This is a genomic window from Blautia sp. OF03-15BH (genome assembly GCF_003463065.1).
Lineage (GTDB): Bacteria > Bacillota > Clostridia > Lachnospirales > Lachnospiraceae > Limivivens.
In genome coordinates this window covers 115,344-229,769 of the sequence record NZ_QSCM01000004.1, presented here as the reverse complement: position 1 = coordinate 229,769, position 114,426 = coordinate 115,344, and the positions used below count along the sequence as shown (strand labels likewise).

The window sequence follows — 114,426 nt, the reverse complement described above, 5'->3', positions numbered from 1 at the left end:
GATAAGGCTTTTGAACTTGGGACCCGCCAAACATGAGAAAGCAGCGATTTACGCAGTAAATCAGCGGATTTCGAATGTTTATAGAATTGCGGGAGCTGCTTTGCAGCGGAGCAATTCGTAGGCATCAGTTGGGGGCAAAAGGTCTTTTATCCTCAACTGATGCCTACGAATTGATTCAGAATGCAGGAAAGGGGAGGTGAGCTCTATGCCAATGACAGGAAAGAGAAGAAAGATCACGGCTGCAGTGGTCGTCTTTTTTGTGTTGTTTTCCGCTCTTTTTCTCAGTGTGAGACCGGAAAACAGCGGATACGCGGCCGAGAGTCCTGCCGCTTCCTGTACCTGGCAGAGTGAGCACTTTTCCGTGACGGAGCATGTGAATGTGGAAGAACTCTCCGGAGTCCGGACACTGATGCTCCGACTGTTTCCCGGAATGAGACGCCATGCGGAGGAGCGGGAATCAGGCGCGGTGACAGTTACGCTGGAACTTTTGTGCGTGCTTTATTTTCTCCTGAGGCTTCGTTTTGTCTGTATGACAGGAGAACAGGCAGAAGCCTGCATTTCCCTGAAGGAGGCGGTGATCCGCTATATACACAGGCAGGACGGACAGAAGGATAAAACCGGTCATAAAACAGAAAAAAGCGATTGTTTTATAAAAAAGACCGGAGGTTATCTATATGGGATCAAATATTTTTGCGGTAGTTCTGATCGTGATCGTTGCTGCGGCAACCGCATATGCGGTCTGGCATGAACTTCACTGACAAAAGAAAAAGAGTGGAAAGATGAGGAAAAAGTGACATGAGTACATTTCAGGAACTGCTGGAAAAACTGGGGCTGAAGGGACATAAGGAAACAACGGAAAATCTTGGTTTTTCTGAACGGATGAAAAAGATGTTCCATATGAAAGAGAAATTTGCGGAGGTACCGGAAAAAGAGGTGCTGACGGAGATCCTTCAGTCCGATATGGAAAACATCAGAGGAACGATGGAAAGCCTGGACAAAGAGGCTTTTTCCATGGCAGCCGAACTGATCCAGAATGCGAAAAAAATCTACATCGTAGGGATCCGGAGCTGCGAACCCCTGGCAGATTTCCTGGGCTTTTACCTCAATATGTTATTTGATGAGGTCCATGTGGTACGGACGAACAGTGCCAGTGAGATCTTTGAACAGCTGATGCGGATCGGGGCAGGTGATGTTCTCATCGGCATCAGCTTTCCGAAATATTCCATGCGGACTGTGAAGGCCATGGAACTGGCTAACAGCCGGAGCGCTGGGGTGATCTCCATCACAGACAGCATTCATTCGCCGCTGAATCTCTATTCTTCCTGCAATCTCATTGCAAGAAGTGAGATGGCGTCTGTGGTGGATTCCCTGACGGCTCCGTTAAGCGTGATCAATGCGCTGATCGTGGCTCTCTGTCTCAGAAATCAGGATTCCCTGAAGCAGTCCATTGATACACTGGATCAGCTCTATGATGATTATCAGGTGTACGGAAGGGATGAGATGGATCCTTTTGATGGTGAAATAGAGATCTTTCATCAGGGAAGCAAGGTATGAGAAGGAGAAAAAAATGAAAAAAGTTCTGGTTATCGGCGGCGGAGCTGCCGGAATGTTTGCAGCGATCTCGGCGGCGGAGGAAGGCCACGAGGTCCATCTGTTTGAAAAAAATGAAAAATGTGGAAAAAAACTGTACATTACAGGAAAAGGCCGCTGTAATCTCACCAATGCCTGTGAGATGGAAGCCCTTTTCAACAACGTCTGCAGCAACAGCAAGTTTCTCTACAGTTCCTTCTATGGCTTCACCAATCAGGATGCCATTGCTTTTTTTGAAGAGAACGGTACGAAAACAAAAGTGGAACGGGGAGAAAGAGTGTTTCCCCTATCTGATCATTCTTCCGATGTGATCGGAGCCCTTACAAGAAGGATGCGTGCTCTTGGCGTTCAGGTACATTTAAATATAGAAGCAAAAGAAATCCTTACGGAAGAAGGACGGGTGACAGGTCTCCTTTTTTCGGATGGAACCAAGGAAACGGGAGATGCAGTGATCCTTGCCACCGGCGGTCTTTCCTACCCGAGTACGGGATCGACCGGTGACGGCTATCGCTTTGCAGAGAAGCTGGGGCATAAGATCACAGAGCTTTCTCCGGCACTGGTTCCTATGAATGTAAAAGAAGAGGACTGCCGGCGCCTTCAGGGACTGTCTCTTAAGAATGTCCGTGTCTCCCTTTCTGCCGGGAAGAAATGCTTTTATGAAGATTTCGGCGAGATGATGTTTACTCATTTTGGCGTGACGGGACCTCTGATCTTAAGTGCCAGCAGCCAGGTGCCGAAGAAATTCCGCGGACAGGAACTGACACTATCCATCGATCTGAAACCGGCTCTGAGCCCGGAACAGTTGGATGACCGTCTCCTGAGAGATTTTTCCAAAGAGAAAAACAAACAGTTCAAAAATGTTCTGGGCGGTCTCTTTCCATCAAAACTCATTCCTGTCATGGTAGAAAGATCAGGAATTGAGCCTGAAAAGCAGGTAAATGCGATAGAAAAGACAGAAAGATTGCAATTTGTAGAAAAAATTAAAAATTTCAGGTTGACCGTAACCGGATTCAGAGATTATAATGAAGCTATTATTACCAGAGGTGGAGTCTGTGTAAAGGAGGTCAATCCTTCCACGATGGAGTCCAAGCTGGTATCCGGACTGTTTTTTGCAGGCGAGATCCTGGATCTGGATGCTCTTACGGGAGGTTTTAATCTTCAGATCGCCTGGTCCACCGCCTATGCAGCCGGAAAAGGAATTTAGGAGGTTATCAATGGGATTCAACATTGCGATTGACGGACCGGCCGGTGCAGGCAAAAGTACCATCGCACGCCGGACGGCCCAGGAGCTCTCCTTTATCTATGTAGATACAGGAGCTCTTTATCGTGCCCTGGCTGTTTTCCTTGTAGACGAAGGAGTATCTCCGGAGGATACAGAAAAGGTCAAAGAGGCGGTAAAGAGTGTAAAGGTATCGATTGCTTACGAAAATGGAGAGCAGCAGGTACTGGTAAACGGTAAAAATGTGACAGACCGTCTCCGTGCAGAGAGTGTCGGCAATATGGCATCGACAATTTCAGCCATTCCGGCAGTGCGGGCGGCTCTTCTGGATCTTCAGAGAGATCTGGCAAAGGCTCATGACGTTCTGATGGACGGCAGAGATATCGGTACGAATGTACTGCCGGATGCAGAACTGAAGATCTATCTGACAGCCAGCGTGGAGACCAGGACAGAGCGCCGTTACAGGGATTTACAGGAGAAAGGCGTGGAAAAGCCCCTTTCTGAGATCAAAAAAGAGATCGAAGAGAGAGATCACCGCGATATGACCCGGGCCATCGCTCCACTGAAGCAGGCCGAAGATGCCGTTTATCTGGATACATCCCATATGAATATTGATGAGGTGGTCGAGGCCATCAGAAAATTATACCGGGAGCGTAAGAAAGCATGAAAGTGATCCGTGCAAAAACAGCTGGCTTTTGCTTCGGCGTCAAGCGTGCCGTAAATACGGTTTACGAAGAGGTGGAAAAGGGGAATGGCCCTATTTTCACCTACGGACCGATCATTCATAACGAAGAAGTGGTCCGTGATCTGGAGAAAAAAGGAGTTGCAGTTCTGGATTCTCCGGAAGAACTTGAGACAGTCACAGAAGGAACCGTGATCATCCGGTCTCATGGAGTAGCAAAGGACATTTATGATATCATCGAAAAAAACGGGCTTCATCTGGTGGATGCCACCTGCCCCTTTGTCCTGAAGATCCATAAGATCGTCCGGAAAGAGAGCGAAGCCGGAAACAATATCATTATCATCGGGAATGGCAGTCACCCGGAAGTAGAAGGGATCAAGGGCTGGTGTTCTACGGAAGCTTTCGTGCTGGAATCTGAAAAAGAAGCGGAAAATTTCTTCTATAAAGGAGAAAAAAAGCTCTGCGTCGTGTCTCAGACGACATTTAATTACAAGAAATTTAATAATTTAGTTGAAATTCTTGAAAAAAAGGGTTATGATATACATGTTTTAAATACGATCTGCAATGCGACCGAGGAGCGCCAGACAGAAGCCCGTCGGATTGCAAAAGAGGTGGATGCGATGGTTGTCATTGGCGGCAGGCAGAGTAGCAACACCCAGAAGTTATTTGAAATATGTAAACAGGAATGTGAAAATACTTACTATATACAGACACTAGATGATTTGGATGTGCATTCACTACAATCCGTTAGTTGCGTAGGTATTACCGCAGGGGCATCAACCCCAAATAATATTATTGAGGAGGTTCAAAACAATGTCAGAAATGAGCTTTGAACAAATGCTGGATGAGTCTTTCAAAACAATTCATAATGGAGAGGTAGTCGAAGGTACCGTAATCGATGTCAAAGATGATGAGATTATTCTGAATATTGGTTATAAAGCTGATGGTATCATCACAAAGAGTGAGTATACCAACGATAACAGCCTCGACTTAAAAGAGACAATCCATGTTGGCGATACAATGGAAGCCAAAGTCCTGAAGGTAAACGACGGTGAGGGTCAGGTCCTTCTCACCTACAAACGTCTGGCAGCTGAGAAAGGCAACAAACGCCTGGAAGAAGCTTTTGAGAATCATGAAGTTCTTACCGCTCCGGTAGCACAGGTTCTCGATGGCGGATTAAGCGTAGTCGTAGATGAAGCAAGAGTATTCATCCCGGCAAGCCTGGTATCTGATACTTATGAGAAAAACCTTCAGAAATATGCCGGTCAGGAGATCGAGTTCGTTATCAGCGAGTTCAATCCGAGAAGAAGAAGAATCATCGGTGACCGCAAGCAGCTTCTGGTTGCTAAAAAGGCTGAGTTGCAGAAAGCTCTCTTTGAGAGAATCCATGTTGGCGATGTTGTTGAGGGAACGATCAAAAATGTTACCGATTTCGGTGCATTTATCGATCTTGGCGGAGCTGACGGACTGCTTCACATCTCTGAGATGTCCTGGGGCCGCGTAGAGAATCCGAAGAAGACCTTCAAAGTTGGTGAGAAACTGACTGTTCTGATCAAAGACATCAGCGGCGACAAGATCGCACTGAGCCTGAAATTTGCAGATCAGAATCCGTGGCTGACCGCTGCTGAGAAATATGCAGCTGGTAATGTCGTAACCGGTCGTGTTGCAAGAATGACCGATTTCGGCGCATTCGTTGAGCTGGAGCCGGGCGTAGACGCTCTGCTTCATGTATCTCAGATCTCTCAGGAGCACGTAGAGAAACCCTCTGATGTTCTGAGTGTAGGTCAGGAGATTACTGCTAAAGTGGTCGATTTCAATGGCGAAGACAAAAAAATCAGCCTGAGCATGAAAGCCCTTCAGTCAAAAGCAGCTGCTGAGGAAGCAGAAGAAGAGTAAAAATCGAGAGGACATTTTCCCGTGTCCGCCAGGCAGACTAAAGACAAAGAAAGAGGATGCGATAAAGCATCCTCTTTTTGCAATTTTGAGGCATTATAACTGTTCCAGCGTATGAAAGATACAGTCATGGAGTGTTTGCAGCTGACCGGTCAGTTTTTCATCCATGAGAAGATAGCAAGTTTTATCCTTCCGGTCCCGATAAAAGACCGGATGAAACCAGGGGGAAGACTGTGGAAGGAAAATGCCGGTTTTCTTTATATAGCAGGTATTTCTGGTAGCCTTTTTCCGATAAGCAGGATCTACGCAGTCGGCTACACTTTTGTGAATGGCCTGATCTTCTTCCGGCAGATAATAGTAATTCTGATAATCCGGATAATAGTATTTCAGTGTATCGCGGATCCCGTATAAAAGGAAGCCGAATCCGGTTTCCTGACAGGAAAGATACCCCTGTGGAAGATGCAGGGAGAATGGCTTCGGAACCGGGTGCAGAAGCTCTGCCTGTGCGGAAAGAACCGGCTGACCGGCAGTTTCTCCTTTAAAGACTGCCTGCGTAACGGTAAAGCCTCCGTCGAGAAGGGAAAGGTATGGAAAAAAGGCCAGAAGGCCGGGAAGCAGGAGCAGATCATTGTTCCATGCTCCGCTTCGTTCCAGTCCGAGAAATCCTTCCAGAGAGCGTTGATCCAGATGCGGAAAGCCCAAAAGTTTTTTTAAAGGTGCAAAGCAGCGGTAGAGGTCGATGCTTTCCGACGAAGAAAGATCCAGGGGAAGCGCAAGGGCAGTGCATCGCCTGGTGAGGACGGGAAGGTCAAAGCTGTTTCCGTTATAATGGATGATACAGGAAAAACGGGGGAGAAGAGTCAGGACTTCCTGAAGCATTTCTTTTTCTTCTTCTGTCTGTTCCGGCAGCCACTGACGGACCTGCCAGGTGCCGTTTTCCTGAAAAATCAGGCCGAGGTAGAGGATTCGGCTGTTTTTGCGGCCAAAAGCTTTTGTTTCCAGATCCAGAAAAGCGGTTTTTTCGGGTGGAAACGGGATTTTATCAGGGAGTGTGATGACTCCCGGGAAAGTGAAATTCTGAAGGATCATAGAGAACTCCTTTATGTATCAAGATACCAGTGTCAAAAGGTCAAAAAGCTGTTCGTGCTTGCACGATAAGGCTTTTGAACTTGGGACACGCCAAATATGAGAAAGTAGCGATTTACGCAGTAAATCAGCGGATTTCGAATATTTGGAGGATTGCGGGAGCAGCATAGCTGCGTAGCAATCCGGGTATCAAATGAGTGTCAAAAGACCTTTTGACACTCATATCAATGATTAAGTTCGGAGCCAGGCTGGTTTCCAGTCAAACGTGTAAACGGTATCTGGATGAATGAACAGGTCTGGCTGGAATCAGTATACCATAAATTTTGTCAGTTGTGTGAACGCAGATCGCGAAGCGACTGCGTTCATGAGCAAGTAGCGAAGCGGATTGCGAATGTCCGCTTTACAGATTCTTCCGAAAACTCCGGGTGTGCGGGAGATCAGAGCAAAAAAAGGAGGAAAGAAAAGAATGTTAGGACACACCTTCAAAGGGGGAATCCACCCCTATGATGGAAAAGAACTGTCAAAAGACAAAGCCATCAGCAGCGTCCTTCCAAAAGGAGAGCTGGTGTATCCGTTGTCTCAGCATATCGGCGCACCGGCAGTCCCCGTGGTAGAAAAGGGAGAACATGTGCTGGTCGGACAGAAGATCGCAGAAGCCGGTGGCTTTGTGTCTGCACCGATCCATGCATCGGTATCCGGAACGGTAAAAGGGATTGAAAAACGTCTGACGGTTACCGGAAATATAGCAGACTGTATTGTGATTGAAAATGATGGAAAATACGAAGAGGTAGTCTGGCCGGAACGAAAGCCTCTGGATCAGATGACTCCGAAAGAAATCCTGGAGATCGTAAAGGAAGCTGGTGTTGTGGGAATGGGAGGTGCCGGTTTTCCTACTCATGTGAAGCTTTCTCCGAAGGAACCGGAGAAGATCGACTACGTCATTGCCAACTGTGCGGAATGTGAGCCCTATCTGACTTCTGACTACCGGAGGATGATTGAAAATCCGGAGCTCCTGGTAGGAGGAATGAAAGTACTGCTCCGTATTTTTCCCCATGCAAAGGGCGTGATCGCGGTAGAGGATAACAAAAAAGATGCCATTGAGTATCTGGAAGAGGCGGCAAAGGATGAGCCGAACATCCAGGTGGTCGCACTGAAGACCAAATATCCGCAGGGAGCAGAGCGTATGTTGATCTATGCGGTGACGGGAAGAAAACTGAATTCTTCCATGCTTCCGGCCGATGTCGGCTGCGTGGTCGATAACTGTGATACGGTGGTTTCTCTTTACCGGGCGGCTGTTCAGGGAAGACCGCTGATGCATCGGATCGTTACGGTGACAGGAGATGCGGTACAGGATCCCAGAAACTTTTCTGTCTGTACGGGAACCAGTTACCGGGAACTTCTGGAGGCAGCAGGCGGACTGAAAACAGAGCCGGAGAAGATCATTTCCGGTGGTCCCATGATGGGATTCGGGCTTTACAGCCTGGACGTGCCGGTGACAAAGACTTCTTCCGCCCTTCTCTGTATGACGAAGGATGAAGTGTCTCGTTATGAGGAGACGGCCTGCATCAACTGCGGACGCTGTGTGGAAGCCTGTCCGGAGCAGCTGCTCCCGTCGAGACTTGCAGATGCTTCCGTTCATCACCGGGAAGCGTGGTTTGAGCAGCATAACGGCCTGGAATGCTGTGAGTGCGGCTGCTGCAGTTATGTCTGTCCGGCCAGAAGACCACTGACCCAGTACATCAAATCCATGAGAAAAATCATTCTTGGAAAGAAGAAAAAGAAATAGGAGGAAGAAAAATGAGTGGGTTATTAAAAGTATCCTCCAATCCCCATGTGCGTGCGAGGATGAAAACGGACAATATCATGCTCCTTGTCCTGATTGCTTTGCTGCCGGCCTCTTTTTTCGGCGTCTGGAATTTCGGACTTCGTTCTCTGGCTGTGCTTGCAGTTTCTGTGGCATCCGCAGTGCTGACAGAATATATTTATGAAAAACTGATGCATAAAAAGATCACCATCGGCGATTTCAGTGCAGCGGTGACCGGTCTTCTTCTTGGACTGAACCTGCCTTCCACGGTGCCTCTCTGGCTTCCGGTCATTGGAACGGTATTTGCAATTTTGTTTGTCAAACAGCTTTTTGGAGGTCTTGGCCAGAACTTCATGAACCCGGCACTGGCAGGAAGATGCTTCCTTTTGCTTTCTTTTGCCGGCAGAATGACAGATTTCACCTGGGACGGAATTTCAGGTGCCACTCCGCTGGCTGCTCTGAAGGCCGGCAATCCGGTGCGTGTACTGGATCTGTTTCTCGGAAAAACAGCAGGAACCATCGGAGAGACCTCCGTTGTTGCCATTCTCATCGGAGCAGTTGTGCTTTTGTGGTTTGAAGTCATCGATCTTCGGATCCCCGGTTCTTATCTGTTATCCTTTGCTGTCTGTACGCTGCTGTTCGGCGGGCATGGCCTGGACTTTGGCTTCCTTCTGGCAGAACTCTGCGGTGGAGGACTGATGCTGGGGGCATTCTTTATGGCAACGGATTATGTGACCTCGCCCATTACCAAAAACGGGCAGATCGTTTATGGCATCGCTCTTGGTATCCTGACGGCAGTTTTCCGTTTTCTCGGAAGTGCGGCAGAAGGCGTTTCCTATGCTATCATCATCGGAAACCTTCTGGTACCTGTCATTGAAAAAGTAACAGAACCTACGGCTTTCGGAAGAGAACCGTTCTGGAAAAGGGGGAAAAAGGCATGAAGTCAATTATAAAAAATGCATTGATCCTCATGACGATCACACTGACAGCCGGCATTTCTCTCGGAGCTGTCCATGCAATCACAGAAGAACCCATTGCGGCACAGGAGAAAAAGAAAAAAGAGGATGCCTGCAAGGCGGTTTTTCCGGAAGCGGAAACCTTTGAGGCCTGGGAAGAATTTGATGAGGAAAAAGCAGAGGAGCTTCTGACCCTGGCAGGCTTTACTGCAGATAAAGTGGAAGATGTGACACTGGCGGAGGATGAAAAAGGAGAACTGCTGGGAGCTGTCCTGAACGTTACCAGTACGGAAGGCTATGGCGGTGACATTTCCTTCTCTCTGGGAATCTTAAAGGATGGTACGGTGAGCGGAATCCAGATCCTTTCCATCAGCGAAACGGCAGGACTTGGCATGCGCGCCAAGGAAGAGAGCTTTTACGGTCAGTTTGCAGGAAAAAATGCAGAAAAATTTTCTTATACAAAGACAGGGGCTTCGGCTGAGGATGAGATCGATGCCATCAGCGGAGCCACCATTACCACCCGTGCGATGACCAATGGTGTCAATGCAGGGCTTTCCTACTTCCGTGACAGTCTTGTGAAAGGAGGCGTGATCCATGAATAAAGCGGCAGAACGGCTGTATAACGGCCTGATAAAAGAAAATCCGACGTTTGTTCTGATGCTGGGTATGTGTCCGACTCTGGCGGTAACGACCCTGGCCATGAACGGTATTGGTATGGGACTTACCACAACTGTGATCCTGGCACTCTCCAATGTGATGATCTCAGCTCTCAGAAAAGTGATCCCTGACGGTGTCCGGATGCCGGCCTATATTGTGATCGTGGCTTCGTTCGTGACGATCGTACAGTTTCTTCTTCAGGCATATGTACCGGGACTTTATGAGTCTCTGGGAATTTATATTCCACTGATCGTGGTAAACTGTATCATTCTGGGAAGAGCAGAGGCATACGCATCCAAAAATCCGGTGATTCCTTCCTTCTTTGACGGACTGGGTATGGGACTTGGTTTTACGGTAGGGCTGACTGCCATCGGTATCGTCCGGGAACTGATCGGTTCCGGAAAAATCTTCGGTTTTCAGGTAATGCCTTCCGCATATGAACCGGTGACCATCTTTATTCTGGCTCCCGGTGCTTTTCTGGTGCTGACGCTTCTGGTTGCTCTTCAGAACCGGGTGAAACGCTCCCTGGAGAAAAAAGGAATTGAGACAAAGATCGGAAGCGGCTGCAGCGGTGAATGTGCTTCCTGTCAGGAAAGCTGTAAAGGAGGGAAGACAGAATGAAAGAACTGTTTATGATCGGCGTGGGAGCCGCTCTTATCAACAATGTGGTATTAAGCCAGTTTCTGGGTATCTGTGCCTTTCTTGGTGTATCCAGGAAGACAGGAACGGCAGCAGGAATGGGCGCGGCAGTCATTTTTGTCATCACCCTGTCATCTCTGATCACGGGGATCCTTTATCGCTGTGTTCTGGTACCTCTTCATGTGGAATATCTCCAGACGATCGTGTTTATCCTGATCATTGCCGCCCTGGTCCAGTTTGTGGAGATGGCGCTGAAAAAATACAGTCATGCTCTTTATGAGGCACTGGGCGTCTATCTGCCATTGATCACGACCAACTGTGCAGTGTTGGGTGTGGCTCTGATCAATGTACAGAAAAATTATAACATTCTGGAGGGCGTCGTATACGGACTGGCGACAGCCATCGGATTTTTCATTGCTATTGTGCTCATGGCCGGGATCCGGGAAAAGATCGAAGATAACGATATTCCCGAATCCTTTAAGGGAACGCCCATCGTGCTTCTGACGGCCTGCCTGATGGCCATTGCATTTTTCGGCTTTTCTGGGCTGAAATAGGAAGGAGGAGAGGAAATGTCTGGAATCATTGTTGCAACCTGCCTCGTAGGAGGAACAGGACTTCTTCTCGGTCTGTTTCTCGGGATCTCCAACCGGTTTTTCCATGTGGAAGAGGATGAGAGAAAAACGGCGGTGCGGGAAGCACTGCCGGGAAATAACTGCGGCGGCTGTGGTTTTGCAGGCTGCGATGCCTGTGCCGGAGCGATCGTTGCAGAAGAAGCTCCTGTCAATGCCTGTCCGGTGGGCGGAGATGAGGCGGCTGCCAAAATTGCGGGAATTCTTGGAAAGGAAGCGAAAAAGACCAAACGGATGACCGCTTTTGTACACTGTGCCGGTACTTGTGAAAAAACAAAACAAAATTACGATTACTGCGGAGCAGGTGACTGTGAAATGCTCGCCTTTGTTCCTTCCGGCGGTCCAAAGGTCTGCCACGGCGGCTGCCTTGGCTTTGGAAACTGCGTAAAAGTCTGTGCTTTTGATGCCGTGCAGGTGATCGACGGTGTGGCTGTGGTAGATCGGGAAAAATGCCGGGGCTGCGGCCAGTGTGCCCTCCATTGCCCGCGTCATCTGATTGAGATGATCCCCTATGAACAGAAGACGGCTGTGGTCTGCTCCTCACGGGAAAAAGGAAAAAGCGTCATGGCTGCCTGCGAAGCCGGCTGTATCGGCTGCAAAAAATGCGAAAAAACCTGTCCGCAGGGCGCCATTCATGTGGAAGAGAACCTGGCAAAGATCGATCCGGAAAAATGCAGCAGCTGTGGCGCCTGTATCGAAGCCTGTCCGAGAAAGATCATTCACTGGATCTGACGAATACACAAACGAGGAGAAGCGGAAAAAATGAAAAAAACAGACATCAAAAGCCCGGCAATGCTGTTTCTGGCAGCGTTTATCTGGGGTGTGGCCTTTGTGGCACAGAGCGTGGGCATGGATTATGTAGGACCTTTTACTTTTAACACCGTGCGGAGTATCATCGGCGGTCTGGTGCTGATCCCGTGCATTTTCTTTCTGGGAAAGAAAGAGCGGGGAGAAGAGAAAAAAGAAGAAGATCCAAAGACACTGCTGACAGGAGGACTTTTATGCGGCCTCTGCCTCTGCGTCGCAAGTAATTTCCAGCAGTTCGGTATCCGCTATACGACTGTGGGAAAAGCCGGTTTTATCACGGCCATGTATATCGTGCTGGTTCCTGTTCTCGGCATCTTTCTGAAAAAACGTCCCGGAAAAAAGGTCTGGTTCAGTGTGGCGCTGGCTGTCTGCGGGCTTTATCTTCTCTGTATGACAGAAAAACTGTCCCTGGGAAAAGGAGATGCCATGGTGCTTCTCTGCGCCCTGCTGTTTGCGGTACATATTCTGGTCATCGATCACTTTTCACCAAAGGTGGATGGAGTGAAGCTTTCCTGTATCCAGTTCCTGGTCTGCGGAGTCCTTTCTGCGATCCCTGTGTTTCTTTTTGAAAAACCGGAGACAGGAGCGGTTTGTTCAGCCTGGCTGCCAATCCTTTATGCCGGAGTCTTTTCCTGTGGGATCGGTTATACATTGCAAGTCATCGGACAGAAGGAGATGGATCCCACAGTGGCTTCTCTGATCCTCAGTCTGGAATCCGTGATCTCTGTGCTGGCGGGCTGGGTGCTTCTGGGTCAGCGACTGGCCGGCAGGGAAATCCTGGGCTGTGTGGTGATGTTTGCAGCCATTATCCTGGCTCAGCTCCCGGACAAAAAATAATGAGAAAAAGCCTGTCTCAGAAAAGGGGACAGGCTTTTTGACATCTTTACGAAAAAAGCAGCGAAAAAAGTTGAAAAATATACTGGATTTTTTAGTCGATCTATGAGAAAATACAATTAGGTATGGCATGGGTTCATCTGACCCGGCATACATAGAACAGGCAGCAGAGCGGAAATGCTTACAGCAGGAGCCATTGCTCAGGAATCCGGCTGATGTGGGAAAGATTTCCGGGACGTCCGGGAGAATTTTGCACAGCCATTTGCGGGAAGCTGTCGGGAAAGTATTTAACTTGAAAGGAGTCTTACAATGATTTATTCACAGGAAGTAGAACAGATGTGTAAAGTTGCACAGGGTGTTAACCACGGCGCAGCTCCCATCCCCGAAGAAGCAAAATGGGTAAAAGCCAAAGATGTCAAAGACATTTCCGGTCTGACTCACGGTGTCGGCTGGTGTGCTCCGCAGCAGGGTGCATGTAAACTGACCCTGAACGTAAAAGAGGGCATCATCCAGGAGGCTCTGGTTGAGACCATCGGATGTTCCGGTATGACCCATTCCGCAGCTATGGCTGCTGAAGTTCTTCCGGGAAGAACCGTTATGGAGGCTCTGAACACCGACCTTGTATGTGACGCTATCAATACTGCTATGAGAGAGCTCTTCCTGCAGATCGTTTACGGACGTACCCAGAGTGCATTCTCCGAAGAAGGACTTCCGGTTGGAGCAGGTCTTGAGGACCTTGGTAAAGGACTTCGTTCTCAGGTTGGTACCATGTACGGTACTCTGAAAAAAGGCCCTCGTTATCTGGAGATGGCAGAGGGTTATGTTACCGGAATCGGCCTGGACGAAGAGGGCTGCATCATCGGTTACCAGTTTGTAAACCTCGGCAAGATGACCGACTTCATCAAGAAGGGCGATGATCCGAACACTGCTTATGAGAAAGCAAAAGGTCAGTATGGCCGTATCGCAGATGCTGTTAAAATCATTGACCCGAGAAAAGAGTAATCGAGGAGGAATATAGATCATGGCTTTATTTGAATCATATGAAAGACGTATTGATAAAATCAACGCTGTCCTGAACAGCTACGGCATCTCTTCTATCGAAGAGGCTGAGAAGATCACCAAAGATGCCGGTCTGAACGTTTACGATCAGATCAAAGGCATTCAGCCGATCTGCTTTGAGAATGCATGCTGGGCATACATCGTAGGCGCAGCGATCGCTATCAAAAAGAACTGCCGCAAGGCTTCCGAGGCTGCTGCAGCTATCGGAGAAGGCCTTCAGGCTTTCTGTATCCCGGGTTCCGTTGCTGACCAGCGTAAAGTAGGTCTTGGACATGGTAACCTTGGTAAAATGCTTCTGGAAGAGGATACCGAGTGCTTCGCATTCCTGGCAGGCCATGAGTCCTTCGCAGCAGCAGAGGGCGCTATCGGTATCGCTACCAAAGCAAACCGTGTACGTCAGAAACCGCTCCGCGTTATCCTGAACGGTCTTGGAAAAGACGCTGCTCAGATCATCGCCCGTATCAACGGTTTCACTTATGTTGAGACTGAGTATGATTACTACACCGGCGAGCTGAAAGAGGTATTCCGCAAGGCTTACTCCGATGGCCCCCGTGCAAAAGTAAACTGCTACGGCGCTAACGACGTTCGTGAGGGCGTTGCTATCATGTGGAAAGAGAACGTTGACGTTTCCATCACCGGAAACTCCACCAACCCGACCCGTTTCCAGCATCCGGTAGCAGGTACCTACAAGAAAGAGCGTATCGAAGCTGGTAAGAAATACTTCTCCGTTGCTTCCGGTGGTGGTACAGGACGTACCCTGCATCCGGATAACATGGCAGCAGGTCCGGCTTCCTATGGTATGACCGATACCCTTGGCCGTATGCACTCCGATGCACAGTTCGCAGGTTCCTCCTCCGTTCCGGCTCACGTTGAGATGATGGGTCTGATCGGTGCAGGTAACAACCCGATGGTTGGTATGACTGTTGCAGTTGCTGTATCTATCGAGGAGGCAGCTTCTCAGGGAAAATTCTAATTGAACAGAATATTTTGAAGATAAAAAGTACCGTGGTGTAACAGCCACGGTATTTTTTTCAAAATAATTTTTGTAACAGTTCATTTTGAAATTGGCGGAACGTTTTGATAGATACTGATTTTTTAAAAAGCAATATAAAAAACAGCAAAAATAAAGTATAATAATTTTGATAAATACTATAGAAATGCATATGCATATATGATATACTATAGAAGCTGCCAGGCCTCCAGCAGAAAGGAGGTGAGTGATCAATGCCAGAATTATTAACTACTCTTCTTGTTTCTGTCATAGCGAGTGTAATTAGCTACTACATTTGCAAATGGCTTGACAGAGACAAATAGGCAGCGAAAGCCTAGAGGCGTAAGCCACCTTACATAAACGGAATAGAAAACCCCGGAAGTCTGGTACACTTCCGGGGTTTTCGTATGTTTAAGTTGATCAATGCCAATAGCTACTCTTCTTAGCTGATTCTAGTATATGCGACTTGGATAAAAAAGTCAAGCCCCAAATACCTCATGCACAATAAAAAATTGCAAATCAGGGTCAGATCAGCTGCATAGCCTTCAGCACATACAGCCATCCCGTCATGGTAAAGGCACTGGCCAGAGTGGTGATGAGGACCGTGTTGGAGGTCAGGGCTCCGTCGTGGTCCATATTTTTGGCCATGATGTAGCAGCTGATGGTAGTGGGGGAGCCCAGCATCACGAGGATGGAGAGAAGTTCACTTCCACGGAATTTCAGCAGAACAGCCAGAGGCAGGAAGATGGCCGAGAAAAGCACCAGCTTATTGAAGCTTGCCAGCAGGGCAGGTTTTAAACTGGCGACGGCTTTTTTTCCATCGAAGGAAGCTCCCATGGCCATAAGACCTAAAGGAGTAGCCAGGACAGCCACGTTATGTACGGTCTTTTCCATGATAAGCGGCATGGTAAGGCCGGAGAGAGACCAGAGAGAACCGGCCACGATGCCCAGGATAATGGGATTTGTGAGGATGCCCTTAATGGTTTTCTTCAGAAGCGTGCGGTCAATGGATTTGACACCGGGCTTTAAGAAGGAAAGCACGATCACAGCCATGACATTATAAAGAGGAACAGTGCCGAGAATCATTAGTGGAGCCATGCCGGAATCACCGTAGACATTTTCCACGAAAGCAATGCCGAAAAGGGCGGCGCTGCTCCGGTAAGAGGCCTGGACAAATTCTCCTTTCAGAGAACCGTCTTTTAACAAAAAAGAAATCCCGATACTGATAAGGATACTGAAAAAAGTGGCCAGAAAACAGAATAGAACAAATTTTCCGTTCCAGAGCCCGGCAAAATCAGAAGTTCCCAGATCCTGAAAAAGAAGCACCGGAAGAGCACCCTGGAAGACAAAACGATTTACCTGTTTGACAAAATCCGGTGTAAAAAGTCCGACTTTCCGGAAAAAGGCGCCCAGAAGCAAGGTAAGAAAAATGGGGATCGTAGCATTCAGACAAAAAATAAGATTACTCAAAAAAACACTCCTTTCTGACAATCTTCTCCATTGTATCACGTTCGGAAAAGATTGACCAGACAGGGGATAGAAAAAAAGAAGAAAGTCTGTTATAGTAAAAGGGATGTATTCAGGAAAGGGCTCCGTTTTCCCTGAAAGAACCGGTATCGCTGTGTGTATTCAGATATTTGATCAGAAGCCTTGCGGCAAGACCTGGCTGCTTAGAGGTATCTTCTACCAGGCAGACATAGCGCTCCGGTATGGCTTCTGTCAGATTCAGCTGGAAAACTTCCTGACGTTCCAGAGGAACATGGGCAAAAGGCTCCGGGATAAAGCCCATTCCGAGATTGCACCGTACACCGGGGAGAACCAGATCGGAGGTTTCTACTTCGATATCCGGGTTCAGGCTGAGTCCGTGGCGTGAGAAGAAATTTTCATAAAAGACCCGGGTTCTCGTTCCTTTGGCCAAAGTAATCAGGGGATAACGGCTCAGTTCGTCCAGATCAACGGCATGATCCAGAAGGTGCTGATAACGGGGACCGCAGATACAGATTTCCTGGATCGGAAGCAGTCGTGTCATCCGCATGGGAGGTACCAGTTCAAGGGGTGTGGATACAACAGCCAGATCCACGTTGCCGTTTTTCAGATTTTCCAGAGCCTCAGAAGCCGTGTGGTTATAGATCTTCAGCTTGATAGCCGGATGTTCCGTATAGAAAAGCTCCAGCTTTTCAAAAAGAAAACAGCGAAGAGCCGTCTCACTGGCTCCGATGCGGATCGTATCTCCCTGAAGGCCGTAAGAACGGGAGAGCAGTTCTTCTCCTACAAAGAGCTCCTCACAGGCCGGAGCCACATGGTCAAAAAGCTCTTCTCCCTCCGGAGTCAGGGCCACGCCCTTCCGGGTACGGATAAAGAGCGTACAGCCAAGCTCCTGTTCCAGGATCTTGATCATCCGGGAAATGGACGGCTGGCTGGAATAGAGCAGGGACGCAGCCTGGGTGATGCTTTTGTACTTTGCAACATAATAAAAAATCTTGTAATATTCAAAATTTACGGACATAATTGGATGCTCCTTTGTCAGATACCGTTTTTTGCTTCTTGTAATACAAAAAACGGGGCATTCCGTTCAACAGGCCATAAATGTAGAGAGGCTCTGAACGCTATCTCTATTTTATCATAAAAAAATGATATGGCAAGTATCAGTTTTTAATAGAAAGGATGATTATTTTGAAAAAAATGAAACATGTGGAGGACTCCCTCACAGAACAGACGTATCTTTTGATGCATAGGCATATTAATGGTTACGGCCGGCTTTTCGGCGGCCAGCTTCTCATGTGGATCGACGAGCTGGCAGGAATCGTGGCGACCCGTCATTCCGAGAGCAGGATCACGACGGCCTCCATCGACAATCTGAACTTTAAAAAAGCAGCCTTCCTGAATGATACCGTCGTTCTGATCGGAAAGATCACCCATGTGGGCAGAAGTTCCATGGAAGTCCGGGTGGACACCTATGTGGAGACTCTGGATGGCATGCGCCATGTTATTAACCGGGCCTATGTGGTCATGGTGGCCATCGACGAAGAAGGCAAAGCCGTCCCTGTTCCCGGCCTCATCGTAGAGACCGAGAGCGAAAAAGCCGAATGGGAGGCAGGAGAGAAACGGTACCAGCTGCGGAAACAGAGACGGCTGGAGGGGTTCTGATGAAAAAGAACGAGCTTGGAGGCCTTTTGCTGCGCCTGCGTAAAGAGGCCGGTTTTTCGCAGGGCCTTTTATGCAGCGGAGTCTGTTCCGTCTCCAGGTATGCCCGCATAGAGCGGGAAGAACTTGAACCGGATTTCTTCCTGCTGGACCGTCTGATGGGACGGCTGGGAAAATCCGTGGAGCGGCTGGAATATGTAATGCCTCTCAGCGTCTACAGGATTTATGAACGACGGCAGGACATTCAGGAAGCCATCCTGTATGGGAAGTTAGACGAGGCGGAAAATTTACTGGATTTGTATGAAAAAGAAAAACTTGCGGAAGGTTCCCTGCACAGACAGTATATTCTGCAGGAGCGTGCCCAGGTTGCCTGGATCAGGGAAAAAGATCCGGACGAGATTCTGAAACTGCTGGACCAGGCCATCGGGGAAACGATGCCGTCGGAGGAGGAGATGAAGAAGGAGCACTGCTTCAGTGCAGAAGAAGGAAAGCTCCTTCTTTTTCGCTGGGAAGTTTCCCGGAAATCGAGAACTGCCAGCAGAAATTTTGAAGAACTGAAACGGCTTCTTCGCTGCATCTGCGAACAGAAAACGAACCGGATGGACCGGTCAAAAATTTTCCCCTATGCCGTGCTCTTATATGGAGAGCATGCGCCGGAGGAAAAAATCATCACTGTGAGAAGTCTCGCCGAGGAGGCACTGGAGCTTTTGCGGGACGAGGGAAAGCTTCTCTACATGCCGGAATTGCTGGAGCTATGCGGAAAGCTTCTGAGAAAAAGCGGTGTTCCGGAAGAGAAACTTCAGGCCCAGCTTCTGGATCGTATGCGCCAGAGCCTTCTGGAAACCGAGCAGGAGTATGGGATTTCCTTTGAAAAATACCGCCTTTTCGATCATGTGATCCGCCGTTTCTATATCGATGCGGAGATGATCCGGAAAACGCGGACTGCCGTAGGTATGACGCAGGAAAAATTGAGTGAAGATATCTGCGCCCAGGAAACGCTGGCGCGGGTGGAAACCGGCCGCCAGACTCCCCAGAGCAGAAAGCTGCAGCAGATGATGGAAAAGATGGGCCGTGGCTGCGGCCGGGTCAATATGGCGATGGTAACGGAACAGTACGAAACTATAGAGCTGAAACAGGAGCTGTCGAAGTATATCCATCAGGAAAAGCATGAAAATGCGAAGGAAGTATTGGGGAAGATAAAAACACGCCTGGATATGAATTCTCCAGTGAATCAGCAGTATGTTCAGGCAGAACAGGTGGATATTGATTATGCGGAGAAAACAGCTGACGGGAAGAAATGTATAGAAAGATTAAGACTACTCTACCGGATGACGATAAGATCTGACCCGGAAGAGGAATGTGAGTTTGTTCTTTCGACTGAAGAGTTTCGCATTTTAAGCCAGATGGCATTGATTTATTTTGATAATCAACAGAAAGATAAATCCGTATTTATTTATCGAAGACAGGTGAAACAATTCAGCATGACCTGTGTCAGGCCGGTGTTTCACATTTTAGATTGGGGCGTTTCAAAAAATAATCTGGCTTTATGTATGACTGGTGAAAATGGAGATCTGGAGGAAGCAATCAGTCTTTCGATCGAGTCAATAAAAATAGACATAAAGGCTGGACTGGGAGCTTCATTAGGGCGAAGTTTGATTACGATTGGAGATGCCTGGGAGCAAAAAAGAGATGAGCGATATGTACACTATTTCAAAAATGGTATTTTCTTGCTAAAGCTATATAAGATGGACTATTTATACCATGATGTAATATCTCACATACAGTTAATGAAGTTTCCAGATAGAAATCAATTTAATGATGTCCTCCGTTGGGATGGCCAATTTCTGAAGTAGGAGATGGTTTTATGAGTGCATCTGGAATATTAGGGAATGACAAAGGTAGAGGAATACGGATAAGTATCGTTGTTATAAGTAGAATAGATAATAGTTGACGTTTAAAATGTTTCATTGCAGAAACCTCCTTCAAAATAATTTTTGATAACATAAGTGTATGGTAAAAAACTGAAAAAGTTTATGACGTTTCGCGAAAATAAAATTTGCATAAAACGTCATAAACTTTTTTGGCTTTATATGATAAAATTTAAATAAAAAGATAAAGAGTAATGAATTTTCATGAAATAATGAGAAAGAGGTGAGTCCGATGGAGCAACTACAGTTAAGTTATCATGAAACTAAAGATGTTTTTTATAGAAAGGAAAAAAATCTTATGAAAAAATCTAAAATTTTCTCTATATTGATTATTGTAACTTTGTTAATGGCTTCTCTTTCTTCTAAGGCATCGGAAAATATGGTATCGCAGAAAGAACTTGACAAGCAGATAAAAAATCTTTGTACCAAATATGATGTTGAAGTCTCTTTTTCACATAGCGAAGGTTTTGTAACAGAAAAAGAAGCCACAGATTATCTGACTCAGTTAGAAAATGCTTTCTCAAAGCCTCGGAATAGCACTATAAATGGAAGGTTGAGTAATATTCAACCATGTTTCAACTATCAAAAGAATTATTCTGCAATCGTTAGAGTCGTAAATACAGCTTTAACATTTGCTGACATTGAGATTTCATGCACAGGTACTATATATGATGGCAAAATTACATTTCAATCTATCTCTAATATTCATAGCAGACAATATGGTTATGGTGCTGGTTTTGTAAGGTGGACGCAGAAAAGCTCTAGTTCTACTATAAGTAGTGATAAAAAGACTGCTCAGGTGTCGGCCGTGGGGACTTTGGTAACTCAGTATACGATATTAGGTAGAACAGATACATACACTTATGATCATGTAGTCGGAATGAATATTCGTGCGGCATGATAGTAATTTTAAAATCCAGAGAGGTAATTATGTTATATCTTAGTGCAAATTCTGAAGTTATCGATACGTTTTCTTATCAGCTTCAAAACACAGGTTTTGAAGTCAACATATATATGGTTGTTTTACTATGTAGTCTTATATTAAACATCATATTAATATATAAAAATTGGAAGAATAAGCACAAATAAGCACTTTTGTGACTGTTCGACGACACACTTTGGCAGATGCTGATCGCAGTTTATTTTCGTGATAATGAGCTAAGTAATCATGCTTGCCTTGGATGGATATTTGGTGACTGTCGCGAGGATCAAGGAGTTGTTGCAAAATAGATGAGTAATCAATCTATGGAGCAGCAGCTTCTTTTTGTACCAAAAAATGAAAAAGCAGGCTCTGAAGAACTTCTCCGTTTCTTATGTCTCCAGCTTTTGCGTTGGCGGTGTTTTCCGGTGTTCTGCCGCCGTTTTTTGTCCTGGCGAGTGAGCGGCTGATGATGGATGGACTCTCAATCTCACGTTCGGTAACAACAAAAGAATGGCTTTATTACAATGGAAACAGAACTCTTTTTGTGTTATACTGAACACACCATTGCGAAGGGAGCCTGTTATGTTATTAAAAAAATGGAAAGAAGTATACTGCACCTCCAATATGGAAAAATTTTTCCGAGCCAAGAATTTACTGGACGCCAAAAACATAGCTTACAGGACAAACACAATAATAATTTAACTACTGGTGCGAGAAATGGAGATTCCTATGGATTATGAAATAAGAGAACTAAAACAGGATGAAGTGAATATATTAAACACCTTTTTGTATGAAGCCATTTTTATTCCGGATGGCGTAGATGCCCCACCCTATGAAATAATAAAGAAACCGGAATTACAAGTATATGTAGCGGATTTTGGCAGGCAAAAAGGCGATATATGCTATGTGGCTGAATTAGATGAGAAAATAGTAGGAGCAGTCTGGGTTCGTATTATGGATGACTATGGGCATGTTAACGATGCAACTCCTTCACTTGCTATTTCATTGCTTAAAGAGTACAGAAATCATGGCATTGGAACGAAATTGATGAAAAGGATACTTTTGGAACTTAAAAATCAGGGATATAAGCAAACCTCATTGTCTGTTCAAAAGAAAAATTATGCTGTTCGCATGTATTATAAAGTGGGCTTCCATATTGTTGAGGAAAATGACGAAGAATACATTATGGTATGTAAATTGTAATTCGAGATTTTGGCATAAAGTGTTATAAACTTTTTTTGCCTTTTATGATACGATCTGAGAAAGGAGCCTGTTATGTTATTAGGACACCCAAAACATAGCCTACAAGACAAACACTACAAATAATAATTTAAGATTATCCATGAATAATCTTACTGGCTCAAGCGTTGCCCTGAGCAGAGATGGAAGTGTAAAAGATTTTTATGAAGTGCTGGTAGAAGAGAAAGACGAAGCCAGGGCAAGAGCTATTCTGTCAATGGAAAACTGATGAAGCTTAATGGTGGCTATGCAAAACTATTTCTGGCGCAGAATGCGATATGAAAAAGCAGAAGACTAAGTACGGAGGACACCCCAAAATGAAACGAATCCAATCGGCCTACAAAGATCTTTTTACCATTTTATCATCCACAAATCCGTTTCTGGTGCCTCTGGCCTTTGCTTTGGCTGTGCTTTCTGGTGTCCTGCCGCCGGTTTTTGTGCTGGCAAGTGAGCGGCTGATGACGGACGGACTCTCGATCGCCCGGGGAGAGCTAGCGTTTTCGGCGATTGTTCCGACCATGCTGGTTTTTATCGTGAGCGCGGTGCTGCCTGATCTTCTGAATCTTTTGCAGCAGGTCTATGTGGAACCCCAGACGGAGCTGATTTTCCGGTCTGCCTACAAGGGAAGGATGCTGCAGAAACTGAAAAAACTGCGCTATGAGCATTACGAAAACAAAGAATCCAGAGAGATCATAGACAAAGCCTACGGCCGGGCGGAAACAGCTGCGCTGCATCTTTTTCCAAAGTATTTCTGCAATGCGCTGACAGCGACGGTGGCCACTGCCGGAACTTTGATTCTTTTTCTAAAAATCCGCTGGTGGTTTCTGTTCACGCTTCTGGCTCCCGTTGTGCTGGAACGTGTGCTGTGCTTTAAAAACTCCTTCAACATTTATGAGGAGATGGAAACTTACTGGGAGAAGGAGATCCAGTATGAAAAACTGGAAAAAATGCTCTGTGAGCCAAAAACGATCCGGGAAAATCGGTTAAACCAGTCGTCCGATTTCCTGATCCGCACGTTTCAGAAGCGGCTCGGAGGTAGAAACCGGGAATATGAACGCTATTATTTCCAGAATCTCCGCCATCATTTTGCAGAGAGAAATATCTCCAGAGTTGGTCAGCTGATAAATGCAGGCCTTCTTCTGTGGATTTATCAGACAGGGGAGCTTTCTTTTCCGACGTTTGTGGCCCTGGCGGGGGCTATATTTACGACGCTGGCGGAAAATCTTTCCTATTACACGAATATCGTTGCAAACATGGGCTATCACATAAAGGCCTATGAATATTATGACAGGTTTTTCAACCTTTCGGAAGAAACCTATGGAGAGGCGAAGGAAGTTCCCAAAGACTGTTCCATTGCCTTTGAGGATGTCTGTTTTACATATCCCGGGACGGACAGGCAGGTGCTGTCCCATATGAGCTTTGAGATCAGGGCCGGAGAGAAGATTTCCATTGTGGGAATGAATGGAGAAGGAAAAACGACGATGGTCAAACTCCTGCTCGGGCTTTTCGAACCGGACAGCGGCCGGATTCTGATTGGAGGAAAGCCTCTGCAGGCCTATGCGAGGGAAGCGCGGGAAAAAATATTCGGAACGGTTTTTCAGGACTTTACAAGGTACAGTATCTCGTTAAGGGAAAACGTGGGAATCGGTGATGTGGAGCAGCTTTCTGACAGGGAGGCAGTGAGAGAGGCGATGCAGAAGGGAAAGGTGCTGCCTTTTCTGGAACGCCTGCCAAAAGGAGAAGATACCATGCTGAACCGGGATTTTGAGGGCGGCGTAGATCTCTCCGGAGGGCAGTGGCAGCGGATTGCTCTGGCCCGGGCATTGATGGGCGACAGACCCGTTCTGATCCTGGATGAGCCCACGAGCCAGCTGGATCCTATGGCGGAAAGTGAACTTTACAGTGAATTTGCGAAGCTCGCAGAGAACAAGACCTCGCTTTTTATCACACATCGTCTGGGCTCTACCAGAATCACCGACCGTATTCTGGTGATCTCAAAGGGGCGGGTCGTGGATACGGGAACGCATGAGGAGCTGCTGGAGCGGGGCGGTATCTACGCAGATATGTGGAAGGCCCAGAAGCAGTGGTACCAGAAGAAATGGGCCCAGAAGAAGGAGGTGAAATCCCCATGAATGATCGCACAGCAGAAAAAGAACGGGAGATCCAGAAGGAACAGAAGCCTTCTTTTCGTCATTTGCTTCGCCTGTTTCTCTATGTTTTCCGCGCAACAAAAGGGATCAGCTGCATCTATCTGGGATTTTTTGTCCTGCTTTCTTTCTTAAAACCGCTCATTGCGGAAATCTGGGGCCGGTATATTTCCGTGGTGGAAAATGCCGGGAATCGCGTAACAGAAGCGGCGTTCATGCTCGTGCTTTACTGGGGAATCTCGTTTGCGGCGGACCTTCTGGAGAGTTATCTTGCGCCGGAAGGCGGTGGAGATTTTGAGCAGCTGGATATGGTTCAGGCCAACCGGCAGCAGGAGCTTTTCAAGGTACATCTGCTGAAAAAAGTCAATTCTGTTTCGCCGGAGTATTTAGAGGCACCTGTGATGAAAGACCGGATGCGCCAGGTCTTTGATTTTGCCGGGGACAGCTGGAATGGAATCAACCGGAAAGTGATGATCAGCGGCTATGTGGTGGTCGCAAAGGTAATTTCTGTGCTGACGATTGCGGCGGCGCTTTATCTTTATCATCCCTTGCTGAGCGTCCTTGTACTTCTGGCGCCTCTTCCGACCCTTTACAGCGTTTCTCTGGGGGAAAAGCTGCAGTTCCGTTTTGTGAAGGAGAGTACGGAGCTTCAGCGGGAGACCGAATATTTTGAGGAGCTTTTGCTTTCTCCGGCGGAAAAAGAGATCAAAACGCTGGGGCTTCATGACTTCTTTTACGGAAAATGGAGAGAGCGGGCGGATGCCTATGTGATCCGCCAGAAAAAACTGATTCGGAACCGCGCGTTATTACAGATCGTAAATTCTCTTTTTTACAATGTGGCCCATGTGGGCGGCATGGTTCTGGCGATTCTTCTCCTGGCCCAGGGAAAGCTTTCTCTGGGAGCCATGAGCGCGGTTTTTGCTATGACGGGGACGCTGATCACGGATTCCGCCCAGCTGATCCGGGCCTTTGGAAGCTTTCAGGCGCAGAAAAACCGGGCGGCGCAGTTTTTTGACCTGATGGATCTTAAGGAGGATGAAACTCTGGAATCGGAGAAAGTGTCGCTCCATAGGGCGGAGGCAAAAGGCGTGAAATACCGCTATCTGCTGACCACACGATATACGTTAAACGGTGTGGATTTTACCCTGCATCCTGGCGAGAAGGTCGCCTTTGTCGGGGAAAACGGCGCAGGAAAATCGACCTTTGTAAAACTTCTTACCGGTATGCTGAGTCCGTCTGAGGGGACGCTCCTCCTGAACGGGAAACCGACGGAAGAGCTCCATCCGGAGTCTCGTTTTGACGCCCAGAGCGTGGTTGTCCAGGACCCGACCCATTATGAAACGTTTACGCTTTATGAGAATGTATTTCTTGGAGAGACCCATCAGCGCTATGAGGAAAAGGCCATAGAGCGTGCCCTTGCTTTTTCCGGGCTTTCGGCTCTGGAAAATAAGCTTCTGGGAAAATATGTGGGGGGAACGGATCTCTCCGGAGGCCAGTGGCAGAAGCTTGCGATCGCCCGGGCGGCCTACCGGAACCGGGATCTGATCGTTCTGGACGAGCCTACCAGCAACCTGGACCCTCTGGCGGAAACGGAAATTTTTGAGAAATACAATTCCCTGGCGAAGGATAAAACCGTCATCTACGTCACCCACCGGATCTCCGTCGCCAGGCTCGCGGACCGGATCATCGTCTTCAAAAACGGGAAGATAGAAGAGGATGGCAGCTTCAATGAACTGATGCAATTACAAGGAGAGTTTGCCCGGCTTTATGAGCTGCAGTCACAGTGGTATGACAGGTGATGATATTCAATAAAAGAGTGTGAAAAACTCAATATTACCTGACAATAGTATGATTTGATCCAAAAATATAAAGAAAACTCCCCTTTCCCGAAAAAGGTATGAAAAAAATAAAAAAACAGGGTTGACAAGTCGGATATTTAGTGTTAGACTTTACCACAACAAAGAACAAACCGATGAGAAAGAGTAGTAAGCATCTTGGAAGATCAAAGAGAGCTGCAGATGGTGAGATTGCAGTATGGACTGATTTGCTGAATGGACTTTCGAGGGCGGCCTGAAATGGAGTCACAGAGTAGGAGCAGCCGGGAACCGAACCCGTTATCAATCCGGAGCGTATGATAGTACGTGCAAGAGAGGGCATGTGTGAAAGCACAGCTAAGTTGAGTGGTACCGCGATAATAAGATTTTATTACCGCCTCAAATCAGAAAGATCTGATCTGAGGCGGTTTTCTTTTTCTACAGAAGATCGCTTCCGGCCCTGAGCTCTCTCATTTTCTTTCCGACACCGGTGTATCTTTGAGAACAGCAATGCGTTAACAAAAACCACAGTATGGAAAAGGAGAATGAAAGATGAGAAGAAAAGTAATGGCAATGGTAATGGCAGCAATGACAATGGCAGCAGCAATGGCAGTTCCGGCAATGGCAGACGAGGAATCTGTAACGATCGGTATCAGCCAGTTTGCAGAGCATGGTTCGCTGGACAACTGCCGGGAGGGTTTTCTGGAAGGCTTAAAAGAGGCAGGTTTTGAGGAGGGCAAAAATCTCACCGTGGAATATCAGAACTCACAGGCAGACACCGGAAGCGCAGCGACCATCGCAGACAGCTTTGTCAATAAGAAAGTGGATCTGATCTGTGCCATCGCTACTCCGAGTGCTATGAGCGCTTATAACAGTGCCATGGATGCAGACATTCCCGTGATCTACACCGCAGTATCCGATCCGGTCGGTGCCGGTCTTGTCAATGAGGACGGAACCAACGTAGGAAATATCACCGGTACTTCTGATAAACTGCCGGTAACGGAGCAGATGGAACTGATCCGCGAACTGATGCCGGATGCAAAGAAAATCGGTATTCTCTATACCACCAGCGAGGCAAACTCCGTCAGCACGATCCAGGAATACAAGGACAATGCAGAAAAATATGGTTTTGAGATCGTAGATACCGGTATCAATACCATTGCCGATGTGGAAATGGCAGCCAAGGACCTGGCTTCCAAGGTAGACTGTATCTCCAACCTGACGGACAATACCGTTGTTTCTGCTCTCCAGACCGTTCTGGCAGCAGCAAACGACGCAAAGATCCCGGTATTTGGTTCTGAGGTAGAGCAGGTGAAAAACGGTTGTGTGGCAGCTGTCGGTATCGACTATGTAGCTCTTGGAAAACAGACCGGTGAGATGGCAGCCAAAGTCCTGAAGGGCGAGGCAACTGCTGCAGAGACTCCGTTTGAGATCTGCGAGGGCGGTAATGTTTATGTAAACACAGAGGCAGCAGGAAACATTGACTTTACCATTTCTGATGATGTCCTGAATGAAGCAGCAGAGGTTTACGAGACGATCACAGTAGAGTGAAAAAGAGAAAAGGTTAAGAATTGAGAGGTTTATGACGTATGACACTTTTGATTAGTGTACTGGAGCAGGGAATGATCTACGCCATCATGGCCCTGGGAATTTATATCACGTATAAGATCCTGGATTTTCCGGATCTGACGGTGGACGGCAGTTTCCCCATGGGAGCAGCCATCGCGGCGGTACTCATCAGCAAGGACTTTAATCCGGTGCTGACGCTGCCGATCTGTTTCCTGGCAGGAGCAGTGGTGGGAACCCTTACCGGTCTCATCCATGTGAAGCTGAAGGTCAGGGATCTTCTTTCCGGAATTATCATGATGACAGCCCTCTACACAGTAAATTTAAGGATCGCAGGAAGAGCAAACCTTCCTATTTATAATAAGGTAACGATCTTTGAGAACAGTCTGGTCAAAAGTGTGCCGGAAGCCATTCTTCCCTTTAAGAATGTAGTGGTGATCCTGATCATTACTTTCGCCTGCAAATACATTCTTGACTGGTATCTGGAGACGAAAGCAGGTATGCTTCTTCGGGCCGTGGGAGATAACGACAAGATTATCACTTCCCTGAGTGTGGACAAAGGCAAGGTAAAAATCATCGGTCTTGCCATTGCAAACGGTCTGGTATCCTTAAGCGGTTGCATTTTCGCCCAGGAACAGCGTTTCTTCGACGTTTCCATGGGAACGGGAACTATGGTCATCGGCCTTGCCAGCGTGATCATTGGAACCAGCCTTTTCAGAAAAGTAACCTTCCTTCGTGTGACTACCAGTGTGGTTGTCGGCTCTGTGATCTATAAAGCCTGTGTGGCTCTGGCGATCAATCTTGGCTTTGCATCCACAGATTTGAAATTTATTACTGCGGCCCTGTTTCTGATCATTCTGGTCTTGGGAATGGAGCGGAAGAGGAAGGTGAATATCCATGCTTGAGATGAAACACATTTATAAATATTACAATCCGGGTACGGTCAATGAAATGTGTCTGTTTCAGGATCTGAACCTGACTGTGGAGGATGGCGAATTTGTAGCTATTGTAGGAAGCAACGGTTCCGGAAAGACCTCTCTTTTAAATCTGATCTGCGGAAGTATCCCTGTGGACTCCGGAAGTATTACCATCAGCGGGGAAAATATCACCGGACAGAAAGAGTACCGGAGAATGAGCAAGATTGGCCGTGTTTTTCAGAATCCTGCGATGGGAACCTGTCCGAGCATGACGATCCTGGAAAATCTGGCTCTGGCAGACAACAAGGGCAAACGCTACGGCCTGGGACTCGGTGTTCAGAAGAAACGAGAAGAGCATTACAAAGAGATGCTCCGGCCGCTGAACCTGGGACTGGAGGACAAGCTCCATGTGAAGGTAGGAGCCCTTTCCGGCGGTCAGCGACAGGCAATGTCCCTTTTCATGTCCACGATGACACCGATTGATTTCCTGATCCTGGATGAGCACACGGCGGCTCTGGACCCGAAGACGGCAGATATCAATATGCGCCTCACCGACCAGCTGGTCCGTGAGAAAAAGCTCACCTCCATGATGGTGACGCACAATCTCCGTTATGCCATCGAATATGGAACCCGTATCCTCATGATGCATCAGGGAAAGATCATCCTGGACAAAAAAGGCGATGAAAAGAAAGCGATGAAAGTAGACGATGTGCTCGATCTTTTCAATGAGATCAGTATTGAATGTGGAAACTGACGGAAAATGTACAGACGGCTTCTGAAGAGAAAGTTTTGGAAGCTGTTTCTTTTTTGCAAACAAGGCTTGACTCACCCGCCCTGAAATGTTACTATAGTGAACAGCGCACCATATGGTGTAAAGATAAAAATGAAAAATACTAAATATAGTATAGATGAAACGGGGCGACAACAACATGAGATACCACAATATTACCAGAGATGATATGCTTAACGGAGACGGCCTTCGGGTAGTTCTCTGGGTGGCAGGATGCAATCACTGCTGTAAAGAATGTCAGAATCCGGTGACCTGGGATCCCAACGGGGGACTTCCTTTTGACCAGGCGGCCAGACAGGAGATTTTTGACCAGCTGGAGAAAAGCTATATTTCCGGCGTTACCTTTAGCGGCGGAGATCCGCTCTATCCGGGAAATCGTATGGAGATCACGGCTCTGGCGAAAGAGATCCGGGAAAAGTTTCCGGAGAAGACGATCTGGATGTATACGGGCAGTCTCTGGGAGACGGTAAAAAATTATGAAGTCATGAAATATGTGGATGTGCTTGTGGACGGTGAGTATGAGTGCGACAAACGCGACACACAGCTCCACTGGAAAGGCAGCTCCAACCAGCGGGTGATCAATGTGCAGGATTCTCTCCGCAGAGGACAGGTAGTGTTGCACAACAGCTGAACATGAGGAGGATCAATCAATGAAGAAAATTGCGAAATTCCATAAAGTAAGCTATGGCGAGTTCGAGAAGGCCTGGAAGGGAGAATTTCCGGAGGCAAAAGAAGACGAGATCAAGGCGGTCTATGAGGAACTGAAGTTTCCGAAGCGGGCGACCAGAGGCTCCGCAGGATATGATTTCTATACGCCCTTTAACATCATCCTGAAACCGGGAGAAATGGTGAAGATTCCAACCGGTATCCGTGTGGAGATGGAAGAGGGCTGGGTATTAAAGCTTTATCCCAGAAGCGGACTTGGATTTAAGTTCCGCCTGCAGCTGAATAATACCGTAGGTATCATCGACAGCGATTATTTTTATTCCGATAATGAGGGTCATATCTTTGCAAAGCTGACCAATGATTCCAAAGAGGGAAAGGTCGTGTGCATCGAGAAAGGCACCGGTTTTATGCAGGGTATTTTTGTGGAATACGGCATCACGGTGGATGATGACGCAGTGGAGCTCCGAAACGGAGGCTTCGGAAGCACCACAGGTCAGAAATAAAAGGAAAAATCAGAGGCTGTCCGGGCTAACTTCCCGGATGGCTTTTTTTAGTGCTTCTTCCCGGTCAGAGACCAGAAGGGCGGAAGAGGCATCCAGATAGGCTTCTACGGGGTGAGAGCCGAGAAAAGAAGCGGACAGAGGATTTTTAGAAAGCTCTGTGATGAGGTAAAGAGAGGGCGGATCAGCGGAAATGCCGGGATCAAAAAGAGAGCAGGCAAGGCGTACCGCTTCGGCTGTCCTTTTTTCGGTTGTCTGAAAAGCCGTTCTTTTCTCCTCGTAGAACTGACGGACCGTTTCATTCAGGGAACGGTCTTTTACGGAAGAGAGGGTAAGATCTTCTGCCTTTTCTAGGATCTCACGCTCCCATTGGGCATCGGAAATGGAGATCAGACCGTTTTTTTGACGGACGGACAGGCTTTCCAGGCGTTTTTTCAGAAAAACGGGAAGCGCTGTTTCCTGACGATGCCAGTCTGAAAAAAGCTCCCGGTATTTGAGAAGCCGTTCTTTTTCTGCTGACCACTGTTCAAAGATATTCCGGAGAAAAGAAACCGTCAGGGAAGCGGCGGCGAAGCGTTCCTCGACAGAAGCCGTGTCCAGTGCCTCTTTGAGAACGGCAGAAGAAGCCGTATCCAGCGTGCCGGAAAGAAAATCTGCCAGCCTCGGGTCTTTTTGTTCCTTTTCATACCAGCGGTAATAGAGTGAAAAACTGCGGGCGATGTTCTCTTTCCGGAGATATTCGCTGAAAAGGAGCCCGGTTACCGGTTCTCCCAGAGATTCGTAGGAAAAAAGGATACAGGACAGATCCTCCCAGCCGCGGGCTGTGACAAAATGTCTGCCGTCAGCATTGGCTTCCATAGCATAGAAATGCTCCGGGTGAAGAGAAAGATAGGAACGGATGGCCGGATGGATGTCGGCATCTCTGGCGTAATCCTGCCAGACAGAGAGTTCTGCTTCGATTTCCATGTATTTGACCCGGTCCATGGTGACGATGTCAAACTCCCGTACGGACTGATTATATTCCGGAGGGTTTCCGGCTGCCACGATGAGCCACCCTTCCGGTACCGGATGATTTCCAAAAGTTTTGTTCTGAAGAAACTGGAGCATGACCGGTGTGAGAGTTTCCGAGACACAGTTGATCTCATCGATGAAAAGAATGCCTGTCTTGTGGCCGCTGTCTTCCATATACTGGTAGACGGAGGCGATGATCTCACTCATGGTATATTCCGTGACAGAAAAATGCTTTCCCAGATACTCCTTTTCCGTGAGAAATGGAAGGCCGATGGCGCTCTGACGGGTGTGATGGGTCATCGTATAGGAGAGAAAACCGGCGCCACATTCCAGGGCCACCTGTTCGACAATGGCTGTTTTGCCGATTCCGGGCGGGCCGATGAGAAGGATGGGGCGCTGGTGGACCCTGGGGATCCGATAAGTTTCGGGGGCGGTATAGGCGCGGAGGGTGCGCCGGATCTCATCTTTTGCATCTTTAATGTTCATATTGAAAAACCTCATTTCCGGCCTGGTCTGTGTCCAGGCAGAGTTTTGTGATAAAAGCTGGGACCTGGTAATTCAGAAAGGAAAAATCCGTGAAAACGAAAGCCGTTTCATAGGGCGGCGGAGTGGAAGGATAAATACCGTCGCCGTCAGTGAAATAGAGAAGTCCCTTTAAGTGTGTAAGCTCGCCTTTTTCCTGAAGCTTTTTTACATAAGAAAAAACAGGAGTAAAATCGGTACCTCCACGGCCGAGGATTCGGATCCTGCCGGAATTGGATTTCCATTCGTCCACCGAATGAATGACCGTATGCTCCTGAATGGCGGAATCGCACTGGATCAGATGGACATTCATTTTTTCAAAGAAATGTTCTTTGGAAGAAAGAATGGAGAGTGTCTCGGAAAGGAAACGGCTGACGGTCTCAAGGGAACAGGAGCCGGAGGTGTCGATGGCGATGACCAGTTCCTGTACCTTTGTGGAATCCCGGTATTCCAGCGGTTCCAGAAAGAAAAACTTTTCCGGCTGTGAAAGTCCGTAGCAGTACGGGATATAGTCAAAGCTGTCAAGATCCGGTTTTGTCTCTTCCCGGGTGATGGTGAGACGGCGGAGATAGCGGCGGAAGTCATAACTCCCTTTTTTCTCAAGAAGAAGCCACTCCAGACGGCTGCCGGGAGCAGCTCCGCGGCGGCTTTTTTTCCGGAGAGAGGGTGTGAGGGGAGAAAGAGAGAGAAGCTCCAGTGTTTTCTGGATCCGCTGAAGCTGTCCGGTACGGGAAGCGGAAGGACTCTTAGGACAGGAAGTGCCGCCGGAACCGTTCGTGGAAGCCTCGTTGCCATCACCGCCCATAAAAGAGCCAAAGACTTCATCTCCACCGGAAAACCAGTGCCGGTGGTCATCCGCCTGACAGCAGAGAAAGCGCTGCCGTTCCTCTGCCGGTATCTCCAGCAGGAAGGAATAAAGCTTTTCTGCACTTCTGGCACCGACCGGCAGTCCAGAATAGATCTTTCTGCGTTCCGGACTCCCCGGACTTTCCGGCAGGAGATAAGTATCGACAAAATAAGAGGCAGCCGTGTCTGCTGCCAGATTCCAGATTTCCTGTTCCACGGAAGCTTCCGGAAGAAAATGAAGAAAAAGCACATGGCTGAGTGTGTGGAGAAAGAGAAAATCCAGACGGTCTTCGAGAAAGGCTTTTCGAAGAAGGTTTTTCTCATAATAAAAAGAACTTCCGTCAGTTCCGGTTTCTTTTTCCACGGTTTCCTGAAAAGAGAGAAGGGAAAAAGCGGGACTGAGACCTGGAAACCGTTCGGTCAGCCGGACGGTCATACAGGAAAGGATCTGCTGGTCAAGGGTTTTCATGGACTGCCTCCTCAGAAATCAAGGGCAAAGGGATCGTTTTCTTCCGTGGCCGGATCCAGGCGTTCCCGATGACGGAGAAGATAGACTGTCATTTCTGTCTGTCCGGCATCTGCCGTTTTCAGGATCGCTTCCTGGTAAAGGCGGTGAGAGAGAAAACCGCCCTCGGCCATTTTTACCATTTCCTGAAACGATCCGTTTTTGATGATATGAAGCATTGCCGCCCGGCTGCGCTGTCTTAAAAATTTCTCATAGCGCTCTTTGAGGGAGGGATCGATGGTTTCACCTGAAAAATACCGGGAAACGGCGATGGAGAGCTTTAATGGCTCCTGCGTTGTCGTTAAAAATGTTTCATCTGTCTGCTGCATAAAGACCTCCTTTTTTCTGCTTTTATCCTATCACAGACAGGGGTTTCCGGTAAAGAGTGATTTTGCGGAAGAAAGGTATGGGATCCGGTAAAAATGGCGGTTGACAATCCAAAGGATCCTGTTTATCCTTGTTTATACACGAACAAAACGTTTGGGGAAAGGAGTCATTATGGGCAGAAAAATACTGGAGATCGAAGCAGTCACAAAGAAATATAAAGAGTTCACGCTGGAACCGGTGAGTTTTTCTCTGGAAGCAGGGAGCAGCATGGGAGTCATGGGCGCTTACGGTTCCGGAAAGACCACGCTTCTGAAAATCCTCACCGGACAGATCCGGCCGGAAGCAGGGACGGTGAAATTTTTCGGAAAAGAGACCGGAAAGGACAGAAGCAAAATGCTGGAATATTGTGGGATCGTTCCGGCGGAGGGTGGTTTCCCGGATTGCCTGAATGCAAAGGAGATCAATAAAATCCTGAAGGGCTGTTATAAAAACTGGCAGGAAGCCTGTTTCTTTGAACTGGCAGACCGTTTTTCCCTGTCACTTACCAGACCACTGAAGGAGCTTACCAGGGGAGCAGGGCAGAAAGTGCGGATCCTGGCGGCGCTTTGTCATGAGCCAAAGCTTCTTTTGCTGGATGAACCATTGAAGGGACTGGAGCAGGAGGACCGTGAGCTGGCAGAAAATCTTTTTCGGGAATTTGGAAAACAGGAGGATCAGGGAGTCCTGTCCTTCACGGAGCAGCCGGAAGAAGCAGAAAAGAATTGTGATAACCTGGCCTTCCTTTATAAAGGAAGACTGATCTTTGCGGAAAGCCAGGAAACGCTCAGAAAACGGTACGGTTTTCTGGAGGCTTCCGATGAGAAGCTGGAGCTGGTTCCAAGAAGTGCCTGGTGCGGCATCCGCCGGACGGAAAACGGCGGCTGTCTTCTCCTGGAACGGGCTGCTCTGCCAAAAGAGCTGGCAGCAGAGCTTCCGGTGGAAGTTCCGGCACTTACGACGATCATGGAATATCTGACGAAGGAGGCGGTGAAACGATGAAAGCACTTTTGTATAAAGATCTTCGGATGCTTATGAAAAAGGGAAAGATGTACTTTGGCTTTACGGTGATCTTTGCCCTGTTTGGTGTTATCAATATGGAAGAAAATGTATTTTTCTTTTCTCTTTTAAGCTCCCTTTACCTTTCTATGGCGGTACTGACGCTGCTGGGACTGGAAGAGCAGGCAAAATGGAACAGCTACGGTGTGCTCCTGCCTGTTTCCAGAAAAATACAGACAGCGGAAAAATACATGCTTTCAGCAGCCGGCCTGCTTTCCGGCATTCTGATCAATCTGATCTTCAACTTCATCGGAGGAACGAATGGTTCTGTCCTTCAGGAGCTTTTGCCGGTGATCCTGATCGTAGGTCTTCTTTTTCCTGCGTTTCAGCTTCCGCTGATCTACAGATTTGGCATCGGAAAAGCAAAGCTGGGCTATCTCTTTCTGGCAGGCCTGGCAATCGCGGCTGTGGCTGTTTCCACCAGGATTACAGGAGAAAATTCCGCAGCCTGGCGGATCGTGTTATCCGGTGAGGTGCTCTGGGGAGGAGCAGCTGTTTCATTCTGGCTTTTCCTGGTATCGATGGTTTTTTCCATGAATATCTGTGAGAAAAAGTTCTGTTAAGAAGGAGGGAAACCATGCGTTTTTTTCATATATCGGATCTTCATATCGGCAAACAGCTTTATTCCTACAGTCTGCTTCCGGATCAGAGAGCGGTTTTAAAGGAGATCACGGAGCGGGCGAAGGAATACCGTCCGGATGCCATTCTGATCGCAGGGGATGTATTTGACCGTTCCATCCCTTCCGGAGAGGCGTATACGGTGCTGGACGAATTTCTCACCGGTCTTTCAGAGATCACACCGCAGATCCCGGTGCTTCTCATTGCCGGAAACCATGACTCTGCCGAACGGCTGGATTATGCCAGTGGGTTTCTGGAAAAGCATCAGATCCACATCGCTGTCTCAGCTCCGGAAAGAGAGGATGAGTACCTGAAAAAAATAACGCTGACCGATGATTTTGGTCCGGTCCATTTTTATCTGCTTCCTTTTTTGAAGCCGGCTTATGTGCGCCGGCTTTTTCCGGGGGAAGAGATCAATGATTATGAGACGGCTGTCCGGCGGATCCTGGAACGGGAAAATCTTGATTTTTCTGAAAGAAATGTGCTTCTTTCCCATCAGTTTTACAAGAACGGCAGTACCGGTCCCGAGACCTCGGATTCAGAGCAGGCTTCTCTGAATATCGGAGGACTGGACAGTGTGGATGTTTCTCTGGTGGAACCTTTCAACTATGTGGCGCTGGGGCATATTCACGGGCCGCAGAAGGTAAAATCTCCCCATATCCGTTATTGCGGGACACCGCTGAAATACTCCCTCAGCGAAGAAAAACAGGAAAAATCCATCACGATGGTGACACTGGGAGAGAAGGGAACAGACCCCCTCATCGAAACGCTGCCTCTTCATCCCATGAGGGATGTACGCCGGATAAAAGGCACACTGGAAGAAGTGCTGAAAAAGGCAGAAGAAGAAGGCTCCGGTGATTTTGTCAGTGTGACGCTGACAGATGAAGAGGAGCTTTACCGGCCCGGAGAGCGGCTTCAGAAGGCTTATGAATATCTGCTGGAATACCGCATAGAGAACCGGAGGACCCGAAACTTTATGGAAGAGTCGGAAAAAGACCTGAAAGTGGAAGATCCGCTGTCGGTATTTCGAACCTTCTATGAAGAAGTGCAGGGTGTGGCACCAGATGAAAAAGAGGAGGCCTTTATGAGCCGGATACTGGAGAAAGCGAGGGAGGAGATATGAAACCTTTGAAACTCACGCTGTCCGCCTTTGGTTCTTATGGCGGAACGGAGATCGTGGACTTTGAAAGGATCGGCAGCGGCATTTTTCTCATTACCGGAGATACGGGGGCAGGAAAAACCACGATCTTTGATGCCATCACCTTTTGTCTTTTTGATGAGACCAGCGGCGGAAAACGGGACGGGGAAATGATGCGGAGCCAGTATGCCTCCGATGAGACGCCTACTTATGTGGAGCTTACCTTTCTGGCAGGAAAGGAGCAGTATACCGTCCGGAGAAATCCTGCATATCAGCGGAGAAGCAGAAGAAAGAACAAAGAAGGCGTCTATGCCATGACAAGAGAAGGCGCAGGAGTGGAACTGACGCTTCCCGACGGCAGTATTTTTAAAGGAAAGATCCCGGAAACAAACAGGAAGATCGTAGAGATCGTAGGTCTGGATGCCAGTCAGTTTCTTCAGATTGCCATGATCGCCCAGGGGGATTTTCTCAGGCTTCTTCTGGCTCCATCCAGAGAGCGGAAAGAGATTTTCGGAAAAATCTTCAATACCAGGATCTATGGAAGGATCCAGGCGAAGCTTCGGGAAGAGGCAGGTAACCTGGAAGAGGCGCTTTCGGAGAACCGTAAGGACTGCCTTCGTGAACTGGATGCTCTTTCTGCCCTGCCGGGAAGCGAGAGGGCGGAGGAGCTTCAGGCTCTGGCGGAGAAGGAGGAAGACTGGAACGGTTGTACAAAGCAGACCATTGAAGCGGTGCAGCAGGAGCTTGCAGAAAAACGGTTCCTTCTGAAAGGGCAGACAGAGACGGTTCAGAAGGAGATCCGGAAAAAAGAGCTTTATCAGGAGCTCCTGAAACGGAAAACAGACTGTAAAGACCGGATGGCAGCGCATGAAAGCTGGCTTCTGGAGGAAAAACGAAAAGAACAGGAGCTGAAAGAGACGGCCGAAAGGGCAGAAAAAGCGTTGGAGACCCGCGGCGCTCAGGTGGAAGCGGAGCTTCTTCAGATCAAGAGTCTCCTTCCGGATTATGAAGAACTGGAAAATCTCGAGGGAAGGCTGAAAAGAGCAGAAACGGACCAGAAAAAGCTGGAAAATGTTCAGAATTTCTGGCAGGAGAAACGGAAAAACGGAAAAGAAGAAGCAGAAGAACTTAAAAAAGAGCAGGAGTCTCTGGAAGGGGCGGAAAAGGAAATCCCGGACCTTGAAAAACGCCTCCGGGAGCTGAGTCTTGCAAGGGAGGCCTGCACAGACCTGAAGGATCTGCAGGAGCTTCTTCAGAAGCTGGAAGCCTCTTTGCGGAAGAAAAAAGCAGCTGCGGAGCAGGGATTGAGCCGTTATAAAATGCAGGCGGAGGAGTATAACGAGCTCTATACCTGCTTTCTGGCGGAACAGGTAGGGCTGATCGCCGGACAGCTAAAAGAGGGAGAGCCCTGTCCGGTCTGCGGTTCCCGGGAACACCCGGCTCCGGCAAAGGCGGTCCGCCAGGATGTGACGCAGGAAAAAGTGGATGCGGCAAAGGAAAAGGCAGAAAGACTCCAGGGGGAGCTGAACGCATTAAAGGAAGGCTTTGTAGCCGAAAAACAGCGTTTTCAGGTGGAAAATGCCCATCTGAAGGAGGAGAGTGCCCGATGGTTCCCAAAGCCGCTTTCCTGGAAAGAGGAAGACCGGGCAAAACGCCGGGAAAAGGAGCTGGCTCTTGACGATGAGGGCAGGACTCTGCAAAAACGCCGCGAGGAGCTTCTTAGGAAAAAGAAACGCCTGGAAGCAGGAAAAGAAAGGCTGAAGGTTCTGGAGACGGAGGCTGCTGCGCTGGAAGAAAAACTGGAGACAAGCAGGGCAGAACTCGAGAAGGCCCGGGTTTCCTGTGAACTGGCTCGAAAGGAGCTGGAGCTGAAAAAGAGCCGTCTTCCCTATCCGGAAAAACGAAAGGCCGAGGCGGTCTATCAGGCTCTTGTCCAGGAAAAACAGACGCTCAGAGCCGGGGCAGACCGCTCCAAAGCGGCTCTCGATCAGATCCTGGAGGAACGGAACCGGCGCTCCGGTGCCCTGGAAAGCGAGAAGGAGGAGGAGAAGCGCCTGACAGTGGCTCTGGAAGCAGAGGAAAAGAACGGGATCCTGCCGGAAAGCCTTTTGGAGCTGAAAGAAAAGAAAGAAACTCTGGAGGACGAAGAAAGGGAACTGGATCACCTCCACCGGAAAAATGAGGCCGCAGAGAAGAAGCTTACGGTTCTTCTCCAAAAAAGGGAAGAACTGACGGAAAAATACGGTATGGTCGGCCGTCTGGACCGGATCGCCAACGGAAAACGGAGACAGGCGGCCGGCTTGGATTTTCAGACCTATGTGCAGCGTCGGTATTTCCACGCCATCATCCAGGAAGCGAACCGGAGGCTGGAGCTCATGACAGACCGGAAATTCTACCTGAAATGCCGGGATATCAGTGATCTGAAGCTCCAGGGAGAAGTGGGACTGGATCTGGATGTCTATAGTTGTGTGACCGATTCGATCCGCGATGTAAGGACTCTTTCCGGAGGAGAATCCTTTATGGCAGCCCTGGCCATGGCACTTGGCATGGCAGATATCGTTCAGCGGACCGCAGGAAAAGTACGTCTGGAGGCCATGTTTATCGACGAGGGCTTTGGTTCCCTGGATGAAGAATCCAGAGAGCAGGCGATCCGGGTGCTCCGGGAACTGGCGGGAGAGGAACGGCAGGTGGGGATCATCTCCCATGTGGAGGAGCTGAAAAAACAGCTGGACCGGAAGCTTGTCATCTGCAAAGACCGGGAAGGAAGTCATCTTTCGTTTGTCTGCTGAGCGAATGCAAAAATGAGAGAAATCTGGAAGATTTTGTGAAAATTTGATTAAAAACTTCAAATTCATTGACGTGTTTCTGCTGATTTTGTATAATGTTGATTGCAGCATGGAAAAAATTCCCCTGTTTGTGTCTGTACAAGGACAGGGAAAAAGCTTAAGACCCATGTAATCATAATAAGAGAATGAGGCACAACTATGAATGTATTGTTTTTTATAACGCCAAAGAGTGAAGTGGCATATCTTTATGAAGATTATTCGCTTCGTCAGGCACTGGAAAAGATGGAACACTACCGTTACAGCGCCATTCCGATCATCGACCGGAATGGCTGCTATATCGGAACCATGACAGAGGGGGATTTCCTCTGGTATATCAAAGACCACAATATCATTGATCTGAAAGAAACAGAAAAGATCCCTTTAAAGAGCATCAAGAGACGCTGGCACAACGAGCCGGTCAATGTGGACTGTGAGATCGAGGATCTGATCCTCACCTCCATGAATCAGAACTTTGTCCCTGTCATCGATGACAAAAAGATCTTCATTGGTATCATCCGGAGAAAAGATATCATTGCTTACTGCTATGATCGTTGTAAAAAAGCCGAAAAACAGAGTGGAGACAGTGTCACACTTTAACGAATTGCAACTTGACAAAGGAAAGAATAGTTGCTAGAATACTGATAAATCATTACGAGGTGAAAAATCCATGAAAAAACGTGTGTTATCTCTGCTTGTAGACAATACAGCCGGTGTACTGAGCCGGATCGCAGGTCTTTTCAGCAGAAGAGGATATAATATTGACAGTCTGACTGTTGGAGAAACGGCAGATCCCAGATATTCCCGTATGACGGTTGTTGTTAAGGGAGACCGGCAGATCCTGGATCAGATCACAAAGCAGCTGGCAAAGCTTGTGGATGTGGCAGATATCAAGACTCTGGAGGAAGGGGACTGTGTGGAGCGTGAGCTGGTACTGGTAAAGGTACGTGCGGACGCTGCAAACCGTCAGGACATCATAGCAATCGCCAATATTTTCCGTGCGAAGATCGTGGATGTATCTCTGGATTCCCTGATCATTGAACTGACAGGAAACCAGAACAAGCTGGAAGCTTTCCTGAAAATGCTGGAGGGCAATGAGATCCTGGAACTGGCAAGAACCGGTATCACAGGACTTTCCAGAGGTGCCGACGACGTCCGGTACCTGTAATGATCGGTTGCTCCATTTGTTATCCCGTCAGAGCGGAATGCAGATAGATACAACATATATTTATAATTCTTTATACGATATGGAGGAATAGAATCATGGCATCTAAAATCTACTATCAGGAAGACTGTAACCTCTCTTTACTGGAAGGTAAGACCATTGCCATTATCGGTTATGGCAGCCAGGGACATGCACATGCTCAGAACCTGAAGGATTCCGGTTGTGACGTGATCGTAGGTCTTTACGAGGGAAGCAGATCCTGGGCAAAGGCTGAGGCACAGGGATTTAAAGTATATACAGCTGCAGAGGCAGCAAAAAGAGCTGACATTATCATGATCCTGATCAATGATGAGAAGCAGGCTGATATGTATAAGAACGACATCGAGCCGAACCTGGAAGAAGGCAATATGCTGATGTTTGCTCATGGCTTTAATATTCATTTTGGCTGTATCGTACCGCCGAAATATGTGGATGTTACCATGATCGCACCGAAGGCTCCTGGTCATACCGTAAGAAGTGAGTATCAGGCTGGCAAAGGAACTCCCTGCCTGATTGCTGTAGAGCAGGATTACACCGGAAAAGCAAAAGATCTGGCACTGGCTTATGGTCTTGCAATCGGTGGCGCGAGAGCAGGTCTTCTGGAGACCACCTTCCGTACTGAGACGGAAACAGACCTTTTCGGTGAGCAGGCAGTTCTCTGCGGCGGCGTTGTAGCTCTGATGCAGGCTGGTTTTGAGACTCTTTGTGAGGCTGGTTACGATCCGAGAAACGCATATTTCGAGTGTATCCACGAGATGAAACTGATCGTAGATCTGATCTATCAGTCCGGTTTCGCAGGAATGAGATATTCCATCTCCAACACTGCTGAGTACGGCGATTACATCACCGGACCGAAGATTGTTACTGCTGAGACCAAGAAAGCAATGAAACAGATCCTGTCCGATATCCAGGATGGTACTTTTGCAAAAGACTTCCTGCTGGATATGAGCCCGGCTGGCCGTCAGGTTCACTTCAAAGCTATGAGAAAGAAAGCTTCCGAGCATCCCTCTGAGAAGATCGGTGAGGAGATCCGTAAGCTGTACAGCTGGAATGGTGAGGAGAAACTGCTGGACAACTGATCCACAGTCTCGTTTTCTACATAAAAGCATATGCCGGATCGCTGTTTTTGGCGGTCCGGTTTTTCTTTTTCGCTATTTTTTTAGTTGCAGAAACTTTTTAAAAAAATATGAAAAAAGTACTTGCATTTTACGGGAGGGTGAGCTATAATAAGCAATGTCAAGGAAACAAGACAGCTGACGGAGTATGGCGTAGCTTGGTAGCGCGCTCGGCTGGGGGCCGAGAGGTCGCAGGTTCAAATCCTGTTACTCCGATGACAGAAGCTCTTATCACTGATGATCAGTGGTAGGAGTTTTTTTTGCGTACAGGAAAACGGGTTTACAAATTTTTCAGATTTTTTTTCTTGAATCTCTCTGTCATTTGTGATACGTTATAAAACGTTAGACGTCGAAATGTTAGGCATCTAATGAATTGAAGAGCAAGTAGCGAAGCGGATTGCGAATGTCCGCTTTACAAACAGAAAAACTGCCGGAACCTGTTTGGATGGATCATTAAAACGGGATGGCAGGGAGCAGACAGGAGAGGAGGAAGGACATGAGCGACATTGAGAAGCTGAAGCATCTGGAGATGGAGGTTCAGAAGTCTCAGTTTCGTTATCTGAGAAATCTGATGAATGAAAACAAACTGTACCGGGGAGATCCGCGCCTTCTGATGTATGTCTTTTTCCATGATGGACAGAAACAGGCAGAAATTGCCAGAGGGCTGTGTGTGAAGCCGGCGACGCTTACCGTTATGCTTCAGCGGATGGAACAGGCAGGTCTTGTGGAAAGAAGAAATGATACGCAGGATCAGAGAGTCCAGCGGGTTTATATCACAGAGCTGGGAAAAGAGACCAGTGAAAAAACGGTGGACGTTTACAAGAATGCAGTAAAGAAATTTTATCAGGGAGTAACGGATGAAGAAATGGAAGGCTATCGGAGCACCCTGGAAAAGGTAAAGGCAAATGTTCTGAAACTGCTGGAGGAGAGCTCCTGCAGCGAGGATGCAGAACAGAAAGGTGAGAAGACAACATGCTTAAGCTTGCAAGATATATAAAAAAATACACGGGAGTGATCCTTCTGATCCTGGTCCTTCTGGTGATCCAGGCGAACTGCGATCTTTCCCTTCCTGGCTATACCTCGGATATCGTCAATGTGGGGATCCAGCAGAATGGTATCGAGGATGCCGTGGCAGATACCCTCAGCAGCGGAGCCATGGAAAAACTGTTTTTATTTATGGATCCGGATGAACAGAAGCTGATCAAAGCCAGTTATACGGAAAAAGACGGAATCTGGTCTTTGGATAAAACCAGTAAAAAGACGAGAAAGGAACTGAACCGGGTTCTTGGAAAGCCCATGGTAGCTGCTTATGCCATGAGTTCCGGTTCGGAAGAACTTGGACTTGGCGGTGGTGCCGCTATGCAGCTACCGGAGGGAGAGGATCCCTTTGATGCCCTGAAACATCTTCCGGAAGAGCAGCTTACCGCGATCAAAGACAAGCTGTATGAGAAGCTGGACCAGATGCCGGACACCCTGATCACGCAGGGCTCCATTGCTTTTGTCAAAGCGGATTATCAGGAGCAGGGGATCGATCTGGATGCCTTTCAGAAGCATTACCTTCTGATGGCGGGCTTAAAAATGCTGGCCTTTGCTTTCCTTATCATGCTCATTTCGATTGCAGTGACCTTTCTTTCCTGCCGTCTGGCGGCCGGAACAGCGAAAACGCTCCGTGACGGTGTGTTTACCAAGGTGGTATCTTTTTCCAACAGGGAATTTGAGAAATTTTCCACGGCTTCGCTGATCACCAGAAGCACCAATGATATCCAGCAGGTACAGATGGTGCTGACCCTGTTTTTCCGGATGGTCCTTTATGCGCCCATTCTCGGGATCGGAGGCGTGATCCATGCGCTGGAGACCAGCAGGAGCATGGCCTGGGTCATTCTGCTGGCAGTCGTTCTGGTACTTGGCGTGGTGGCGGTACTGTTTGCCATCACCCTTCCACGCTTTAAGAAGCTGCAGGATCTGATCGACCGGCTGAACCTGGTGACCCGTGAGATCCTGCAGGGTCTTCCTGTTATCCGGGCATTCAGCCGGGAAAAACAAGAGGAGCAGCGGTTTGACAAGGCGAATAAGGATTTTATCAGCACCAACCTTTTTGTGAACCGCTGTATGACCTTTATGATGCCTGCCATGATGCTGGTCATGAATGAGATCACCGTGCTTATCGTATGGACCGGTTCCAAAGGGATCGATGCGGGGACCATGCAGGTAGGTGACATGATGGCATATATCCAGTATACCATGATGATCATTATGTCCTTCCTGATGATCACCATGATGTCCATTATGCTGCCCCGTGCGTCTGTATCAGCAGGGCGTATCAATGAGATCCTGGAAACAGAAGTGATCCTTCAGGATCCGGAGCGGGAAGAGAAAGCAGATGCAGAGAAAAAAGGTGTGGTGGAATTCCGTCACGTATCCTTTGCCTATCCTGGCGCGGCAGATCCGGTGCTTCAGGATATTGACTTTACCGCACGCCCCGGCGAGACGACCGCCATTATCGGAAGTACAGGCTGCGGAAAATCCACACTGGTCAATCTGATCCCGCGGTTTTACGATGTGACAGAAGGTGAGATCCTGGTGGATGGTGTGGATGTACGGAAGATGAAGCAGCATACGCTTCATGAAAAGCTCGGTTATGTGCCGCAGAAGGGCGTGCTCTTCTCGGGTACGATTGCTTCCAATATTGCGTACAGCAAGGATGCCATGGGCGAAAACGACATTCATAAAGCGGCGGAGATTGCCCAGGCAAGTGATTTCATTGAAGAAAAAGAAGAACAGTACGATTCTCCGATCGCCCAGGGCGGTACGAACGTATCCGGCGGTCAGAAGCAGCGCCTGTCCATTGCCCGGGCGATTGCCGGAAAACCGGAGATTTATATTTTCGATGACAGCTTTTCCGCACTGGATTATAAGACGGATGCAGCTCTTCGAAAAGCCTTGAAGGAAGAGACTGCTCAGGCAACGACGATCATCGTAGCCCAGCGTATCAGCACGATCCTTCACGCAGAGCAGATCATTGTTCTGGATGAAGGACGGATCGCCGGTATCGGCACCCATAAAGAACTGTTAAAATCCTGCGAAGTTTACCATCAGATCGCGGCATCTCAGCTTTCAAAGGAGGAATTGGATCATGAGTAATCACGGAGGCGGCATGGGCAGAAGAAGAATGCCCAATGAAAAGGCAAAAGATTTTTCCGGCAGCATGAAAAAGCTGCTGAACTATATGAAACGCTACAAAATCCGTTTCTTTCTGATGCTGGTCTTTGCAGTTGCCAGCACCGTATTTTCCATCTGGGGACCGACGATCCTCGGTGATGCCACCACGGAAATCTTCAAGGGACTGGTGGAAAAGGTCAATGGAACGGGAAGCATTGATTTTGGAAAGGTCAGTCAGATCCTTATATTCCTGGGGTGCCTCTATCTTTTGAGTGCCTGCCTGAACTTTATCCAGGGCTTTATCATGACCGGAATCTCCAATGATGTGAGCTACAGTCTCAGAAAGGATATTTCTGAGAAGATCAACCGGATGCCCATGAAATATTTCGAAAGCCGTACCACAGGAGAGGTGCTTTCCCGTGTAACAAATGATATCGACACGCTGCAGCAGAGCCTGAACCAGAGTGTGACACAGCTGATCACGTCCGTTGCCACACTCGTCGGTGTCTTTATCATGATGCTCCGGATCAGTGTTCTGATGACCGTTCTGGCAGTACTGATCCTGCCGGTATCCATGCTGATCATCGGTCAGGTGATGAAGCATTCCCAGAAATATTTCCAGCAGCAGCAGGCATTTCTCGGAAATGTCAATGGTCAGGTGGAGGAGATCTATGGCGGCCATAATATTGTCAAAGTCTTTAATAAGGAAGAAACGGTGACAAAAACCTTCCGGGAGACCAACGAAAAACTGTATCAGTCCGCCTGGAAATCGCAGTTCCTTTCCGGCATGATGATGCCTGTCATGCAGTTTGTAGGCAACCTCGGTTATGTGATGGTAGCACTGGTCGGCGGCTGGCAGGTGATCAACGGAGCTATCGAGGTTGGTCAGATCCAGTCCTTTATCCAGTATATCAAGAGCTTCACACAGCCGGTCCAGCAGATCGCACAGGTGACCAATATGCTTCAGTCCACAGCGGCAGCTTCTGAGCGTGTGTTTGAATTCCTGGAGGAAGAGGAAGAAGATCAGACCGTTGAGAATCCGGTGAAGCTGAAGAACCCGGAGGGGGAAGTCCGTTTTGAACACATCAGCTTTGGTTATGATCCGGATCAGATCATCATCCACGATTTTTCGGCGGAGGTGCATCCGGGACAGAAGGTGGCCATTGTAGGTCCTACGGGAGCCGGAAAGACTACATTGGTCAAGCTGCTGATGCGTTTTTATGATGTGAACAGCGGATCTATTAAAGTGGATGGTCACAATGTGAGAGATTTTAACCGGGCGGATCTGCGGGAACTGTTTGGCATGGTCCTTCAGGATACCTGGCTTTTCAACGGTACGATTATGGAAAATATCCGATATGGAAAACTGGATGCCACGGATGAGGAAGTCATTGAGGCAGCAAAGGCGGCTCATGCAGACAGCTTTATCCGGACACTTCCCGGTGGTTATCAGATGGTCCTGAATGAAGAGACCAGCAATATTTCACAGGGACAGAAGCAGCTTCTGACCATTGCGCGTGCGATCCTTGCAGATAATCCGATTCTGATTCTGGATGAGGCAACCAGTTCTGTAGATACCCGAACGGAAATCCGGATCCAGAAGGCGATGGACCATCTGATGAAGGGCAGAACCAGTTTCGTTATTGCGCATCGTCTTTCCACCATTCGTGATGCAGATCTGATCCTTGTTTTGAAAGATGGAAATATCATTGAGCAGGGCAGTCATGAAGAGCTGATGGCAAAGAAAGGCTTTTACGCAGATCTTTACAACAGCCAGTTTACAAAAACGGCATAAAAAGAAGGCATTTCCAACCGGTGTAAAAACCGGAAGGAAATGCCTTTTTTACGCTTGTTTTCAGGCCAGCGGAGAGCAGGCGTTTTTCAGCCATGCTTTTTCGTTGTCGGTAAGCTGAGGAGCAAGTGTTTCATAAACGGTGGCGTGATACTCGTTCAGCCAGGAAAGCTCTGCGGGAGAAAGCTTTTTCGGATCGATGGCTTTCTTGTCAATCGGGCAGTAGGTGATGGGCTCAAAGCAGCAGAATTTTCCGTATTCTGTTTCCATGGCCTCTTTGCAGAGAAGCTCATTTTCAATACGGATGCCGATCTTGTCGGTTTCGTAAATGCCGGGCTCATCTGTGACGGTCATGCCTGGAATGAAGGGAACCTGAGATCTGCCGTTGAGGGACTGCGGACCTTCATGGACAGTTCCGACAAAGCCGACGCCGTGACCGGTACCGCAGCGATAATCCAGTCCTCTTTCCCAGAAGGGCTCGCGGGCAGCCAGGTCCAGGGCGATGCCGGGCATTTTCTCCTTGAATACAAGCTTTGCCATGTCGATATGGGAGCGGAGCACCAGAGTAAAGTAATCCTTTTCCTCATCCGTCGGCTCACCGAGGGCATAGGTACGGGTGATGTCCGTTGTGCCCTCCAGATAATGACCGCCGCAGTCTACCAGGAGAAAGCCTTCCGGTTTGAGTACGGCACAGTTTTCGGGAGTGGGATGGTAGTGCATCATGGCTGCATTGGGACCGTAAGCGGCAATGGTTTCAAAGGATTCTCCAAGGGAATGTTCCTGCTCCAGACGGTAATGGCGCATCATGGCGTCTACATCACACTCGGTCACGGTTTCTTTTCTTGCCATACGTCCTTCCAGATCGATGGCAAAACGAACCATTGCAACACCGTCCTTGATATGGGCAAGCTTCAGATTTTTGATCTCTGCCTCGCTCTTGACACCCTTCAGATAAACGACCGGCTCTTTGCCTTCCTTGACTGTGATGCAGGGGTTCTCTTCCATAGCCTGGTAAAGAGCGTAGCTGAGAGATGTTTTCTCGATGATGAAGGTTACCGGAGTATGGATGGCGCGAATTGCGGCTGCGGCATCTTCATAAGGAGCAAATGCAAAACCTTCTTTTTCCAGATAGGACTGTGCGTCCATGGGAACCCGCTCTTTATTGATAAAAATGGTGGCGCTGTCCGGAAGCACCAGGGTAAAGCAAAGGGCGAAGGGTGTGAACAGGATATCATCTGCGCGGAGATTTAAAAGCCATGCGGAGCTTTCCAGTCTGGTGGCAAGATAAGCGTTGGCACCCTCTTTTTTCAGGCTTTCACGGACATCGGCAAGCTTTTCGGAAGGTGTCTTGCCGGCGTAGGCAGCGTCCAGGATCCATGCTTTTGTAGCGGGAGCGGCAGGACGATCCTCTGTCCAGACAGGAGAGATCAGATCCATATTTTTTAAGGAGATCTTTTTGTCGTCAAAAGCCTTTTTCAGTTCTTCAGCAAAGGAAGTACTGGTGATCACACCGTCGATCCCCATGCTTCCTTCTTCCGGAAGCTCGTCAGCCAGCCATTTCTCAACCGTGGGAACACCCGGCTCGCCCATTTTCATGAGCACAATGCCGCTTCCTTCAAGCTGATGCTCTGCCTGGATGAAATAACGGCCGTCTGCCCAGAGAGCAGCTTTTTCAGAGGTGACAGCCAGCGTACCTGCAGAACCGTTAAAGCCGGAGAACCAGCTTCTGGCAGTGTAATGATCCGGAAGATATTCACTCATATGCGGGTCTGAGGAAGGAATGAGATATCCGTCAACTCCTTCTTTTTTCATCAGGGCCTGAAGAGCCTGGATCTTTTCTTTTGCTTTCATGATACAATAACCTCTTTTCTGTATAGTGAAATCTTTGAACTGCTTTGCTGCCGTGCGGCGGATGCAATTCATATTTATGTTGAGAGACCCCTTGCTCCGGGTCTCGGAACATTTGATGTCAGATGGCTGCTGTTTCGTTCTTTCTGAAAGCAGCCTCTCTTCGTTCCAGATGCTTCCGGAAGACCAGCAGAAAAACGATGGTGGAGATGGTGGAAGCCGTGAGATCTGCGATCGGCTGGGCATAAAATACGGCCGTGGCTTCTTTGCGGATCAGTGGCAGGAGAAAGACCAGAAGCACATAAAAGCTCTTTCGGAACAGAGAGAGCGACAGCGCTGTTTTGGTCCGTTCCATGGCGGTAAGGCCGTCCACTAGTACATACTGGAGACTCAAAGGAATGATGGCGATGGTGAAAACGCCGATGCCCCAGACGGAAAGCCGGGAAATCTCCGCATTAGAGGTAAAGAGGCGGATGAAATGTACCGGCAGAAAGCGGGTCACGATAAACATAAAGGTGGTAAAGCCAAAGCACAGGAGCAGACTGTATTTTTCCGCATCCCGGACCCGCCGGGTATTTGCGGCACCGTAGTTAAAACTGATCAAAGCCTGCGTGCCGCCGCTGATCCCCAACATGGGAGAAGTGATGAGCAGCATATAGCTCTGAACGATGGTAGCGGTGGTGATCAGAAAATCACCCTGGTTTCCGCCGTATTTCTGCAGAACGGTGTTGGTAGCAATGAGAAGTACGTTATCTGAGGCCAGGATCAGGAAGGGAGACAGACCGATCGAGAGGATTTTTCCGATGACCTTCAGACTATACTGACCGAAACTGATACCGATGGGAACCTTTTTGGAAAAGCTCAGGAAAGCCAGGGCAAAGCTGCAGGAAAGAAACTGGGAGATCACCGTGGCTACGGCAGCTCCTGCAATTCCAAGATCCAGACCGAAAATGAACACCGGATCCAGAATGATATTGCAGATGGTTCCGATGAGTACCGTGGTCATGCCGATGACCGGGAAGCCCTGACAGTTGATGAAATAGTTCAGCCCTACTGCCATAAGGGCAAAAAAAGTACCCATGGTATAAATGGTAAGATAGGTATTGGCATAGGCAAAGGTCTGTTCACTGGCGCCGAACCAGCGGAGCAGCTGCCCCTTTATCATAAGAAAGAGTACGGTGAGGACAGCAGAAAAAAGGGTCAGCAGAAGCAGCGAGTTTGACAGGATCTGTCTGGCTTTTTTCGTGTTGCCTTCTCCCATACGGATAGACATCTGGATGGAACCTCCCAGGCCGACCAGTGTGCCAAAGGAAGAAAGGAGGGTAACAATGGGACCGCAGACTCCTGCTCCCGCCAGAGCCAGATCTCCGTAGCCCTGGATATGTCCGATATACATACGGTCGATGATGCTGTAAAGTACGTTTACAAACTGGGCAACCATAGTAGGAATGGCCAGCTTCAGTACCAGGGAAGGAACGCTGTCCCGTCCGAGGTCATTTCCTGTTTTCATACAAGGATCCTTCTTTCTGTAAGTCTTTTTTGACCGGCATCCTCACTATATCAGAAAAAGAAGAGAAATTCAATGGTTATCCACTTGACAATCTTCCTTTAAGATGGTAAAGTAGTGTCAAGTTGATAGACGAAAATGCGAAGAAGAGGAATAGTACGTTCTTTCCAGAGCACAGAGAGCTGCCGGTTGGTGGAAGGCAGCGGAAGAAAAGAGCGGAACTCACCTCGGAGCGGCTGCCCCAAATTTTCTTAATGAAAAAAGTAGACGCAGACGGATTCCCCGGCCGTTATACGGGCAGGATATAAAGACAGCAGAGCTGTTTCGTATCTGATGAGTGCATGGAGATTCTCCATGAAAAAGAGTGGTACCGCGTAAGGCAGAAGTCTTTCGTCTCTGATAAATGAAGAGATGAAAGGCTTTTTTTATTGGTCGAAGTCCGGTTTTCGGATTTTGCTATCTCGTCGACAACCATAAGAAAATACGTAACTGTTCAGGACGTTCAAAACAACAGGCCACAGACCCGCGCATTGCATGCGCTCTCGCTGCATTCGCAGCTTTTGTCTGAGGCTAATGGGCGTTCCGCCCATTCCGAAATAAAAAAATCATCCTATTGCAAACAAGTTTGCATAGTCTGATTTTTCATTTCGCTGATGTTCTGAACTGTTACGAAAATACAAGAGATCAATAAGGAGAATGAAGAAATGGGAATGAAAAACGTTGAAAAGTATACCCGCCAGTATTTTATGCCGCCGGTTTCCTGCATGGACTGGACCCGGAAAGATCATATCGAAAAAGCACCGATCTGGTGCAGCGTGGATTTAAGAGATGGAAACCAGGCTCTTATCGTACCGATGTCTCTGGAACAGAAACTGGAATTTTTCAAACTCCTGGTTCGTCTTGGTTTCAAAGAGATCGAAGTCGGCTTCCCGGCAGCGTCTGAGACGGAATATCTGTTTTTAAGGACCCTGATCGAGAAAAATATGATCCCCGACGATGTGACCATCCAGGTGCTGACACAGGCCAGAGAGCATATCATCCGAAAGACTTTCGAGGCGCTGGAGGGCGTGAAAAAGGCAGTCGTCCACGTATACAATTCTACTTCCGTGGCACAGCGGAAACAGGTATTCAAAAAATCAAAAGAAGAGATCCTGAAGATCGCTGTAGATGGAGCGGAGCTTCTGAAGAAGCTTACGGAGGAGTCCGGCGGAAATTATTTCTTTGAGTACAGTCCGGAGAGCTTTACCGGTACCGAGATGGAATATGCCCTTGAGGTCTGCAATGCCGTTCTGGATGTATGGCAGCCCACCCCGGATCATAAAGTCATCATCAACCTTCCGAGTACGGTGGAGCATTCCATGCCCCACGTTTATGCAAGCCAGGTGGAGTATATGAGTAAGAACCTGAAATACAGAGACAATGTGATTGTTTCTCTTCATCCGCATAATGACCGCGGCTGCGGCATCAGCGATGCGGAGATGGGAATGCTTGCCGGGGCAGACCGTATTGAAGGAACTCTTTTCGGAAACGGAGAGCGTACCGGAAATGTAGATATCGTAACACTGGCCATGAATATGTATTCCCAGGGTGTGGATCCGGGACTGGATTTCTCTGATATGCCGAAGATCTGTGCAGAATATGAGGAGTATACGGGCATGAATATCGATATGAGAAGCCCCTACAGCGGCTCTCTGGTATTTGCAGCCTTCTCCGGTTCTCATCAGGATGCGATCGCCAAGGGTATGAAGATCTGGGAGGAGCATGAGCATGCCGGAAAATGGACCGTTCCTTATCTGCCGCTGGATCCGAAGGATATCGGAAGAGAGTACGAGGCAGATGTGATCCGGATCAACAGCCAGTCCGGTAAGGGCGGTATCGGTTATATTCTGGAGCAGAACTTCGGCCTGAACCTGCCGGCCAAGATGCGTGAGGCAATGGGCTATGCGACCAAGGATGTTTCCGATCATATGCATAAGGAGCTCAAGCCTTCTGAAATCTTTGAGATCTTCAAGAAGAAATTTGAAGGTGTCGCCAGTCCGTTCCAGGTAACAGAAGCACATTTCAAGCAGCATAACGGTATCATTGCAGAGATCCATGTACTGCAGAATGGTGTGGAGAAGGTAGCGATCGCTTCCGGAAACGGTCGTCTGGATGCAGTCAGCAATGCATTGAAAAAACAGTTCCGTCTGGAGTATAATCTGCAGACCTATCAGGAGCATGCATTGGAGAAAAGCTCCAGTTCCCGTGCTATCGCTTATGTGGGAATCACAGACAAGGATGGAAAGGATTTCTGGGGAGCAGGCGTGAACCAGGATATCATCGTAGCCTCCGTTGATGCCCTGGTGACAGCCATCAACAATATGTTGAACGCAGAATAAGCAGTTCTCCGCTTTAAGTGCGCAGAGCACTAAGCGATGGGTATTTATAATAGAAGAAACAGCTTCGGACCGCCGGTGAAAGCCGGCGGTTTTTCTGTCCGGTGATGTAGGGATTATAAGATGATACTAGGGTCAAAAGGTCATGCGTTTCTTGCTTGCATGAAAAAGCATGACTTCTTGACCCGCAAAACACCGAAAAGTAGCCATTTTTCGTAGAAAAATGAGCGGATTTGAGGTGTTTCAGGATTGCGGGAGCATGAAATGCGGAGCAGCTTCCACAATTCTTTATAATGGAAAATGTGTCTTTGATGCACGAACAAAAAGGAGAAAAACAGCAGCAGAATTCTGCTTTGAAATACAAAATCTGACATAATGTTTCAAAAATATTACAATCCATATTTTATACGTAACAAATATTTTGAAAGCTTGAAAACCGCAGAAATAAAGGAAAAAGTCGATGAAGGTCGATTTTTTTCTTTGGGAAAATTGCTGTTTTTGAAAAATGGAGATAGTCAGAATCAATGAAAAATCAAGTAAAAACAAGATGAAAAACAGAAGAAATACACAAAAACAGGAGACGGCGAAAGAACACCATTGAAATATGTTACAAATATGTGAAATACCGCTTGACACGCACAGATTTTTTCTCTATAATCTGGAATATCAAAAAAAGGAGTCCCGTACGGAATCCTTTCTATTGAAAAATACATGGAGGAAGAGGCTATGATGAGATGGATTTGTGCACTGCTTCAACGATTGGCATACTTGCTTATGTGCACACTCGTCCGCGCCGTAAGTATGACGAAACGCCGTTACCGGGAGTGTGCGGTACTCGTTTCTTTTGGCGTGGTGCTGGCCATAGTGGTATTCTGTGCCGGCAATTTCTCCGGGGGAGGTAAGAACAGGGTTTATGCAGTACAGAGTTCGGTTCAGGAAGAGGATGCGGAGGCTGATTCTTCTTCTGATGTGAAGGCCGGACTCATGGGGATCGTTGACAGTGTGGGCTGTATGGAGACATACGCCAGAGAAGTTTCTTCTGTCAGCGTCCAGAATGGTTATGAGAACACTCTTGTAGGAACATCGCGTGTGGAAAAAGGCGCGCTGAACCGTCAGAAGATGGCCGGGGAGCTGAAGAAGGTCAGCGGAGTCGGCTATTACGGACTCATGGAGATCCGGAACAACCAGATGCCGAAGCAGGATTATGATGCTCTTCTTCGGATCGTGGAGGCAGAAGCTACAGGAGGCGACTTAAAGAGCAAAGTTCTCATTGCCAATGTAGTCCTGAACCGGGTGAAGGATGAACGTTTCCCGGACAGTATCTATGATGTGGTCTTTCAGTATGCCGGAGGATCGGCACAGTTTTCGCCTGTAGCAGACGGGCGGATCTACAGTGTGGAGATCACGGAGGATACCATTCAGGCCGTAGACCAGGCCCTGGAAGGGGAGGATTATTCCCAGGGCGCTCTCTTTTTCATGGCTCGTCAGAGTTCCGACAGCAGCAGCGTGGAATGGTTTGACAGCAAATTAAAGCTGCTGTTTTCTTATGGCGGTCATGAGTATTTTACATTTGATAAGGGATCAGAAAGTACGGAGCAGTAAGCGTACCGGAAAGCCGGACAGGAGAAATATCCTGTCCGGTTTTTCTATGGCGTACAAAAATACGTCCACGAAAGATTTTTTGTTGTACAACCGTAAAAAGTATGTTATAGTAGGTGACAGCGATAAAGTAACGCGCGAAAGAGTGCGGTCGGAAGAGGAGAGAATGAGATGGAACTTTTCTATAGCAGTACAAGAGACAAGGCAGAGAAGGTGACGGCGTCCCAGGCTATCTTACAGGGTCTGGCTCAGGATGGAGGGTTGTTTGTTCCTTCTTATATCCCGGCACTTTCTGTGGATATGGATGTTTTAAAGGATATGAGCTATCAGGAGACCGCATATGAGGTCATGAGCCGTTTCCTGACAGATTTTTCAGAGAAAGAGTTGAAGGACTGTATTGCAGCAGCCTATGATGAGAAGTTTGATACGAAAGAGATCGCTCCTTTAAAGAAAGCGGGAGAGGCTTATTATCTGGAGCTCTTTCATGGTGCGACCATTGCATTTAAAGATATGGCACTTTCTATTTTGCCGCATCTGATGACTACGGCAGCGAAGAAAAACCAGGCCAGCGGAGAGATCGTGATCCTTACCGCTACTTCCGGTGATACCGGAAAGGCTGCTCTTGCCGGATTTGCGGATGTGCCGGGAACCAGGATCATCGTTTTCTATCCGAAGAACGGTGTGAGTCCCATTCAGGAAAAGCAGATGGTGACCCAGAAGGGAGCCAATACCTATGTGGTGGGTATTCACGGAAACTTCGATGATGCCCAGACAGGAGTGAAGAAGCTTTTCGGTGACAGGGAACTGAACGAGGAGCTGAAAGAGGCGGGCTTTCGTTTTTCCTCTGCAAACTCCATCAATATCGGCCGTCTGGTTCCTCAGATCGTTTATTATGTATATGCTTACGCAAAGCTTTACGGAGCCGGAGTCCTGAAAAAGGGCGAGTCTATGAATGTGGTAGTGCCGACCGGAAACTTCGGAAATATCCTGGCGGCTTATTATGCGAAAGAGATGGGAGTACCTGTCGGGAAACTCATCTGTGCCTCCAATGAGAATAAGGTTCTTTACGATTTCTTCCGTACGGGCTCTTATGACAGAAACAGGGAGTTTGTACTGACCACTTCTCCTTCCATGGATATCCTGATCTCCAGTAATCTGGAGCGGCTGATCTATAAGATCGCCGGAGCAGATGATGTGAAGGATGCCGCATTTATGAAGGAGCTTTCGGAAAAGGGCACTTATACGATTACACCGCAGATGAAAGAAAAGCTGGCTGATTTTTATGGCAATTATGCTTCTGAGGAAGAGACTGCGGCTGAGATTGCACGGCTTTACAAAGAGGCGGATTACGTGATCGATACCCATACGGCAGTGGCTTCTGCAGTTTACCGGAAATACCGGAAGGAGACCGGTGATGAACATGTGACCGTGATCGCTTCCACTGCAAGCCCCTACAAATTTGCAAGAAGTGTCATGGATGCCATTGATGAGAAGTATGATGCAATGGATGATTTCCGCCTTGTAGATGAGCTTTCGGTCCTTTCCAAAACCGCTGTTCCAAAGGCTGTGGAAGAGCTTCGTACGGCTCCTGTCCTTCATGACACTGTGGTAGAAAAGGACGAGATGAAGGCCATCGTGAAAAAGATCCTGAATTTTTAGTTGCATTTGAACACAGTCTGGGGTATACTAAGGTATATCCTGAGATGTGCGATAATCCTATTATTTTGAACCTACATTTTTTTGTCATGGGATTCCTATATTGGTCTTTCGATGTCATGCCGTCATAATGGAACGGAAGACAGAGATCGTACCTGCGGTTGCCCCCCTAGCTCTGCTAGGACTCAAAATACGGGAAACGGCATTTTGGGATATTTTAAAGAATTTACACCGCATGAGGCAGAATACCTTGTGCGGTTTTTTATATTCTGATGTACATATTTCGGAAAATATGGTAAAATAGAAAGGATTTATAACCAGTTACTGTACTGGGAGGATTTCTGGAATTTACATCTGAGAAAGGGGATTTTTCGGCTATGGGAATGACAAAAAGCGTATTTGGAAAGACTTCAAATGGAGAAGTGGTACATCTGGTCACAGTTTCCAATGAGAAAGGGATGTCCATGGAGGTTCTGGATTACGGAGCCACTCTGGTGAGTGTCAATGTGCCGGATAAGGACGGACATACAGAAGATGTGGCACTGGGCTATGATGATGTGCTGGATTATGAGAAAGGAACCGCATATCTCGGAGCCAGTATCGGAAGATGCGGAAACCGCGTGGATCATGCAGAATTTTCCATCAATGGAAAAGAGTACTTTATGGAGAAAAATGAAGGTGAGAACGTCTGCCACAGCGGTCCCAGATGCTACAGCCGCCGGATGTGGGATATGGAGCTTCTGGAAGAGGAGAACAGTGTGCGCTTCCATCTCGTAAGCCCGAATATGGATCAGGGCTTTCCCGGAACCTTTGAAGTGACCGTGACCTATACTCTGACAGAGGAAAATGAGTTGAAGATCCATTATCACGGTACCTGTGATCAGGATTCCATGGTGAATATGACAAACCACAGTTATTTCAATCTTCATGGGCAGGACAGCGGAAAGCTTGTGGAAGATCATCTGGTATGGATCGATGCGGACAATTTCACTCCGGTAAGAGACGATCTGATCCCTACCGGCGAGATCCGTCCGGTAGAAGGAACGCCGCTTGATTTCCGTACAGAAAAATTACTTGGAAAAGACATCTGTGATCCTTATGAGCAGATAACGATCGGTGGCGGTTACGATCATAACTTTGTGCTGAACCATTACGATGGAACGCTTCGTAAGGTTGCCAGTGTAAAAGATCCGGAGAGCGGTCGTGTCATGGAGGTCTTCACGGATCTTCCGGCTATGCAGGTTTATTCCGGAAACTTCCTGGCAGGCGGCCCCGCAGGAAAAAATGGTGCTGTTTATGTGAAGAGAAGTGGATTGGCTATGGAGACTCAGTATTGTCCAGATGCGATCCATCATGAGAATTTTGTAAGCCCGATCCTGAAGGCAGGCGAGGTTTACGATACCGTTACCGTTTATAAATTCCACGCAGAGTGATCTGGGTGCATGTTTTTGCCAAAACCGGATATACATGTAAAAGGCAGGGCGGAACAACTGCTTTGACCGGAAAGGAGTACCGGTTTTGGGGAGACAGGCATGGAAAAAAGGAGTATTTTTGACAGTCTCGCTTTTCAGTGCCGCATTTTTTTGCAGGCTGGAGCGGATCTCGCAGACGGTCTATCTGGGTGAAAGACAGGAAGCGACAGAGGAAGAAGCGGGGAGCGGTCAGGAAGCGGATCTGTCGGAACGATCGACAGAGACTGCACGTCAGACGGAAACAGAGCAACATACAGAAAAAGCTGCAGAAGCAGAAAAACAGGCCGGCCGGATCCGAGTATTGATCCGGTCGGATGATTTTGCGGAGCTTTATCATCAGGAAGTGCGGATCCTCTGCAAAAAGGAAGCGGTTCTTTGTGAAAAAGGGCGGGAAGAGCCTTTGGACGAAGAAGAGGAACTTCGCTTTTCTGCTGCTTCTTCTTTGAAAGAAGGAGAAAGTGTGCTTTTGAAAGGCAGAGAGGAAGACGGCTGTTTTGCTTTGATTGGGCTGAAAAGAGGGTATGAGGATCCTCTTTTTGAAGGGACTCTTACGATTTCGCGGAGAAAAGAGGGATTTCTTGTCGTCAACGAGCTGCCTCTGGAATTGTATATCCGGAAAGTCATTCCCAGTGAAATGCCTTCTTCCTATCCTCTGGAGGCTCTGAAGGCGCAGGCAGTCTGTGCCCGGACGTATGCAGTGAAGCAGATGGAAGTCCTGCGGATGGAAGACGGGATTCCGGCAGATGTGGACGACAGCGTTTCTTATCAGGTCTATAACAACCAGCCGGAAAGCGAACGTTCCAGGCAGGCGTCGGAAGAGACCAGGGGACAGATCATGACAGAAAACGGGGAACTGGTGGATGCCCTTTATTATTCAACCTCCTGCGGGATCCGTATGGATCAGGATCTTTCCCTGGAGCCGGTCTTTGCCTCTTTTCTTTCGGTAAAGCATGAGAGCGATTATGAAAAAGATGAACCCTGGTATCGCTGGAACGTGTATTTTCCGGTGGAACAGCTGACTGAGCGGGCAGCAGAAAAAGGATATGGGGAGATCGGGAGCGTGACGGAGCTGATCCCGGAAAAAAGAGAGAGTTCCGGCTGTCTTTCCGTACTGACGATCAGAGGCAGTACGGGAAATGCAAAGATCGAAGGCGAGTACGCCATACGGAAGTTTTTAAACCCCCGAGATCTGCGGGTCAATTTGAAAAACGGCGAGGCGGCTCCGGAGCTTGGGATGCTTCCCAGCGCGTTCTTTTATCTTGTGCCTTCTTATGAAGGGGAATCGCTTCTGGGCTATGAGATCATCGGAGGCGGTTATGGCCATGGCCGTGGTTTAAGCCAGAATGGCGCCAGAAAAATGGCAGAGAAAGGGAAAACCTTTCTGGAAATACTGAAATATTACTATGGGGAGATTGAACTTCATGATACGTTGGATACAGGAGATCAGAGCTTTATCAAAAAGAATCAGTAAAGCCCGGGTGGATGCCTATGCTGCCCAGTCAGCATTTTATCTTATCATGGGTTTTATTCCCTTTATCATGCTGCTTATGACGCTGCTTCAGTATACGGCAGTGACAAAAAATGACGTGATGGAGCTTCTGATGCAGATCTTACCGGTTTCCTTCCAGGGACTTGTGGAGGATGTGGTTTCTGAGATCTATGTGAAATCCACCACTGTGATCTCTCTCAGTGCGGTGGCTTCTGTCTGGGCCTGTGGCCGGAGTGTTCTGGCGATCACTAACGGGCTGAATTCTGTGAACGGACTGCAGGAAACTCGAAATTATCTGTTCCGCCGGATCCGTTCCGGATTTTATGTGGTGATCATTCTGCTGGCACTCGTATTGTCTCTGGTGCTCTTTGTCTTTGGAAACAGAGTGCATGATGTCTTGATTGAAAGGCTGATCGTACTCCAGAAGTTTTCCAATATGCTGATCGGTATCCGTACAGCCGGTACGATCATTGCCCTGAGTCTTCTTATGGCTGCAATCTATACCTTTCTGCCGAACAGGCGGAGAAAATTCCGCAGCCAGCTTCCGGGAGCGGCAGCGACGGCGCTGAGCTGGTCTCTTTTTTCCTATGCTTTTTCTGTTTATCTGGAGCTTCGTACGGAAGCGGTAAGCATTTACGGAAGCCTGACCACGGTAGTGATGCTGATGCTCTGGCTGTATTTCTGCATGTGGCTGATTTTTTTTGGTGCCATGCTCAATGTGATCCTGGAAGAAAAAACGGGGAAGAGGTCTTGACAAAACCGATCCTTATGAGATAGAATGTTTGCAGTGTTACAGGCTGTGATGGTGACAAGTAGGAGATTCATTTCCAGCAGAGAGGAAGAGTCAGCGGCTGAAAGCTTTTCCGGGTTCCTTGAATGATCCGAATTTCACACCGGAGCTTTTCTCCTGAAGTTTCAGTAGGGAGAGACGTTTCATGCGCGTTAAGCATTTTAAGTGTCTGCCTTCTGGCAGAAAATCGGGTGGTACCGCGGAACTTTTACAGCTTCGTCCCTTTTTGGGAGGAAGCTTTTTTTATGTATCAGGAAGTTGTCGCAAAACCCCAGAAAAAATAAAGGAGAGAATTCATCATGATGAAAGAACAGTTGAAGGCCATCAGAGAAGAAGCGATCAAACAGATTCAGGCTTCCGGCAATCTGGACAAGCTCAACGATGTCCGTGTGGCATTTCTTGGAAAAAAAGGACAGCTGACTGCTGTTTTAAAAGGTATGAAAGATGTAGCACAGGAAGAGCGTCCGGTTGTGGGACAGCTGGTGAACGACACCCGTGCTTCTATTGAGAAAGCTCTGGAAGAGACCAAAAAAATGCTGGAGGAGAAAGCCAGAGAGGAGCAGATGAAGAGAGAGGTCATCGATGTGACCCTTCCTGCCAAGAAGATCAACATGGGACATCGCCATCCCAACAATATCGCCCTGGAAGAGGTTGAGCGGATCTTTGTCGGTATGGGTTATGAGGTTATGGACGGTCCCGAGGTAGAGTACGACCTTTACAATTTCGAGAAGCTGAATATTCCGGCAAACCATCCGGCAAAGGATGAGCAGGATACGTTCTATATCAATAAAGACATTGTGCTCCGTACCCAGACTTCCCCGGTACAGGCCCGTGTCATGGAACAGGGCAAGCTGCCGATCCGTATGCTTTCACCGGGACGTGTTTACCGTTCGGATGAGGTGGATGCGACACATTCTCCGTCCTTCCATCAGATCGAGGGACTGGTTGTAGATAAAGGCATCACCTTTGCAGACCTGAAAGGAACCCTGGCAGAGTTTGCAAAAGAGCTTTTCGGACCGGAGACAAAGACCAAATTCCGTCCGCATCACTTCCCCTTCACAGAGCCCAGTGCCGAGATGGATGTGACCTGCTTCAAATGCGGCGGAAGCGGCTGCCGTTTCTGTAAAGGCAGCGGCTGGATCGAGATCCTTGGCTGTGGTATGGTTCATCCCCATGTATTTGAAATGTGCGGCATCGATCCGGAGGAATACACCGGTTTTGCTTTTGGTGTAGGTCTGGAGCGTATCGCGCTTCTGAAATATGAGATTGATGACATGAGACTGCTGTATGAAAACGATGTTCGTTTCCTGAAACAGTTCTGATAGGAGGAGAATAAAAATGAATACATCACTTTCCTGGATTAAGGCATATGTACCGGATCTGGATGTGACAGCGCAGGAATATACGGATGCCATGACGCTGACCGGTACCAAAGTGGAAACTTTTGAGAAACTGGACGCAGACCTGGATAAGATCGTTATCGGACAGATCCTTTCCATTGAGCGTCACCCGGATGCAGATAAACTGATCATCTGCCAGGTAAATGTCGGAGAAAAAACGGTTCAGATCGTTACCGGTGCCCCTAATGTGCATGAAGGCGACAAGGTTCCTGTTGTTCTGGACGGCGGCCGTGTGGCAGGCGGACATGATGGAAAGAAAACTCCCGGAGGTGTTCCCATTAAAAGCGGAAAGCTCCGTGGCGTGGATTCTTACGGTATGATGTGTTCCATTGAGGAGCTGGGTTCTACCAGAGAGATGTATCCGGAAGCTCCGGAGTATGGTATTTACATTTTCCCGGAGGATGCAGTGGTAGGAGAGAGTGCCGTAAAAGCACTCGGACTGGATGATGTGGTTTTCGAGTATGAGATCACTTCCAACCGTGTAGACTGTTACAGTGTGATTGGTATTGCCCGTGAGGCAGCAGCTACATTCCGCAAAGAATTCAAGCCGCCTGTAGTAACTGCTACCGGAAACAGTGAAGATGTTCACGATTATGTGAAGGTAACGGTCAAAGATACCGATCTCTGCCCGCGTTACTGTGCAAGAGTCGTAAAAAATATCAAGATCGCTCCGTCACCGGTATGGATGCAGAGAAGACTGGCTGCTACCGGAATCCGTCCGATCAATAACATCGTAGATATCACCAACTATGTCATGGAAGAGTATGGTCAGCCCATGCATGCGTTTGATTATGATAAGCTGGCAGGCCATGAGATCGTGGTACGCCGTGCGGAAGCAAATGAGAAATTTGTGACCCTGGATGGTCAGGAACGTACGATGGATGAGAACGTCCTGATGATCTGTGACGGTGAGAAAGCAGTCGGCATCGCAGGTATCATGGGTGGAGAAAACTCCATGATCACGGATGAAGTAAAAACGATGCTGTTTGAGGCTGCCTGCTTCGATGGAACCAATATCCGTCTTTCTTCCAAGAGGATCGGTCTCCGTACGGATGCTTCCGGTAAATTCGAAAAAGGTCTGGATCCCAACAATGCAGAAGCTGCGATCAATCGTGCCTGCCAGCTGATTGAAGAGCTGGGCGCCGGTGAAGTAGTCGGCGGCATGGTGGATGTATATACAAAGAAAAAGGAGCCGGTTCGCATCCCGTTCCAGCCGGAGCGCATCAATGCACTTCTGGGAACCGATGTTTCTGAGGAGGATATGCTGGCTTATTTCAAAAAGATCGATCTTGCCTATGATGCAGAGAAGAGAGAGATCATTGCTCCGACCTTCCGTCATGACCTGTTCCGTATGGCAGATCTGGCAGAAGAGGTTGCCCGTTTCTATGGCTATGACAATATCCCAACCACCCTTCCGAGAGGAGAGGCTACCCTTGGTAAGCTTCCTTTTGAGACACGGATCGAGGGGATTGCAAGAGATGTAGCGGAATTCTCCGGTTTCTCTGAGGCAATGAACTATTCCTTCGAGAGCCCGAAGGTATTTGACAAGCTTCTGATCCCGGCAGACAGTGAACTCCGTAAGACCGTTGTGATCTCCAATCCTTTGGGAGAGGATTTCAGCGTCATGAGAACGCTGCCTCTGCATGGCATGCTGTCTTCCCTGGCGTTCAACTATAACCACAGAAATAAAAATGTCCGCCTCTATGAGCTGGCAAAGGTTTACTTGCCGAAGTCTCTTCCGCTGACCGAGCTGCCGGACGAGCGTGTCCAGTTTACACTTGGCATGTATGGTGAAGGTGATTTCTATGTGATGAAGGGTGTGGTAGAGGAGTTCTTCTCCAAAGCAGGCATCCGCGGCAAGCTCAGTTATGATCCCAAGGCAGGAAAAACCTTCCTGCATCCGGGGCGTCAGGCAAATATCATTTATCATGGAGAGGTGATGGGTTATCTTGGAGAGATCCATCCTCAGGTGGCAGATAATTACGGCATTGGTGACAAAGCATATGTAGCTGTTCTGGATATGCCTGTTGTGGTCAAATACGCAGATTTTGACCGTAAATTCACCGGAATCGCCCGTTTCCCGGCTGTAACCAGAGACTTGAGTATGGTGGTTCCTCATGAGATCCTGGCAGGTGATATCGAGGATATGATCATTCAGCGTGGTGGAAAGATCCTCGAAAGTTATCAGCTTTTCGATGTATACGAAGGCTCCCAGATCAAGGCTGGTTATAAATCCATGGCATATTCTGTGGTATTCCGTGCCAAGGATAAGACACTGGAAGAGAATGAGATCAATACAGCCATGAAGAAGATCCTGAATGGTCTTTCCTCTATGGGAATCGAGCTTCGTCAGTAAGGACAGACAAAATGGATATTTATGTGATTCGTCATGGTCAGACATCCTGGAACGTTGAAAAACGGCTCCAGGGTCGTTCTGATACAGACTTAAATGAAGTAGGAAGAGCGGCAGCGATCAGGACGGGGAAGGCTTTCCGCGAAGTGCCCTTTGATCTGGTGTTCACCAGTCCGTTAAAAAGGGCAAAAGAAACAGCTGCTCTTTTTCTGGGAGAGCGGAAAGTTCCTGTGATCGAAGATGCCAGGATCCAGGAGATCAGCTTTGGCGTTTACGAAGGACTGACCTGCGGAAAGGATAATTACAGCATTCCGGATCCGGAGTTCCATTCATTTTTTGAACATCCAGAACGTTACCAGACGCCTCCGGGAGGAGAAAGCCTGGAAGAACTTGGTGCAAGGACAAAGGCCTTTATGGAAGACATCATGCACCGGCCGGAACTTCAGGACAAAACAGTCCTGGTATCCAGCCACGGCTGTGCCACACGGGGGATCTTAAACAGCATCCGAAGCTTTGATATGGCAGATTTCTGGCATGGAGGTGTTCCGAAAAACTGTAGTGTAGCCTTGATCCGTGTAGAAAACGGCAAGCCCTCTCTGATCTATGAAAACCGTACGTTTTAACTGTTTTTGGAGGAAAAATGAAAACATCAGATTTTTATTATGATCTTCCCGAGGAACTGATCGCCCAGGATCCCCTGGAGGACCGTTCCGCATCCAGACTGATGGTTCTGGATAAGAATACGGGAAAGATCCAGCATCATATTTTTAAGGAAATCGTTCATTACCTGAATCCGGGTGACTGCCTGGTTATCAATGATACAAAGGTCATTCCGGCAAGACTTTATGGAACCAAGGTGGGAACCGATGCCAAGATTGAAGTGCTTCTTCTGAAACGGAAAGAGAACAACATCTGGGAAACTCTGGTAAAGCCGGGAAAAAAAGCAAAGATCGGTACCAGGATCTCTTTCGGCGATGGGCTTCTTATGGGAGAAGTGGTGGATATCGTGGAGGAAGGAAATCGTCTGATCCAGTTCAGCTATGATGGGATTTTTGAAGAGATTCTGGACAAGTTGGGTCAGATGCCGCTTCCGCCCTACATTACACACCAACTGAAGGATAAAAACCGTTATCAGACCGTTTACGCAAAACATGATGGTTCTGCAGCGGCGCCTACAGCCGGCCTTCATTTCACACCGGAGCTTCTGGAGGAGATCAAGGCAAAAGGCGTCAACATCGCTCATGTGACACTTCATGTCGGTCTTGGAACCTTCCGGCCTGTAAAGGTGGAGGACGTGACCCAGCATCATATGCATTCGGAGTTTTATGTGGTGGAGGAGGATCAGGCTGCTCTCATCAATGAAACGAAAAAGAAGGGCGGAAAGATCATTTCTGTGGGAACGACCAGTCTTCGTACGCTGGAGTCGGCTTCTTCGGAGGATGGTATTCTGAAGGCTGGAAGCGGCTGGACGGACATCTTTATCTATCCGGGCTATCGGTTTAAGATCGTAGACCGTCTCATCACCAATTTCCATCTGCCGGAGTCTACACTGATCATGCTGGTTTCCGCACTTGCCGGAAAAGAGCATATCATGGCGGCTTATGAAGAGGCAGTGAAGGATAAATACCGTTTCTTTTCCTTTGGGGATGCGATGTTTATTACAGAAGGAATCGAATGATATGAGTGTCAAAAGGTCTTTTGACACTGGTATCATAGAATAAAAAAACCCCCTGGGGCACTGTGCAAAGCTGCCCTCAGGGGGATTTTTAAAAAAGAAAGGTGAATACCATGGAAGAAACAGAAAAAATGGAATACACGCATAAAGTACAGTATTACGAGACCGATCAGATGGGGATCGTCCACCATTCAAATTATATCCGCTGGTTTGAAGAAGCACGCTCGGATGTTCTGGAAAAAGCCGGCATGGGATATGATGTGATGGAAGCCGAAGGAGTCATCAGTCCGGTACTGGAAGCACATGCGATCTATCGGAGCATGACGCGGTATGGCGAGCAGGTGAAGATCACTGTAAAAATAACAGCCTATAACGGGATCCGTCTTTCCATTACCTATGAAGTTGCGGATGCGGTGACCGGAGAACTTCGCTGTACCGGTGAAACGGCTCATTGTTTTCTTGACAAAAATGGAAAGCCCATCTCACTGAAACGGAAAAAACCGGAAATGCATAAACTGTTTGAAAAAATGCGGGCAGCTTCTACTCTTCCTCCATCTGCAGGCTCTTCAGATCTTCATAAAAGCGAGGATAACTGATGTCTACACATTCCGCATGGTCGATCTCTGTCTCACCATCTGCAGCCAGACCGGCAATGGCGAAGGACATGGCAATGCGGTGATCCAGATGGCTCTGGATCAGGGCTCCGTGGAGAGGATGCCCTCCTTCGATGATCATACCGTCGTCCGTGGCTTCCACATGAGCGCCCATGGCTTTCAGGTTGGATACGACGGTATCGATACGGTTGGATTCTTTTACCTTCAGTTCCTGCGCATCCTTGATGACAGTGGTGCCTTCTGCAAAGCAGGCAAGGACGGCCAATACGGGAATTTCATCGATCAGGGCAGGGATCAGGTCACCGCCGATGACGGCAGCTTTCAAAGAACCGGATCTCACCAGAATATCAGCGACCGGCTCTGCCTGGTCTTTCCGGCGGTTGAGAAGACGGATATCACCGCCCATGGCATGGACTGCCCGGAGGATTCCGTCACGGCTGTGGTTGATGCCTACATTCCGGATCAGGATCTGAGAATCCGGGATCAGAAGGGCGGCTGCAATAAAATAAGCAGCAGAAGAGATATCTCCCGGTACCTCTACCTTCTGACCGATGAGATGAGGACGGGGCTGGATCGTAGAAGTGGTGCCCTCTGTCGTGATCTCTGCACCGAAATAACGGAGCATGAGTTCGGTATGGTTCCGGGTAAGTGCAGCTTCCGTTACACTGGTGGGGCCGTCCGCATAAAGGCCTGCCAGGAGAATGGCAGATTTTACCTGGGCTGACTTTACCGGTGTCGTATAATGGATCCCGTCTAACCGGCTTCCGGTAATGTGAAGCGGCATACAGCCGTTTCCGGGAAGACTTTCGATCTTTGCTCCCATCTGGGAAAGCGGAGTGATGACCCGGTTCATGGGCCGTTTTTTCAAGGAATCATCACCGGTAAGCGTGGTCTCGAAATCCTGGCCTGCCAGGATCCCGGAGAGAAGACGGGTGGTGGTTCCACTGTTGCCCATATCCAGCGTTTCTTTTGGTGCCTGCAGTCCGTCCAGACCTTTTCCGTGGATCAGAAGAGAGTCATCTTTTTCTTCGATATCGATCCCCATTGCCTGAAAAGCCCGGATCGTGGAAAGACAGTCGGCACCCTTCAGAAAATTGGTCACTTCGGTGGTTCCCTCTGCCAGGGATCCCAGCATGACGGCGCGGTGGGAAATGGATTTGTCACCGGGAACGGTGATCTCTCCCCAGAGGGGAGCTGATTTTGTAAATTTCATATGCAGCCCTTTCTAATGTTGTGTGCGTATTCAGGATATTTGTTCAGGCAGCCGAAGATCTGCATTTGACCCTGAACGGTTACTTAACGTTCATAGATCACGTAACGGTATTTCCGGAGAAGATCGACCGCTTTTTTCAGTGCCGGTTCCTCATAGAATTCCACATGAAGGACGGCTTCTTCAAATTCACGGTTGTGGACGATACCGATGTTTTTGATGCTGATACCATTGGTTGCGAGAATCGTGGCTACGGTAGCGATCCCGCCTGCTTCATCCACCAGATCGCAGTAGAGAGAATAACTTTTTGGAAGAGATCCCTGAGAAGAATCAGAAATGGAATTCCGGTAATCCCGGGATTCTGCAAAAAGCTCATGGATCTCTTTTTTGTTGCATTCGGTCAGTTCTTTTTGGATATCCTCAAGGCTTTTTATGTAACGGTTCAGCATGATGAGGATGTTGTCACGGTTGGTGGCACAGATCTGCTCCCACATTTCCGGAGAAGAGGAAGCGATCCGTGTGATATCCTTGAAACCGCCGGCGGCGATGGTCTTCATAGTCTGCTTCTCAGAATCGGAATCTTTCACCAGGTTTACCAGGGAAGCAGCAATGAGATGAGGCAGATGGCTGATAGCGGCTGTGGAAAGATCATGCTCCTCACAGCTTAGGATCAGAGGCAGGGCCTTCAGGGAAATCACCAGCTCTTTGTATTTTTCTACCAGGGCAGGATCCACTTCGCTGGTGGGAGTCAGGATATAGTAAGCATTTTCCAGAAGGATCCTTTTGGAATTTTTAATGCCGGTCTTTTCCGAGCCTGCCATTGGGTGGCCTCCGATGAAAAAACGGTTCAATCCGTTCTTTTCCACTGCCTGGTGGATGTCTGTTTTTGTGCTTCCGACGTCTGTGAGGATTGTTCCTTCCTTAATATAAGGCTTCAGAAGCGGCAGACAGGAAGCATTCGTTTCCACCGGCGCACAGAGAAAAATATAATCACAGGAAGCAAAGGCTTCATTGATGGCGGGAAGTGCTTCGTCGATGATTCCTTCTGCCAGAGCATAATCCAGAGTGGAATGGCTCCTGTTGAAAGCCAGGATCCGGCAGTCCGGATAATAATGCTTCATGGCTCTGGCGATGGAACCGCCGATGAGACCCAAGCCGACAAAGCCGGCCGTAAAGGAACTCATAAGAACTCCCTTCCCTCTAATTTCGCATAAGCGTCCAGCATTTTAGCCAGTTCGTCAAACTGAGGCAGAGTCAGGGACTGAGGACCGTCAGAAAGCGCATAGGTCGGATCATTATGAGCCTCGACCATGATACCGTCGGCGCCGGCTGCAATGGCACATTTAGCCAGAGGAGCAACATAGGCACGTACGCCGGTGGCATGGCTGGGATCTACGATAATGGGCAGATGGGATTTGGAACGGATCACCGGAACAGCACTGATATCCAGTGTATTTCTGGTGGCAGTTTCATAGGTGCGGATGCCGCGTTCGCAGAGGACAACATTGGGGTTTCCTTCGGCCATGATATATTCTGCAGCATTGAGCCACTCATCGATGGTGGCTGCCATACCTCTCTTTAAAAGAACCGGATGACCGGAACGGCCAACCTCACGCAGAAGCTGGAAGTTCTGCATATTCCGGGCACCGATCTGAACCATGTCTACATATTTAACAGCGGCTTCCAGAGAAGCGGTGCTGATGACTTCGCAGATGGTGGCAAGACCTGTCTCTTCACTGGCTTCTTTCATATAGCGAAGACCTTCTTCCTCCAGACCCTGGAAGGAGTAGGGGGAGGTACGGGGCTTGTATGCGCCGCCTCTGAGGATTGTCGCACCGGATTTTCTTACAGCTCTGGCGATGGTCATAAGCTGCTCTTCGGATTCAATGGCACAGGGACCGGCCATGATGGTGAGGTTGTTCGGGCCAATTTCCGTATTTCCGACTTTTACGATGCTTGGTTCCGGATGGAATTTCCGGTTGGAAAGCTTATAGCTTTCTGTTACCGGGACGATACGGTCCACATCGGGGAGAAGCTCCAGGTTTTTGCCGGTGAGTTTCTTTTTATCGCCGACTACGCCGATGATGGTGACCTCTTCACCCTGGGAAAGATGGGCAGTCAGACCGTTGTTTTCGATAAAATGCTTCACTTCCTGGATATGGTCGGAAGAAGCATGAGGTTTCATTACGATAATCATTTGTTTTTCATCCTTTTCATCTTTTTTTGCAATCTTCACTCATTGTACTATCAGCTGTTTCAGATGTCAATACTTTATGACTTTAAAGTGTAAAAAATGCGTTCCGTCTGTGCTTCCGGAAATCTGAGGAGAAGTGTGACAAAAGAATTTCATTTTGCTGAAAAAAATTCAAAAACTTCTTGTTAAAAATGAATAAAGTAGTTGAAATTTAATGGATTTTTTAGTACAATATACCCATACATGAAATATTCCGTTTCAGCAGAGGAAATATTTCACAGGGCTTTATAAAACTAACTAGTATTGGAGGAAAATCGTATGAAAGTTTACACAACAGACAGAATTCGTAACGTAGTTGTTCTGGGCCATGGTGGTTCCGGTAAGACCAGCCTGGTAGAGGCACTGGCATACATGGGAGGAATTACCAGCCGTCTGGGCAGCGTGGCAGAAGGAAATACGATCAGCGATTTTGATAAAGAAGAGATCAAACGTAAATTTTCAATCAATACATCTGTAGTGCCGGTTATCTGGGGTGATGTGAAATTGAATATTCTGGATACACCGGGTTATTTTGACTTTGCAGGCGAGGCGGAAGAGGCAGCATCCGCAGCAGACGCAGCGATCATCGTGGTTTCCGGTAAGAACGGAGTGGAAGTGGGAACCCAGAAGGCATGGGCACTCTGTGAGAAATACAAACTCCCCAGAATGTTCTATGTAAGCAATATGGATGTGGATAATGCCAGCTTCCGTCAGGTAGTGGAAGATCTGACGGAATTATATGGAAAGAAAATTGCTCCCATTCACCTTCCGATCCGTGAGAATGAGCAGTTTGTCGGTTATGTAAACGTTGTAAAGAAGAAAGGTCGTCGTTATCTGGCAAAAGGTCAGAAGGAAGAGTGCCCGATCCCTTCCTATTCAGAGGAATATCTGGAGAAATACCGTGAGCTTCTTCTGGAAGCGGTAGCTGAGACCAGTGAAGATTTCATGGAGCGTTATTTCGGTGGAGAAGAGTTCTCTGTACCGGAGATCCTGATGGCGCTGACTGCTGACGTGGACGATGGAACCATCGTGCCGGTAACGTTAGGCTCCAGCACCCAGCTGAAAGGAATTGCGAACCTTCTGGATGATATGGTTCAGTATTTCCCGAAGCCCAACGACAGAAAGAAAGCAGGTATCCTGACCAAGAGCAATGAAGTCTTTGAGGCGGATTATGATTTCGCAAAAACGAAGTCTGCGCAGATCTTCAAGACGATTGTGGATCCGTTCATTGGTAAATATTCTCTCATCAAGGTCTGCTCCGGTGTTATCAAAAATGACGATACGCTTTACAATGTGACCAAAGAAACAGAGGAAAAACTCAGCAAGCTGTATGTTATGGAAGGAAGCCGCACCATTGAGGTTCCGGAGCTCCATGCAGGAGATATCGGTGCGATCGGAAAACTGGATGCAAAGACCGGTGACACCCTTTCCTCCAAGAACAATCCGATCCAGTACGGCAGACCGGATCTTCCGGTTCCCTATACCTACAAACGTTATTATGCAAAGAACAAGAGTGATGATGATAAGGTGGCACAGGCTCTGGCCAAGATCATGCAGGAGGATCTGACCATGAAGGCAGTCAACGATTCCGAGAACCGTCAGACACTGCTTTATGGTATGGGAGACCAGCATCTGGAGCTCATCATCAGCAAGATCCTTACCAAATATAAGATTGAAGTAGAACTGGTAAAACCGAAAGTAGCTTTCCGTGAGACCCTTCGTAAGAATGCCGATGTAGAAGCAAAATATAAGAAACAGTCCGGCGGTCATGGTCAGTATGGTCATGTAAAGATGCGTTTTGAGCCCTCCGGTGATCTGGATAAACCGTACGTATTTGAGCAGGAAGTGGTAGGCGGAGCCGTTCCGAAGAACTATTTCCCGGCAGTAGAAAAAGGAATCCAGGAAGCAGTTCAGCGCGGACCTCTGGCAGCTTATCCGGTTGTTGGCGTAAAGGCTGTCCTTTACGATGGATCTTACCATCCGGTAGATTCTTCCGAGATGGCTTTCAAGACGGCAGCGATCATGGCCTTCAAGAAAGGCTTTATGGAAGCTTCACCGGTACTTCTTGAGCCGATCTCTTCCTTAAAGGTGGTTGTTCCGGATAAATATACCGGTGATGTTATGGGTGATCTGAACAAACGCCGCGGCCGTGTACTTGGAATGAATCCGGACCATAAAGGAAATCAGATCATTGAAGCAGATATTCCGACGATGGAGCTTTACGGATATTCCACCACACTTCGCGCCATGACAGGCGGAAGCGGAGACTTCTCTTATGAGTTTGCCCGCTATGAGCAGGCACCTTCTGATATCCAGAAGAAGGAAGTAGAAGAGAGAGCAAGCAAAGTAAATAATACCGTTGAGTAATCAAGCAACAGGGAGCATCCGGTGAAAATTATCACCGGATGTTTTCCGGCTTTGAAAAAGGTGATTTCTGGGAGGAACGAATGGAAAAAAGAAAAGAATTTCTGGTGTGTATCGATTCAGACGGTTGTGTTATGGACACGATGGATCTGAAGCATGACAAATGTCTGGCACCCTGTATGCTGATGGTATGGGAACTGGGAGAATATAAAATCGAGCTGACAGCCCGCTGGAGAGAGATCAATCTCTACAGTCTGGACAGAGGAACCAACCGTTTCCGTGGACTGGCTAAAATGCTGAAGGAAGTCAACGAAAACTACAAGCGGATCGAAGGCCTCGCCGGTTATGTTCACTGGGTTTCCACCACAGAGGAACTTTCCGATGAGAGCTTAAAGGAAGCCTATGAGGAGACCGGAAATGAGTGTATGCGGAAAGCTCTGGCCTGGTCGGAACTGGTGAACGGCTCCATGAATTTTATGTATGAGGGCGAGGTTCTGGCATTCGACGGTGTAAAAGAGGTCTTAAAAGAAATCGTAAAAGAGGCGGATATTGCCGTGGTTTCTGCAGGTGGAAATGCAGAGGTTCAGAGAGACTGGAAACAGAACGGACTGGAATCCTATGTCAATGAGTTCCTTACCCAGGAAGGCGGCGAAAAAGAAATTCTGGTGGAAAAGCTTCTGGAATTTGGTTATGACAAGGATCATGTGCTGATGATCGGAGATGCACCCTCTGATCTGGAGGCGGCAGGAAAGAACGGGATCCTGTTCTATCCGATCCTGGTAAGAGAAGAAGAAGAGTCCTGGAGAAAATTCCTTCAGGGTGCCTGGGAAAGATTTATTGCCCTGAATTACCGTGGTGATTTTCAGCGTCGGGTAAATCAGGAATTTCTGGATAATTTCTGACAGGTGGTCAAAACAAAAAAAGACAACCCCCTTTTTTATCTGCGGGAGCTGTCTTTTTCTTTTGGCATGTACCGCTTATGCTTCGGAAGCGGCTTCAGTGGATACGGCTTCTGTCTCATCCATTGTGAAATCGATGACATCCTCGGTGGAGGATTCTTCTCCACCCTCATATTCCTGATAATAGTCTTCCTCACTCACTTCTGTGATCTTGGCGTTGTCCAGCAGAAGCTTCTGGACTTTTCCGCGGAGCAGCTCTTCCATGACACTGTCTTTGGAATAGGTAGATTCAAATTCTTCTACACTGCTCATCCCATAAGTATCCAGGTTGTCTTCAACATATTTCTGATATTCGTCATCGGAAACGGTGAGTTTTTCTTTTTCAGCAATACTGGTAATGACCATGTCCTCATAGACCATGCTCTCCACAGCAGCTTTTGTTTCCTCCTCGGTGCCTTCAAAATCAGAAACATCCAGACCGAGCATCTCTGCATAAGCCTGATTGGTCTGATCATAGAGATCCTTACATGTATTGTAAAGATCGTCCGGATAGCCTTTAAAGGTACTGTTTTCCACTACCTGGGTAAGCGCATCGCTGCCGGCTGTGTATTCGTTATTCTCATCAGCCGAAGCTTCCAGGCTTTTTTTCAGGTCTTCCTTATAAGCATCTACGGTATCAAAATCGGAGATGGAAGCCACAAATTCATCGGTGAGCTCCGGGCGTTCTATCTCGGAGACGCTGTTGACCGTGAGAGTCACATGGATCTTCTGGCCTGCCAGAGAATCGTCAAAATAATAGTTCTCCGGAATGGTGAGATCCATTTCCTTGGTGTCATCGGCCTTCATACCGATGATCTCACTCTCTGCGTCCTGAAGGATATCACCCTCCAGATAGCCGGCTCCCAGCTCTATATCCATATCTTCTCCGCTGCCGCCGTCAAATGCTTCTCCGTTCATTGTGGAACTGTAGGTGATATTGACCATATCACCGTTCTGTGCGGCCCGGTCTGTTTCAAAGTATTCGGTGTTGTCATCCAGCGTATAGGAAATCTCCTGCTCCAGGTCATCGTCGGTGATCTCTGTCTTGATCTTGCTGATCTCCAGACCCTTGTATTCACCAAGCGTCATATATTTTCCGTATGTGGAGGAGGAAGAACAGCCTCCGAGAAGGAGTGCTGCGGTACAGGTCACTCCAAGGGCATATGAAATGCGTTTTTTCATGTATCTGATTCCTTTCTTTCGGGTTACAAACCCTGTTAGTGTTCTAAGTATAACACAAAAATGTGAAAAAGGTGTGTAAAAAAGAAAAAATACTTTAAAAATGAATTTACCTATGTTATAATGACAAAAGTTAAGAAAAAAGGAGGCTAGAGAAATGAAACACATCAAGACCTTAAATACAGAAAGACTTCAGAACACCTTAAAGAAAGGTGGCTGCGGAGAGTGCCAGACTTCCTGTCAGTCCGCATGCAAAACTTCCTGTACAGTAGGAAACCAGAGCTGCGAAAACAATAAATAATCAGAAAAATGCGAGATAGGCAGCGGACCTTATGTTCGCTGCTTATTGCTTGAAAGGGGTTAAATGAATCGTGGTCCATCGGTATAAAAATAATGGATACAATATTGTGCTGGATGTCAACAGCGGCGCGGTTCATGTGGTTGATGATATCGTTTATGACGTGATTCCATATCTGGAGCAGGATGGAGAAACTCCTGCATCCATCCGGGACAGCCTTGCAGGGAAATACCCGGAGGAAGAGATCAAGGCTGCCATGGATGAATGTCAGGAGCTGAAAGAGAGCGGACTTCTTTTCACAGAAGACCGTTACCGTCCGGCCATTGAGGACTTTAAAAAACGTCCTACCGTGGTAAAAGCTCTGTGTTTACATATCGCACATGACTGTAATCTTGCCTGTCAGTATTGCTTTGCAGAAGAAGGAGAATATCATGGCCGCCGGGCTCTTATGAGCTTTGAGGTGGGTAAAAAGGCTCTGGATTTCCTGATCGCCAATTCAGGAAGCCGCCGGAACCTGGAGGTAGACTTCTTTGGCGGCGAGCCACTGATGAACTGGCAGGTAGTAAAGGATCTTGTCCGTTACGGGCGTGAGCAGGAGAAGATCCACAATAAGAATTTCCGTTTTACCCTGACTACCAACGGTGTACTCTTAAACGATGAAGTGATGGAGTTCTGTAACCGTGAGATGGGAAATGTGGTCTTAAGTATGGACGGAAGAAAGGAAGTTCACGATAAGATGCGTCCTTTCCGCAATGGAAAAGGAAGTTATGATCTCATCGTTCCGAAATTCCAGAAATTTGCAGAGAGCAGAGACCAGCAGAGATATTATGTGAGAGGTACGTTTACGCACCATAATCTTGATTTTTCTGAAGATGTCCTGCACTATGCAGATCTTGGCTTCAAACAGGTTTCCATGGAGCCGGTAGTTGCTCCGCCGGAGGCAGATTATGCCATCCGTGAGGAAGATGTTCCGAAAATCTGTGAAGAATACGACAGACTGGCAAAAGAGATGATCAAGAGAGAGAAGGAAGGCAGAGGCTTTAATTTCTTCCATTTCATGATCGATCTTTCCGGTGGTCCCTGTGTTTATAAACGGCTTTCCGGCTGTGGCTCAGGAACCGAATATCTGGCAGTGACCCCATGGGGTGATTTTTATCCCTGCCATCAGTTTGTCGGAAATGAAAAGTTCCTTCTTGGCAATGTGGATACGGGAATCGTCAACACAGAGATCCAGGATGAATTCAAGTGCTGCAATGTTTATGCAAAGGAAAAATGTCAGAAGTGTTTTGCAAGATTTTACTGCAGCGGAGGCTGTGCTGCCAATTCTTATAACTTCCATGGCTCCATCAACGATGCCTATGACATCGGCTGTGAGCTTGAGCGCAAGCGAGTGGAGTGCGCGATTATGATCAAAGCCGCCCTGGCGGATGAAGAAAAAGGAGAATAAAGCCATGAAGAAAAACAAAGCGATCGCTGTTGTGATCGTCACAGCCCTGTTCCTGGGACTTCTGACCTTTACCGCAGCAATTGGATTCGGTCCTACGGGCACCGGCTCCGCAAAGAACATTAAGACCGGACTGGATCTGGCCGGCGGTGTAAGTATTACTTATCAGGCAGTCGGCGATGAGAGCCCGACACAGGAGCAGATGAAAGATACGATTTATAAGCTGCAGCAGCGTGTAGACGGCTACAGCACAGAGGCTCAGGTTTACCAGGAAGGTTCTGACCGTATCAACATTGAGATCCCCGGTGTATCCGATGCCAATGCGATCCTGGAAGAACTGGGTAAACCCGGTTCTCTGGAGTTCCAGCTGACCGATGGAAGTGTTGTACTGGATGGTTCTCAGGTTGCTTCTGCAGAAGCAGGTGTTCAGCCGGACAGCATGAAGAACAAAGAATGGGTTGTACAGCTGACTCTGACAGACGAGGGTGCAAAAGCTTTTGCTGATGCCACCAGCGCAAATGTTGGAAAACAGATCGCGATCGTTTATGATGGAGAAGTGATCAGCTCCCCGAGAGTCAATGAAGCGATCACAGACGGAAGAGCCGTGATCAGCGGTATGGCCGACCAGAGCGAGGCGGAGAAGCTTGCTTCTTCCATTCGTATCGGTTCTCTTTCTCTGAAACTGGAAGAGCTGCGTTCTCAGGTGGTAGGCGCACAGCTTGGCGAAGAAGCCATTCACACCAGCCTGATCGCCGGTGCGATCGGTCTTGTCATCGTAATTCTTTTCATGATCCTTGTTTATCGTCTTCCGGGTGTGGTTGCCGGTATTGCACTTCTGCTGTATACAGCTCTGATGCTGGTGACTCTGAATGCGTTTGATATCACACTGACGCTTCCTGGTATCGCAGGTATCATCCTCGGTATCGGAATGGCTGTGGATGCCAACGTGATTATCTATGCCCGTATTCGTGAGGAGATTGCTGCAGGAAAGAGCGTCCTGAATTCCATTCAGACCGGCTTCCAGAAAGCATTATCTGCGATCGTGGACGGTAATATCACGACTCTGATCGCTGCTTTGGTCCTTGGTATCCTGGGATCCGGAAGCGTAAAAGGTTTTGCCTATACACTGGCTATGGGTATCGTACTTTCCATGTTCAGTGCGCTGGTCATTTCCAGATATCTGACTCTCGCATTCTATGCACTGTTTGCAAGAGACAAGAAATATTATGGTGAAGCAAAAGAAAGAAAACCCATCGATTTCCTTGGAAAGAGAAAGATCTGCTTTATCATTTCCATTATCCTGATCGTTCTCGGACCGGTTACCATGGGAATTTATTCCGGTTCCGGCAAAGGTGCCCTGAACTACAGCCTGGAGTTCAAAGGCGGTACCTCCACCAATGTGACCTTCAATGAAGATATGAGCATCGCTGATATCGATTCCAAAGTAAAACCGGTGGTTCAGGAAGTGACTGGAGACGCAGACATCCAGACACAGAAAGTAACAGGAACCAATCAGGTCATCATCAAGACCAGAACACTGGATCTGGATGAGAGAAATAGTCTGAATGATAAACTGGCTGAGAACTTTGATGTGGATACTTCTCTGATCGCTTCTGAGAACATTTCTGCTACCATTGGAAGCGAAATGCGTAAAGATGCCGTAATGGCAGTTATCATTGCAACGATCTGTATGCTGATCTACATCTGGTTCCGTTTCAAGGATATCCGTTTTGCAGCAAGTGCGGTTCTGGCTCTGGTACATGATGTGCTCGTAGTTCTGATGTTCTACGCAGTATCCCGTATTTCCATCGGAAATACCTTTATTGCCTGCATGCTGACCATTGTTGGTTACTCTATCAACGCAACGATCGTTATTTTTGACCGTATCCGTGAGAACCTGAAGGTAATGGGCAAAAAAGAGAGTATTTACGATGTGGTAAACAACAGTATCACACAGACTCTGACAAGAAGTATTTATACTTCCTTTACTACCTTTATTATGGTAGCGATCCTGTTCATTCTGGGTGTTCCTTCCATCCGTGAGTTTGCACTTCCGTTGATGGTGGGTGTGGTATGTGGAGCATATTCTTCTGTATGTATCACTGGTGCTCTCTGGTATACAATGAGAGAGAGACTGGTGAAAAAAGAAGCATAAACAGACCGGATGGTCTGCAGCAAAAAAGGCTGTCCTGAAAAGGGCAGCCTTTTTTATAACAAGGAACGGAGCATACAATGGAAAAATGGATGGTTGCCGCCAAAAAGGCGGATTTTCGAAAGCTGGGGGAAAAATTCCAGCTTGATCCCGTGACGATCCGGCTGATCCGGAACAGGGATATTGTGGGAGAGGATGCCATACGGGAATATCTGTATGGAGATCTGACCTGGCTTCAGGATCCTCATTTTCTGAAGGATATGGACAAAGCGGTGGAAATCCTTCAGGAAAAGATCTCTTGCGGGAAAAAAATCCGGGTTATCGGAGATTATGATATTGACGGAGTAAATGCTTCCTACATTTTGCTGACAGGGCTTCAACGCTGCGGGGCAGCTGTAGATGTGGATATTCCAGACAGGATCCTGGATGGTTATGGTCTGAATGAGCATCTCATCGACCGTGCAAGAAAAGATGGTGTGGAGACGATCCTGACCTGTGATAACGGTATTGCAGCGGTACAGGAGATCGCTGTGGCAAAAAATTACGGCATGACAGTGATCGTGACAGATCACCATGAACCGCAGGAGAACCTCCCAAAAGCAGATGCCCTGATCAATCCCAAACAGTCAGACTGCCCTTATCCCTATAAAAATCTCTGCGGAGCAGCCGTGGCTTTTAAACTGGTCCAGTGTCTTTATGAAGCTTTTCATATCCCGGCAGAAGAATGGGATCCGCTGTTGGAAAATGTGGCCTTTGCAACGGTAGGGGATGTAATGGATCTTACCGGAGAAAACAGGATCCTGGTGAAGGAAGGCCTGAAACGGCTGAACCATACGAAGAACGAAGGATTCCGGGCTCTGATCGCGGCAAACGGCCTGACGGATGGCACGATCAGTGCTTATCATATTGGTTTTGTACTCGGCCCCTGCATCAATGCCACCGGTCGGCTGGATACGGCAAAAAGAGCCTTGAAGCTTCTGATGGCGCCGACTCCTGAACTGGCAAAAACACTGGCAGAAGAACTGAAAAGCCTTAACGATGAACGAAAAGATATGACGGTCAAGGGCGTGGAAGAGGCCGTGGAGCAGGTGGAAGAGACTTCTTTAAAAGAAGATAAAGTACTGGTGATCTATCTGCCCTCCTGTCATGAGAGTCTGGCTGGTATCATCGCCGGAAGGATCCGGGAAAAATACCACCGGCCGGTGTTTGTCCTTACCAGGGCGGAAGATGGTGTAAAAGGCTCCGGTCGTTCTATCGAGGCCTACAATATGTTTCAGGAAATGTGCAAGGTCAGTCATCTTTTTACCAGATTCGGAGGTCATCCCATGGCAGCAGGTCTTTCACTTCCGGAAAAAAATGTGGAAGTTTTCCGCAAAGCGATTAATGAGGCAGCAGAGTTGACGGAAGATGATCTGATACCAAAAATAATGATTGACGTTCCCATGCCATTGGATTATATTAGTGAAAAGCTGATTTGTGAGCTTTCTGTTCTGGAACCCTTCGGGAAGGCAAATACAAAACCTGTATTTGCAGACAGAAAGCTGAAAATCTTACGGGCGCAAATCATAGGAAGAAACAGAAACGTGCTGAAAATGCTGGTACAGAACAGTTCCGGCTGCACTATGGAAGCTCTGTATTTCGGGGATATTCCGGGATTTGAAAATTATGTGAAGGAAAAATTCGGTGCAGCAGATCTGGAACTCCTTCTGCAGGGAAGGCCGTCTTCGGTGGCTCTTTCTATGACTTACTATCCTTCTGTCAATGAATTCAGGGGAAATAAGACACTGCAGATTGTTATTCAGAACTATCAGTGACGGAAAGGAGAAGCCTGTGGAAAAAACAAAAAAACAAAAAAGTGTCTGGTATCTGGTGCTGATTGCTGTTCTGATCCTGATGATCCGTTATTTTGAACAGATCACCGGTTTTCTGAAGACGGTGGGCTCAGTAGCCATGCCTTTGGCAATGGGCTGTGGGATTGCCTATGTACTGAACATCATTATGTCAGCCATGGAGAGACACTACTTTACCAGAAAGAATGCTCCCTGGGTAGAGAAGACCAGAAGACCGGTCTGTATGGCGGCTTGTATCGTTGCCGTGCTGGGGATTATTTTTCTTCTGATCCGGGTAGTGGCTCCGGAGCTGATCAATGCGGTCCTGCTGCTGGGAGAAGGGGTGCCGGTCTATGTAGAGAAAGGTCTGACGTGGGCTGTGAACCACAGTGGCGGGATTCCTGCTTTGAAGGAATGGCTGGAAAGTCTTGCCATCGACTGGCCCAAGATCATCCAGCAGTTTCTGGGAAGCCTGACAGATATCCTGAATTCTACCGTAGAACTGGTGGGAGTTCTGACGGGCAGTATCGTGCGGCTGTTTATGAGTCTGATCTTTGGGATTTATCTCTTATCGGGAAAAGAGAGACTTCTGGATCAGGCGAAAAGGATCCTGAAGGTGTTTTTTAAGGAAAAAGATTATACACGGCTGTTTCATGTGGTGACAGTGGCCCATCATACTTTTACGAGCTATATTGCCGGCCAGTGTACGGAAGCGGTGATCCTCGGAAGCCTTTGTACAGTCGGTATGCTGATCTTTCGCTTTCCTTATGCGCCCATGGTGGGAGCTCTGGTGGGCGCGACGGCTCTTCTTCCGATCATCGGAGCCTATATCGGAGCGATTGTAGGAGCGTTTATGATCCTGACAGTCAGTCCGGGACAGGTGATCCCGTTTATCTGTTTTCTGGTGATCCTGCAGCAGGTAGAAGGAAATTTGATTTACCCGAAGGTGGTAGGCAGTTCTGTGGGACTTCCGGGCATGTGGATCCTGGCAGCTGTCACGGTAGGCGGCGGACTCTGGGGGATTCCAGGCATGATAATCGGAGTGCCCATGACGGCAACGGTTTACAAACTGTTCTCTGAGTATATCCATACCAGAGAAAAAGAAAGGTAACACGCATCGCAGCTTTGCTGGAAGAAATCCAACCAGAAGGGAAAGAAAAAATATGAGGAAAAATCTGGAAGGGAAAGAAATCTATAAAAACTATGGCATTGTAATCGGTATCTTTCTGATCGCAATGATGATCAGTATTCTGATCTTCTTTGGCATAAACGGAAAAAAGGTGAGAAAAAACACAGAGGAAGAATTGTACTCCTATGTGGAAAGACAGTGTTTTCATCTGCAGTCCGTTCTGGATGTCCAGTATAAATATATGGAAGGTATGGCTGATTATGCCAGTTTGCAGGAGGATCTAAAGGATGAAGAGAATCTGAATCTGATCCGTTCTCTTCAGAAGCAAAGCTATCTCGAAGCTGTGAGCATCATTGATGAAAACGGTCTCAGTACCTATAATACCGGAGAAGAGAAAGATGTTTCTGACCGGAGCTATTTTCAACAGGTAATGAAGGGCGAGCAGACGCTGAGTGATCCGCTGATCAGTAAGCTCAACGGAGAACAGCGGGTGATCTTATGTGTTCCCATCTATCAGAACGGAGTGGTAAAGGGAGCACTTGGAGGTTCTTATGATCTGGCGTATCTGGGAAGTCTTGTCTTTGAAGATCTTTATGATGAGACCGGTTTTCAGTTTCTGGTAACGCAGAATGGAGATGTGATCTCTCTGAACCATTCAGCGGATGATATTGTAAATCCTGTGGAGACTATGCTGAGTACAGAAGACAACTTTTACAACCGTTGTGAGCGTCTACGGTTTCTGGGAAAAATAAATGTGGATGATCTCAGGGAGGATTTTGAACAGCAAAAGAGCGGGCTCATAGAATTTGAGAAAAATGAAACGCTTTATTACATGAATTATACGCCGCTTTCCATCAATCAGTGGATGCTCTGTTATGTGGTGCCGCAGAAGACTGCACTGGAGAAATACAGCTTTATCCGCAGGTATGAGCTGATCCTTGCTGCTGTTCTTTTTCTTCTTGTAGTTGCGCTGTTTTTGGTGATCACCGTCATGAACGGGCGGAGACAGAAAGCCTTGCTTTATTATGCGCGGATCGATGAGCTGACCGGTATCTTTAACCGCAGGGCTCTGGAAAATAAAGTGAAAAGCTGGATCACAAGCGAGGAATGCACTGGAAAACAGGCATTTCTGATGATGGATATCGATCACTTTAAAGAGATCAATGATGTGTACGGCCATGCGGTGGGAGACAAAGTGCTGAAAGAGGTCGGAAAGATTTTGAAGGAACAGTTCCGGGAGAGTGATCTTCTGGGGCGGATCGGTGGTGATGAATTTGTGGTCTTTATGAAAAATGTTGCCACAGAAGAAATCGCACTGAAAAAAGCCAGAACGTTGAGGGATCACATTTCTGAAATAGATCTTCCGGAACTGAAGGGCAAAAAGATCACCAGCAGTATAGGGCTTGCATTCTGGCCGGACCATGGAAAAAGCTATAAAGACATTTATGTCTGTGCAGATAAGGCTCTTTATGAAACAAAAAGAAACGGAAGAAATGGCTGTACGGTTTATCGCTCCTTCCTAGAAAAATAATGCCAGAGGAAGGCAGAGAGCAGAGAAAAAAAGAGCAGAAGTACGAGGATGCCGGCGAGACAGTGTAGAAAATAGCTGTCCGGCAGCAGGTTGATGACAGGATCCGTGTCCGGGTCAAAGAGCCAGTAATCATTACGGAAAAACAGTTTGTGAAAAGCGGTAAAAAGGGCATCCCAGTCCAGAAGCGCACCGAAAGCGGCAAGAAAGGCCAGAACGGCAGAAATGGAAGGGATGATCCGGAAAAAAACAAACCTCCTTTTCCGTATCCGGAAAAAAGCCAGAGGAAAAAACGTGGCGGTGCTGAAGATCAGAAGAAGCTGGATGGCGTCAAAAATTTTTTTGACCTCGCTGAAATGGATCCGTCCCTCTTCCGACATGGGAAGGGAAGGAAAGTGAAGTTCTCCCCGGTAAAAAAGAGAATTGTAGTGGATCAGAGCGTCATACTGTTCCAGGATCTCTGTTTCCGACATGGAAGAAAGAGAGGAAAGTTCCTGATCTTTGATCTCCTGTACATACAGAGGACGAAAATGAAGGATCAGTACGATGCTGAGTGAAAGGCAGAAAAGAAAACCGGAAATGCCGGTCACAAGATCTGCAAAAAAGGACGATTTCATAGGGTAGTCTCCTTTGCGTTTGTTTTGCGAAGATTTTTTTCCATTATAAGAATATAAACGCATCTATTGACAAATGCAAGTCAAATGAGTAAAATTAGTGATTAGTTATGAAACCAGCGAATTTCGAATGTTTAACAGTTTTTCGAAAAGAAGGTTCCCATAAGAGAATACAAGGAGGAATAGAAATGGCAATACCGTATAACCATCGTGCCGTTGAACAGAAATGGCGTAAGATCTGGGAAGAGCATCCTGTAAACGTCAACGACGGCAAAAAGCCGAAATATTACTGTCTGGATATGTTCCCGTATCCCTCAGGAAATGGTCTGCATGTAGGACATTGGAGAGGATATGTGATTTCTGATGTGTGGAGCCGATATAAAATGCTTCAGGGTTATTATCTGATCCATCCCATGGGCTGGGACGCTTTTGGTCTTCCGGCTGAGAACTACGCCATCAAGACCGGACAGCATCCGTCCATTTCCACGGCAAAGAATATTTCCAATATCAAGCGTCAGATCAATGAGATCGCTGCTATCTATGACTGGGATATGGAGGTAAACACCACAGACCCGGATTTCTATAAATGGACACAGTGGATCTTTGTACAGATGTTCAAAAAAGGTCTGGCTTATGAAAAAGAATTCCCCATCAACTGGTGCCCTTCCTGTAAGACAGGACTTGCCAATGAGGAAGTGGTAAACGGCTGCTGCGAACGCTGCGGCACCCCGGTTACAAAGAAAAATCTCCGTCAGTGGATGCTCCGTATCACGAACTACGCAGAGCGTCTGCTGAACGATCTGGATAAACTGGACTGGCCGGAGAAGGTAAAAAAGATGCAGAGCGACTGGATCGGAAAATCCTATGGCGCTGAGGTTGATTTCCCGGTGGAAGGCCGCGAGGAGAAGATCACCGTTTATACCACCAGACCGGATACCCTTCACGGTGCCACCTTCATGGTACTGGCTCCGGAGCATGCGCTGGCAAAGAGCCTGGCTACCGATGAGACCAGAGAGGCAGTGGAGAAATACATTTTCGATGCTTCTATGAAGTCAAATGTAGACCGTATGCAGGATAAGGAGAAAACCGGCGTATTTACCGGTTCCTATGCCATCAACCCGCTGAACGGCAAAAAGACTCCCATCTGGCTGTCCGACTATGTACTGGCTGACTATGGTACCGGCGCCATCATGTGTGTACCGGCTCACGATGACCGTGATTTTGCTTTTGCAACCAAGTTTCATATTCCGATCGTTCAGGTCATCGCAAAAGACGGAAAAGAGATCGAGAACATGACAGAGGCTTATACACAGGCTTCCGGTATCATGATCAATTCCGGTGAGTGGAATGGCAGAGAGTCCGCAGAACTGAAACAGGAAGCTCCCATGATCATTGAGAAAATGGGCATCGGCCGTAAGACCGTTAACTACAAGCTTCGTGACTGGGTATTCTCCCGTCAGCGTTACTGGGGTGAGCCGATCCCCATCATTCATTGCCCGCACTGCGGAAATGTGCCGGTTCCCGAGGATCAGCTGCCGCTTCGTCTGCCGGATGTAGAATCCTATGAGCCTACCGGAACCGGTGAGTCTCCGCTGGCTGCCATTGACGAGTGGGTAAACACGACCTGTCCGTGCTGTGGCGCTCCGGCAAAGAGAGAGACCAATACCATGCCCCAGTGGGCCGGTTCTTCCTGGTACTTCCTCCGTTATGTGGATTCCCACAATGACAAAGAGCTGGTATCCAAAGAAAAAGCAGATAAATATCTGCCGGTTGATATGTACATTGGTGGTGTGGAACATGCAGTCCTGCACCTTCTGTATTCCAGATTCTACACCAAATTCCTGTATGATATCGGTGTGGTTGATTTTGACGAGCCTTTCCATAAGCTCTTCAACCAGGGTATGATCACCGGTAAAAACGGTATCAAGATGAGTAAATCCAAGGGAAATGTCGTTTCTCCGGATGATCTGGTACGTGATTACGGCTGTGATTCTCTTCGTATGTATGAACTTTTTGTAGGACCGCCTGAGTTGGATGCCGAGTGGGATGACCGTGGTATTGACGGCGTATATCGTTTCCTGAACAAATTCTGGAGTCTTGTCATGGACAATAAGGACAAGACCGTAGAGCCGACAAAGGAAATGATCAAGCTTCGTCACCGTATGGTACACACCATCACCCAGCGTCTGGAAAGCTTCAATCTGAATACCGTTATCTCCGGTTTCATGGAGTATAACAATAAAATGATCGAGATGGCCAAGAAAGAGGGCATTGATCAGGAAACCCTGGAAACAGCAGTGGTTCTGATCGCTCCCTTTGCGCCCCATCTGGCAGAGGAACTGTGGCAGGAGCTTGGCCATGAGGAGTCTGTATTTAAGAACACCTGGCCGGAGCATGATGAGGATGCCATGAAGGATGATGAGATCGAGGTTCCCGTTCAGATCAACGGCAAGACCAAGATCGTGATCTCAATTCCTGCTGACATTTCCAAAGAGGATGCCATTGCCAGAGGTAAAGAGGCTCTGGGTGACAAGCTTACCGGAAATATCATCAAGGAAATCTATGTTCCGAAGAAGATCATCAATATCGTTGCAAAATAAATAACTGCAAAGAAGCCTGCCTTCCGCAAATACAGCGGGAGACGGGCTTTTCAGCTATTCTGGACAAATCTAATCTTGAAGTAATGGAAGTATTTGTGGTAGAATAGGAAAAAGGAAAAAGGAGGTCTGCATTATGAAAATGATCATGGCGATCGTGGGAAAAGACGATGAAATGGAGACCAGCGCACAGCTGGTGGCTAAAGGTTATTTTGTAACAAAGATCGCAACCAGCGGAGGTTTTCTGAAACGGAAACATGTGACCCTGATGATCGGTACGGAGGATGAAAAGGTGGATCAGGCAATTGCCATCATCCAGAAATATGCCGGTGAAAGAAAGACGGTAAAGTATACCAATCTGGCAGCTCCCAGTGGACCGATCTCACCGGGAATGAATTATACGGTTCCGATCAATGTAGAGGTTGGCGGAAGTACGATTTTTGTAATGAACGTGGAACGTTTTGAAAAAATGTAAAAGAAGATGAAAAAAGGGCTTACGTCAGATCAGATCTGTGTGACGTAAGCCTCTTTTTATCAAATGATCAGCAGGGACCGGGCGTTCTCCCGCTCAGGTAAGCTGCTGGATGCCGGAGATGTCGGTATCGATGACCATGGAATAGTTGGTGTGGTAGATGACAAACCCGGGTTTGGCACCGGCCACTTTTTTGACATGCTTCTTTTCCACATAATCGATCTCAACCTTGTCGGCTTTTTTATTCTGGGAGTAGTGGGCGGCCAGGCGGGCGGCTTCTTCAAAAGTCCGGTCCGGAAGCTCTTCTCCGTTTGTCTTCACGATGACATGTGAGCCGGGACAGCCTTTGGCATGGAACCACCAGTCATTTCCGACTGCAAATTTGAAGGTCAGTTCTTCGTTCTGGAAATTATTTTTTCCTACATACATATGGAAACCGTCAGAAGAAAGATAGTGGAAGGGTCTGGATGTGACCTTGACCCGTCTGGCATTTCCTTTTCTGCGGATGTAGCCATATTCCGTGAGTTCTTCCTTGATCTCTACGAGGTCCTCTTCCGAAAGGGCGATATCCAGAGAGGTACTGATGGATTCCAGATGATCGATCTCGTCTTTGGTCTCCTGCGTGAGTGTGGAAAGTGCCTCAAAGGTCCGTTTCATTTTGTTGTATTTTTCAAAATTTTTCTGGGCGTTTTCCTGAGGAGTCAGTGTGTCATCCAGTGGGATCGTCACCATCTCATTGGTGTAGTAATTGAGGGCCTCCAGTTTTTTTGCTCCGGGCTCCAGACCATAACCGTAGGTGTTGATGAGTTCACCGTACACCCGGAATTTTTCCCGTTTTTCCGTGTCCTTGAGCTGGCGGAGCTGAAGCTCATATTTCTTTCGGTTCCGTTCCAGTGCGGTGTTTACGATGCGCCGGAGATCAGAAGAACGCTGCCGGATCCGGGTGATGGTGTTTTTCATGGCATAATAATTTTCCAGCACCACGGAGATACTGTCGAAGGTTTCTATCTGTTTGTCATGATAGAGTGTCAGCAAAACTGCGGAAAATTCCAGAGGCTCCCGGCCGTCATAGACGACAGACGGAGTGAAATTCCCACTTTTTACATCTTCCATCAGCCGTGCCAGCGTGTGATAGAGATGAATGGCCTCCGTATCAGAAAAGGAATTGGCGCTCCGGCCTGATTCCAGGGAGGCCCGATGACAGATCTCCTCTGCGATCAGGGGGCTGATACCGGTAAGAGTCATATAAAGGGCTTTGGAAAGAGGAAGTGGTTTGCTCAGAACGGTTTCCCGGAAACGTTCCTCTGTGATGGTGAGCGGATCTTCTTTGTCCTGTGTATGTGGAATGAAATATTCCCTGCCGGGAAGAACTTCCCGGACGGAACTCATCTGGGCGCCTACATGCTTGATGCTGTCGATGATCCGGTTTCCGTCATCACAAAAAATGATGTTGCTGTGTTTGCCCATGATCTCTACAGTCAGTACCTTGTGACAAAGGTCGCCGAGCTCATTTAAATGTTCAATCTCAAAATGGATGATCCGCTCCAGACCCGGCTGCCAGATCCTTAAGATCTTTCCGTTGGAAATATGCTTTCGGAGGAGCATACAGAAATTCGGCGCCGTCATGGGGCTTGGTTTGTTGTCTCCGGTCAGATAGATCAGCGGAAGACTGGCTCCTGCCGAGATCAGAAGGCGGTACTGGGTGCGGAAATTCTTTATCGTGAGCAAAAGCTCATCATTTTCCGGCTGGGCGATCTTGGCGATCTTTCCACCGGTAAGTGTCTCATTAAATTCTTTTACAAGGCTGGAAATTACAATTCCGTCTAATGCCATGGATAACACTCCTTTCAAAATGGCGCTGTATTTCAGTATACTAGGTAAACTGCTGCTCCGCAAGAGAAAAGGGGTTTCATTTTTGGAAATTGTCTGCTACAATGGTGAAATGTAGAATTGTTTTCCAGCGGAGCAATTCGCAGGTATCCGCTGGAAGCCTGTGAGACAGAAGCAATGGAGGAAAACAAAATGAAAAAAAGAAGAAAATTCTGGCTGTTCTGCCTTCTGGCAGCTCTGGTGGCAGCGATAGCGGCACCTGTATGTCTGGCAGCGGAAAACGAGACAGTTGTACAGGAAGAAACTCTTGTAGAAAATGAGAAAACAGCGGTGGAAGGGATGGCGGAAACAGAAGTGGAGACGACAGAAGCTACGACCGGAGAGAAAATCGTTTTTGTCCTGATCATGGTACTGATGTTTGTACTTCCTGTGCTCCTTTTCTTTGTTTTACTGGTGATTTTTACAAAACTTCAGAATTTTATCCTGAAAAAGACCGGACGCATTCCGAAAAAGAAAAAATAATTTTTTTCGTTGACTGAGGCTTGTGTTTCCTCTATAATGGATAGGAAGATGGCGTAGTATCGTATGTTCGATGAAACAGCGGTCAGCCAAAAAGACGAAAGCAAAGTGAGCGATATCTATGATCAAAAGCATGACCGGCTTTGGACGTTGTGAGCACGTTCAGGGCAACCGGAAGTTTACAGTGGAGATCAAAGCGGTGAATCACCGCTACTTCGATGTAAACATTAAAATGCCGAAGAAATTTAATTTCTTTGAGTCCGCCATCCGCTCTGTAATGAAGGAATACATACAGCGGGGTAAGGTGGATGTTTTTATTACCTGTGAGGACGATACGGAGAATAATTTTTCTCTGAAATACAACGAAAATATCGCCGGGGAATATCTGAAATATTATCGTCGGATGGCGGAACACTTTGGCCTGAAGGATGATATCACAGTGTCTGTTCTGGGAACCTGCCCGGAGGTGTTTGCCATGGAAGAGCAGACGGTGGATGAAGAAGAGATCTGGGCGCTGCTGGAAACAGCCCTCAGAGGAGCTCTGAAGCAGTTTGTGGAGACACGCACCAGAGAGGGTGAGAATCTGAAAAATGATCTCATCGGAAAACTCGATGGCATGCTCCGTGATGTGGATGCGGTGGAAATCCGTTATCCGCAGGTACTGGAAGAGTACCGTTCCCGTCTCAGGGAAAAGGTGGATACTCTTCTTGGTGACAGTCAGATGGATGAATCCAGGCTGGCAGCAGAGGTCATTCTTTATGCGGATAAGATCTGTACCGATGAGGAAACGGTCCGCCTGAGAAGCCATATCGAAGGAATGAAGACGGAACTGCTCCAGGGCGGAAGCATCGGGCGGAAGCTTGATTTCATTGCCCAGGAGATGAACCGGGAGGCAAATACCATTCTTTCCAAAGCAAATGATCTTCAGACCTCCAATCTTGCGATCAATCTGAAGACTGAGATCGAAAAGGTGAGGGAGCAGATCCAGAACATTGAATAGGAGCGATCATTTGTGGCAGCATTTGTAAATATCGGGTTCGGCAATCTGGTGAACTCGGAAAAAGTAGTCGCTGTGGTATGTCCGGATGCGGCGCCGGTGAAACGGCTGGTCCAGAAGGCCAAGGAAGCCGGAAGGGTCATTGATGCGACCCAGGGAAGACGTACCAAGGCCGTGCTGGTCACGGAGGAGGATCATGTGATCCTTTCCGCACTTCAGCCGGATACGTTAGGCCGCCGCATGTCGGCAGGTGCAAAAGAGATGCAGTGGAAAGGGGAAGACGATGAATAACAGAGGAATTCTGGTTGTGCTCTCCGGATTTTCCGGAGCTGGCAAGGGAACCCTGATGAAACGTCTTTTTGAGCTTCATGGGGAAGAATATGCGTTGTCTGTATCGGCAACGACGAGAAAGCCCAGAGAGGGCGAGGAAGAAGGCAAGGCTTATTTCTTCAAGACAAACGAAGAGTTTGAAAAAATGATCCGCGAGGATGCTTTTCTGGAATATGCCGGATACTGCGACCATTATTATGGAACGCCCAGGGCTTATGTAGAGGAGCAGCTGGAAAAGGGGAAAAATGTGATCCTTGAGATCGAGATCCAGGGCGCATTGAAGGTACGGGAAAAGCGACCGGATACCCTTCTTCTTTTTGTGACACCGCCCGATGGGGAGGAACTGAAAAAACGCCTTACCGGCAGAGGCACCGAGACACAGGATGTGATCGAAGCCCGTCTGAGCCGCGCTTCTGAGGAAGCAGAGGGTGTGGAGGTCTATGATTATCTTCTCATCAATGATGAGCTGGATACCTGCGTGGAAGAGCTCCATGAGATCATCAGGAGTGAACACCGCCGGATGACACGGCAGCAGAATATAGAAAAAATCGCTAAAATCAGAGAGGAACTGCAGAAGTTTCGGAAAGGAGAAAAATAAATGTTACATCCATCTTACACAGAACTGATAAAAGTAGTAAACGGAGACGTCGAGGAGGGCGATACTCCTGTGGTAAACAGTCGTTATTCCATTGTTCTTGCCACAGCAAAGAGAGCCCGTCAGCTTATTGACGGAGCAAAATCTGACTGTGCGGCAAGGGGCAAAAAGCCGCTTTCCACAGCCGTTGAAGAGATGGCTCTTGGCAAACTGAAAGTCCTGGGAGAAGATGAGGAGGCAGATAAGGCAGATGAAGAGGCAGCACTTGCTGCAACGCTTGCATCTGATATGCCGGGCATCGACCTTCAGGCAGATGAGGTTCCCATGGAGGAGCTGGAAGAAGAGGAATAAGAAAGTCTGAACAAGAGCCCTTGCTGTAAAAGTGAGGGCTCTTTTCTTCCTGTGGCGGTTGATTTTTTGACGGAAAAATAGTACAATTATAGCAATGAATAAAACACAATAAGGAGTTTTTATGAAAATATTGTTTATTTCTCTTGGCTGTGACAAGAATCTGGTCGATTCCGAACGTATGCTGGGGCTTCTGGAAGAGGAGCATTTCACCATGACAGACAGCGAGACAGAGGCAGATGTGATCATCGTCAATACCTGCTGTTTCATCGGCGATGCCAAAGAAGAAAGCATCCAGAACATTCTGGAAATGGCAGAGTACCGGAAACATGGTCCCTGCAAGGCACTTATCGTTACCGGCTGTCTGGCTCAGCGTTACCGGCAGGAGATCATTGATGAGATCCCGGAGGTCGATGCTGTTCTGGGAACGAACAGCTTTGATAAACTGATCCCGGCAGTCAAGGCTGCCCTGGAAAAGCATGAGAAATCACTGGTTCTGGAGCCGCTGGAAGGATTTGCTTCAGAGAATAGCAGACGGATCCTCACGACCGGCGGTCATTATGCATATCTGAAGATCGCTGAAGGCTGTGACAAACACTGTACCTACTGCATCATCCCGAAGGTCCGGGGAAACTACAGGAGCGTTCCTATGGAGAATCTTCTGCGGGAAGCGGAAACGCTGGCGGAACAGGGTGTGAGGGAACTGATCCTGGTAGCGCAGGAGACGACTCTTTACGGTAAGGATCTCTACGGAGAGAAGAGCCTTCACAGGCTGCTTCGGGAACTCTGTAAGATCAAAGGCATCCGCTGGATCCGCATCCTGTACTGTTATCCGGAGGAGATCTATCCGGAGCTGATCCAGGTCATGAAAGAGGAAAAGAAAATCTGCCACTATCTGGATCTTCCCATCCAGCATGCGAATGACACGATCCTGAAACGTATGGGACGCCGCACCACAAAAGCAGAGCTTCTGGATATCATCCATACTCTGAGAACGGAGATTCCTGATATTGTTCTTCGGACAACGCTCATTACCGGTTTCCCGGGGGAAACGGAGGAGCAGCATGAGGAACTGATGGATTTTGTGGATGAGGTGGAGTTTGAACGCCTGGGCGTATTTACGTATTCTCCGGAGGAGGATACCCCGGCAGCTGTAATGCCGGACCAGATTGCGGAAGAGATCAAGCAGAAGCGGCGCAATGAGCTCATGGAGCTTCAGCAGGACATCGCTTTTGAAAAAGCGGAAAACATGGTAGGCAGAGAGCTTCTTGCCATGGTGGAGGGTGAAGTTTCAGGAGAGAATGCTTATGTGGCCCGTACTTACGGAGATGCCCCCAATGTGGATGGCTATCTTTTCATCAACACGGCAGAACCCCTGGTGTCCGGTGATTTCGCCAGAGTGAAGGTTACCGGAGCCCTGGAATATGATTTGATAGGAGAGCTGGCAGAATGAAAATGAATGTTCCTAATACACTGACGATCGTCCGGGTGCTTTTGATCCCGTTTTTTGTCGCATTTATGATCTGCAACATCACCTCATATGACAATTACATCGCACTTGTGATCTTCGTCGTGGCTAGTCTTACCGATACCCTGGACGGTTATCTGGCGAGAAAAAATAATGAAGTAACCAATTTCGGTAAATTTATGGATCCGCTGGCAGACAAGCTTCTTGTCTGTTCTGCACTGATCTGCCTTTTGAGCAACGGTCTGATCTCCACGGTTGTAGTCCTGATCATCATTGCCAGAGAGTTTATCATCAGCGGTTTCCGCCTGGTAGCTGTAGATAACGGCATTGTGATCGCGGCCAGCTGGTGGGGAAAAGCGAAGACCATCTCACAGATGATCATGATCATTCTTCTGATCGCGAATTTCGGAGGCGTGTTTGATATTCTGGAAACTGCCTTCATTTATATCGCAGTGGTTCTGACCGTGATCTCCCTGGTGGATTATATCTGGAAAAACCGTGCGGTTCTTAATGAACAGAAATAATGTTGGATTAGACTGATTTGCTATACAGAAGGATGAATGTATGAAAGTATTTGGACTTTTGTACAGATTGGAGGAGAAATGGTAGTTGAACTGATTTGTGTAGGAACAGAGCTTCTGCTTGGAAATATCGTCAACACAAATGCGGCATATCTTTCTGAAAAATGTGCGCAGCTGGGACTTTCCATGTACCATCAGTCCGTGGTCGGCGACAATGCGGAGCGGCTGAAGGAAACTCTGGAAACAGCATTAAAGCGTTCTGATGTGGTGATCCTTTCCGGAGGTCTTGGACCTACCCAGGACGATCTGACAAAGGAAACAGCCGCAGAGGTCATGGGAATGACGCTGAAAGAGGATCCTCATTCCAGAAAACGGATCGAGGAGTATTTCAAGAACAGCCAGTACAAGACCATCACGGACAATAACTGGAAACAGGCCCTTGTTCCGGAAGGCGCCATCGTACTGGATAATGAAAACGGCACAGCACCGGGTATCATTATGGAGAAGAAAGGAAAATCCGTGATCCTTCTTCCCGGACCTCCGGGAGAACTGGTTCCCATGTTCGAGGAAAAGGTATACGATTATCTGAACAAACTGCAGCCGGAGATCATTTATTCCACCATTGTGCGGATCTGCGGACTGGGTGAGAGTTTTGTGGAAGATGAGATCCGTGATCTCATTGACAAACAGACCAACCCTACCATTGCCACCTATGCAAAGATCGGTCAGGTGGATCTTCGCGTGACCGCAAAGGCGGCAAGTGAAAAAGAAGCAGCGAAGCTGGCGAAGCCCATGCTGAAGGAACTGGTGAAACGCTTTGGTGATCATATCTTTACGATGGATGAGCATAAGAGCCTGGAGGAGATCATCGTTCATTTCCTGAAAGAACGTTCTCTGACGCTTACGACGGCAGAGTCCTGTACCGGTGGTATGATCGCTGCACGGATCACGGATGTTCCGGGAGCTTCCGAAGTCTTCAAACAGGGACTCGTTACGTATTCCAACCGTGCGAAGAGAAAACTCCTGGATGTGAAAAAGACCACACTGAAGGAGTATGGTGCAGTCAGTGAAAAAACAGCCAAAGAAATGGCCAAAAACGGAGCTTTTATTACCGGCTCCGACGTCTGTGTATCCGTGACCGGAATCGCAGGGCCGACGGGCGGAACAGAGGAAAAACCGGTAGGTCTTGTTTATATCGGCTGTTGCTATAACAATCGTACCGTGGTGAAGGAGTTCCACTTTAAAGGGGAACGCCAGAAGATCCGTGAGCAGGCGACAGCCAATGCACTGATCCTTTTGAGAGAGTGTATCCTGGCTGACAAAGAGCAGGAGAAGCAGTAAGAAGTAAGCTATAAAAAGCTAGAAGGTATGGAGGGTATTATCTGTGGGTAATTATTATGACAGGGATGTGGAAAAACGTCCCAGGATTCAGAAACTGATTGATGACCTTTATGATCATATGCCGGAGATTGAGGCAGATCGTGCGGTCATCCTGACAGAGAGCTATCAAGAGACAGAAGAGGAACCGATTGTTTTGAGAAGAGCCAAAGCTTTTCAGGCTATTTGTGAAAAGCTTCCGATCACGATCCGGCCGGGGGAGCTGATCGTGGGAAGCAACTCAAAAGTAGCGAGAGGCTGTCAGGTCTTTCCGGAGTATTCTTTCAGCTGGGTAGAGGATGAGTTTGATACTTTTTCCACCAGATCAGCGGATCCGTTCCATATTTCCGAGGAGGCAAAACAGCAGCTTCATGAGGCTTACAAATACTGGAAAGGAAAGACGACCAGTGATCTGGCGACTTCCTTTATGACAGAGGAAACGCTTCTTGCCATGAAGCATAACATTTTCACACCCGGCAACTATTTCTATAATGGAATCGGTCACTTTACCGTAAAATACTGGGAAGTGCTGGAGCTTGGTTATGAAGGGATCATGAGAAAAGCAGAAGAGGAACTGGCTGCCCATACCGCAGGAGAAGCAGATTATGCGGAACGTTCCGCTTTCCTGAAAGCAGTGATCATCTGCTGTAAAGCAGCGATCCACTATGCCGGCCGTTATGCGGTCCTGGCCAGAGAAGAGGCAGCTGCCTGCCAGGATCCGGTGAGAAAACAGGAGCTTCTTGCAATTGCAGCCAACTGCGAGCGTGTACCGGCAAAACCGGCAGAGAGCTTTTATGAAGCCTGCCAGTCCTTCTGGTTCGTACAGATGCTTCTTCAGACAGAGTCTTCCGGGCACTCCATTTCTCCGGGACGCTTTGACCAGTATATGTATCCGTATTTCAAAAAGGATCTGGATGCAGGAAAGATCACCCATGAAGATGCGCAGGAGCTTCTGGACTGTATCTGGGTGAAACTGAACGATCTCAATAAAGTTCGTGATGCAGCCAGCGCAGAAGGCTTTGCCGGCTATTCTCTTTTCCAGAACCTGATCGTAGGCGGTCAGAACGAGGAAGGCGAGGATATGACAAATGACCTTTCCTTTATGTGTATTGAGGCATCCATGCATGTCCATCTGCCGGCTCCCTCTCTTTCCATCCGCGTATGGAATGAAACACCGGATGAGCTGATGATCAAAGCAGCAAAGCTTACCCGTACCGGAATCGGGCTTCCGGCTTACTATAATGACGAAGTTATCATTCCGGCGATCATGAACCGTGGTGTTTTTTTACGGGATGCCAGAGTTTACAATATCATCGGCTGCGTGGAACCTCAGGTTCCAGGAAAGACTGACGGCTGGCATGATGCGGCCTTCTTCAATATGCTCCGTCCTCTGGAGCTGGTATTTACCAGTGGTGAGGACTTTGGCGAGCAGGTGGGACCCAGAACCATGCCGGTAGAAGAAATGACCAGTTTTGATCAGTTCTATGACGCTTATCAGACACAGATGAATTATTTCATCCGCCTGATGGTGAATGCGGATAACAGCATTGATCTGGCTCATGCAAAGCGCTGCCCGCTGCCGTATCAGTCTTCTATGATTGATGACTGCATCAGCAGAGGAAAATCTCTTCAGGAGGGCGGTGCAGTCTATAATTTCACCGGTCCTCAGGGCTTTGGTATCGCCAATGCCACAGATGCTCTTTATGCCATCAAAGAGCTGGTATTTGAGCAGAAGAAAGTTTCCATGGAAGAATACAAGCGTGCGCTTGCCGATAACTTCGGAAGAGGCTTCAGCAAAGAGCGTATCACCTTCCTCACAAAAGAGGTGGCAGAGCAGCTTGGTGCTGCAGGAAAACAGGTGACACCGGAGATCGCAGCAGCAGTGGCTTCCGGCTTCCGTGATCTGAAGCTTCCGGAAGAGACCGTGAAACGCTACGATGAGCTTCTGAAAATGATCGATGAGCTTCCGAAGTACGGAAATGATATCCGTGAGATCGATGAATTTGCCAGAGAAGTGGCTTATACCTATACGAAACCGCTGGAACAGTATAAAAATCCCAGAGGCGGCCGTTTCCAGGCCGGCCTTTATCCCGTATCTGCCAACGTTCCGCTGGGTGCCCAGACAGGAGCAACCCCGGATGGAAGACTGGCAAATACTCCTATTGCTGACGGCGTGGGTCCGGTGGCAGGAAGAGATGTCCATGGTCCGACAGCTACCGCAAACTCTGTAGCCCGGCTGGATCATTTCATTGCCTCCAATGGAACGCTGTTCAACCAGAAATTCCATCCGTCTGCTTTAAGCGGAATGGAAGGTCTTCAGAAGTTTGTGGCTCTGATCCGTTCCTTCTTCGATCAGAAGGGCATGCATATGCAGTTTAACGTGGTGAGCCGCGAGACTCTTCTGGATGCACAGGCACATCCGGAGAATTATAAAAACCTGGTAGTCCGTGTGGCAGGCTACAGCGCCCTCTTTACCACACTGTCCCGTTCGCTTCAGGATGATATCATCAACCGTACGACCCAGGGCTTCTGAGGAGGAAGAGCATGAGTGATGATTACAGAAAGATCCAGGGAAGGATCTTTGATATCCAGAAATATTCCATCCATGACGGTCCCGGGATCCGTACCATTGTTTTTCTGAAGGGCTGTCCCCTTCGGTGCAAATGGTGCTGCAACCCGGAATCTCAGACCCGGGATATCCAGATCATGGTCCAGAATGGGAAAGAAAAGACGGTGGGCCGTGACGTGACCGTGGAAGAGGTCATGGAAGAAGTCATGAAAGACGCTGCATATTACCGCCGTTCCGGAGGAGGGCTGACCCTCTCCGGAGGCGAGTGTCTCCTGCAGCCGGATTTTGCGGGAGCGCTTCTTCGCTGTGCGAAGGAAAGCGGCATCCACACAGCCATAGAGTCTACCGGTTTTGCAAAATTTGAAACGATCCAGGAGAAAATCCTTCCCTGGCTGGACTTGTATCTGATGGATATCAAGCATATGGACAGTAAAAAACATAAGATGTTCACCAGCCAGCCGAATGAAAGAATTCTGGAAAATGCCAGAAAGATCACAGATGCAGGACAGAACCTCATTGTCCGTGTGCCGGTGATCCCGACCTTTAATGATACGCCGGAAGAGATTTATGCCATTGCCCGGTTTGCCAGATACTTAAAAGGTGTAAAGGAGATGAATCTTCTTCCGTATCACCGCCTGGGACAGGATAAATACGAGGGTATCGGCAGAGAGTATACGCTGGCTCATCTGGTTCCGCCCTCCAACGAGCATATGGAGATGCTGAAGGAAGTGGCAGAATCAGCAGGAATCCATGTAAAGATCGGCGGTTAACGCTTTTTGGAAAGAAAGGTCTTCATAAGTCCCCTGAGTTGTTCGATTTTCTGAACTTCGGCAGGGGACTTTCCTGTTTTCAGGACTTCAATGATGGCATCGGTCTCTTGAGTTGAGAAAGACATCCCGTTTTTCCTGGACTGATTTGCAGCCGCCATGAGAAAGGGAAGGAGGTCCTTTTGTGCTTTGCCTTTTCCCTGTTCGGTGAGTTTTAAGAGCATTTCCAGCTTCTGTGGATCGATGTTCTGAAGAGAAGGATTATTCGTCCAGTTTCTGTCCATCTGTTTTGGAGTCTCCTTTTTCTGATCCCGGCTGGGAGAAGATGGAAAAAATGGCCTGCTGTTCCGGTGAGAGCATGGAAGAAAAAAGCTCTGTTGGGTCCGGAGATTCCTCTCCGCTCCGATTCATAGCAGAAAAGAGCTGCAGCATTTCCAGAAGAGGCTGGATTTGGGAAAAGAGTTCTCTCTGCTGCCGGGGCAGATAAGGAGAAATTCCGGAAAGAATTTCAGAGAAGCCATAAGCTTTGCCGGAAGTATCGGCAGTCTGGGCAGAAAGCACCGGAGGCCTGCTGAAAAAAGCGGCCAGATTCTGAATTTCCATGCATTTGATCAGGAGAACAAAGGGTTTCTGCATTCCGGCTGCCAGATAAGGTACCAGGGCTTTTAAGAGCTGCAGCTGTTCTCCGCCGGCGGCCAGATCTACAGGGGTCATGCAGAGTTCCTTTTCTTTTTCCACAAAAGTTCTCCCTGTCGGTTTTCTTATGGGTTATTTTATGCGAGTGGAAAGAATTCTATGACAACTGCCTTTCCATAAGCATAAGCTGATAGGGGAGAATAAAAACAGGAGGCAGAGAAATGCTGGTTCGGAAAGGAAATGCATTTTATGAGATAGATGAAGACTGTATGAAAAGGAAAGGCCTGCAGCTTCCGACAGAAGAGGATGGAGCACTCCTGACATACGGAGAGAACAGGGAAGAAAAACAGGATCAGAAAGATATCCGGAAAAGAGAGAAGTCCGTCAGAAAGAGAACCGTTTGAGAAGTGCATAAAGAAAAGCCCCGGGAAGGGGCTTTCCTTATGCCTTGTGATCCTCAGCATCCGCAGGTGTTGTTTCCTCCACAGCTACAACCTCCGCTGTTTCCGTTTCCACATCCTCCTCCGCAGAAGAGCAGGATCAGGATCAGAAGCCAGCAGCTGTCTCCTCCACAGCCATTGCCCCACAGGTTATTCCCATTTCCTCCGCACAGACAGGAGAGAATCAGGATCCAGAGAATACAGCTGCATCCTCCGCCATTTGCAAAACCCAGTCCGCAGTTGTTATTGTTTTCGCATCCGCAGTTACATCCACAGTTTGTGGCAGCCAGATCGCTCATTCGGTAAAACCTCCGTTTTTTGAATACACTTTATAGTATGTGACTTTCCTCTTTTGGTTCCAGGTACAGTGAAAATCAGACAAGTCAAAGTGACAGTTGCTTCCGTACAGCCGGTGTGCAGCCGAAATCCTACAGAAGAGATTCAAAGACACCGTAGACATTCAAAGTGCCGTACCCCCAGGATCGGTTTGGATAGGTAAGGTCCCGGGAACGTCCGGCTCCACGGATCAGAAAGTTTTTAAGTTCAGAAGAAGTCATAAGGTGTCGGGGCTTCCCGTTGAGACGCCAGTTGATCAGGAGAGCTGCCGCACCTGCGGTGATGGCTGCCGCTGCGCTGGAACCGGTGACTGCAGTGAGATTTCCGTTTTTGTTTACTGCGGAAACGCGGACACCGGGAGCGGCCAGATCCGGCTTGATCTCTTTGGAACGGGTATAGCCCCGGCTGGAGTGGAGATAAAGGCTGCCGTTTTCTGCATCGTAGGTGCTGACTGCAAGGGGCAGAAGTGTAGTAGAGGGATCCGTGATCGTAGTATCGGGGTCGGGAGCCAGAAAAACAGTCTGAGGGGAAATAAAACCGGTAACGGGAAGCCAGAGTTGAAAATCACCGTTGACATAAAAGTGGTTCTCTACCCTCAGGGTCCAGATTCCCGGCGTAGGATCTGTAAAACGGATAAGGATCAGCTGATCTCCGGAGGCAGCCTCCACGATCTCATAAGAAATATCCACACGGGTTTTTTCCAGGGTGAAATTCAGGGTGATATTCTGAAAAAGCCTGGCCGGGATCGTTGGAATGGTCTCACCCAGAGGCGAAGTCATGGAGATGGCATAGAGCTCCGGAGAAGAAGCCCAGAGCTCGACAGCAAAGCCGCGTTCCTCTTTATCGACCAGGATCTCTACCGCCTGGACAGAGTCGGGAGAGGCGAGTCTGCCGGCATAATGATGGCTTTTGCCTGCTTCGTTTCCTGCGGCAATGATGCTGTAGAAACCGTCGATGGACTCAGAGAAACTCAAAACATTGGTGAGTGGGGAAGAGCCGGTGTGGGAGCCCTGATTGGTGCCAAGACCGATACAGAGGATCAAAGGCTTTTTCAGGCGGTTTGCAAGACCAAGGAAATACTGGACGCCGGCCATGAGATCTGTTTCCTGAAAAGCAATGGCATCCTCGCGGATCAGCTGGAAATCCCGGAGAAATTTTTTTGCCGGTTTCAGTTTTACCATGGCAATATCTGCATCCGGAGCCGCACCGGAAAAATCAGGGATCACGTTTTCGCTTCCTGCGGCGATGCTGGCAAGAAGGGTTCCGTGACCGTTTTCATCGACAGAAGAGACGATAGAGAAAGGATCTTCTGCGCGAAGAGCCAGATTGATGTCATCTTCTGTGTAAGAAGAACCATAGCTTAACTTTTCCGGTGGTGTTCCGCTCTGGTCTGTCTGGTCCCAGATGCCGACGATCCGGGTGCGGCCGTCAGAGCGCCGGAAAACAGGCAGGGTATAATTGATGCCCGTATCCAGAAAGCCGAGGATGATATCTTTTCCCGTATAACCAAGGAGTGGCTGGGAGCGGACGCGCAGGATCCCGGAAACTTCCAGGCTACTTTCATCCAGCAGAGTGTAGAGCTTGGGAATGTTGTAGTAGCCCACATAGGCGAGAAGATCCCTGGGAAGCATGGAGAGAGGAATGTGGATCATTCCGTAGTTATTACCAAGAAGCTCACCGCCCATCTGTTCGTAGGCATTGAGAAAGTAAGAGCCGCTTAAAGTGACCGGAAGGATGAGGTCGGCATAATCTTCCGAAAGGATTTTTTCAGAGACAGAAGCTTCAGACATAAAAAAGCTCCCTTTCGTTTTCTTACAGCTTATGAAAACGAAAGGGAAAAAAGAAAGGCTTATTTTATGATACCAGTGTCAAAAGGTCAAAAAGCCGTTCATGCTTGCATGATAAGGCTTTTGAACTTGGGACACGCCAAATATGAGAAAGTAGCGATTTACGCAGTAAATCAGCGGATTTCGAATATTTGGAGGATTGCGGGAGCAGCGTAGCTGTGTAGCAATCCGGGTATCAAATGAGTGTCAAAAGACCTTTTGACACTCATATCATTTTACATAGTAGACATAGTTTTCTTTCCGAGGCTTGGGAGCAGGAGCTTCGCCCTTGGCGTAGCCGAGGATCAGATGACCGATCCCTTCATAATTGCCTTCAATGCCCCATTGCTTCAGGAGCTCTTTTCCCTCCGGAGATTCAAAGGTTTCCTTCGCACGATGGATCCAGCAGCTTCCGATTCCGAGAGAATGGGCGGCAGTCATCATATTTCCCATGACCAGGCTGCCATCGTAAAGATACGTTCCCCTGTTTTTATCCGCAAGAACGATGAGGACCACGGGGGCGCCATAAAAAGGATCCGCAGAGCTGCCCATGACAGCTGCATTCATACGGGACAGCTGATCTCTGGTCTCTTTATCTGTGACAGCGACAATGATGGGAGACTGGAGCCCCATGCCGGTGGCTGCGTAAGTGCCGGCTTTTACGATTTCCTCAATGGTTTCCATGGGGATCATATCGGGCTGATAGCTTCGGATGCTTCTTCTGGTGAGCAGATTTTCCATAACTTCATTCATGGATCATTCCTCCTTGTTTGTATGAAAGTTGGTGATATTTTACTGTTTTTTTAATGAAAAATCAATGGGATTTGGAAAAATAGCAAAAGCATGCGGATAAAAATCTTTATGAGGTAAAAAAGAAACGGCGGAGTTCCGTGAAAAAAGTTGAATATTTGAAGTGCTAAACCTGCCCCCTTTGCAATATACTTTACCAGTATAGCGAGGGGGGATTTTTATGGAAGAATTTCATCTCTATAAAGATATCAAAGCCCGGACCGGCGGGGAGATCTTTCTGGGAGTGGTAGGACCTGTCCGGACAGGAAAATCCACATTTGTACGGCACTTTATGGAACTTCTGGTGCTTCCGAACCTGAAAGATCAGGAGAAAAAGATCGCTACGGATGAACTGCCGACCAGCGGGAAGGGAAAGACCATTACTACGGTGGAACCCAAATTTGTGCCGAAAGAGGCTGCTCTTCTGAGACTGCCGGATCAGACGGAGCTGAAAGTCCGTCTCGTGGACTGTGTCGGTTTTCCGGTGAAGGGCGCGGACGGCATGACAGAGGAGGAACAGCCGCGGATGGTGAAAACGCCCTGGTCTTTGGAAGAGATGCCGTTTGAAAAGGCGGCAGTCCTGGGGACGGAAAAGGTGATCCGGGATCATGCCACTGCGGGAATCCTGATCACCTCGGATGGAAGCTTTGGAGATCTGAAAAGAGAGAGTTTCCGGGAGGCAGAGAAACGGACGGCAGAGGAACTGAAGAAAACCGGAAAACCCTGTATTGCACTGGTGAACAGTGCAGATCCTTATGGAAAAGCGGCCATAGATGCGGTGGAATTTTTGGAAAAGGAATACCGGATGGCAGCCATGGCGGTGAACCTGGAACGGCTTACCGTGGAAGATGTCCGGCGGATCCTCAAGAAGATCCTCTATGAATTTCCGCTGATACGGGTGGAATTTTATATTCCCAAATGGACGGAAACACTGGATCCGGAACATCCGGTAAAAAAAGCACTGCTGGAAAAAGCAGGAGAGATCCTTGCAAAGGTGACGCATATCCGGGATCTGAAGGAGGAGAGTCTTTTCCGCTCCGAGGCTCCCTGTATCAGCGGAATCCGCATGGAAGGCATCGTTCTTTCCAGGGGAGCAGTAAAAATCCGTATGGAGATCGAAGATACATACTATTATGCCATGCTGAGTGAATTGTCCGGTGTGGAACTGAAAGGAGAGTATCAGCTGATTTCCATGATCCGGGAACTGGCAGAGAAAAAGAAAACTTATGAAAAGGTGGAGGCTGCCCTGAAATCTGTGGAAGAAAGCGGATATGGCGTGATCCTTCCGGAACAGTCCCAGATCACACTGGAGGAACCGTCTGTGATCCATCAGGGAAGCAGATACGGGGTAAAGATCCGGGCCATGAGCCCGTCTGTCCATCTCATCCGTGCAGATATCGAGACGGAGATCGCTCCCATTGTGGGAAGCGAAGCGCAGGCGGAGGATCTCATTTCTTATATCCGGGAAAATGCCAGAACGGAGGACGGGATCTGGAAGACCAGCATTTTCGGAAAATCGGTGGAGCAGCTGGTAGGAGACGGCATCCGTACCCGCCTTGCCGTCATTGGCGAGGAAAGCCAGAAAAAGCTTCAGGAGACTATGAAACGGATCGTCAATGAGTCCAGAGGGCGGCTCATCTGTATTATTTTGTGACCCGCCATCAGCGGATCTTAAAAAGCCATGACTTGGCAGAAAAAACGCCGGTCATGGCTTTTTTCCGTGAAAAAACGGATATTTTTCTCCCGTACGGAGAGGAGCGTCGAAAGAAAAACCTAAGAAAAATTTGACAAATCCTAAGATCTGACGTATAATAGCCATAACTAGTTAACAGATTTGTAATAAATTGAAATTAGGGGGACTAGTATGAAAATGAAATTCCTTATGATCGCGGCCGGTTTCATGGCAGCTGCCGTGTGTTTTACACCGCAGACAGCCAGCGCTGCAGGAAGCAAGAGCATATCCACGGTGACGGCGACCACGCAGAAGAGCAGGAAACTGGGCTGGGTCAGAGAAGGAGGAAAATGGTACTATTACCGTGCCAATGGTAAGATTGCCAGAGGACTGGTTGCATACAGACACAACTGGTACTATACGGACAAGCAGACCGGAGAGCGTGTGAGCGGCTGGGTGACGATCGGAGGAAAGCCGAGATATTTCCGTAAGGCAGGCGGCTATATGATCCGCAGCGGACTCTGGAAGCTGGACGGAAAGCTTTACTATTTCCAGCATACGAATACGATCCGGACGGATGGAACCCTGACCAAAGGCTGGCAGACCATCAAGAACAGAGATTATTATTTCGGTGAGGATGGAGCGGCAATCAGTGGTTTTCATGAGATTGACGGTACTACATATTATTTCCGCGCGAAGATCTGTTACAAGGCTACAGGCTGGCTGACCATCAACAGAAAGCGGTATCATTTCAATACGAGTGATCCTTCCAGAGCGGTGGGAGCTATGGATACCGGACTCGTGACCATTGACGGAAGCCAGTATTTCTTTGATGAAGACGGTGTCATGATCACAGATGATTTTGATGCCAATGGCAAGCATTATTCCTTTGATGCCAACGGCAGATGCACCATCACGGATGCGCAGAGCAACAGCAACAGCGGAGAGGATGACTCTTCAAATAAAGACGGACTTTCTGATGATTTTCTGTTCTTTACGATCTATGAGTCCGGCAGAAGCGACGATTTCTACCAGGGTTATAACCAGACCGGCGGAGATCACGGAAATGCCTGTGGAAAATATCAGTTTGATTATCGATATTCCCTTCTTCCTTTTGTAAAGTACTGTTATCAGAAGGATCCGGTATTTTTTAAAGAGTTTAAATCTTATGCAGCGCTCTCTCTTCTCCAGAAGGGGAAGCTTCAGGGGAATACGGCGTTCTACCGGGCGTGGAATACGATCTTCAGCAGGAACAAAATAAAATTTGCCAATTATCAGGATCAGTATGCGAAGCAGGAATATTATGATATTACTGCACGTTATCTTTCCAGATATGGGATTGACATGAGCAAGAGGCCGGATGTGGTCAAAGGAGCTGTGTACAGCTACTCGATCCAGCATGGACAGCTTTCCGCAGCGAATGCGGTTATCGCAGCAAAGATCACCAACTCCAGCAGTGACAGCGAGTTCCTCCGTCTCCTGTATAATTACCGTATGAAGAAGTATCCGGCTTACATCAGCCGTTACCGTTCCGAGTGTTCTCAGGCGCTGAGTCTTCTGGGAAAAGCAGCCTGATCTGAGAACGGATCATGTTAATGAAGAAGCCTTTCCGGTTTTCCCTTACGGGGCAGGACCGGAGAGGCTTTTTTGTATAACAAATTCCGCCGGAAACTCCTGTTATACAAAAATTGCCCTGTACTTGCTATCCGGGCGGTTTTTATGGTATGATGGGAGAGGTTTTGACCAGACTTCGAAAATAGAAGAAAAGAGGAACGCATATGACATTAGAAGAAGCGAAAAGAGCTATAAAGGAGCCGGATCAGAAGGCGATGGAGCTTTGTCAGCGCCGTTGGGACAGCATTGCCAAGCCGCTTCACAGCCTCGGAAAGCTGGAGGATGACCTGGTAAAGATCGCCGGCATCACAGGAAGTGCGGATATCCATCTGGAGAAAAAAGCACTCGTGACCATGTGTGCGGACAACGGTGTGGTAGAAGAAGGAGTGACCCAGACCGGCCAGGAAGTGACTGCCATTGTGACAGATAATTTTCTGAATAAAAAGGCTACGGCAAGTATCCTCTGCTCCATGGCGGGAGCAGATATTTTCCCGGTGGATATCGGTGTTGCAGCAGAAACTCATGTCATTGACCGGAAAATTGCCTGGGGTACAAAAAATATGACCAAGGGACCGGCCATGACAAGGGAAGAAGCCATCCAGGCTCTGGAAACCGGTATTTCCATGGTGGAAGAGCTGAAGAACAAAGGATATTCTCTGATCGCCACAGGCGAGATGGGAATCGGAAATACGACCACCAGCAGTGCGGTGGCATCCGTTCTTCTGAGTGAAGACGTAGAAAAAATGACAGGCCGTGGAGCCGGACTTTCCTCTGAGGGAATGGTGCGGAAGCTCCGGGCCATCAAAAAGGCCATTAAGGTCAATCAGCCGGATCCGAAAGACGGAGTAGATGTTCTGGCGAAGGTCGGCGGCTTTGATATCGCAGGTATGGCAGGTGTCTTCCTGGGCGGTGCAGCCTGTGGGGTTCCTGTTGTGATCGATGGCTTTATCTCTGCGGTGGCAGCTCTGGCAGCAGCGACGATCTGTCCGCTGGTAAAAGAATATATGCTTGCCTCCCATGTCTCCAAGGAGCCTGCTGCACACCTGATCCTGGAGGCTCTGGGACTGGAAGCCCCCCTGCACTGTGATATGTGCCTGGGAGAGGGTACCGGTGCTGTGGTTCTTTTCCCCATTCTGGACCTGGCCTGCGGCGTATACAACGGAATGAGTACCTTCCAGGATATTCAGGTGGAAGAGTACAAGCCTCTGGTATAAATGTTTTTTGTTGTAACCGGAGGCAGCGGAAGCGGAAAGTCCGCTTTTGCCGAAAAACTGACGGCGTCTCTCGGGGAAGGACGCCGGATCTACATTGCCACGATGATGTGTTTTGACGAGGAAGGAAAAAAGAGGATCAGCCGGCACCGTGCCATGCGCGCGGACAAGCACTTTGAGACGCTGGAGCGTTATACGGATCTGGCAGGACTTGAGGTTCCGGAGGATTCGATCCTTCTTCTGGAATGTATGTCCAATCTTACGGCAAACGAGATGTTCGATGAGAGCGGGGCCGGTGAGCGGACCGTAGAGGCGGTGATGGAAGGGATCTGTCATCTTCGGGAAAAAGCCCGCCATCTGGTGGTAGTGACCAATGAAATTTTTTCAGACGGAGTGGAATATGATCCGGAAACCAGGAAATACCAGTCTTACCTTGGTGAGGTAAACTGCCGTATGGCTGAAGCGGCAGATGGTTTTTATGAAGTGGTTTACGGGATTCCGCTTGTAAGAAAAGGAGTGTATCCGTTATGAACCTGATCCGGAGTTTTTTTATCGCATTTTCCATGTATTCCAAGATCCCCATGCCGCGTACGGACTGGACAAAGGAAGCCATGCGCTATGCCATGTGCTTTTTTCCGGTTATCGGTGCGGTCATCGGAGGACTTCTTTCTCTTTGGATCTGTCTTACCGGGGACAGCACCGGAAGTCTTTTTCGGGCCTCCGTAGCCGTGCTGATTCCTCTGATCGTTACCGGCGGCATCCATCTGGATGGTCTTCTGGATACAGCAGATGCTTTGAGTTCGTATAAGACAATGGAAGAAAAACTGGAGATCCTCAAGGACTCTCATACAGGGGCATTTGCCATCATCGTGGGCTGTGCCTGGTTTATCCTGTCCCTCGGTGTCTGGTCAGAGGTGCGTCCGGAAATGATGCCTGTGCTGGCTGTTTCCTTTGTGCTCTCCAGAGCCTTATCCGGTCTGGCTGTGGTGGTTTTTCCGAAGGCGAAAAATACAGGGCTGGCTGCCACCTTCTCCGGGATGGCGGTAAAACGCACGGTGGCTCTTACCATGTGCGGCTTTCTTCTGCTTTTTGGCGCACTGGCCATCTGGCTGGATCCGGTTTACGGTGTACCGATGGATCTTGCGGCAGGTCTGGTGTTTTTCTATTATTATCGGATGTCAAAAAAGAAATTTGGCGGGATCACCGGAGACCTGGCAGGTTTTTTCCTGACGGTGTCAGAGCTTGTCATGGCTCTTACGGTCGTTGCGGTGTTCCTGATCAGGGGGTGAAGAGAGTGAAATTATTTATCGGAGGTGCTTTTCAGGGGAAAAAGAAGGCTGCCATGGAACGGACAGGTCTTTCCGAAACCGATTTTCTGGATGGTGAAAGCTGTACGAAAGAGGAGCTTCTGAAGGGAAAAGCCGTAACGCATTTTCACAGCTGTATCCGCCGGATTCTCCGGGAAGAAGGCGAGGAAGCGGCAGATGCGTTTGCAGAAGAGCTGTTCCGGGAAAATCCCGGTCTGATCCTTGTATCCACGGAGCTTGGCTATGGGATCGTTCCGATGGATCCTTTTGACCGGCTGTATCGGGAAAAGGTCGGACGCATTCTTTGCCGTGCTGCGGAACAGGCAGACGAGGTCTGTCGGGTAGTCGCAGGGCTTCCTGTTTGCATCAAAGGAGAAAAGGCATGAAGGTTGTTCTCATCCGTCATTCAAAAACTGCCGGAAACCTGATGGGACGTTACATTGGGACTACGGATGAGCCTCTCTGTGAGGAAGGGATCCGCCTTCTGGAGAACAGGAGCTATCCGGCGGCAGAGCTTGTTTATGTAAGTCCGATGAAACGCTGCCGGGAGACGGCGGCACTGATTTATCCGACGCTTGCGCAGCGGGAGGAGCCTTTGCTCCGGGAATGTGATTTCGGTGACTTTGAAAATAAAAATTATCTGGAACTGAATGGCAATCCGGATTATCAGGCCTGGGTGGACAGCGGCGGTACGCTGCCATTTCCGGGCGGGGAAAGCCGGGAGGGTTTTCAGGAACGCTGCCGGGAAGGCTTTGTGAGGATCCTGAGAGAAGCGCAGGCAGAAAAGAGAAGGCAGATCGCTGTGGTGGCTCATGGCGGGACTCTGATGAGTGTTCTTTCTGCTTTTGCGGTACCGGAAAAGCCATTTTATGACTGGCAGGTAAAAAACGGCCGCGGTTTTCTTCTGGAGGTTCCGGAAGATTTTATGGAGAAAAGAAAGCTTACCGTTCTGGAAAACCTGTGAGAGAAAAACGAACATATGGTTGATTTTGAAAAGTGTCTGTGCTATGATAAAAAGTAAAGATAAGAAAAAGAATGATCTTCTTCTGGGAGCGGTGCTGCTTCTTACAGCGACCGTTCTTTTTCTGGGTCGGTATTTCTTCCGGGAAGAAGGGCGTGCTGTCCAGATTATGGTGGCGGATCAGGAATTCGGGAGTTTTTCCTTGAGTGAAGACAGGGAGATTCTTGTCGGAGAAGGAAACATTCTCTGTATCAGTGATGGAGCTGCTTTTATGAAATGGGCAGACTGTCCGGATCAGCTTTGCGTCCATCAGGGGAAGATCTCGCGCAAAGGGGAGACCATTGCCTGTCTTCCCAACCGGGTAACGGTACGGGTGACGGGAGGTACTTCTTCCGGAACAGACAGCATTGCCGGATGAAAGTCAGGCTGTCCGGATGCAGAGGAAAAGGGAGTATAGGGAGATGAAAGAGAAAAAGAAAAGATCCCCGGCTTTTTACGGAAGCCTGGCAGCGCTGGCACTGATCGCCTCTTATGTGGAGTCTCTGGTGCCCCTGCCGGTTCCCGTCCCGGGGATCCGGCTTGGGCTTGCCAATGCGGTGGTGCTGGCAGCTCTGGAGCTTTTTGGCCTCAGGGAGGCATTTCTGGTGTCGGTGGTGCGTATCGTACTTGCTGGCTTTCTTTTTGGAAATCTTTCTGCTGTTTTTTACAGTCTGGGGGGCGGGCTTTTGAGCCTTGCGGTGATGGCGCTTCTTCAGAAAAGTGGAAAATTTGGTTGTCTCGGTATCAGTATGGCGGGCGGCGTTTCTCACAACCTCGGCCAGCTTCTGATAGGCTCTCTGGCAGTAGAGAATTTCAGTCTTTTTTATTATTTTCCGGTGCTTTTTGGAGCCGGAGTTCTGACAGGAGCCGTTATTGGCAGCCTGGATGCGGAGATCCTGAAGCGGATCGGGAAGAGAGGTTACAGTACATGATTTCATATGTAAGAGGAGAACTGGTACAGGCCATGGATACCTATGCCGTTCTGGATGTCAATGGTTTTGGACTTCGTGTTTTTCTGACGGGAAGAGACCTTTCGGCGCTGCCGCCGAACGGGGAAGAGGTTCGTCTGCATACGTATTTTCTGGTGAAAGAGGATGCCATGCAGCTGTATGGTTTTCTGCACCCGGATGATCTTGAAGTTTATAAGCTGCTTCTGAATGTCAATGGCATCGGTCCGAAAGCGGCTATGGGTATTCTGTCCGCCCTGAGTGCGGATGATATCCGTTTTGCCGTGCTTTCCGGAGATGAAAAAACGATCACAAAAGCACCTGGCATCGGGAAAAAGACCGCTCAGAAGCTGATCCTGGAGCTCAAGGATAAATTCAGCCTGGAGGAGGCCTTTGACAAACGGCTTGAGAATGCGGGCAGTATACCGGCAGGCTCCGGTGTGATGAATGATGCAAAGGCAGAGGCGGTGGAAGCCTTGACAGCGCTCGGTTATTCCAATGCCGATGCCTTGAAAGCGGTAAAGAAAGCAGCTGTTTCGGAAGAAATGGATACAGAAGCGATCCTGAAAGCGGCATTGAAAAAGATGTAGATTAGTAACAGAAAAGGAAGCATATGGCGAAACGAATTATTACTACGGATATTACAGAAGAAGATCAGAAAAATGAGGGCTCGCTCCGTCCGAAGCTTTTGACTGACTACGTGGGCCAGGAGAAAGCAAAGAGCAATCTGAAGATCTATATTGAAGCGGCAAAGCAGAGAGGGGACTCTCTGGATCATGTGCTTTTCTATGGTCCTCCGGGTCTTGGAAAGACCACTCTTGCAGGGATCATTGCCAATGAGATGGGCGTACACATGAAAGTGACCTCCGGCCCGGCGATCGAGAAGCCCGGAGAGATGGCTGCGATCCTGAATAACCTTCAGGAAGGGGACATTCTTTTTGTGGATGAGATCCACAGGCTGAACCGGCAGGTGGAGGAGGTTCTTTACCCTGCCATGGAGGATTTTGCCATTGATATCATGATCGGAAAAGGTTCCTCTGCCCGATCCATCCGGCTGGATCTTCCGAAATTTACGCTGGTGGGAGCCACGACCAGAGCCGGTCTTCTGACGGCACCTCTGCGCGACCGCTTCGGCGTGATCCATCATCTGGAATTTTATACGGTGGAGGAGCTGAAGACCATTATCCTCCGTTCTGCCGTCCTTCTGGATGTGGAGATCGATGAGGCAGGAGCACTGGAGCTTGCGAAACGATCCAGGGGAACGCCGCGTCTGGCAAACCGGCTTTTAAAGCGGGTGCGTGATTTTGCCCAGGTAAAATATGAAGGGAAGATCGATCAGAAAGTGGCAGCCTTTGCACTGGATCTTCTGGAAGTGGACACCTGCGGACTGGATCAGGTGGACAGACGGCTTCTTTTGACTCTGATCGAGAAATTTAACGGTGGCCCTGTGGGACTGGATACTCTGGCAGCGGCCATCGGAGAGGACTCCGGAACCATTGAGGATGTTTATGAACCCTATCTGATCCAGAATGGCTTTCTGAACCGGACTCCCAGAGGAAGAATGGCGACAGATCTGGCCTATCAGCATCTGGGATGTGAGAGGGATATGGAAGCATAATTGGAATAGTTGCAAAAAAATGTTGTAATCTTGGGGAATTTGTTTATAATAGTAAGAGAGAATCAACCCAAGAAAGGAAGAAAAAGGGCTTATGTCATCCAAAAATAAAACGGAGGTCCTGATTGCAGGCAAGATTTTTACCTTGAGCGGGTACGAGAGTGAGGAATACCTGCAGAAGGTTGCTACATATATTAATAATAAGATCGCAGAGTTTAAAAAACTGGACGGTTACAATCATCAGACCAAGGAGAATAAGAGCATTCTTCTGGAGCTGAACATTGCTGATGATTATTTCAAAGCCAAGAAACAGGTTGAAATGGTGGAGGAAGAGCTTTCCGAAAAGGATAAGGAGCTTTATGATCTGAAGCACGAACTGATCAACGCACAGATCAAGCTGGAGACCCAGGAGAAGGATGCGGAAGCACTTCGAAAGGAGAACACGGAGCTTCAGAAAGAGGTTGTCCGTCTGGAGACAGAAAGAGACGAACGGAACAGGAAATAAATGCAGAGGCTGTTGCATGCGCTTACGTGTGACAGCCTTTCCTTTTACCTTTTCTCTACAACAGGTGGAGGCTGCATTTTGCGGAGGAAAAAATTGATGAGAAAAAGAGCAGAATTACTGGCGCCGGCAGGGTCTTTTGAGAGTATGACAGCCGCGGTCAATGCGGGAGCAGATGCCGTTTATATGGGAGGATCTCAGTTTGGAGCCAGAGCTTATGCAGAGAATCCGGATACGGAGAAAATGATCGAGGCTCTGGATTTCTGCCACCTTCACGGGGTAAAACTATATATGACGGTAAACACGCTTCTGAAGGAACAGGAGATGGAAAAACTCTACGATTTTCTGGCTCCTTTCTATGAACACGGACTGGATGCAGCCATTGTTCAGGACTTTGGTGTGCTTCGTTATCTGAAGCGTCAGTTTCCGGATCTGGATCTCCATGCCAGCACGCAGATGACGGACCAGAGTGCGGACGGGGCAGCCATTCTGGAAGCTTTTGGTGTTACCCGGGTGGTGACATCGAGAGAGCTGACTCTTCCGGAGATCCGGAAGATCCATGAAAAAACGGGTCTGGAGATTGAATCGTTTGTCCATGGGGCACTCTGTTATTCCTATTCCGGTCAGTGTCTTTTGAGCAGTATGATCGGCGGCAGAAGCGGAAACCGCGGACGTTGTGCCCAGCCCTGCCGTCTGCCCTGGCATTTTTCTGAAAAAGCGAAAGGCGCGGGAGAGTACCTTTTAAGCCCGAAAGACATCTGTACGCTGAAGCTTTTGCCGGAGATCCTGGATGCCGGTGTCTATTCCCTGAAGATCGAGGGACGGATGAAACGACCGGAATATACAGCCGGTGTCACAAGGATCTACCGGAAATATCTGGATCTTTTGCAGGAAAAAGGTGCAAAGCACTATCAGGTGGAAGAGGACGATATCCGGGAACTGATGGATCTTTATAACCGGGGCGGTTTTTCAGAAGGTTATTATAAGACAAAGGGAAATGCAGGCATGATGAGTACCTTCCGCCAGAATCACTTTGGTACCAAAGGAGCAAGAGTCCTGGCGGTACGGAAAAACCTTATCACAGCCCGTGCGCTGGAGGAGCTTCATAAAGGAGATGTTCTTGAGAGTGCGACGATGAATGCAGAGATCCCTTCCGGTAAAGAATTTCAGATGAAGGCCGGACGGGACATGCGGGTAGCTCCCGGGGATATCCTGCATCGGACGCAGAATGCGGCGCTCCTTACAGAGCTTTCGGCTTATCAGAATTTCGGTTTCCGCAAGGAAAAACTTAATGGGAAATTAAGAATCTCCCTTGGAAAACCTGCTATACTTTCCCTGAACTGGGGCGGGATTTCACTGGAAGTGTCGGGTGCATCGGCAGAACCGGCACAGAGATCCGCCCTCACACAGGCGGAAGCAGAAAAGCAGCTTAGAAAGACCGGAAATACGGAATTTACCTTTGAACGGCTTGACATCGAACTGGATGAAGGCTGTTTCCTTCCTGTGCAGGCTTTAAAAGAGCTTCGAAGAGAGGGACTTTTCAGGCTTTCAGAAGCGAGGATCAGAAGCTGCCACAGAAACGTTCCGGAAAAACTGGCTCCGGAAGCGTTTTCCGGGGAGAAAGAAACGGTGCTTCAGCTGTCGGTTCTGGTTTCTGACATCCGTCAGGCAGAAGGTCTGCTTACACAGGACGGGATCCGGCGGTTCTATCTGGAAAGTGACCTTCTTCTGGAAGATCCGGAAGCCTTCCTGCAGCTTCGGAAAAATATCCAGCATCAGGGAAAAGAATGTTTTCTTGCTATGCCTCCCCTTTTTCGTGAGGATAAGAAAAGACTTTTTCAGGCAGGAGAGGCAGAACGCGAGCTTCCTTTCATGGACGGTTTTCTGGTGCGCAATCTGGAGGAACTGGCTTATCTTAAGGAGCAGATGCCGGGAGCAGTTTTTATCGCCGATGCAAATCTTTACTCCTGGAATCAGGAGGCGCGGAGCTTCTTAAAGGAGCAGGGCTTTTCCGGAGATACCGCTCCGCTGGAACTCAACAGCCAGGAGCTTTCGGAACGGGGCCTTGCAGGAAGTGAACTTGTGGTTTACGGAAGGGCTCCATTGATGCTTTCTTCCCAGTGCGTGAAGAGGACCACGGGAAACTGCAACAAAAAGAAAGAGTTCACCTTCCTGACAGACCGGAAGGGTAAGACTTTCCCGGTCTGGAATGACTGTTCCGTCTGCATGAATATCATTTACAATACCGCTCCGCTGGACCTTTCGGATCAGGAAAAAGAGATCCGGACTCTGGCTCCTGCGGGAATACGGCTGACCTTTACTACAGAAACAGCAGAGGAAGCAAAAAAGATCACAGAAGTCTATATCCAAAGGTTCCTTCTGGGAGAAGCGGCTTCCTTAACACTTCCGGAGTTTACCCGGGGGCATTTCAAACGGGGAGTGGAGTAGAAAAATATGACAAAACTGATCATTGACATTTCCAAATATGTTCTGCTGGTGCTCATTGCCCTTTATGCGCTGCAGAGTTATATCATATTTAAAAAGAAAAATGAAGAGGCCAGGGAATTTCTGTTTTTGAGACAGAATGTCCTGATGTTTGCCATTCATTTTATCGCTTTCACGGTATTTTACCTGAAGATGGATGAATCCACGCTTTTTTATTTTTACGGAGCACAGGCCATCTATCTCGGAGCAGTGCTGGTGCTTTTCCGGAATCTTTATCCCAGGGCATCCAAGCTTCTGGTCAACAATATGTGTATGCTGATCACCATTGGCTTTATCATGCTGACCCGTATCTCTTACGATCAGTCCATGAAGCAGTTTAAAATTCTGGCGATTGCCACGGTGGTGGCTCTTATCGTTCCGATTCTGATCAAAAAGCTGAAATTTCTGGATAAGCTTGGGTATCTTTATGCACTGGGCGGCATCGGTCTTTTAGGCGTGGTCCTTGTTTTTGCAAAATTCAGCTACGGTTCCAAACTGTCCATAAGCATCGGCGGCTTTACCTTTCAACCTTCCGAGTTTGTAAAGATCATTTTCGTCTTTGCAGCAGCCAGTCTTCTGGCAAAATATACAGACTTTAAACATGTGGTCATCACGACGGCCATTGCAGCGGCTCATGTGCTGATCCTGGTGGTTTCAAAGGACCTGGGAAGCGCCCTGATCTTCTTTGTGACTTATCTGGTCATGCTTTATGTAGGTACGAGAAACTGGCGTTATCTGGCTCTTGGGATTGCAGCGGGCGTGGTGGCGTCTGTGGCGGCTTATTTCCTTTTCAGTCATGTGCGTGTCCGTGTACAGGTCTGGAAGGATCCGTTTGCCTCTTATACCGGAGATGGTTATCAGGTGGCCCAGTCCCTTTTTGCCATTGGTGCAGGAGGCTGGTTCGGAACGGGGCTTTATCAGGGGTCTCCGACCATGATCCCCATTGTGGAGCAGGATTTTATGTTTTCTGCCATCTGCGAGGAGCTGGGCGGTTTCTTTGCAATCTGCCTGATCCTTATTTATATGAGTTGTTTTATCATGTTTGTAAATATTGCATTTAAGATGGAAAACAAATTTGCCAGACTTGCCTCTCTGGGGCTTGGCTGTACTTTTTCCGTGCAGGTCTTCCTGACGGTCGGCGGAGCCATGAAGATGATCCCCTCTACCGGTGTGACCCTTCCGCTCATCAGCTATGGAGGAAGCTCCATTATGAGTACGATCATTATGTTTGCTATCGTTCAGGGCTTTTATATTTCCCGAAAGGAGGAACGGGGAGAGTATCCGGACGGGGAATACGGCTATTATGATGAATACGGAAATTTTTACCC

The 114,426-nt window shown here is 48.3% G+C and carries 102 protein-coding genes, 1 tRNA gene, 1 other RNA gene and 2 other annotated features (1 of these 106 cut by a window edge); of the genes, 85 read left to right on the top strand and 19 right to left on the bottom strand.

Going from position 1 to position 114,426, the window contains the following annotated elements; genetic code table 11:
• The first annotated feature begins 205 nt into the window (after nucleotides 1-205).
• From DXA57_RS06740 to rpsA, 6 genes are read left to right on the top strand one after another with little or no spacing between them, the layout of a single operon-like run.
• Nucleotides 206-748, top strand: coding sequence for a hypothetical protein (locus tag DXA57_RS06740; protein WP_117765876.1), 543 nt, complete (start codon nucleotides 206-208; stop codon nucleotides 746-748).
• 47 nt (nucleotides 749-795) lie between these two features.
• The gene (locus DXA57_RS06735) at nucleotides 796-1,554 is read left to right on the top strand and encodes a MurR/RpiR family transcriptional regulator (protein ID WP_117765874.1); all 759 of its coding nucleotides are present in this window, start codon (nucleotides 796-798) and stop codon (nucleotides 1,552-1,554) included.
• A 13-nt stretch (nucleotides 1,555-1,567) separates the two neighbouring features.
• Nucleotides 1,568-2,794: an NAD(P)/FAD-dependent oxidoreductase gene (locus DXA57_RS06730; protein ID WP_117765872.1), complete on the top strand. Its 1,227-nt coding sequence runs from the start codon at nucleotides 1,568-1,570 to the stop codon at nucleotides 2,792-2,794.
• A 10-nt stretch (nucleotides 2,795-2,804) separates the two neighbouring features.
• Nucleotides 2,805-3,476, top strand: coding sequence for a (d)CMP kinase (gene cmk, locus DXA57_RS06725; RefSeq protein WP_117765870.1), 672 nt, complete (start codon nucleotides 2,805-2,807; stop codon nucleotides 3,474-3,476).
• Complete coding sequence (gene ispH / locus DXA57_RS06720) at nucleotides 3,473-4,324, top strand: 4-hydroxy-3-methylbut-2-enyl diphosphate reductase (RefSeq protein WP_117765868.1); 852 nt, start codon at nucleotides 3,473-3,475, stop codon at nucleotides 4,322-4,324. The genes cmk and ispH overlap by 4 nt, the downstream gene beginning before the upstream one ends.
• Entirely contained in the window at nucleotides 4,305-5,387 is a 1,083-nt protein-coding gene (rpsA, locus tag DXA57_RS06715; RefSeq protein WP_117765866.1) for a 30S ribosomal protein S1, read from the top strand. The genes ispH and rpsA overlap by 20 nt, the downstream gene beginning before the upstream one ends.
• A 93-nt stretch (nucleotides 5,388-5,480) precedes the next feature.
• Here the strand turns inward: rpsA and DXA57_RS06710 are convergent, their stop codons facing one another.
• Nucleotides 5,481-6,473 (bottom strand): ribonuclease H-like domain-containing protein, encoded by a 993-nt coding sequence (locus DXA57_RS06710; RefSeq protein ID WP_117765864.1) that lies wholly within the window; start codon nucleotides 6,471-6,473, stop codon nucleotides 5,481-5,483.
• Nucleotides 6,474-6,936: 463 nt separating this feature from the next.
• Here DXA57_RS06710 and rsxC point away from each other — a divergent pair, with 463 nt between their 5' ends.
• From rsxC to DXA57_RS06665, 9 genes are all read left to right on the top strand, one after another.
• Nucleotides 6,937-8,256 (top strand): electron transport complex subunit RsxC, encoded by a 1,320-nt coding sequence (gene rsxC, locus DXA57_RS06705; RefSeq protein WP_117765995.1) that lies wholly within the window; start codon nucleotides 6,937-6,939, stop codon nucleotides 8,254-8,256.
• Between the two features lie 11 nt (nucleotides 8,257-8,267).
• Nucleotides 8,268-9,215 carry an RnfABCDGE type electron transport complex subunit D gene (locus DXA57_RS06700; protein ID WP_117765862.1) on the top strand — a complete coding sequence of 316 codons (948 nt, stop codon included), beginning with the start codon at nucleotides 8,268-8,270 and terminating at the stop codon, nucleotides 9,213-9,215.
• Complete coding sequence (locus DXA57_RS06695) at nucleotides 9,212-9,832, top strand: RnfABCDGE type electron transport complex subunit G (RefSeq protein ID WP_117765860.1); 621 nt, start codon at nucleotides 9,212-9,214, stop codon at nucleotides 9,830-9,832. The genes DXA57_RS06700 and DXA57_RS06695 overlap by 4 nt, the downstream gene beginning before the upstream one ends.
• On the top strand, nucleotides 9,825-10,508 hold the full coding sequence (gene rsxE / locus DXA57_RS06690; protein ID WP_117765858.1) for an electron transport complex subunit RsxE: 684 nt from the start codon (nucleotides 9,825-9,827) through the stop codon (nucleotides 10,506-10,508). The genes DXA57_RS06695 and rsxE overlap by 8 nt, the downstream gene beginning before the upstream one ends.
• Nucleotides 10,505-11,080, top strand: coding sequence for an electron transport complex protein RnfA (locus DXA57_RS06685; RefSeq protein ID WP_117765856.1), 576 nt, complete (start codon nucleotides 10,505-10,507; stop codon nucleotides 11,078-11,080). Before rsxE ends, DXA57_RS06685 begins: the two co-directional genes overlap by 4 nt.
• A gap of 15 nt (nucleotides 11,081-11,095) precedes the next feature.
• A complete protein-coding gene (locus DXA57_RS06680; RefSeq protein WP_117765854.1) occupies nucleotides 11,096-11,887 on the top strand; it encodes an RnfABCDGE type electron transport complex subunit B in 792 nt (263 codons plus the stop codon).
• A gap of 30 nt (nucleotides 11,888-11,917) precedes the next feature.
• The gene (locus tag DXA57_RS06675) at nucleotides 11,918-12,799 is read left to right on the top strand and encodes a DMT family transporter (RefSeq protein ID WP_117765852.1); all 882 of its coding nucleotides are present in this window, start codon (nucleotides 11,918-11,920) and stop codon (nucleotides 12,797-12,799) included.
• Nucleotides 12,800-13,105: 306 nt separating this feature from the next.
• A complete protein-coding gene (locus DXA57_RS06670; RefSeq protein ID WP_117765850.1) occupies nucleotides 13,106-13,798 on the top strand; it encodes an iron-sulfur cluster assembly scaffold protein in 693 nt (230 codons plus the stop codon).
• A gap of 19 nt (nucleotides 13,799-13,817) precedes the next feature.
• Nucleotides 13,818-14,828 (top strand): GGGtGRT protein, encoded by a 1,011-nt coding sequence (locus DXA57_RS06665; protein ID WP_117765848.1) that lies wholly within the window; start codon nucleotides 13,818-13,820, stop codon nucleotides 14,826-14,828.
• A gap of 543 nt (nucleotides 14,829-15,371) precedes the next feature.
• Here DXA57_RS06665 and DXA57_RS06655 read toward each other — a convergent pair.
• Both DXA57_RS06655 and DXA57_RS06650 read right to left on the bottom strand, forming a co-directional pair.
• Nucleotides 15,372-16,316, bottom strand: a complete 945-nt coding sequence (locus tag DXA57_RS06655) for an AEC family transporter (RefSeq protein ID WP_117765844.1) — start codon at nucleotides 16,314-16,316, stop codon at nucleotides 15,372-15,374.
• Between the two features lie 109 nt (nucleotides 16,317-16,425).
• Nucleotides 16,426-17,352, bottom strand: a complete 927-nt coding sequence (locus DXA57_RS06650) for a LysR family transcriptional regulator (protein ID WP_117765842.1) — start codon at nucleotides 17,350-17,352, stop codon at nucleotides 16,426-16,428.
• 176 nt (nucleotides 17,353-17,528) lie between these two features.
• Here DXA57_RS06650 and DXA57_RS06645 point away from each other — a divergent pair, with 176 nt between their 5' ends.
• The 12 genes from DXA57_RS06645 to DXA57_RS06590 all read left to right on the top strand — a co-directional run bounded on the left by DXA57_RS06645 (nucleotide 17,529) and on the right by DXA57_RS06590 (nucleotide 30,482).
• Complete coding sequence (locus tag DXA57_RS06645) at nucleotides 17,529-17,993, top strand: acyl-CoA thioesterase (RefSeq protein WP_243005732.1); 465 nt, start codon at nucleotides 17,529-17,531, stop codon at nucleotides 17,991-17,993.
• Nucleotides 17,993-19,843 (top strand): helix-turn-helix domain-containing protein, encoded by a 1,851-nt coding sequence (locus DXA57_RS06640; RefSeq protein ID WP_117765838.1) that lies wholly within the window; start codon nucleotides 17,993-17,995, stop codon nucleotides 19,841-19,843. Before DXA57_RS06645 ends, DXA57_RS06640 begins: the two co-directional genes overlap by 1 nt.
• Before the next feature lie 307 nt (nucleotides 19,844-20,150).
• Nucleotides 20,151-20,819 carry a hypothetical protein gene (locus tag DXA57_RS06635; RefSeq protein ID WP_117765836.1) on the top strand — a complete coding sequence of 223 codons (669 nt, stop codon included), beginning with the start codon at nucleotides 20,151-20,153 and terminating at the stop codon, nucleotides 20,817-20,819.
• 750 nt (nucleotides 20,820-21,569) lie between these two features.
• On the top strand, nucleotides 21,570-22,043 hold the full coding sequence (locus tag DXA57_RS06630; protein WP_117765834.1) for a GNAT family N-acetyltransferase: 474 nt from the start codon (nucleotides 21,570-21,572) through the stop codon (nucleotides 22,041-22,043).
• A 139-nt stretch (nucleotides 22,044-22,182) separates the two neighbouring features.
• Nucleotides 22,183-22,308, top strand: a complete 126-nt coding sequence (locus DXA57_RS17625; protein ID WP_278309134.1) for a hypothetical protein — start codon at nucleotides 22,183-22,185, stop codon at nucleotides 22,306-22,308.
• 88 nt (nucleotides 22,309-22,396) lie between these two features.
• Nucleotides 22,397-24,211, top strand: coding sequence for an ABC transporter ATP-binding protein (locus DXA57_RS06625; RefSeq protein ID WP_158571251.1), 1,815 nt, complete (start codon nucleotides 22,397-22,399; stop codon nucleotides 24,209-24,211).
• On the top strand, nucleotides 24,208-26,025 hold the full coding sequence (locus tag DXA57_RS06620) for an ABC transporter ATP-binding protein (RefSeq protein WP_158571250.1): 1,818 nt from the start codon (nucleotides 24,208-24,210) through the stop codon (nucleotides 26,023-26,025). Before DXA57_RS06625 ends, DXA57_RS06620 begins: the two co-directional genes overlap by 4 nt.
• Before the next feature lie 567 nt (nucleotides 26,026-26,592).
• Nucleotides 26,593-27,591 carry an ABC transporter substrate-binding protein gene (locus DXA57_RS06610; RefSeq protein ID WP_117765828.1) on the top strand — a complete coding sequence of 333 codons (999 nt, stop codon included), beginning with the start codon at nucleotides 26,593-26,595 and terminating at the stop codon, nucleotides 27,589-27,591.
• 38 nt (nucleotides 27,592-27,629) lie between these two features.
• Nucleotides 27,630-28,511 (top strand): ABC transporter permease, encoded by an 882-nt coding sequence (locus tag DXA57_RS06605; RefSeq protein WP_117765826.1) that lies wholly within the window; start codon nucleotides 27,630-27,632, stop codon nucleotides 28,509-28,511.
• Complete coding sequence (locus DXA57_RS06600) at nucleotides 28,504-29,277, top strand: ABC transporter ATP-binding protein (RefSeq protein WP_117765824.1); 774 nt, start codon at nucleotides 28,504-28,506, stop codon at nucleotides 29,275-29,277. Before DXA57_RS06605 ends, DXA57_RS06600 begins: the two co-directional genes overlap by 8 nt.
• Nucleotides 29,278-29,452: 175 nt before the next feature.
• Complete coding sequence (gene nrdG / locus DXA57_RS06595; protein WP_117765822.1) at nucleotides 29,453-29,944, top strand: anaerobic ribonucleoside-triphosphate reductase activating protein; 492 nt, start codon at nucleotides 29,453-29,455, stop codon at nucleotides 29,942-29,944.
• Between the two features lie 19 nt (nucleotides 29,945-29,963).
• Nucleotides 29,964-30,482, top strand: coding sequence for a deoxyuridine 5'-triphosphate nucleotidohydrolase (locus DXA57_RS06590; RefSeq protein ID WP_117765820.1), 519 nt, complete (start codon nucleotides 29,964-29,966; stop codon nucleotides 30,480-30,482).
• A 9-nt stretch (nucleotides 30,483-30,491) separates the two neighbouring features.
• Here DXA57_RS06590 and DXA57_RS06585 read toward each other — a convergent pair whose 3' ends face one another.
• Genes DXA57_RS06585 through DXA57_RS06575 form a run of 3 tightly spaced genes read right to left on the bottom strand, consistent with a single transcriptional unit; the run spans nucleotide 30,492 to nucleotide 33,692 of the window.
• Complete coding sequence (locus DXA57_RS06585; RefSeq protein ID WP_117765818.1) at nucleotides 30,492-31,976, bottom strand: ATP-binding protein; 1,485 nt, start codon at nucleotides 31,974-31,976, stop codon at nucleotides 30,492-30,494.
• On the bottom strand, nucleotides 31,966-33,327 hold the full coding sequence (locus DXA57_RS06580; RefSeq protein WP_117765816.1) for a vWA domain-containing protein: 1,362 nt from the start codon (nucleotides 33,325-33,327) through the stop codon (nucleotides 31,966-31,968). Before DXA57_RS06580 ends, DXA57_RS06585 begins: the two co-directional genes overlap by 11 nt.
• 11 nt (nucleotides 33,328-33,338) lie before the next feature.
• On the bottom strand, nucleotides 33,339-33,692 hold the full coding sequence (locus tag DXA57_RS06575) for a hypothetical protein (RefSeq protein WP_117765814.1): 354 nt from the start codon (nucleotides 33,690-33,692) through the stop codon (nucleotides 33,339-33,341).
• 169 nt (nucleotides 33,693-33,861) lie between these two features.
• On the opposite strand from DXA57_RS06575, the gene DXA57_RS06570 reads away from it, so the two are divergent.
• From DXA57_RS06570 to DXA57_RS06520, 11 genes are all read left to right on the top strand, one after another.
• Nucleotides 33,862-34,728 carry an ATP-binding cassette domain-containing protein gene (locus DXA57_RS06570; RefSeq protein WP_117765812.1) on the top strand — a complete coding sequence of 289 codons (867 nt, stop codon included), beginning with the start codon at nucleotides 33,862-33,864 and terminating at the stop codon, nucleotides 34,726-34,728.
• On the top strand, nucleotides 34,725-35,348 hold the full coding sequence (locus DXA57_RS06565) for an ABC-2 transporter permease (RefSeq protein WP_117765810.1): 624 nt from the start codon (nucleotides 34,725-34,727) through the stop codon (nucleotides 35,346-35,348). Before DXA57_RS06570 ends, DXA57_RS06565 begins: the two co-directional genes overlap by 4 nt.
• Nucleotides 35,349-35,362: 14 nt before the next feature.
• Nucleotides 35,363-36,526 (top strand): exonuclease SbcCD subunit D, encoded by a 1,164-nt coding sequence (locus tag DXA57_RS06560; protein WP_117765808.1) that lies wholly within the window; start codon nucleotides 35,363-35,365, stop codon nucleotides 36,524-36,526.
• A complete protein-coding gene (locus tag DXA57_RS06555) occupies nucleotides 36,523-39,330 on the top strand; it encodes an AAA family ATPase (protein WP_117765806.1) in 2,808 nt (935 codons plus the stop codon). The genes DXA57_RS06560 and DXA57_RS06555 overlap by 4 nt, the downstream gene beginning before the upstream one ends.
• A gap of 195 nt (nucleotides 39,331-39,525) precedes the next feature.
• The gene (locus DXA57_RS06550; protein ID WP_117765804.1) at nucleotides 39,526-39,963 is read left to right on the top strand and encodes a CBS domain-containing protein; all 438 of its coding nucleotides are present in this window, start codon (nucleotides 39,526-39,528) and stop codon (nucleotides 39,961-39,963) included.
• A 70-nt stretch (nucleotides 39,964-40,033) separates the two neighbouring features.
• The gene (ilvN, locus tag DXA57_RS06545; RefSeq protein WP_117765802.1) at nucleotides 40,034-40,531 is read left to right on the top strand and encodes an acetolactate synthase small subunit; all 498 of its coding nucleotides are present in this window, start codon (nucleotides 40,034-40,036) and stop codon (nucleotides 40,529-40,531) included.
• A gap of 95 nt (nucleotides 40,532-40,626) precedes the next feature.
• Complete coding sequence (ilvC, locus tag DXA57_RS06540) at nucleotides 40,627-41,646, top strand: ketol-acid reductoisomerase (protein ID WP_117765800.1); 1,020 nt, start codon at nucleotides 40,627-40,629, stop codon at nucleotides 41,644-41,646.
• A gap of 178 nt (nucleotides 41,647-41,824) precedes the next feature.
• Nucleotides 41,825-41,898 (top strand) — tRNA-Pro (locus DXA57_RS06535).
• A 280-nt stretch (nucleotides 41,899-42,178) separates the two neighbouring features.
• Complete coding sequence (locus tag DXA57_RS06530) at nucleotides 42,179-42,679, top strand: MarR family winged helix-turn-helix transcriptional regulator (RefSeq protein ID WP_158571249.1); 501 nt, start codon at nucleotides 42,179-42,181, stop codon at nucleotides 42,677-42,679.
• The gene (locus DXA57_RS06525) at nucleotides 42,655-44,823 is read left to right on the top strand and encodes an ABC transporter ATP-binding protein (protein WP_117765796.1); all 2,169 of its coding nucleotides are present in this window, start codon (nucleotides 42,655-42,657) and stop codon (nucleotides 44,821-44,823) included. Before DXA57_RS06530 ends, DXA57_RS06525 begins: the two co-directional genes overlap by 25 nt.
• Complete coding sequence (locus DXA57_RS06520; RefSeq protein WP_117765794.1) at nucleotides 44,816-46,636, top strand: ABC transporter ATP-binding protein; 1,821 nt, start codon at nucleotides 44,816-44,818, stop codon at nucleotides 46,634-46,636. Before DXA57_RS06525 ends, DXA57_RS06520 begins: the two co-directional genes overlap by 8 nt.
• A 60-nt stretch (nucleotides 46,637-46,696) precedes the next feature.
• Here the strand turns inward: DXA57_RS06520 and DXA57_RS06515 are convergent, their stop codons facing one another.
• Nucleotides 46,697-48,484: an aminopeptidase P family protein gene (locus tag DXA57_RS06515; RefSeq protein ID WP_117765792.1), complete on the bottom strand. Its 1,788-nt coding sequence runs from the start codon at nucleotides 48,482-48,484 to the stop codon at nucleotides 46,697-46,699.
• Nucleotides 48,485-48,602: 118 nt separating this feature from the next.
• Nucleotides 48,603-49,991, bottom strand: coding sequence for an MATE family efflux transporter (locus DXA57_RS06510; RefSeq protein WP_117765790.1), 1,389 nt, complete (start codon nucleotides 49,989-49,991; stop codon nucleotides 48,603-48,605).
• Nucleotides 49,992-50,122: 131 nt separating this feature from the next.
• Nucleotides 50,123-50,389: a binding site (T-box leader), on the top strand.
• A gap of 309 nt (nucleotides 50,390-50,698) precedes the next feature.
• Here DXA57_RS06510 and DXA57_RS06505 point away from each other — a divergent pair.
• The 12 genes from DXA57_RS06505 (at nucleotide 50,699) to DXA57_RS06445 (ending at nucleotide 65,393) form a co-directional block, all read left to right on the top strand.
• Nucleotides 50,699-52,366: a 2-isopropylmalate synthase gene (locus DXA57_RS06505; protein WP_117765993.1), complete on the top strand. Its 1,668-nt coding sequence runs from the start codon at nucleotides 50,699-50,701 to the stop codon at nucleotides 52,364-52,366.
• 723 nt (nucleotides 52,367-53,089) lie between these two features.
• Nucleotides 53,090-53,965 carry a cell wall hydrolase gene (locus DXA57_RS06500; RefSeq protein ID WP_158571248.1) on the top strand — a complete coding sequence of 292 codons (876 nt, stop codon included), beginning with the start codon at nucleotides 53,090-53,092 and terminating at the stop codon, nucleotides 53,963-53,965.
• A 168-nt stretch (nucleotides 53,966-54,133) separates the two neighbouring features.
• Nucleotides 54,134-55,621, top strand: a complete 1,488-nt coding sequence (gene thrC / locus DXA57_RS06495) for a threonine synthase (protein WP_117765786.1) — start codon at nucleotides 54,134-54,136, stop codon at nucleotides 55,619-55,621.
• A 33-nt stretch (nucleotides 55,622-55,654) separates the two neighbouring features.
• Nucleotides 55,655-55,836, top strand: a non-coding RNA gene (ssrS, locus tag DXA57_RS06490) — 6S RNA.
• 159 nt (nucleotides 55,837-55,995) lie between these two features.
• Nucleotides 55,996-57,051, top strand: coding sequence for an aldose epimerase family protein (locus tag DXA57_RS06485; protein WP_117765784.1), 1,056 nt, complete (start codon nucleotides 55,996-55,998; stop codon nucleotides 57,049-57,051).
• Nucleotides 57,052-57,136: 85 nt separating this feature from the next.
• On the top strand, nucleotides 57,137-58,561 hold the full coding sequence (locus DXA57_RS06480; RefSeq protein WP_117765782.1) for a SpoIID/LytB domain-containing protein: 1,425 nt from the start codon (nucleotides 57,137-57,139) through the stop codon (nucleotides 58,559-58,561).
• Complete coding sequence (locus DXA57_RS06475; RefSeq protein ID WP_158571247.1) at nucleotides 58,512-59,333, top strand: YihY/virulence factor BrkB family protein; 822 nt, start codon at nucleotides 58,512-58,514, stop codon at nucleotides 59,331-59,333. The genes DXA57_RS06480 and DXA57_RS06475 overlap by 50 nt, the downstream gene beginning before the upstream one ends.
• Before the next feature lie 36 nt (nucleotides 59,334-59,369).
• Nucleotides 59,370-59,596, top strand: a binding site (T-box leader).
• A 75-nt stretch (nucleotides 59,597-59,671) separates the two neighbouring features.
• Nucleotides 59,672-60,691, top strand: a complete 1,020-nt coding sequence (pheS, locus tag DXA57_RS06465) for a phenylalanine--tRNA ligase subunit alpha (protein ID WP_117765991.1) — start codon at nucleotides 59,672-59,674, stop codon at nucleotides 60,689-60,691.
• 16 nt (nucleotides 60,692-60,707) lie between these two features.
• The gene (pheT, locus tag DXA57_RS06460) at nucleotides 60,708-63,125 is read left to right on the top strand and encodes a phenylalanine--tRNA ligase subunit beta (protein ID WP_117765776.1); all 2,418 of its coding nucleotides are present in this window, start codon (nucleotides 60,708-60,710) and stop codon (nucleotides 63,123-63,125) included.
• A gap of 11 nt (nucleotides 63,126-63,136) precedes the next feature.
• Entirely contained in the window at nucleotides 63,137-63,745 is a 609-nt protein-coding gene (locus DXA57_RS06455) for a histidine phosphatase family protein (protein WP_117765774.1), read from the top strand.
• A gap of 17 nt (nucleotides 63,746-63,762) precedes the next feature.
• Complete coding sequence (queA, locus tag DXA57_RS06450) at nucleotides 63,763-64,800, top strand: tRNA preQ1(34) S-adenosylmethionine ribosyltransferase-isomerase QueA (RefSeq protein ID WP_117765772.1); 1,038 nt, start codon at nucleotides 63,763-63,765, stop codon at nucleotides 64,798-64,800.
• 110 nt (nucleotides 64,801-64,910) lie between these two features.
• The gene (locus tag DXA57_RS06445) at nucleotides 64,911-65,393 is read left to right on the top strand and encodes an acyl-CoA thioesterase (protein WP_243005725.1); all 483 of its coding nucleotides are present in this window, start codon (nucleotides 64,911-64,913) and stop codon (nucleotides 65,391-65,393) included.
• On the opposite strand, the gene aroA is transcribed toward DXA57_RS06445, so the two are convergent.
• The 3 genes from aroA to aroF all read right to left on the bottom strand — a co-directional run bounded on the left by aroA (nucleotide 65,338) and on the right by aroF (nucleotide 68,818).
• Nucleotides 65,338-66,624, bottom strand: coding sequence for a 3-phosphoshikimate 1-carboxyvinyltransferase (gene aroA, locus DXA57_RS06440; protein WP_117765770.1), 1,287 nt, complete (start codon nucleotides 66,622-66,624; stop codon nucleotides 65,338-65,340). The genes DXA57_RS06445 and aroA overlap by 56 nt on opposite strands.
• An 83-nt stretch (nucleotides 66,625-66,707) precedes the next feature.
• The gene (locus tag DXA57_RS06435) at nucleotides 66,708-67,805 is read right to left on the bottom strand and encodes a prephenate dehydrogenase (RefSeq protein WP_117765768.1); all 1,098 of its coding nucleotides are present in this window, start codon (nucleotides 67,803-67,805) and stop codon (nucleotides 66,708-66,710) included.
• Nucleotides 67,802-68,818: a 3-deoxy-7-phosphoheptulonate synthase gene (aroF, locus tag DXA57_RS06430; RefSeq protein ID WP_117765766.1), complete on the bottom strand. Its 1,017-nt coding sequence runs from the start codon at nucleotides 68,816-68,818 to the stop codon at nucleotides 67,802-67,804. The genes DXA57_RS06435 and aroF overlap by 4 nt, the downstream gene beginning before the upstream one ends.
• A gap of 315 nt (nucleotides 68,819-69,133) precedes the next feature.
• On the opposite strand from aroF, the gene DXA57_RS06425 reads away from it, so the two are divergent.
• Together DXA57_RS06425 and DXA57_RS06420 are read left to right on the top strand one after the other, a co-directional pair.
• Entirely contained in the window at nucleotides 69,134-71,221 is a 2,088-nt protein-coding gene (locus DXA57_RS06425) for an elongation factor G (protein ID WP_117765764.1), read from the top strand.
• An 80-nt stretch (nucleotides 71,222-71,301) separates the two neighbouring features.
• Nucleotides 71,302-72,120 (top strand): HAD hydrolase-like protein, encoded by an 819-nt coding sequence (locus DXA57_RS06420; RefSeq protein WP_158571246.1) that lies wholly within the window; start codon nucleotides 71,302-71,304, stop codon nucleotides 72,118-72,120.
• Between the two features lie 75 nt (nucleotides 72,121-72,195).
• Here DXA57_RS06420 and tig read toward each other — a convergent pair whose 3' ends face one another.
• A complete protein-coding gene (tig, locus tag DXA57_RS06415) occupies nucleotides 72,196-73,338 on the bottom strand; it encodes a trigger factor (protein WP_158571245.1) in 1,143 nt (380 codons plus the stop codon).
• Nucleotides 73,339-73,492: 154 nt separating this feature from the next.
• Here tig and scfA point away from each other — a divergent pair, with 154 nt between their 5' ends.
• The 6 genes from scfA to DXA57_RS06385 all read left to right on the top strand — a co-directional run bounded on the left by scfA (nucleotide 73,493) and on the right by DXA57_RS06385 (nucleotide 81,718).
• Nucleotides 73,493-73,636, top strand: coding sequence for a six-cysteine ranthipeptide SCIFF (gene scfA, locus DXA57_RS06410; protein WP_117765758.1), 144 nt, complete (start codon nucleotides 73,493-73,495; stop codon nucleotides 73,634-73,636).
• A 70-nt stretch (nucleotides 73,637-73,706) separates the two neighbouring features.
• Entirely contained in the window at nucleotides 73,707-75,080 is a 1,374-nt protein-coding gene (scfB, locus tag DXA57_RS06405) for a thioether cross-link-forming SCIFF peptide maturase (RefSeq protein WP_117765756.1), read from the top strand.
• A gap of 4 nt (nucleotides 75,081-75,084) precedes the next feature.
• Entirely contained in the window at nucleotides 75,085-77,232 is a 2,148-nt protein-coding gene (secD, locus tag DXA57_RS06400) for a protein translocase subunit SecD (RefSeq protein ID WP_117765987.1), read from the top strand.
• Nucleotides 77,233-77,309: 77 nt separating this feature from the next.
• Nucleotides 77,310-79,043, top strand: coding sequence for a single-stranded-DNA-specific exonuclease RecJ (gene recJ / locus DXA57_RS06395; protein ID WP_117765754.1), 1,734 nt, complete (start codon nucleotides 77,310-77,312; stop codon nucleotides 79,041-79,043).
• Nucleotides 79,044-79,059: 16 nt separating this feature from the next.
• Complete coding sequence (locus DXA57_RS06390; RefSeq protein WP_158571244.1) at nucleotides 79,060-80,169, top strand: AI-2E family transporter; 1,110 nt, start codon at nucleotides 79,060-79,062, stop codon at nucleotides 80,167-80,169.
• A gap of 52 nt (nucleotides 80,170-80,221) precedes the next feature.
• Nucleotides 80,222-81,718: a sensor domain-containing diguanylate cyclase gene (locus tag DXA57_RS06385; RefSeq protein WP_117765750.1), complete on the top strand. Its 1,497-nt coding sequence runs from the start codon at nucleotides 80,222-80,224 to the stop codon at nucleotides 81,716-81,718.
• On the opposite strand, the gene DXA57_RS06380 is transcribed toward DXA57_RS06385, so the two are convergent.
• Complete coding sequence (locus DXA57_RS06380; RefSeq protein WP_158571243.1) at nucleotides 81,694-82,332, bottom strand: TIGR01906 family membrane protein; 639 nt, start codon at nucleotides 82,330-82,332, stop codon at nucleotides 81,694-81,696. The genes DXA57_RS06385 and DXA57_RS06380 overlap by 25 nt on opposite strands.
• Nucleotides 82,333-82,517: 185 nt before the next feature.
• Between DXA57_RS06380 and leuS the strand changes: the two genes are divergently transcribed.
• Complete coding sequence (leuS, locus tag DXA57_RS06375) at nucleotides 82,518-84,929, top strand: leucine--tRNA ligase (RefSeq protein ID WP_117765746.1); 2,412 nt, start codon at nucleotides 82,518-82,520, stop codon at nucleotides 84,927-84,929.
• 133 nt (nucleotides 84,930-85,062) lie between these two features.
• Entirely contained in the window at nucleotides 85,063-85,401 is a 339-nt protein-coding gene (locus DXA57_RS06370) for a cyclic-di-AMP receptor (RefSeq protein ID WP_117765744.1), read from the top strand.
• Nucleotides 85,402-85,494: 93 nt separating this feature from the next.
• Here DXA57_RS06370 and DXA57_RS06365 read toward each other — a convergent pair whose 3' ends face one another.
• A complete protein-coding gene (locus tag DXA57_RS06365; protein ID WP_117765742.1) occupies nucleotides 85,495-87,231 on the bottom strand; it encodes an Rqc2 family fibronectin-binding protein in 1,737 nt (578 codons plus the stop codon).
• A 189-nt stretch (nucleotides 87,232-87,420) separates the two neighbouring features.
• Between DXA57_RS06365 and DXA57_RS06360 the strand changes: the two genes are divergently transcribed.
• The 10 genes from DXA57_RS06360 (at nucleotide 87,421) to DXA57_RS06315 (ending at nucleotide 96,722) form a co-directional block, all read left to right on the top strand.
• Nucleotides 87,421-87,750, top strand: coding sequence for a hypothetical protein (locus DXA57_RS06360; protein WP_147345663.1), 330 nt, complete (start codon nucleotides 87,421-87,423; stop codon nucleotides 87,748-87,750).
• Between the two features lie 118 nt (nucleotides 87,751-87,868).
• Complete coding sequence (locus DXA57_RS06355; protein WP_117765738.1) at nucleotides 87,869-88,747, top strand: YicC/YloC family endoribonuclease; 879 nt, start codon at nucleotides 87,869-87,871, stop codon at nucleotides 88,745-88,747.
• A 12-nt stretch (nucleotides 88,748-88,759) separates the two neighbouring features.
• Entirely contained in the window at nucleotides 88,760-89,035 is a 276-nt protein-coding gene (locus DXA57_RS06350; RefSeq protein ID WP_117765736.1) for a DUF370 domain-containing protein, read from the top strand.
• Complete coding sequence (gmk, locus tag DXA57_RS06345; RefSeq protein ID WP_117765734.1) at nucleotides 89,028-89,672, top strand: guanylate kinase; 645 nt, start codon at nucleotides 89,028-89,030, stop codon at nucleotides 89,670-89,672. The genes DXA57_RS06350 and gmk overlap by 8 nt, the downstream gene beginning before the upstream one ends.
• Nucleotides 89,673-90,020, top strand: a complete 348-nt coding sequence (rpoZ, locus tag DXA57_RS06340; protein WP_117765732.1) for a DNA-directed RNA polymerase subunit omega — start codon at nucleotides 89,673-89,675, stop codon at nucleotides 90,018-90,020.
• Between the two features lie 121 nt (nucleotides 90,021-90,141).
• The gene (gene rimO / locus DXA57_RS06335; protein ID WP_117765730.1) at nucleotides 90,142-91,470 is read left to right on the top strand and encodes a 30S ribosomal protein S12 methylthiotransferase RimO; all 1,329 of its coding nucleotides are present in this window, start codon (nucleotides 90,142-90,144) and stop codon (nucleotides 91,468-91,470) included.
• Between the two features lie 2 nt (nucleotides 91,471-91,472).
• Nucleotides 91,473-92,009 carry a CDP-diacylglycerol--glycerol-3-phosphate 3-phosphatidyltransferase gene (gene pgsA, locus DXA57_RS06330; RefSeq protein WP_117765985.1) on the top strand — a complete coding sequence of 179 codons (537 nt, stop codon included), beginning with the start codon at nucleotides 91,473-91,475 and terminating at the stop codon, nucleotides 92,007-92,009.
• 78 nt (nucleotides 92,010-92,087) lie between these two features.
• Entirely contained in the window at nucleotides 92,088-93,347 is a 1,260-nt protein-coding gene (locus DXA57_RS06325) for a competence/damage-inducible protein A (protein ID WP_117765983.1), read from the top strand.
• Between the two features lie 43 nt (nucleotides 93,348-93,390).
• Nucleotides 93,391-95,916 carry a glycyl radical protein gene (locus tag DXA57_RS06320; protein ID WP_117765728.1) on the top strand — a complete coding sequence of 842 codons (2,526 nt, stop codon included), beginning with the start codon at nucleotides 93,391-93,393 and terminating at the stop codon, nucleotides 95,914-95,916.
• Between the two features lie 11 nt (nucleotides 95,917-95,927).
• Complete coding sequence (locus DXA57_RS06315) at nucleotides 95,928-96,722, top strand: glycyl-radical enzyme activating protein (RefSeq protein WP_117765726.1); 795 nt, start codon at nucleotides 95,928-95,930, stop codon at nucleotides 96,720-96,722.
• On the opposite strand, the gene DXA57_RS06310 is transcribed toward DXA57_RS06315, so the two are convergent.
• Nucleotides 96,719-97,003 carry a hypothetical protein gene (locus DXA57_RS06310; RefSeq protein ID WP_117765724.1) on the bottom strand — a complete coding sequence of 95 codons (285 nt, stop codon included), beginning with the start codon at nucleotides 97,001-97,003 and terminating at the stop codon, nucleotides 96,719-96,721. The genes DXA57_RS06315 and DXA57_RS06310 overlap by 4 nt on opposite strands.
• Entirely contained in the window at nucleotides 96,981-97,457 is a 477-nt protein-coding gene (locus DXA57_RS06305; protein ID WP_117765722.1) for a hypothetical protein, read from the bottom strand. Before DXA57_RS06305 ends, DXA57_RS06310 begins: the two co-directional genes overlap by 23 nt.
• Before the next feature lie 119 nt (nucleotides 97,458-97,576).
• Between DXA57_RS06305 and DXA57_RS06300 the strand changes: the two genes are divergently transcribed.
• Nucleotides 97,577-97,759, top strand: coding sequence for a hypothetical protein (locus DXA57_RS06300; protein ID WP_117765720.1), 183 nt, complete (start codon nucleotides 97,577-97,579; stop codon nucleotides 97,757-97,759).
• A gap of 53 nt (nucleotides 97,760-97,812) precedes the next feature.
• On the opposite strand, the gene DXA57_RS06295 is transcribed toward DXA57_RS06300, so the two are convergent.
• The 3 genes from DXA57_RS06295 to DXA57_RS06285 form a co-directional block, all read right to left on the bottom strand.
• The gene (locus DXA57_RS06295; protein WP_117765718.1) at nucleotides 97,813-98,094 is read right to left on the bottom strand and encodes a hypothetical protein; all 282 of its coding nucleotides are present in this window, start codon (nucleotides 98,092-98,094) and stop codon (nucleotides 97,813-97,815) included.
• 129 nt (nucleotides 98,095-98,223) lie between these two features.
• On the bottom strand, nucleotides 98,224-99,921 hold the full coding sequence (locus tag DXA57_RS06290) for a S8 family peptidase (RefSeq protein WP_117765716.1): 1,698 nt from the start codon (nucleotides 99,919-99,921) through the stop codon (nucleotides 98,224-98,226).
• Between the two features lie 267 nt (nucleotides 99,922-100,188).
• Complete coding sequence (locus DXA57_RS06285) at nucleotides 100,189-100,710, bottom strand: nitroreductase (protein ID WP_117765714.1); 522 nt, start codon at nucleotides 100,708-100,710, stop codon at nucleotides 100,189-100,191.
• Between the two features lie 217 nt (nucleotides 100,711-100,927).
• Here DXA57_RS06285 and spoIVA point away from each other — a divergent pair, with 217 nt between their 5' ends.
• The 14 genes from spoIVA to DXA57_RS06215 form a co-directional block, all read left to right on the top strand.
• Nucleotides 100,928-102,400, top strand: a complete 1,473-nt coding sequence (spoIVA, locus tag DXA57_RS06280) for a stage IV sporulation protein A (RefSeq protein ID WP_117765712.1) — start codon at nucleotides 100,928-100,930, stop codon at nucleotides 102,398-102,400.
• 210 nt (nucleotides 102,401-102,610) lie between these two features.
• Complete coding sequence (locus DXA57_RS06275) at nucleotides 102,611-103,993, top strand: N-acetylmuramoyl-L-alanine amidase family protein (RefSeq protein WP_117765710.1); 1,383 nt, start codon at nucleotides 102,611-102,613, stop codon at nucleotides 103,991-103,993.
• Nucleotides 103,994-104,196: 203 nt separating this feature from the next.
• The gene (gene cobT / locus DXA57_RS06270) at nucleotides 104,197-105,246 is read left to right on the top strand and encodes a nicotinate-nucleotide--dimethylbenzimidazole phosphoribosyltransferase (RefSeq protein WP_117765708.1); all 1,050 of its coding nucleotides are present in this window, start codon (nucleotides 104,197-104,199) and stop codon (nucleotides 105,244-105,246) included.
• Nucleotides 105,247-105,774 (top strand): bifunctional adenosylcobinamide kinase/adenosylcobinamide-phosphate guanylyltransferase, encoded by a 528-nt coding sequence (locus DXA57_RS06265; protein WP_117765706.1) that lies wholly within the window; start codon nucleotides 105,247-105,249, stop codon nucleotides 105,772-105,774.
• Nucleotides 105,771-106,532, top strand: coding sequence for an adenosylcobinamide-GDP ribazoletransferase (locus DXA57_RS06260; RefSeq protein ID WP_117765704.1), 762 nt, complete (start codon nucleotides 105,771-105,773; stop codon nucleotides 106,530-106,532). The genes DXA57_RS06265 and DXA57_RS06260 overlap by 4 nt, the downstream gene beginning before the upstream one ends.
• Nucleotides 106,533-106,537: 5 nt before the next feature.
• The gene (locus DXA57_RS06255) at nucleotides 106,538-106,936 is read left to right on the top strand and encodes a bifunctional adenosylcobinamide kinase/adenosylcobinamide-phosphate guanylyltransferase (RefSeq protein ID WP_117765702.1); all 399 of its coding nucleotides are present in this window, start codon (nucleotides 106,538-106,540) and stop codon (nucleotides 106,934-106,936) included.
• Complete coding sequence (locus tag DXA57_RS06250; protein ID WP_117765700.1) at nucleotides 106,933-107,514, top strand: histidine phosphatase family protein; 582 nt, start codon at nucleotides 106,933-106,935, stop codon at nucleotides 107,512-107,514. The genes DXA57_RS06255 and DXA57_RS06250 overlap by 4 nt, the downstream gene beginning before the upstream one ends.
• A 43-nt stretch (nucleotides 107,515-107,557) precedes the next feature.
• Nucleotides 107,558-107,929 carry a NusG domain II-containing protein gene (locus DXA57_RS06245; RefSeq protein WP_117765698.1) on the top strand — a complete coding sequence of 124 codons (372 nt, stop codon included), beginning with the start codon at nucleotides 107,558-107,560 and terminating at the stop codon, nucleotides 107,927-107,929.
• Nucleotides 107,930-107,972: 43 nt separating this feature from the next.
• Nucleotides 107,973-108,482 (top strand): Gx transporter family protein, encoded by a 510-nt coding sequence (locus DXA57_RS06240; RefSeq protein WP_117765981.1) that lies wholly within the window; start codon nucleotides 107,973-107,975, stop codon nucleotides 108,480-108,482.
• Nucleotides 108,479-109,087: a Holliday junction branch migration protein RuvA gene (ruvA, locus tag DXA57_RS06235; RefSeq protein WP_117765696.1), complete on the top strand. Its 609-nt coding sequence runs from the start codon at nucleotides 108,479-108,481 to the stop codon at nucleotides 109,085-109,087. The genes DXA57_RS06240 and ruvA overlap by 4 nt, the downstream gene beginning before the upstream one ends.
• Nucleotides 109,088-109,110: 23 nt before the next feature.
• On the top strand, nucleotides 109,111-110,115 hold the full coding sequence (ruvB, locus tag DXA57_RS06230) for a Holliday junction branch migration DNA helicase RuvB (protein ID WP_117765694.1): 1,005 nt from the start codon (nucleotides 109,111-109,113) through the stop codon (nucleotides 110,113-110,115).
• A 91-nt stretch (nucleotides 110,116-110,206) separates the two neighbouring features.
• Nucleotides 110,207-110,617: a cell division protein ZapA gene (gene zapA / locus DXA57_RS06225; protein ID WP_117765692.1), complete on the top strand. Its 411-nt coding sequence runs from the start codon at nucleotides 110,207-110,209 to the stop codon at nucleotides 110,615-110,617.
• Between the two features lie 96 nt (nucleotides 110,618-110,713).
• The gene (locus DXA57_RS06220; RefSeq protein WP_158571242.1) at nucleotides 110,714-113,062 is read left to right on the top strand and encodes a U32 family peptidase; all 2,349 of its coding nucleotides are present in this window, start codon (nucleotides 110,714-110,716) and stop codon (nucleotides 113,060-113,062) included.
• Between the two features lie 6 nt (nucleotides 113,063-113,068).
• Nucleotides 113,069-114,426, top strand: partial view of an FtsW/RodA/SpoVE family cell cycle protein gene (locus DXA57_RS06215; RefSeq protein WP_117765688.1) — the 5' portion only. 274 nt of this gene lie beyond the right edge of the window; 1,358 of the gene's 1,632 nt are visible here — the first part of the coding sequence; the start codon lies at nucleotides 113,069-113,071; the stop codon falls past the right edge of the window.

Coding starts and splice junctions, on each gene's coding strand:
- DXA57_RS06740 (WP_117765876.1), top strand. CDS start 206: ATGCCAATGACAGGAAAGAGAAGAAAGATCACGGCTGCAGTGGTCGTC.
- DXA57_RS06735 (WP_117765874.1), top strand. CDS start 796: ATGAGTACATTTCAGGAACTGCTGGAAAAACTGGGGCTGAAGGGACAT.
- DXA57_RS06730 (WP_117765872.1), top strand. CDS start 1,568: ATGAAAAAAGTTCTGGTTATCGGCGGCGGAGCTGCCGGAATGTTTGCA.
- cmk (WP_117765870.1), top strand. CDS start 2,805: ATGGGATTCAACATTGCGATTGACGGACCGGCCGGTGCAGGCAAAAGT.
- ispH (WP_117765868.1), top strand. CDS start 3,473: ATGAAAGTGATCCGTGCAAAAACAGCTGGCTTTTGCTTCGGCGTCAAG.
- rpsA (WP_117765866.1), top strand. CDS start 4,305: ATGTCAGAAATGAGCTTTGAACAAATGCTGGATGAGTCTTTCAAAACA.
- DXA57_RS06710 (WP_117765864.1), bottom strand. CDS start 6,473: ATGATCCTTCAGAATTTCACTTTCCCGGGAGTCATCACACTCCCTGAT.
- rsxC (WP_117765995.1), top strand. CDS start 6,937: ATGTTAGGACACACCTTCAAAGGGGGAATCCACCCCTATGATGGAAAA.
- DXA57_RS06700 (WP_117765862.1), top strand. CDS start 8,268: ATGAGTGGGTTATTAAAAGTATCCTCCAATCCCCATGTGCGTGCGAGG.
- DXA57_RS06695 (WP_117765860.1), top strand. CDS start 9,212: ATGAAGTCAATTATAAAAAATGCATTGATCCTCATGACGATCACACTG.
- rsxE (WP_117765858.1), top strand. CDS start 9,825: ATGAATAAAGCGGCAGAACGGCTGTATAACGGCCTGATAAAAGAAAAT.
- DXA57_RS06685 (WP_117765856.1), top strand. CDS start 10,505: ATGAAAGAACTGTTTATGATCGGCGTGGGAGCCGCTCTTATCAACAAT.
- DXA57_RS06680 (WP_117765854.1), top strand. CDS start 11,096: ATGTCTGGAATCATTGTTGCAACCTGCCTCGTAGGAGGAACAGGACTT.
- DXA57_RS06675 (WP_117765852.1), top strand. CDS start 11,918: ATGAAAAAAACAGACATCAAAAGCCCGGCAATGCTGTTTCTGGCAGCG.
- DXA57_RS06670 (WP_117765850.1), top strand. CDS start 13,106: ATGATTTATTCACAGGAAGTAGAACAGATGTGTAAAGTTGCACAGGGT.
- DXA57_RS06665 (WP_117765848.1), top strand. CDS start 13,818: ATGGCTTTATTTGAATCATATGAAAGACGTATTGATAAAATCAACGCT.
- DXA57_RS06650 (WP_117765842.1), bottom strand. CDS start 17,352: ATGTCCGTAAATTTTGAATATTACAAGATTTTTTATTATGTTGCAAAG.
- DXA57_RS06645 (WP_243005732.1), top strand. CDS start 17,529: ATGAAACATGTGGAGGACTCCCTCACAGAACAGACGTATCTTTTGATG.
- DXA57_RS06640 (WP_117765838.1), top strand. CDS start 17,993: ATGAAAAAGAACGAGCTTGGAGGCCTTTTGCTGCGCCTGCGTAAAGAG.
- DXA57_RS06635 (WP_117765836.1), top strand. CDS start 20,151: ATGGAGCAACTACAGTTAAGTTATCATGAAACTAAAGATGTTTTTTAT.
- DXA57_RS06630 (WP_117765834.1), top strand. CDS start 21,570: ATGGATTATGAAATAAGAGAACTAAAACAGGATGAAGTGAATATATTA.
- DXA57_RS17625 (WP_278309134.1), top strand. CDS start 22,183: ATGAATAATCTTACTGGCTCAAGCGTTGCCCTGAGCAGAGATGGAAGT.
- DXA57_RS06625 (WP_158571251.1), top strand. CDS start 22,397: ATGAAACGAATCCAATCGGCCTACAAAGATCTTTTTACCATTTTATCA.
- DXA57_RS06620 (WP_158571250.1), top strand. CDS start 24,208: ATGAATGATCGCACAGCAGAAAAAGAACGGGAGATCCAGAAGGAACAG.
- DXA57_RS06610 (WP_117765828.1), top strand. CDS start 26,593: ATGAGAAGAAAAGTAATGGCAATGGTAATGGCAGCAATGACAATGGCA.
- DXA57_RS06605 (WP_117765826.1), top strand. CDS start 27,630: ATGACACTTTTGATTAGTGTACTGGAGCAGGGAATGATCTACGCCATC.
- DXA57_RS06600 (WP_117765824.1), top strand. CDS start 28,504: ATGCTTGAGATGAAACACATTTATAAATATTACAATCCGGGTACGGTC.
- nrdG (WP_117765822.1), top strand. CDS start 29,453: ATGAGATACCACAATATTACCAGAGATGATATGCTTAACGGAGACGGC.
- DXA57_RS06590 (WP_117765820.1), top strand. CDS start 29,964: ATGAAGAAAATTGCGAAATTCCATAAAGTAAGCTATGGCGAGTTCGAG.
- DXA57_RS06585 (WP_117765818.1), bottom strand. CDS start 31,976: ATGAACATTAAAGATGCAAAAGATGAGATCCGGCGCACCCTCCGCGCC.
- DXA57_RS06580 (WP_117765816.1), bottom strand. CDS start 33,327: ATGAAAACCCTTGACCAGCAGATCCTTTCCTGTATGACCGTCCGGCTG.
- DXA57_RS06575 (WP_117765814.1), bottom strand. CDS start 33,692: ATGCAGCAGACAGATGAAACATTTTTAACGACAACGCAGGAGCCATTA.
- DXA57_RS06570 (WP_117765812.1), top strand. CDS start 33,862: ATGGGCAGAAAAATACTGGAGATCGAAGCAGTCACAAAGAAATATAAA.
- DXA57_RS06565 (WP_117765810.1), top strand. CDS start 34,725: ATGAAAGCACTTTTGTATAAAGATCTTCGGATGCTTATGAAAAAGGGA.
- DXA57_RS06560 (WP_117765808.1), top strand. CDS start 35,363: ATGCGTTTTTTTCATATATCGGATCTTCATATCGGCAAACAGCTTTAT.
- DXA57_RS06555 (WP_117765806.1), top strand. CDS start 36,523: ATGAAACCTTTGAAACTCACGCTGTCCGCCTTTGGTTCTTATGGCGGA.
- DXA57_RS06550 (WP_117765804.1), top strand. CDS start 39,526: ATGAATGTATTGTTTTTTATAACGCCAAAGAGTGAAGTGGCATATCTT.
- ilvN (WP_117765802.1), top strand. CDS start 40,034: ATGAAAAAACGTGTGTTATCTCTGCTTGTAGACAATACAGCCGGTGTA.
- ilvC (WP_117765800.1), top strand. CDS start 40,627: ATGGCATCTAAAATCTACTATCAGGAAGACTGTAACCTCTCTTTACTG.
- DXA57_RS06530 (WP_158571249.1), top strand. CDS start 42,179: ATGAGCGACATTGAGAAGCTGAAGCATCTGGAGATGGAGGTTCAGAAG.
- DXA57_RS06525 (WP_117765796.1), top strand. CDS start 42,655: ATGCTTAAGCTTGCAAGATATATAAAAAAATACACGGGAGTGATCCTT.
- DXA57_RS06520 (WP_117765794.1), top strand. CDS start 44,816: ATGAGTAATCACGGAGGCGGCATGGGCAGAAGAAGAATGCCCAATGAA.
- DXA57_RS06515 (WP_117765792.1), bottom strand. CDS start 48,484: ATGAAAGCAAAAGAAAAGATCCAGGCTCTTCAGGCCCTGATGAAAAAA.
- DXA57_RS06510 (WP_117765790.1), bottom strand. CDS start 49,991: ATGAAAACAGGAAATGACCTCGGACGGGACAGCGTTCCTTCCCTGGTA.
- DXA57_RS06505 (WP_117765993.1), top strand. CDS start 50,699: ATGAAAAACGTTGAAAAGTATACCCGCCAGTATTTTATGCCGCCGGTT.
- DXA57_RS06500 (WP_158571248.1), top strand. CDS start 53,090: ATGATGAGATGGATTTGTGCACTGCTTCAACGATTGGCATACTTGCTT.
- thrC (WP_117765786.1), top strand. CDS start 54,134: ATGGAACTTTTCTATAGCAGTACAAGAGACAAGGCAGAGAAGGTGACG.
- DXA57_RS06485 (WP_117765784.1), top strand. CDS start 55,996: ATGGGAATGACAAAAAGCGTATTTGGAAAGACTTCAAATGGAGAAGTG.
- DXA57_RS06475 (WP_158571247.1), top strand. CDS start 58,512: ATGATACGTTGGATACAGGAGATCAGAGCTTTATCAAAAAGAATCAGT.
- pheS (WP_117765991.1), top strand. CDS start 59,672: ATGAAAGAACAGTTGAAGGCCATCAGAGAAGAAGCGATCAAACAGATT.
- pheT (WP_117765776.1), top strand. CDS start 60,708: ATGAATACATCACTTTCCTGGATTAAGGCATATGTACCGGATCTGGAT.
- DXA57_RS06455 (WP_117765774.1), top strand. CDS start 63,137: ATGGATATTTATGTGATTCGTCATGGTCAGACATCCTGGAACGTTGAA.
- queA (WP_117765772.1), top strand. CDS start 63,763: ATGAAAACATCAGATTTTTATTATGATCTTCCCGAGGAACTGATCGCC.
- DXA57_RS06445 (WP_243005725.1), top strand. CDS start 64,911: ATGGAAGAAACAGAAAAAATGGAATACACGCATAAAGTACAGTATTAC.
- aroA (WP_117765770.1), bottom strand. CDS start 66,624: ATGAAATTTACAAAATCAGCTCCCCTCTGGGGAGAGATCACCGTTCCC.
- DXA57_RS06435 (WP_117765768.1), bottom strand. CDS start 67,805: ATGAGTTCCTTTACGGCCGGCTTTGTCGGCTTGGGTCTCATCGGCGGT.
- aroF (WP_117765766.1), bottom strand. CDS start 68,818: ATGATTATCGTAATGAAACCTCATGCTTCTTCCGACCATATCCAGGAA.
- DXA57_RS06425 (WP_117765764.1), top strand. CDS start 69,134: ATGAAAGTTTACACAACAGACAGAATTCGTAACGTAGTTGTTCTGGGC.
- DXA57_RS06420 (WP_158571246.1), top strand. CDS start 71,302: ATGGAAAAAAGAAAAGAATTTCTGGTGTGTATCGATTCAGACGGTTGT.
- tig (WP_158571245.1), bottom strand. CDS start 73,338: ATGAAAAAACGCATTTCATATGCCCTTGGAGTGACCTGTACCGCAGCA.
- scfA (WP_117765758.1), top strand. CDS start 73,493: ATGAAACACATCAAGACCTTAAATACAGAAAGACTTCAGAACACCTTA.
- secD (WP_117765987.1), top strand. CDS start 75,085: ATGAAGAAAAACAAAGCGATCGCTGTTGTGATCGTCACAGCCCTGTTC.
- recJ (WP_117765754.1), top strand. CDS start 77,310: ATGGAAAAATGGATGGTTGCCGCCAAAAAGGCGGATTTTCGAAAGCTG.
- DXA57_RS06385 (WP_117765750.1), top strand. CDS start 80,222: ATGAGGAAAAATCTGGAAGGGAAAGAAATCTATAAAAACTATGGCATT.
- DXA57_RS06380 (WP_158571243.1), bottom strand. CDS start 82,332: ATGAAATCGTCCTTTTTTGCAGATCTTGTGACCGGCATTTCCGGTTTT.
- leuS (WP_117765746.1), top strand. CDS start 82,518: ATGGCAATACCGTATAACCATCGTGCCGTTGAACAGAAATGGCGTAAG.
- DXA57_RS06370 (WP_117765744.1), top strand. CDS start 85,063: ATGAAAATGATCATGGCGATCGTGGGAAAAGACGATGAAATGGAGACC.
- DXA57_RS06365 (WP_117765742.1), bottom strand. CDS start 87,231: ATGGCATTAGACGGAATTGTAATTTCCAGCCTTGTAAAAGAATTTAAT.
- DXA57_RS06360 (WP_147345663.1), top strand. CDS start 87,421: ATGAAAAAAAGAAGAAAATTCTGGCTGTTCTGCCTTCTGGCAGCTCTG.
- DXA57_RS06355 (WP_117765738.1), top strand. CDS start 87,869: ATGATCAAAAGCATGACCGGCTTTGGACGTTGTGAGCACGTTCAGGGC.
- gmk (WP_117765734.1), top strand. CDS start 89,028: ATGAATAACAGAGGAATTCTGGTTGTGCTCTCCGGATTTTCCGGAGCT.
- rpoZ (WP_117765732.1), top strand. CDS start 89,673: ATGTTACATCCATCTTACACAGAACTGATAAAAGTAGTAAACGGAGAC.
- rimO (WP_117765730.1), top strand. CDS start 90,142: ATGAAAATATTGTTTATTTCTCTTGGCTGTGACAAGAATCTGGTCGAT.
- pgsA (WP_117765985.1), top strand. CDS start 91,473: ATGAATGTTCCTAATACACTGACGATCGTCCGGGTGCTTTTGATCCCG.
- DXA57_RS06325 (WP_117765983.1), top strand. CDS start 92,088: ATGGTAGTTGAACTGATTTGTGTAGGAACAGAGCTTCTGCTTGGAAAT.
- DXA57_RS06315 (WP_117765726.1), top strand. CDS start 95,928: ATGAGTGATGATTACAGAAAGATCCAGGGAAGGATCTTTGATATCCAG.
- DXA57_RS06310 (WP_117765724.1), bottom strand. CDS start 97,003: ATGGACAGAAACTGGACGAATAATCCTTCTCTTCAGAACATCGATCCA.
- DXA57_RS06300 (WP_117765720.1), top strand. CDS start 97,577: ATGCTGGTTCGGAAAGGAAATGCATTTTATGAGATAGATGAAGACTGT.
- DXA57_RS06295 (WP_117765718.1), bottom strand. CDS start 98,094: ATGAGCGATCTGGCTGCCACAAACTGTGGATGTAACTGCGGATGCGAA.
- DXA57_RS06290 (WP_117765716.1), bottom strand. CDS start 99,921: ATGTCTGAAGCTTCTGTCTCTGAAAAAATCCTTTCGGAAGATTATGCC.
- DXA57_RS06285 (WP_117765714.1), bottom strand. CDS start 100,710: ATGAATGAAGTTATGGAAAATCTGCTCACCAGAAGAAGCATCCGAAGC.
- spoIVA (WP_117765712.1), top strand. CDS start 100,928: ATGGAAGAATTTCATCTCTATAAAGATATCAAAGCCCGGACCGGCGGG.
- DXA57_RS06275 (WP_117765710.1), top strand. CDS start 102,611: ATGAAAATGAAATTCCTTATGATCGCGGCCGGTTTCATGGCAGCTGCC.
- cobT (WP_117765708.1), top strand. CDS start 104,197: ATGACATTAGAAGAAGCGAAAAGAGCTATAAAGGAGCCGGATCAGAAG.
- DXA57_RS06265 (WP_117765706.1), top strand. CDS start 105,247: ATGTTTTTTGTTGTAACCGGAGGCAGCGGAAGCGGAAAGTCCGCTTTT.
- DXA57_RS06260 (WP_117765704.1), top strand. CDS start 105,771: ATGAACCTGATCCGGAGTTTTTTTATCGCATTTTCCATGTATTCCAAG.
- DXA57_RS06250 (WP_117765700.1), top strand. CDS start 106,933: ATGAAGGTTGTTCTCATCCGTCATTCAAAAACTGCCGGAAACCTGATG.
- DXA57_RS06245 (WP_117765698.1), top strand. CDS start 107,558: ATGATAAAAAGTAAAGATAAGAAAAAGAATGATCTTCTTCTGGGAGCG.
- DXA57_RS06240 (WP_117765981.1), top strand. CDS start 107,973: ATGAAAGAGAAAAAGAAAAGATCCCCGGCTTTTTACGGAAGCCTGGCA.
- ruvA (WP_117765696.1), top strand. CDS start 108,479: ATGATTTCATATGTAAGAGGAGAACTGGTACAGGCCATGGATACCTAT.
- ruvB (WP_117765694.1), top strand. CDS start 109,111: ATGGCGAAACGAATTATTACTACGGATATTACAGAAGAAGATCAGAAA.
- zapA (WP_117765692.1), top strand. CDS start 110,207: ATGTCATCCAAAAATAAAACGGAGGTCCTGATTGCAGGCAAGATTTTT.
- DXA57_RS06220 (WP_158571242.1), top strand. CDS start 110,714: ATGAGAAAAAGAGCAGAATTACTGGCGCCGGCAGGGTCTTTTGAGAGT.